The sequence below is a fragment of the Halomonas sp. N3-2A genome, from assembly GCF_002216165.1.
In the GTDB taxonomy this organism is placed as follows: Bacteria; Pseudomonadota; Gammaproteobacteria; order Pseudomonadales; family Halomonadaceae; genus Vreelandella.
Map to the genome: position 1 here is coordinate 3343504 of NZ_CP022286.1, position 113479 is coordinate 3456982.

The 113479-nt window shown below is 54.1% G+C and carries 117 protein-coding genes, 3 tRNA genes, 1 other RNA gene and 1 pseudogene (2 of these 122 running past the window's edge); 86 read left to right on the forward strand and 36 right to left on the reverse strand.

Annotated elements, in window-relative coordinates; translation table 11 throughout:
* From CEK60_RS15495 to tatC, 13 genes are all read left to right on the forward strand, one after another.
* On the forward strand, positions 1-1482 hold the 3' portion of the coding sequence (locus tag CEK60_RS15495) for a primosomal protein N' (protein WP_089039789.1). Its footprint begins 903 nt before the window's first position; the window shows 1482 of its 2385 coding nt (coding positions 904-2385); its start codon lies beyond the left edge, outside the window; it ends in the stop codon at positions 1480-1482.
* A gap of 191 nt (positions 1483-1673) precedes the next feature.
* Positions 1674-3359 carry an arginine--tRNA ligase gene (argS, locus tag CEK60_RS15500; RefSeq protein WP_089039790.1) on the forward strand — a complete coding sequence of 562 codons (1686 nt, stop codon included), beginning with the start codon at positions 1674-1676 and terminating at the stop codon, positions 3357-3359.
* A 3-nt stretch (positions 3360-3362) separates the two neighbouring features.
* Entirely contained in the window at positions 3363-4130 is a 768-nt protein-coding gene (locus tag CEK60_RS15505) for an SPOR domain-containing protein (protein ID WP_089039791.1), read from the forward strand.
* Between the two features lie 210 nt (positions 4131-4340).
* The gene (gene hslV, locus CEK60_RS15510) at positions 4341-4874 is read left to right on the forward strand and encodes an ATP-dependent protease subunit HslV (RefSeq protein WP_009724832.1); all 534 of its coding nucleotides are present in this window, start codon (positions 4341-4343) and stop codon (positions 4872-4874) included.
* A 10-nt stretch (positions 4875-4884) separates the two neighbouring features.
* Entirely contained in the window at positions 4885-6207 is a 1323-nt protein-coding gene (gene hslU, locus CEK60_RS15515) for an ATP-dependent protease ATPase subunit HslU (protein WP_089039792.1), read from the forward strand.
* A 118-nt stretch (positions 6208-6325) separates the two neighbouring features.
* Positions 6326-6727 carry a gamma-butyrobetaine hydroxylase-like domain-containing protein gene (locus tag CEK60_RS15520; protein WP_089039793.1) on the forward strand — a complete coding sequence of 134 codons (402 nt, stop codon included), beginning with the start codon at positions 6326-6328 and terminating at the stop codon, positions 6725-6727.
* Positions 6728-6848: 121 nt separating this feature from the next.
* Positions 6849-7604: a bifunctional demethylmenaquinone methyltransferase/2-methoxy-6-polyprenyl-1,4-benzoquinol methylase UbiE gene (ubiE, locus tag CEK60_RS15525; RefSeq protein WP_089039794.1), complete on the forward strand. Its 756-nt coding sequence runs from the start codon at positions 6849-6851 to the stop codon at positions 7602-7604.
* A gap of 22 nt (positions 7605-7626) precedes the next feature.
* Positions 7627-8304, forward strand: coding sequence for a ubiquinone biosynthesis accessory factor UbiJ (locus CEK60_RS15530; RefSeq protein WP_089039795.1), 678 nt, complete (start codon positions 7627-7629; stop codon positions 8302-8304).
* On the forward strand, positions 8304-9926 hold the full coding sequence (gene ubiB, locus CEK60_RS15535) for a ubiquinone biosynthesis regulatory protein kinase UbiB (protein ID WP_089039796.1): 1623 nt from the start codon (positions 8304-8306) through the stop codon (positions 9924-9926). The genes CEK60_RS15530 and ubiB overlap by 1 nt, the downstream gene beginning before the upstream one ends.
* 96 nt (positions 9927-10022) lie before the next feature.
* The gene (locus CEK60_RS15540; RefSeq protein ID WP_038486243.1) at positions 10023-10379 is read left to right on the forward strand and encodes a phosphoribosyl-ATP diphosphatase; all 357 of its coding nucleotides are present in this window, start codon (positions 10023-10025) and stop codon (positions 10377-10379) included.
* A gap of 23 nt (positions 10380-10402) precedes the next feature.
* Entirely contained in the window at positions 10403-10687 is a 285-nt protein-coding gene (gene tatA / locus CEK60_RS15545) for a Sec-independent protein translocase subunit TatA (RefSeq protein WP_089039797.1), read from the forward strand.
* 3 nt (positions 10688-10690) lie between these two features.
* Positions 10691-11239, forward strand: a complete 549-nt coding sequence (tatB, locus tag CEK60_RS15550; RefSeq protein ID WP_089039798.1) for a Sec-independent protein translocase protein TatB — start codon at positions 10691-10693, stop codon at positions 11237-11239.
* Complete coding sequence (tatC, locus tag CEK60_RS15555) at positions 11236-12018, forward strand: twin-arginine translocase subunit TatC (protein ID WP_089039799.1); 783 nt, start codon at positions 11236-11238, stop codon at positions 12016-12018. Before tatB ends, tatC begins: the two co-directional genes overlap by 4 nt.
* A gap of 126 nt (positions 12019-12144) precedes the next feature.
* Here tatC and elbB read toward each other — a convergent pair whose 3' ends face one another.
* Positions 12145-12804 carry an isoprenoid biosynthesis glyoxalase ElbB gene (gene elbB, locus CEK60_RS15560; protein WP_089039800.1) on the reverse strand — a complete coding sequence of 220 codons (660 nt, stop codon included), beginning with the start codon at positions 12802-12804 and terminating at the stop codon, positions 12145-12147.
* Between the two features lie 208 nt (positions 12805-13012).
* On the opposite strand from elbB, the gene hemB reads away from it, so the two are divergent.
* Positions 13013-14020: a porphobilinogen synthase gene (gene hemB, locus CEK60_RS15565; RefSeq protein WP_089039801.1), complete on the forward strand. Its 1008-nt coding sequence runs from the start codon at positions 13013-13015 to the stop codon at positions 14018-14020.
* A 125-nt stretch (positions 14021-14145) separates the two neighbouring features.
* Positions 14146-16359: a polyphosphate kinase 1 gene (gene ppk1 / locus CEK60_RS15570; protein WP_089039802.1), complete on the forward strand. Its 2214-nt coding sequence runs from the start codon at positions 14146-14148 to the stop codon at positions 16357-16359.
* Between the two features lie 155 nt (positions 16360-16514).
* On the opposite strand, the gene metE is transcribed toward ppk1, so the two are convergent.
* On the reverse strand, positions 16515-18812 hold the full coding sequence (gene metE / locus CEK60_RS15575; protein ID WP_089039803.1) for a 5-methyltetrahydropteroyltriglutamate--homocysteine S-methyltransferase: 2298 nt from the start codon (positions 18810-18812) through the stop codon (positions 16515-16517).
* A gap of 99 nt (positions 18813-18911) precedes the next feature.
* Here metE and CEK60_RS15580 point away from each other — a divergent pair, with 99 nt between their 5' ends.
* Entirely contained in the window at positions 18912-19850 is a 939-nt protein-coding gene (locus CEK60_RS15580) for a LysR family transcriptional regulator (RefSeq protein WP_089039804.1), read from the forward strand.
* Here the strand turns inward: CEK60_RS15580 and CEK60_RS15585 are convergent.
* Both CEK60_RS15585 and CEK60_RS15590 read right to left on the reverse strand, forming a co-directional pair.
* Positions 19813-21408 carry an ATP-binding protein gene (locus tag CEK60_RS15585; RefSeq protein WP_089039805.1) on the reverse strand — a complete coding sequence of 532 codons (1596 nt, stop codon included), beginning with the start codon at positions 21406-21408 and terminating at the stop codon, positions 19813-19815. The genes CEK60_RS15580 and CEK60_RS15585 overlap by 38 nt on opposite strands.
* A gap of 18 nt (positions 21409-21426) precedes the next feature.
* Positions 21427-22185: a winged helix-turn-helix domain-containing protein gene (locus CEK60_RS15590; protein WP_038478158.1), complete on the reverse strand. Its 759-nt coding sequence runs from the start codon at positions 22183-22185 to the stop codon at positions 21427-21429.
* A gap of 228 nt (positions 22186-22413) precedes the next feature.
* On the opposite strand from CEK60_RS15590, the gene CEK60_RS22825 reads away from it, so the two are divergent.
* Complete coding sequence (locus tag CEK60_RS22825; RefSeq protein WP_269768679.1) at positions 22414-22536, forward strand: hypothetical protein; 123 nt, start codon at positions 22414-22416, stop codon at positions 22534-22536.
* A 118-nt stretch (positions 22537-22654) separates the two neighbouring features.
* Here CEK60_RS22825 and CEK60_RS15595 read toward each other — a convergent pair whose 3' ends face one another.
* The 5 genes and pseudogenes from CEK60_RS15595 to CEK60_RS15610 all read right to left on the reverse strand — a co-directional run.
* Positions 22655-22834, reverse strand: a complete 180-nt coding sequence (locus tag CEK60_RS15595) for a PLDc N-terminal domain-containing protein (RefSeq protein ID WP_089039806.1) — start codon at positions 22832-22834, stop codon at positions 22655-22657.
* 72 nt (positions 22835-22906) lie between these two features.
* Positions 22907-23422 carry a retropepsin-like aspartic protease family protein gene (locus tag CEK60_RS15600; RefSeq protein WP_089039807.1) on the reverse strand — a complete coding sequence of 172 codons (516 nt, stop codon included), beginning with the start codon at positions 23420-23422 and terminating at the stop codon, positions 22907-22909.
* Between the two features lie 14 nt (positions 23423-23436).
* Positions 23437-24786: an MFS transporter gene (locus tag CEK60_RS15605; protein WP_089039808.1), complete on the reverse strand. Its 1350-nt coding sequence runs from the start codon at positions 24784-24786 to the stop codon at positions 23437-23439.
* A gap of 193 nt (positions 24787-24979) precedes the next feature.
* Positions 24980-25126, reverse strand: a complete 147-nt coding sequence (locus tag CEK60_RS22415) for a hypothetical protein (RefSeq protein WP_198361375.1) — start codon at positions 25124-25126, stop codon at positions 24980-24982.
* 47 nt (positions 25127-25173) lie between these two features.
* Positions 25174-25641: pseudogene (locus tag CEK60_RS15610) on the reverse strand (BCCT family transporter); the annotation flags it as partial.
* Positions 25642-25829: 188 nt separating this feature from the next.
* On the opposite strand from CEK60_RS15610, the gene CEK60_RS15615 reads away from it, so the two are divergent.
* Entirely contained in the window at positions 25830-26186 is a 357-nt protein-coding gene (locus CEK60_RS15615; protein ID WP_089039809.1) for a hypothetical protein, read from the forward strand.
* 23 nt (positions 26187-26209) lie between these two features.
* Here the strand turns inward: CEK60_RS15615 and CEK60_RS15620 are convergent, their stop codons facing one another.
* From CEK60_RS15620 to CEK60_RS15645, 6 genes are all read right to left on the reverse strand, one after another.
* Positions 26210-27103: an AEC family transporter gene (locus tag CEK60_RS15620; RefSeq protein ID WP_089039810.1), complete on the reverse strand. Its 894-nt coding sequence runs from the start codon at positions 27101-27103 to the stop codon at positions 26210-26212.
* 118 nt (positions 27104-27221) lie between these two features.
* Positions 27222-30236, reverse strand: a complete 3015-nt coding sequence (glnE, locus tag CEK60_RS15625) for a bifunctional [glutamate--ammonia ligase]-adenylyl-L-tyrosine phosphorylase/[glutamate--ammonia-ligase] adenylyltransferase (protein ID WP_089039811.1) — start codon at positions 30234-30236, stop codon at positions 27222-27224.
* Between the two features lie 73 nt (positions 30237-30309).
* Positions 30310-30681: a diacylglycerol kinase gene (locus CEK60_RS15630; RefSeq protein ID WP_038478183.1), complete on the reverse strand. Its 372-nt coding sequence runs from the start codon at positions 30679-30681 to the stop codon at positions 30310-30312.
* A 29-nt stretch (positions 30682-30710) separates the two neighbouring features.
* Entirely contained in the window at positions 30711-32117 is a 1407-nt protein-coding gene (gene dacB, locus CEK60_RS15635) for a D-alanyl-D-alanine carboxypeptidase/D-alanyl-D-alanine endopeptidase (RefSeq protein ID WP_232471393.1), read from the reverse strand.
* 188 nt (positions 32118-32305) lie between these two features.
* Complete coding sequence (locus tag CEK60_RS15640; RefSeq protein WP_089039812.1) at positions 32306-32635, reverse strand: DMT family transporter; 330 nt, start codon at positions 32633-32635, stop codon at positions 32306-32308.
* Entirely contained in the window at positions 32632-33297 is a 666-nt protein-coding gene (locus CEK60_RS15645) for a methyltransferase domain-containing protein (protein ID WP_089039813.1), read from the reverse strand. The genes CEK60_RS15640 and CEK60_RS15645 overlap by 4 nt, the downstream gene beginning before the upstream one ends.
* 210 nt (positions 33298-33507) lie before the next feature.
* Here CEK60_RS15645 and CEK60_RS15650 point away from each other — a divergent pair, with 210 nt between their 5' ends.
* The 7 genes from CEK60_RS15650 (at position 33508) to CEK60_RS15680 (ending at position 40739) form a co-directional block, all read left to right on the forward strand.
* Positions 33508-35394 (forward strand): beta-ketoacyl synthase, encoded by a 1887-nt coding sequence (locus CEK60_RS15650; RefSeq protein WP_089040946.1) that lies wholly within the window; start codon positions 33508-33510, stop codon positions 35392-35394.
* Positions 35391-35885 (forward strand): pantetheine-phosphate adenylyltransferase, encoded by a 495-nt coding sequence (gene coaD, locus CEK60_RS15655; RefSeq protein WP_089039814.1) that lies wholly within the window; start codon positions 35391-35393, stop codon positions 35883-35885. The genes CEK60_RS15650 and coaD overlap by 4 nt, the downstream gene beginning before the upstream one ends.
* 72 nt (positions 35886-35957) lie before the next feature.
* The gene (locus CEK60_RS15660) at positions 35958-36206 is read left to right on the forward strand and encodes a YfhL family 4Fe-4S dicluster ferredoxin (RefSeq protein WP_038478199.1); all 249 of its coding nucleotides are present in this window, start codon (positions 35958-35960) and stop codon (positions 36204-36206) included.
* A gap of 12 nt (positions 36207-36218) precedes the next feature.
* Complete coding sequence (locus tag CEK60_RS15665; protein WP_089039815.1) at positions 36219-37517, forward strand: MATE family efflux transporter; 1299 nt, start codon at positions 36219-36221, stop codon at positions 37515-37517.
* A 230-nt stretch (positions 37518-37747) separates the two neighbouring features.
* The gene (locus CEK60_RS15670; RefSeq protein WP_089039816.1) at positions 37748-39058 is read left to right on the forward strand and encodes a short-chain fatty acid transporter; all 1311 of its coding nucleotides are present in this window, start codon (positions 37748-37750) and stop codon (positions 39056-39058) included.
* A gap of 118 nt (positions 39059-39176) precedes the next feature.
* Complete coding sequence (locus CEK60_RS15675) at positions 39177-39701, forward strand: acyl-CoA thioesterase (RefSeq protein ID WP_089039817.1); 525 nt, start codon at positions 39177-39179, stop codon at positions 39699-39701.
* Positions 39702-39734: 33 nt separating this feature from the next.
* The gene (locus tag CEK60_RS15680) at positions 39735-40739 is read left to right on the forward strand and encodes a hypothetical protein (RefSeq protein ID WP_089039818.1); all 1005 of its coding nucleotides are present in this window, start codon (positions 39735-39737) and stop codon (positions 40737-40739) included.
* Between the two features lie 35 nt (positions 40740-40774).
* Here CEK60_RS15680 and CEK60_RS15685 read toward each other — a convergent pair whose 3' ends face one another.
* A complete protein-coding gene (locus CEK60_RS15685; RefSeq protein ID WP_089039819.1) occupies positions 40775-42169 on the reverse strand; it encodes an aminotransferase-like domain-containing protein in 1395 nt (464 codons plus the stop codon).
* A 95-nt stretch (positions 42170-42264) separates the two neighbouring features.
* Here CEK60_RS15685 and CEK60_RS15690 point away from each other — a divergent pair, with 95 nt between their 5' ends.
* Positions 42265-42870, forward strand: coding sequence for a LysE family translocator (locus tag CEK60_RS15690; protein WP_089039820.1), 606 nt, complete (start codon positions 42265-42267; stop codon positions 42868-42870).
* Here CEK60_RS15690 and CEK60_RS15695 read toward each other — a convergent pair.
* Complete coding sequence (locus CEK60_RS15695; protein ID WP_089039821.1) at positions 42867-43235, reverse strand: I78 family peptidase inhibitor; 369 nt, start codon at positions 43233-43235, stop codon at positions 42867-42869. The two genes, CEK60_RS15690 and CEK60_RS15695, sit on opposite strands and share 4 nt — an antisense overlap.
* Positions 43236-43342: 107 nt before the next feature.
* Entirely contained in the window at positions 43343-43474 is a 132-nt protein-coding gene (locus CEK60_RS15700; protein WP_089039822.1) for an entericidin A/B family lipoprotein, read from the reverse strand.
* Positions 43475-43698: 224 nt separating this feature from the next.
* Here CEK60_RS15700 and CEK60_RS15705 point away from each other — a divergent pair, with 224 nt between their 5' ends.
* Positions 43699-44118 (forward strand): HIT domain-containing protein, encoded by a 420-nt coding sequence (locus CEK60_RS15705; protein WP_089039823.1) that lies wholly within the window; start codon positions 43699-43701, stop codon positions 44116-44118.
* Between the two features lies 1 nt (position 44119).
* Here CEK60_RS15705 and CEK60_RS15710 read toward each other — a convergent pair whose 3' ends face one another.
* Genes CEK60_RS15710 through CEK60_RS15725 form a run of 4 tightly spaced genes read right to left on the reverse strand, consistent with a single transcriptional unit; the run spans position 44120 to position 46873 of the window.
* Positions 44120-45172 (reverse strand): nickel/cobalt transporter, encoded by a 1053-nt coding sequence (locus CEK60_RS15710; RefSeq protein ID WP_089039824.1) that lies wholly within the window; start codon positions 45170-45172, stop codon positions 44120-44122.
* 59 nt (positions 45173-45231) lie between these two features.
* A complete protein-coding gene (locus CEK60_RS15715) occupies positions 45232-45927 on the reverse strand; it encodes a DUF1007 family protein (protein WP_446718634.1) in 696 nt (231 codons plus the stop codon).
* Positions 45924-46298, reverse strand: a complete 375-nt coding sequence (locus tag CEK60_RS15720; protein WP_089039825.1) for a hypothetical protein — start codon at positions 46296-46298, stop codon at positions 45924-45926. Before CEK60_RS15720 ends, CEK60_RS15715 begins: the two co-directional genes overlap by 4 nt.
* Complete coding sequence (locus tag CEK60_RS15725) at positions 46295-46873, reverse strand: hypothetical protein (RefSeq protein WP_089039826.1); 579 nt, start codon at positions 46871-46873, stop codon at positions 46295-46297. Before CEK60_RS15725 ends, CEK60_RS15720 begins: the two co-directional genes overlap by 4 nt.
* A gap of 134 nt (positions 46874-47007) precedes the next feature.
* On the opposite strand from CEK60_RS15725, the gene CEK60_RS15730 reads away from it, so the two are divergent.
* Positions 47008-48138 carry a glycerate kinase gene (locus tag CEK60_RS15730; RefSeq protein ID WP_089039827.1) on the forward strand — a complete coding sequence of 377 codons (1131 nt, stop codon included), beginning with the start codon at positions 47008-47010 and terminating at the stop codon, positions 48136-48138.
* Between the two features lie 282 nt (positions 48139-48420).
* Positions 48421-48897, forward strand: a complete 477-nt coding sequence (locus CEK60_RS15735; protein WP_009724882.1) for a Dps family protein — start codon at positions 48421-48423, stop codon at positions 48895-48897.
* Between the two features lie 96 nt (positions 48898-48993).
* Here the strand turns inward: CEK60_RS15735 and CEK60_RS15740 are convergent, their stop codons facing one another.
* Both CEK60_RS15740 and CEK60_RS15745 read right to left on the reverse strand, forming a co-directional pair.
* Positions 48994-50457: an aminoacyl-histidine dipeptidase gene (locus CEK60_RS15740; protein WP_089039828.1), complete on the reverse strand. Its 1464-nt coding sequence runs from the start codon at positions 50455-50457 to the stop codon at positions 48994-48996.
* Positions 50458-50489: 32 nt separating this feature from the next.
* The gene (locus tag CEK60_RS15745) at positions 50490-52682 is read right to left on the reverse strand and encodes a GNAT family N-acetyltransferase (RefSeq protein ID WP_089039829.1); all 2193 of its coding nucleotides are present in this window, start codon (positions 52680-52682) and stop codon (positions 50490-50492) included.
* A 332-nt stretch (positions 52683-53014) separates the two neighbouring features.
* On the opposite strand from CEK60_RS15745, the gene dctP reads away from it, so the two are divergent.
* From dctP to CEK60_RS15765, 4 genes are all read left to right on the forward strand, one after another.
* On the forward strand, positions 53015-54118 hold the full coding sequence (dctP, locus tag CEK60_RS15750) for a TRAP transporter substrate-binding protein DctP (RefSeq protein WP_089039830.1): 1104 nt from the start codon (positions 53015-53017) through the stop codon (positions 54116-54118).
* A 61-nt stretch (positions 54119-54179) separates the two neighbouring features.
* Positions 54180-54683 carry a TRAP transporter small permease subunit gene (locus CEK60_RS15755; protein WP_038478240.1) on the forward strand — a complete coding sequence of 168 codons (504 nt, stop codon included), beginning with the start codon at positions 54180-54182 and terminating at the stop codon, positions 54681-54683.
* Positions 54680-56011, forward strand: coding sequence for a TRAP transporter large permease (locus CEK60_RS15760; RefSeq protein WP_038478243.1), 1332 nt, complete (start codon positions 54680-54682; stop codon positions 56009-56011). Before CEK60_RS15755 ends, CEK60_RS15760 begins: the two co-directional genes overlap by 4 nt.
* Positions 56012-56177: 166 nt before the next feature.
* Positions 56178-57878, forward strand: a complete 1701-nt coding sequence (locus CEK60_RS15765; RefSeq protein WP_089039831.1) for an ABC transporter permease — start codon at positions 56178-56180, stop codon at positions 57876-57878.
* Between the two features lie 31 nt (positions 57879-57909).
* Here CEK60_RS15765 and CEK60_RS15770 read toward each other — a convergent pair whose 3' ends face one another.
* Positions 57910-59007 carry an ABC transporter ATP-binding protein gene (locus CEK60_RS15770; protein WP_089039832.1) on the reverse strand — a complete coding sequence of 366 codons (1098 nt, stop codon included), beginning with the start codon at positions 59005-59007 and terminating at the stop codon, positions 57910-57912.
* A gap of 224 nt (positions 59008-59231) precedes the next feature.
* Between CEK60_RS15770 and CEK60_RS15775 the strand changes: the two genes are divergently transcribed.
* Positions 59232-60257 (forward strand): Fe(3+) ABC transporter substrate-binding protein, encoded by a 1026-nt coding sequence (locus CEK60_RS15775; protein WP_089039833.1) that lies wholly within the window; start codon positions 59232-59234, stop codon positions 60255-60257.
* A 164-nt stretch (positions 60258-60421) separates the two neighbouring features.
* Here CEK60_RS15775 and polA read toward each other — a convergent pair whose 3' ends face one another.
* Complete coding sequence (gene polA / locus CEK60_RS15780) at positions 60422-63196, reverse strand: DNA polymerase I (RefSeq protein ID WP_089039834.1); 2775 nt, start codon at positions 63194-63196, stop codon at positions 60422-60424.
* 173 nt (positions 63197-63369) lie between these two features.
* Here polA and CEK60_RS15785 point away from each other — a divergent pair, with 173 nt between their 5' ends.
* Positions 63370-64326, forward strand: a complete 957-nt coding sequence (locus tag CEK60_RS15785; protein ID WP_089040948.1) for a homoserine kinase — start codon at positions 63370-63372, stop codon at positions 64324-64326.
* Positions 64326-66245, forward strand: a complete 1920-nt coding sequence (speA, locus tag CEK60_RS15790) for a biosynthetic arginine decarboxylase (RefSeq protein WP_089039835.1) — start codon at positions 64326-64328, stop codon at positions 66243-66245. The genes CEK60_RS15785 and speA overlap by 1 nt, the downstream gene beginning before the upstream one ends.
* Positions 66246-66391: 146 nt before the next feature.
* On the opposite strand, the gene CEK60_RS15795 is transcribed toward speA, so the two are convergent.
* Both CEK60_RS15795 and thpD read right to left on the reverse strand, forming a co-directional pair.
* Positions 66392-67057, reverse strand: a complete 666-nt coding sequence (locus CEK60_RS15795) for a fumarylacetoacetate hydrolase family protein (RefSeq protein WP_089039836.1) — start codon at positions 67055-67057, stop codon at positions 66392-66394.
* Positions 67058-67186: 129 nt separating this feature from the next.
* Complete coding sequence (thpD, locus tag CEK60_RS15800) at positions 67187-68170, reverse strand: ectoine hydroxylase (protein ID WP_089039837.1); 984 nt, start codon at positions 68168-68170, stop codon at positions 67187-67189.
* Positions 68171-68878: 708 nt separating this feature from the next.
* On the opposite strand from thpD, the gene CEK60_RS15805 reads away from it, so the two are divergent.
* Positions 68879-69328 carry an META domain-containing protein gene (locus CEK60_RS15805; protein ID WP_089039838.1) on the forward strand — a complete coding sequence of 150 codons (450 nt, stop codon included), beginning with the start codon at positions 68879-68881 and terminating at the stop codon, positions 69326-69328.
* Between the two features lie 20 nt (positions 69329-69348).
* Here CEK60_RS15805 and CEK60_RS15810 read toward each other — a convergent pair whose 3' ends face one another.
* A complete protein-coding gene (locus tag CEK60_RS15810; RefSeq protein ID WP_089040949.1) occupies positions 69349-70302 on the reverse strand; it encodes a LysR family transcriptional regulator in 954 nt (317 codons plus the stop codon).
* A gap of 83 nt (positions 70303-70385) precedes the next feature.
* Between CEK60_RS15810 and CEK60_RS15815 the strand changes: the two genes are divergently transcribed.
* Complete coding sequence (locus tag CEK60_RS15815) at positions 70386-71024, forward strand: DsbA family protein (RefSeq protein ID WP_089039839.1); 639 nt, start codon at positions 70386-70388, stop codon at positions 71022-71024.
* A gap of 104 nt (positions 71025-71128) precedes the next feature.
* Positions 71129-71992, forward strand: a complete 864-nt coding sequence (locus tag CEK60_RS15820) for an MBL fold metallo-hydrolase (RefSeq protein ID WP_198361376.1) — start codon at positions 71129-71131, stop codon at positions 71990-71992.
* Between the two features lie 316 nt (positions 71993-72308).
* Here the strand turns inward: CEK60_RS15820 and CEK60_RS15825 are convergent, their stop codons facing one another.
* Complete coding sequence (locus tag CEK60_RS15825) at positions 72309-73013, reverse strand: XRE family transcriptional regulator (protein WP_089039841.1); 705 nt, start codon at positions 73011-73013, stop codon at positions 72309-72311.
* 152 nt (positions 73014-73165) lie between these two features.
* On the opposite strand from CEK60_RS15825, the gene CEK60_RS15830 reads away from it, so the two are divergent.
* The 47 genes from CEK60_RS15830 to CEK60_RS16055 all read left to right on the forward strand — a co-directional run bounded on the left by CEK60_RS15830 (position 73166) and on the right by CEK60_RS16055 (position 109389).
* Entirely contained in the window at positions 73166-73504 is a 339-nt protein-coding gene (locus CEK60_RS15830; protein WP_089040950.1) for a helix-turn-helix domain-containing protein, read from the forward strand.
* A gap of 2 nt (positions 73505-73506) precedes the next feature.
* Positions 73507-73944, forward strand: coding sequence for a hypothetical protein (locus CEK60_RS15835; RefSeq protein ID WP_089039842.1), 438 nt, complete (start codon positions 73507-73509; stop codon positions 73942-73944).
* Positions 73941-75995 (forward strand): DNA-binding protein, encoded by a 2055-nt coding sequence (locus CEK60_RS15840; protein ID WP_198361377.1) that lies wholly within the window; start codon positions 73941-73943, stop codon positions 75993-75995. The genes CEK60_RS15835 and CEK60_RS15840 overlap by 4 nt, the downstream gene beginning before the upstream one ends.
* 40 nt (positions 75996-76035) lie before the next feature.
* The gene (locus tag CEK60_RS15845; RefSeq protein WP_089039843.1) at positions 76036-76758 is read left to right on the forward strand and encodes an AAA family ATPase; all 723 of its coding nucleotides are present in this window, start codon (positions 76036-76038) and stop codon (positions 76756-76758) included.
* A gap of 3 nt (positions 76759-76761) precedes the next feature.
* Positions 76762-77412, forward strand: coding sequence for a hypothetical protein (locus CEK60_RS15850; protein ID WP_089039844.1), 651 nt, complete (start codon positions 76762-76764; stop codon positions 77410-77412).
* Positions 77409-77804, forward strand: coding sequence for a hypothetical protein (locus tag CEK60_RS15855; RefSeq protein ID WP_198361378.1), 396 nt, complete (start codon positions 77409-77411; stop codon positions 77802-77804). The genes CEK60_RS15850 and CEK60_RS15855 overlap by 4 nt, the downstream gene beginning before the upstream one ends.
* Positions 77801-78052 (forward strand): hypothetical protein, encoded by a 252-nt coding sequence (locus CEK60_RS15860; protein WP_089039845.1) that lies wholly within the window; start codon positions 77801-77803, stop codon positions 78050-78052. The genes CEK60_RS15855 and CEK60_RS15860 overlap by 4 nt, the downstream gene beginning before the upstream one ends.
* Positions 78049-78687 carry a hypothetical protein gene (locus tag CEK60_RS15865; protein WP_089039846.1) on the forward strand — a complete coding sequence of 213 codons (639 nt, stop codon included), beginning with the start codon at positions 78049-78051 and terminating at the stop codon, positions 78685-78687. Before CEK60_RS15860 ends, CEK60_RS15865 begins: the two co-directional genes overlap by 4 nt.
* Entirely contained in the window at positions 78684-79094 is a 411-nt protein-coding gene (locus CEK60_RS15870; protein WP_089039847.1) for a hypothetical protein, read from the forward strand. Before CEK60_RS15865 ends, CEK60_RS15870 begins: the two co-directional genes overlap by 4 nt.
* Positions 79095-79096: 2 nt before the next feature.
* Positions 79097-79729 carry a DUF3164 family protein gene (locus tag CEK60_RS15875; RefSeq protein ID WP_089039848.1) on the forward strand — a complete coding sequence of 211 codons (633 nt, stop codon included), beginning with the start codon at positions 79097-79099 and terminating at the stop codon, positions 79727-79729.
* A 2-nt stretch (positions 79730-79731) separates the two neighbouring features.
* Positions 79732-79890 carry a hypothetical protein gene (locus tag CEK60_RS22165; RefSeq protein ID WP_157698047.1) on the forward strand — a complete coding sequence of 53 codons (159 nt, stop codon included), beginning with the start codon at positions 79732-79734 and terminating at the stop codon, positions 79888-79890.
* Complete coding sequence (locus tag CEK60_RS15880; protein ID WP_089039849.1) at positions 79887-80129, forward strand: hypothetical protein; 243 nt, start codon at positions 79887-79889, stop codon at positions 80127-80129. The genes CEK60_RS22165 and CEK60_RS15880 overlap by 4 nt, the downstream gene beginning before the upstream one ends.
* The gene (locus tag CEK60_RS15885; RefSeq protein WP_089039850.1) at positions 80126-80335 is read left to right on the forward strand and encodes a hypothetical protein; all 210 of its coding nucleotides are present in this window, start codon (positions 80126-80128) and stop codon (positions 80333-80335) included. Before CEK60_RS15880 ends, CEK60_RS15885 begins: the two co-directional genes overlap by 4 nt.
* An RNA gene (locus CEK60_RS15890) (hammerhead ribozyme type II) lies at positions 80334-80397 on the forward strand. Before CEK60_RS15885 ends, CEK60_RS15890 begins: the two co-directional genes overlap by 2 nt.
* 8 nt (positions 80398-80405) lie before the next feature.
* Complete coding sequence (locus CEK60_RS15895) at positions 80406-81104, forward strand: DUF2786 domain-containing protein (protein ID WP_089039851.1); 699 nt, start codon at positions 80406-80408, stop codon at positions 81102-81104.
* A complete protein-coding gene (locus tag CEK60_RS15900; protein WP_089039852.1) occupies positions 81101-81511 on the forward strand; it encodes a hypothetical protein in 411 nt (136 codons plus the stop codon). Before CEK60_RS15895 ends, CEK60_RS15900 begins: the two co-directional genes overlap by 4 nt.
* Positions 81508-81930 (forward strand): gp16 family protein, encoded by a 423-nt coding sequence (locus CEK60_RS15905; RefSeq protein ID WP_089039853.1) that lies wholly within the window; start codon positions 81508-81510, stop codon positions 81928-81930. Before CEK60_RS15900 ends, CEK60_RS15905 begins: the two co-directional genes overlap by 4 nt.
* Positions 81917-82345: a Mor transcription activator family protein gene (locus CEK60_RS15910; protein WP_089039854.1), complete on the forward strand. Its 429-nt coding sequence runs from the start codon at positions 81917-81919 to the stop codon at positions 82343-82345. Before CEK60_RS15905 ends, CEK60_RS15910 begins: the two co-directional genes overlap by 14 nt.
* Before the next feature lie 28 nt (positions 82346-82373).
* A complete protein-coding gene (locus CEK60_RS15915; RefSeq protein ID WP_089039855.1) occupies positions 82374-82628 on the forward strand; it encodes a hypothetical protein in 255 nt (84 codons plus the stop codon).
* A 10-nt stretch (positions 82629-82638) separates the two neighbouring features.
* Complete coding sequence (locus CEK60_RS15920; protein WP_089039856.1) at positions 82639-82968, forward strand: hypothetical protein; 330 nt, start codon at positions 82639-82641, stop codon at positions 82966-82968.
* A gap of 159 nt (positions 82969-83127) precedes the next feature.
* Positions 83128-83490, forward strand: coding sequence for a D-Ala-D-Ala carboxypeptidase family metallohydrolase (locus CEK60_RS15925; RefSeq protein WP_089039857.1), 363 nt, complete (start codon positions 83128-83130; stop codon positions 83488-83490).
* A 1-nt stretch (position 83491) separates the two neighbouring features.
* Entirely contained in the window at positions 83492-84121 is a 630-nt protein-coding gene (locus tag CEK60_RS15930) for a 3TM-type holin (RefSeq protein ID WP_089039858.1), read from the forward strand.
* Between the two features lie 2 nt (positions 84122-84123).
* Entirely contained in the window at positions 84124-84459 is a 336-nt protein-coding gene (locus CEK60_RS15935) for a DUF2730 family protein (RefSeq protein ID WP_089039859.1), read from the forward strand.
* A complete protein-coding gene (locus CEK60_RS15940) occupies positions 84459-84758 on the forward strand; it encodes a VpaChn25_0724 family phage protein (RefSeq protein ID WP_089039860.1) in 300 nt (99 codons plus the stop codon). The genes CEK60_RS15935 and CEK60_RS15940 overlap by 1 nt, the downstream gene beginning before the upstream one ends.
* A gap of 13 nt (positions 84759-84771) precedes the next feature.
* Positions 84772-85320, forward strand: a complete 549-nt coding sequence (locus tag CEK60_RS15945; protein ID WP_089039861.1) for a DUF3486 family protein — start codon at positions 84772-84774, stop codon at positions 85318-85320.
* Positions 85320-86843: a terminase large subunit domain-containing protein gene (locus CEK60_RS15950; protein ID WP_089039862.1), complete on the forward strand. Its 1524-nt coding sequence runs from the start codon at positions 85320-85322 to the stop codon at positions 86841-86843. The genes CEK60_RS15945 and CEK60_RS15950 overlap by 1 nt, the downstream gene beginning before the upstream one ends.
* A complete protein-coding gene (locus tag CEK60_RS15955; protein ID WP_089039863.1) occupies positions 86837-88444 on the forward strand; it encodes a DUF935 domain-containing protein in 1608 nt (535 codons plus the stop codon). Before CEK60_RS15950 ends, CEK60_RS15955 begins: the two co-directional genes overlap by 7 nt.
* Positions 88434-89600 (forward strand): phage head morphogenesis protein, encoded by a 1167-nt coding sequence (locus CEK60_RS15960; RefSeq protein ID WP_089039864.1) that lies wholly within the window; start codon positions 88434-88436, stop codon positions 89598-89600. The genes CEK60_RS15955 and CEK60_RS15960 overlap by 11 nt, the downstream gene beginning before the upstream one ends.
* A gap of 112 nt (positions 89601-89712) precedes the next feature.
* On the forward strand, positions 89713-90153 hold the full coding sequence (locus CEK60_RS15965) for a phage virion morphogenesis protein (protein WP_089039865.1): 441 nt from the start codon (positions 89713-89715) through the stop codon (positions 90151-90153).
* Positions 90154-90341: 188 nt separating this feature from the next.
* Positions 90342-91277 carry a hypothetical protein gene (locus tag CEK60_RS15970; RefSeq protein ID WP_157698048.1) on the forward strand — a complete coding sequence of 312 codons (936 nt, stop codon included), beginning with the start codon at positions 90342-90344 and terminating at the stop codon, positions 91275-91277.
* Positions 91278-91345: 68 nt separating this feature from the next.
* Positions 91346-92452 (forward strand): phage protease, encoded by a 1107-nt coding sequence (locus CEK60_RS15975; protein ID WP_089039867.1) that lies wholly within the window; start codon positions 91346-91348, stop codon positions 92450-92452.
* A gap of 36 nt (positions 92453-92488) precedes the next feature.
* A complete protein-coding gene (locus CEK60_RS15980) occupies positions 92489-92926 on the forward strand; it encodes a hypothetical protein (RefSeq protein ID WP_089039868.1) in 438 nt (145 codons plus the stop codon).
* A gap of 14 nt (positions 92927-92940) precedes the next feature.
* The gene (locus CEK60_RS15985) at positions 92941-93843 is read left to right on the forward strand and encodes a Mu-like prophage major head subunit gpT family protein (RefSeq protein WP_089039869.1); all 903 of its coding nucleotides are present in this window, start codon (positions 92941-92943) and stop codon (positions 93841-93843) included.
* Positions 93844-93908: 65 nt separating this feature from the next.
* Complete coding sequence (locus CEK60_RS22420) at positions 93909-94367, forward strand: HI1506-related protein (protein ID WP_089039870.1); 459 nt, start codon at positions 93909-93911, stop codon at positions 94365-94367.
* Between the two features lie 3 nt (positions 94368-94370).
* Entirely contained in the window at positions 94371-94781 is a 411-nt protein-coding gene (locus tag CEK60_RS15995) for a gp436 family protein (RefSeq protein WP_089039871.1), read from the forward strand.
* Positions 94782-94808: 27 nt separating this feature from the next.
* Positions 94809-95102: a hypothetical protein gene (locus CEK60_RS16000; RefSeq protein WP_089039872.1), complete on the forward strand. Its 294-nt coding sequence runs from the start codon at positions 94809-94811 to the stop codon at positions 95100-95102.
* The gene (locus tag CEK60_RS16005) at positions 95102-95539 is read left to right on the forward strand and encodes a phage tail terminator protein (protein ID WP_089039873.1); all 438 of its coding nucleotides are present in this window, start codon (positions 95102-95104) and stop codon (positions 95537-95539) included. The genes CEK60_RS16000 and CEK60_RS16005 overlap by 1 nt, the downstream gene beginning before the upstream one ends.
* A gap of 2 nt (positions 95540-95541) precedes the next feature.
* The gene (locus tag CEK60_RS16010) at positions 95542-96480 is read left to right on the forward strand and encodes a phage tail tube protein (RefSeq protein WP_089039874.1); all 939 of its coding nucleotides are present in this window, start codon (positions 95542-95544) and stop codon (positions 96478-96480) included.
* Positions 96481-96538: 58 nt separating this feature from the next.
* Positions 96539-96874 (forward strand): hypothetical protein, encoded by a 336-nt coding sequence (locus tag CEK60_RS16015; protein WP_089039875.1) that lies wholly within the window; start codon positions 96539-96541, stop codon positions 96872-96874.
* Positions 96875-96921: 47 nt separating this feature from the next.
* Complete coding sequence (locus tag CEK60_RS16020) at positions 96922-97239, forward strand: DUF1799 domain-containing protein (RefSeq protein ID WP_089039876.1); 318 nt, start codon at positions 96922-96924, stop codon at positions 97237-97239.
* 18 nt (positions 97240-97257) lie between these two features.
* Positions 97258-103845 carry a tape measure protein gene (locus CEK60_RS16025; protein ID WP_089039877.1) on the forward strand — a complete coding sequence of 2196 codons (6588 nt, stop codon included), beginning with the start codon at positions 97258-97260 and terminating at the stop codon, positions 103843-103845.
* Positions 103842-105278 carry a hypothetical protein gene (locus CEK60_RS16030; RefSeq protein ID WP_089039878.1) on the forward strand — a complete coding sequence of 479 codons (1437 nt, stop codon included), beginning with the start codon at positions 103842-103844 and terminating at the stop codon, positions 105276-105278. Before CEK60_RS16025 ends, CEK60_RS16030 begins: the two co-directional genes overlap by 4 nt.
* A gap of 1 nt (position 105279) precedes the next feature.
* Entirely contained in the window at positions 105280-106155 is an 876-nt protein-coding gene (locus CEK60_RS16035) for a hypothetical protein (RefSeq protein WP_089039879.1), read from the forward strand.
* Positions 106156-107577 carry a hypothetical protein gene (locus tag CEK60_RS16040; RefSeq protein WP_089039880.1) on the forward strand — a complete coding sequence of 474 codons (1422 nt, stop codon included), beginning with the start codon at positions 106156-106158 and terminating at the stop codon, positions 107575-107577. It begins immediately after the preceding gene.
* Positions 107574-108188: a hypothetical protein gene (locus tag CEK60_RS22425; RefSeq protein ID WP_198361379.1), complete on the forward strand. Its 615-nt coding sequence runs from the start codon at positions 107574-107576 to the stop codon at positions 108186-108188. The genes CEK60_RS16040 and CEK60_RS22425 overlap by 4 nt, the downstream gene beginning before the upstream one ends.
* 261 nt (positions 108189-108449) lie before the next feature.
* Entirely contained in the window at positions 108450-108647 is a 198-nt protein-coding gene (locus CEK60_RS23050; RefSeq protein WP_089039881.1) for a Com family DNA-binding transcriptional regulator, read from the forward strand.
* Positions 108598-109389, forward strand: coding sequence for a DNA adenine methylase (locus tag CEK60_RS16055; protein WP_089039882.1), 792 nt, complete (start codon positions 108598-108600; stop codon positions 109387-109389). Before CEK60_RS23050 ends, CEK60_RS16055 begins: the two co-directional genes overlap by 50 nt.
* A gap of 435 nt (positions 109390-109824) precedes the next feature.
* Here the strand turns inward: CEK60_RS16055 and CEK60_RS16065 are convergent.
* From CEK60_RS16065 to CEK60_RS16090, 6 genes are all read right to left on the reverse strand, one after another.
* A tRNA-Thr gene (locus CEK60_RS16065) sits at positions 109825-109900 on the reverse strand.
* 72 nt (positions 109901-109972) lie between these two features.
* Positions 109973-110047: transfer RNA gene (locus tag CEK60_RS16070), tRNA-Gln, on the reverse strand.
* A gap of 5 nt (positions 110048-110052) precedes the next feature.
* Positions 110053-110128: transfer RNA gene (locus CEK60_RS16075), tRNA-Phe, on the reverse strand.
* 174 nt (positions 110129-110302) lie between these two features.
* Complete coding sequence (locus tag CEK60_RS16080) at positions 110303-110578, reverse strand: oxidative damage protection protein (RefSeq protein ID WP_083007102.1); 276 nt, start codon at positions 110576-110578, stop codon at positions 110303-110305.
* 55 nt (positions 110579-110633) lie between these two features.
* Positions 110634-111731, reverse strand: coding sequence for an A/G-specific adenine glycosylase (mutY, locus tag CEK60_RS16085; protein ID WP_089039884.1), 1098 nt, complete (start codon positions 111729-111731; stop codon positions 110634-110636).
* A 143-nt stretch (positions 111732-111874) separates the two neighbouring features.
* Positions 111875-113479, reverse strand: partial view of an AsmA family protein gene (locus CEK60_RS16090; RefSeq protein ID WP_089039885.1) — the 3' portion only. It continues 729 nt past the right edge of the window; only the last 1605 of its 2334 coding nucleotides appear in the window; the start codon falls outside the window, past its right edge; the stop codon is at positions 111875-111877.

Genomic DNA, 113479 nt, shown 5'->3' on the forward strand with positions numbered 1-113479 from the left:
GCCGCTAAGGGCAAGCAGTCTCTGGTACTGGTGCCTGAAATAGGTCTCACGCCTCAAACCCTGGCGCGCTTTAAGAGCCGCTTTAGGGTACCAGTAGTGGCGCTACACTCAGGGCTTACCGACCTGGAGCGCCTGGATGTATGGGAAGCAGCTGCCAATGGCCGCGCGCTAGTCATTATCGGCACCCGTTCGGCTATTTTTACGCCACTCAAAAACCCAGGCGCCATTATCGTCGACGAAGAGCATGATGGCTCCTATAAACAGCACGACGGGCTTCGCTACCACGCCCGGGATTTAGCCGTTGCCAGGGCTCATTACCACAACATCCCCCTGCTGTTAGGCAGCGCCACGCCTTCTTTTGAGAGTTTGCAGCAAGCGCTTTCCGGCCACTATCGCCATCTGCGCCTCACCCAACGTCCCAGTCGACACCCACCAGCCAAGCTTGAATTGATTGACCTACGTCATCAGCGACGCCAGGGGGGGCTTCTGCCTGGCGCCATCACCGCTATCAAAAACACCTTAGCGTCAGGCAAGCAGGCGCTGGTTTTTATTAACCGACGGGGATTCGCACCAACGCTGGCTTGCCATAGTTGTGGGTGGATCGCCGAATGCGGGCAGTGCGACTCACGCATGACGCTGCACCGCCAGCCTGCCCTTTTGGCCTGCCACCATTGCGATAGTCGGCGCGCGCTACCAGACGCTTGCCCCGAGTGTGGCAGCGCTGACCTACGCGCCCTGGGCAGCGGCACCGAACGAACTGAAGAAACGCTGCAGGGCTTGTTCCCAAACGTCACCGTTCACCGTATTGACCGCGACAGTACGCGTAAAAAAGAGAGTTTTGAGCAGATACTCAAAGAGATCCAGCGAGGCGAGCCATGCTTGCTCGTCGGCACCCAGATGCTGGCGAAAGGTCACCACCTACCCCATGTCACGCTGGTCGTCGTCGTTAATGCCGACGGTGGACTTTACGCTGCTGACTTTCGCGCGTTGGAACACAGCGCGCAGTTGCTGGAGCAGGTCGCCGGTCGCGCAGGGCGTGCCGCTCATCCAGGGCGAGTACTGGTACAAACGCTGCACCCAGATGACCCGCACTTAGGCCAACTTGCGGAGCACGGTTATGGCGCACTCGCCCGCAGCCTCTTGGAAGAGCGCCGCCTCGCTATGCTGCCACCTTTTTGCTTTATGGCATTGCTACGCATTGAAAGCCCTCATGAAGAAGCTGCCACTGCTTTGGGCCAGCAGGCTGCTCAAGCACTTCAACAATGGTTAACAATGGTAAAACTACCGGTGCGCTGCTTAGGCCCCGTTCCAGCTCCCATGGAGCGCCGCCAAAACCGTTATCATGTGCACATCATGCTGGCAGCAGACAAACGTAGCCAGCGCCATACCGCTGCTAACTGGCTGGTACAGTGGTTAGAAGCCAATCGTGAGGCGCGCAAAGTCCGATGGTCAATCGACATTGACCCGCAAACTCTCGCGTAGAGTCTCGCGTAGAGATAGACATATCGTGGGCCATTGGCTCGCCCTGTAACGTAATACGGCTTTGAAACTGCGCGCCAATTGCCGATAATGGCCGCTTTACTACTGCATTTACATTTATATGAATAACTGCATTACCATGAATATGTATTTGCCCATGCGCACGCCGACACCGACGACATCCGGATAGCTAAATGAAAGACACAATTGTTACTTTGCTAGAAGGCGCGATTGACGCGCTTAAGCACCAAGGCGTGCTGCCCGACGATTTACAGCCGACGATTAAAGTTGACCCCACTAAAGATAAAGCGCACGGCGACTACGCCACCAACCTAGCCCTTATGCTGGCGAAGCCCGCAGCAAAGAAGCCGCGCGAGCTAGCCGACCTACTGGTCGCCGCCCTCCCCGCGAGCGATGCAATCCAAAAAACCGAGATTGCTGGCCCCGGCTTTATTAATTTTTTTGCTGCCACGGATGCGGCCGCTCAAATTGTTGCCCAGGTGCTCGATAGCGGCGATGCCTTTGGCCGCAGCCTGATTGGCAAGGGCGAGAAAGTCCAAGTGGAGTTTGTTTCTGCCAACCCGACAGGACCTCTTCATGTTGGCCATGGCCGTGGCGCAGCAATAGGCGACTGTATTTGCCGCCTGTTAGAAGCCACCGGCTACGATGTGACGCGCGAATTTTATTACAACGATGCCGGTGCCCAGATCAAAAATCTGGCGCTTTCTGTTCAAGCTCGCGCCAAGGGCCTTGGGCCAGACGATCCCAGCTGGCCAGAAGACGGCTACCGCGGTGAATACATCGTTGATGTGGCTAATGACTACATGGCGGGCAAAACGGTGGCAGCCGATGACCGTGAAGTCACCGCTAAAGCAGATGCTAATGATCTAGATGCCATTCAGGCCTTCGCTGTCGCTTGGCTACGCCGAGAACAGGATTTAGACCTGAAAGCGTTTGGCGTTGAGTTTGACGTCTACTTCCTTGAGTCATCGCTTTATCAAGACGGCAAAGTAGACGCGACCGTTGAGAAGCTCGTTGCGAATGGCCATACGTACGAAGAAGACGGCGCCATGTGGCTGCGCACCACAGACTTTGGAGATGACAAAGACCGCGTGATGCGCAAACGGGAAGGTGGCTACACCTACTTCTTGCCGGATGTGGCCTACCACCTGAATAAGTGGCAACGCGGCTTTAAAACCGTGATTAATGAGCAAGGTGCTGACCACCACTCCACAGTTACCCGTGTTCGCGCTGGCTTGCAGGCACTAGAGGTCGGCATTCCCAAAGGCTGGCCCGACTACGTTCTGCATCAAATGGTGATGGTGACCCGCTCAGGCGTAGAGGTAAAACTGTCCAAACGTGCTGGCAGCTATGTCACCGTGCGCGACCTGATTGATGAAGTTGGCCGTGATGCTACCCGCTTCTTCCTGGCCGCACGCCGGGCGGACTCGCAGCTTACTTTTGATATCGACTTGGCACGCTCGCAGTCGAACGATAACCCGGTGTATTACATTCAATACGCCCATGCGCGGGTATCCAGCATGCTGCGCAAAGCCGAAGATGCAGACCAGCCATTCAACCACAGCGTCGCTCTAGCTAACCTCGCACTGCTCGATAGCGACCAGGAAAAGGCCGTGCTTAATCGCTTGGCACGCTACCCAGAAGTGGTTGAAAACGCCGCTAAAAATCGTGAGCCCCAGCAGGTTGCTCAGTATCTATTGGATCTTTCGGGTGATTTCCACACCTGCTACAACGCCGTTAAAGTCATGGTCGAAGACGATACCCTGCGCAACACACGCTTAGCTCTTGGCCTAGCAACCAAGCAGGTGCTTCGCAACGGCCTTGATCTTATGGGGGTTAGCGCCCCAGAGGAGATGTAAGCGATGGCCAGCCCAAAAGAGAAGCCCGCCCGCCGAGGCGCAACCTCTCAGCGCAAAGCCAGCAAAAGCTCAGGTGGCGGATTCAAAATTCCTGGCTGGCTTTGGGGGATAGCAGGTTTAGCGGCAGGCTTCTTCCTAGCACAGCATCAACATGGCACAGCTCCTTGGCAAGAGCAGGAAGACACGCCCCAAGCGACTGTCTTGCCTAAGCCTGCTGACAGCGATGAGCGCAGCGCTGCGCGTCAAACAGAAACCGTCGCCGAGCCAGCAATGCCAACGTTTGAGTTCTACACGCTGCTGCCAGACACAGAAGTCATTGCTCCAGGCGTGTCACTGCCATCAACCGTGAACCGCCCCGAGGCAGCAGCACAGCAGGAACAAACGACGGCAAGTAACAACGCGACAACTAACCAAACAACGACAAGCAACGCAAGTGCGCATCAGAACGATGACCCTATTGCTCAGGTTATTGCAGCTAATATGCGCCCTGAAGAGCAAGTGGCCGCTGCCCAGCAAGCGCCTGCCAGCAACACGCCTAACCGCTACATGCTACAGGCCGCGTCGTTTCGGGAGCTAAGCGATGCCGAGCAGTTGCGTGGCCGTCTGCGCAACTTAAGCCTGCTGGCCCAAGTTAGCGAAGTAAAGGCTAATGGCGATACTTGGCACCGTGTTCAAGTAGGCCCTTACGAAGATACTCGTGAGCTTAACCGCGCCCAAGACTTAATGGCCACACAAGGCATTGAGCCACTGCTGATCCAACTGCAGAACTAGTCTAACCACAGACTACGTTAACCAACGGGCTAGGCAGGCTTTCACCGTCATAAGCCCCGTTAAAAAAACAGTTTATCTAACAGCTTTATTTAGCGGGCGGTTGATTTTTTATCAGCCGCCCGCATTTTGTTGTGAATCGCTTTTTATACGGTCTTTTAAAATGGCCGATCAGTCATCGGGAGCATGTGTCTCCCCCAAGGAGTTATCTCCATGACCACTATTGTATCCGTACGCCGCGGTAATCAGGTTGCCCTTGCAGGCGACGGCCAAGTATCACTGGGCAACACCGTAATGAAAGGCAATGCGAGTAAAGTACGCCGCCTGTATCGTGGCAAAGTACTCGCTGGTTTTGCTGGCGGCACCGCCGATGCCTTCACCCTGTTTGAGCGTTTTGAAGCGCAGTTAGAAAAATACCAAGGACACCTCACCAAAGCAGCGGTTGAGTTGGCCAAAGATTGGCGCACCGATCGAGCGCTGCGCCGCCTGGAAGCGCTACTGGCCGTGGCGGACCACAGTGCCTCGCTGATTATTACCGGTAACGGTGATGTGGTTGAGCCTGAACGCGGCATTATTGCTATTGGCTCTGGGGGCAACTTTGCCCAAGCAAGTGCCCGCGCACTATTGGAAAACACTGAGCTTTCTGCTCGTGAAATCACTGAAAAGTCTCTCGAAATCGCCGGCGACATCTGCGTATTTACCAATCACCACGTGACGCTCGAAGAGCTGAACATCAACGACCGTTGAGGCCCTTTTTATGACTCAGATGACACCCCGCGAAATCGTCCACGCCCTGGATCAATACATCATTGGTCAACAAGATGCCAAGCGCGCCGTGGCCATTGCCCTGCGTAACCGCTGGCGTCGCATGCAACTAGACGATGAGTTGCGCCCGGAAGTGACTCCAAAGAATATTCTGATGATTGGCCCTACCGGCGTGGGTAAAACTGAAATTGCTCGCCGTCTCGCCAAGCTAGCCAGAGCGCCCTTCATCAAGGTCGAGGCGACTAAATTTACCGAAGTGGGCTATGTAGGCCGAGACGTTGAGTCGATTATTCGCGACTTGATGGAAGCCGCCATCAAAATGGTGCGTGAATACGCGAAGGAAGAAGTCGGCCATCGCGCTGAAGATGCCGCTGAAGATCGCGTTCTAGATGCACTGCTACCACCACCCCGCGGTCAGGAAGATAAGCCTCGGGAAGATAACGGTACGCGTCAAACCTTCCGCAAAAAGCTTCGGGAAGGTCAGTTGGATGATAAAGAGATCGATATCGAAGTTTCCTCCCACGGGCAAGGCATCGACATAATGACGCCGCCGGGCATGGAGGAAATGACCAACCAGCTACAGAGCCTGTTCTCCAACATGGGCCAACAAAAGCGTGAGCAGCGCCGTGTAACGGTGAAAGAGGCACTGGTTCTGCTGCGCGATGAAGAAGCCGGCAAGCTGGTCAATGAAGAAGAGATCAAAGCCCGCGCCGTCGAAGCCGTTGAGCAGCATGGGATTGTCTTCTTGGATGAGATCGACAAAGTTGCCAAGGGTAGCGGCCAGTCTAGCGGTGGCGAAGTCTCCCGTGAGGGCGTTCAGCGTGACCTGCTGCCGTTAATCGAAGGCTCTACCGTTTCAACCAAATACGGCATGGTCAAAACCGATCATATCCTGTTTATTGCCTCGGGTGCCTTCCACCTATCGCGTCCCTCGGACCTTATTCCAGAGCTACAAGGACGCTTGCCGATCCGTGTTGAGCTGGATGCGCTGACCCCCGGCGATTTCCAGCGGATTCTCACCGAGCCCTCCGCCTCGCTCACCAAGCAGTATCAAGCACTGTTGGCTACCGAAGGGCTGGACATCGAGTTCACTCCAGACGGTATCGAGCGTATTGCCGAGATTTCCTGGCAGGTTAACGAAGGCACCGAGAATATTGGTGCTCGCCGTCTACATACAGTGCTGGAACGGCTGCTCGAAGAAGCCTCATTTAAAGGCGGCGACATGGATAGCCCGCTGGTCATCGATGCCGATTACGTCAATGCCCAACTGGGTGAGCTAGCAGTAGACGAAGACCTATCGCGCTATATTTTGTAAACGCGCAGATACCGGTATAGCCCGCAGCAGATTGTCCGCTATTTACTCACGCATTTGCTAAACGTAAATAGCGGCTCAATCTGCTTTCGCTCAATATCGAAAAGAGGTGACGTTATCCATGAACGCTCCTATCTCGACGAATGCCCCCACCCCAACGCGGGTTCACTACCATAAGCAGGCTCGCGAGCTAGAACTTGGCTACGCCACGGGTGAAAACTTTCGGCTGCCTGTCGAACTTTTACGGGTCTACTCACCTTCAGCCGAAGTGCGTGGCCACGGCGGCGATACTGCCGTGCTGCAAGTGGGTAAAAAAGATGTCGGCCTGCAAAACATTACCCAAGCCGGCAATTACGCTCTGAAATTGCATTTTGACGACGGCCACGACAGCGGCCTTTACAGCTGGAACTATCTTTACGACTTAGCTCAGCACCAAACAGATTATTGGCAAAACTACCTACAACGCCTCGAAGAGGCCGGCGCCTCCCGCGAACCAGCCAGCATCCAATTCAAACAGCTGTGACGCTTCACCTCAGTTGAAGCGCAGACAAGTTGGGGGTGAGAAGGCTACAATGTCGCTAACCATTTATTGCGACGACCTTTTGGTCGACTATTACCGCCTCGAACTCGGGAGCTAGAGCCCCATGAGCCCCACTGAAAAACGCACCACCCATTTTGGTTATCAGGAAGTCGCAGCTGACGAAAAAGCGTCTCGTGTTGCCGATGTCTTTCATTCGGTAGCTACGCGCTATGACATCATGAATGACTTGATGTCCATGGGCATCCATCGCGTCTGGAAACGCCTTGCTATCGAGCGCGCAGGCGTTCGTCCTGGGCACCACGTGCTGGATATTGCTGGCGGCACTGGCGATTTAACGCTCAAATTCTCTCGTCTGGTTGGCCCGCGTGGCAAAGTGGTATTGGCTGACATTAACGCCTCCATGCTCAACGTTGGCCGCGACAAACTGATGGATAATGGCGTCGGAGGCAACGTTGAGTTTGTACAAGCCAACGCCGAGTGCCTGCCATTTCCGGACAACAGTTTTGACTGCATTACGATTGCCTTCGGACTGCGCAACGTCACCGACAAAGACGCTGCGCTGCGCTCTATGACACGCGTGCTAAAGCCCGGCGGACGGTTGCTAGTGCTTGAATTTTCGAAGCCAAATAGCGCGCTGCTGTCGAAAGCCTACGATGAGTACTCCTTCCGCCTGCTGCCTAAAATGGGCGAACTAGTGGCTGGAGACGGTGAGAGTTATCGCTACCTCGCCGAATCTATTCGCATGCATCCCGACCAGGAAACCCTGAAAGGCATGATGGAAACGGCAGGGCTTGATCGGGTTGAATATACCAACCTGACTGGCGGCATCGTTGCCCTTCACCGCGGCATTAAATTATGAACTCACCGACAATGAGGTCAGCATGCTAGTCACCCCGACCCTGTTGCTGGCCGGATGTGAACGCACGTTGAATGCCTTGCTTGCCCGTGATCCGGCTGCGCCTGCGCGCTTGTCTGCGTTAGCAGGGAGTCGACTACTGGTAAGGCTTGAAAAGCCTCACCTTCAGTTGGTGCTGCACTATCACCATGCGGGGATTGATCTGCTGCGTGGCGATGATCTAGACGAAACTGACGTCGACGCCATCGTCGAGCTCACTCCTGAAACGCTCTCTGAGTGGTTAAGTGGTGCCTCCATTGAGCGGTTGATGTTTGATGGCAAGCTTTCTGTGCGTGGCCGTATCCACCTCCTGGAAGCCACCCGCGACCTGCTCTTTGATCTGGATATCGACTGGGAAGGCGAGCTAGCTCGCTGGTTGGGGGATATGCCCGCCCATTCACTGGCCGAAGGTATCCGACGCGCCGCGCGCTGGGGGCTAAGAGCGAAAGATGAGCTGCTGCAAGACGTTTCTGAATACGTATTTGAAGAAGCCCGCATACTCCCTGGCCGCCAACAGCGCGATGTACTCCGCGATCATTTGACCGAGCTAGAGATCGCAACCGACCGCCTGGAAGCCAAGCTCAATCGCCTGCATAAGCGTTTGACACAGTTGACGGCCAGCCAGTCGCCAAACAAGCAGCCACACCTCGAGGAGCCGCACTGATGAGCCTGCGGTTATTGAAGATCTCTTGGATAGTGGCTCGCCATCGCTTAGATACGTTGATACCCGTTGAGCGGCTGCCGTTCTGGCTACGTGCCTTAATGACGCTTTCGCCTCTAAAACTGCTTCCTGTCGGGCAGCGCAGTCGCGGCGAGCGACTGCGCCTGGCCTTGGAAGCGCTAGGGCCGATTTTTATTAAATTTGGCCAAATGCTCTCGACCCGTCGAGACCTATTGCCCGAAGACATCGCCGATGAATTAAAACGGCTACAAGACCAAGTGCCGCCCTTCCCCGGCGAACTAGCCGCTGCACGGGTCGAAAAAGAGCTTGAAATGTCGCTTGTAGAGGCATTTGCCGCCTTTGACCGAGTGCCTTTGGCGTCAGCATCGATTGCCCAGGTGCATGCGGCAACGCTGCATAGCGGCGAAGATGTCGTCGTCAAAATTATTCGCCCCGGCATCGAGCGCATTATGCGTCAGGATATGGCGCTGATGTATCAAATCGCTAAGTTGCTGGGTAAAGTGCCTGACGCAAAACGCTTACGTCCCGTAGAAGTGATTCGTGATTACGAAGCCACCTTATTTGACGAACTTGATCTCTACAAAGAAGCGGCAAACACATCGCAACTTAAGCGTAACTTCAAAGACTCACCGCTGCTGTTTGTACCGACAATCTATTGGTCATACACCCGCCGCCATGTCATGGTCCAGGAGCGCATTCGCGGCGTACCAGTGGCTGATTTAGATACCCTTATTGCGCGTGGAACTAACCTTAAGAAGCTGGCTGAACGCGGCGTAGAAATCTTCTTCACCCAGGTCTTCCGCGATAACTTCTTCCATGCCGATATGCACCCCGGCAATATCTTTGTTAACTGCGATGATCCTGAAGATCCACAGTATATCGCCATCGACTGCGGCATCGTGGGGAGCCTTACTCGAGAAGATCAAGACTACCTAGCGCGCAATCTACTAGCCTTTTTCCATCAAGATTATTACGAAGTAGCAGCGTTACATATTGAGTCCGGCTGGGTGGGCGAAAACACCCGCGCTAACGAGTTCGCAGCCGCTATTCGTACCGTATGCGAGCCCATTCTTGAAAAGCCGCTAAAAGATATTTCGTTTGGGCAGGTGCTGTTAGGACTGTTTCAAACAGCACGACGTTTTAATATGGAAGTACAGCCACAGTTAGTATTGTTGCAAAAAACGCTGCTTAACATCGAAGGGCTGGGTCGTCAGCTTTATCCTGACCTGGATCTGTGGAGCACGGCGAAGCCATATCTAGAAAAGTGGATGAAACAGCGCGCGGGTATCGGCGGCCTTTGGGAGTCGCTCAAACGCCAAGCGCCGGAGCTTTCTCATCAGTTGCCTGAGCTACCCGTGCTAGCGCATCAGGCACTGAGTCGAATGGAGCATGAACACCGCCAGCGTCATCAGCAAGTAACCTCAATTAGTGACGTTCAGCAGCAACTGACGCGCCAGCATAAGCGTCATTACCGACTGCGTATCGGCCTTATTTTGCTTGCTATTGCCCTGGCTTGGCAGCCGCTGAGCAGTTGGGCATCGGCTCAAGAGTGGCCTGTCTTAGCCGCTGCGGGAGTAGGTTTGTTGCTGCTGCTATGGCAATGAAACATTCTGGCAGTAAGATAAAGCGTCTCAGTGTCGCCCTTGGCGAAAGCACTGATCTTTGGCGAAAGCGCTGTGATGATTGATAAAAGGATGCCTATGACTGATTCTACCCAGACGACGCAAGTGCTAGATGCACTCGCGGAGGTCTTAAAGCAGCGTCGACATGCTTGTGCAGAAGATTCTTATGTTGCCTCCTTGCATCATAAGGGTTTGAACAAGATACTCGAAAAAGTCGGCGAAGAGGCGACCGAAACAATTTTGGCTGCTAAAGATGCCGAGCACGGCGGCGAACAGGCGCATCAAGCTGTGATCGCTGAAACCGCCGACCTGTGGTTTCATAGTTTGGTGATGCTGTCGCACCTTGAACTGGACCATCAGCGCGTTTTAGATGAGCTAGCACGGCGGTTTGGTATTTCTGGTCATGACGAAAAAGCGTCCCGCACACAACGTTAACCTGCACTGATGAGGAAATGCATATGTTAGGTGGTATCAGTATTTGGCAGTTGCTGATTGTTCTGGGCATTATCATCCTAATTTTCGGCACCAAGAAACTGCGTAATGTGGGCACCGACTTAGGCGGTGCAGTCAAAGGCTTTAAGAAGGCCATTAACGAAGAAGAGAAAGACGGCGACAAAAAAGATGCTGACCAACCTCAGGCGAAAGTAAGCCACGAAGAGGCTGGTAACACCTACGATGTTCAAGCAGAAGAGAAGCGTGCCGCCGAAGAACGCCCCACAGAACGTAACGAAGAGCGCAAATAACCCATGCTGGATATCGGCTTTCTTGAACTGATGCTGATTGGTATCGTCGGGCTTCTGGTGCTTGGCCCAGAGCGCCTGCCTAGAGCGGCTCGCACAGCAGGCATGTGGATTGGCAAAATCAAGCGTACGGTATCCGGTATGCAGCGCGAAATCAGCGCTCAGTTGGAAGCAGAGGAGTTGCGTCAAAAACTCAACGAGCAACAGAAAAAGCTCGATGACAGTCTCAAAAAAGCCAAGCAGGATGTTGAGAGCATTGCCGACGCCCCCTCTTCTTCCAGCACTTCGACACAAGCGACCCAAAACGAGACCGAGCAGCGGGTTGCCAACGCGAGTGCTCGGCTAGATGATGCCCTGCAAACAGTACGCGAAGACACGCCAGCAGCCTCTTCCTCAACGTCTCATCAACGTGCTACCGATGAACTGCGCGCGGTGAATCCTAGCGGCAAGAGTGAGCCTAGCAATAATGCTAAGCAAGCGGATGTGGAAAATGCCGATATTAAAAAAGCGGATCTTACAAAGGCGGATCTTACAAAGGATAGTAATCACCAATGAGCATGTCTGGCGATTCCCAGGAGCCACGTAAAGACCAAGGCCAAGCGCCTCTTATTGAGCACCTGATTGAACTACGCTCGCGGCTTATGAAAGCGGTCGTGGTTGTATTAGTCGTATTTCTTGGCCTTTATGCCTTTGCTAATGACATCTACAGCTTTGTGGCTGAGCCATTAATGGCACTGTTGCCAGAAGGCTCACAGATGATCGCCACCGAGGTAGCCTCGCCCTTCTTGGCGCCCTTCAAACTAACCCTGGTAGTCGCCGTCTTTATCGCTATCCCCTTCGTACTGCACCAAGCATGGGCGTTTGTAGCACCTGGGCTTTACGATAACGAAAAAGCGCTGGCGATACCCATTCTGGTCTCCAGCATAGCGCTATTTTACGCTGGGGCGGCCTTCGCTTATTACGTGGTTTTTCCGCTGCTCTTTGAGTTTTTCACCCAGACCGGGCCGGAAAACGTGGCGGTAATGACCGATATTAATCAGTATCTGAACTTTGTACTGAAGCTGTTTTTCGCCTTTGGTGTTGCGTTTGAAATCCCCATCGCAACATTTCTGTTGATCCTGTCTGGTGCGACCACGGTCGAAAGCCTTTCAAAAAAGCGCCCCTACATTATTTTAGGCTGCTTTGTGGTGGGCATGCTGCTTACCCCTCCCGACATTATTTCTCAAAGTCTGTTAGCGATACCGATGTACCTACTTTATGAGGTGGGCCTACTGTTTGGCCGGTTGGTACGCCGTAAAGCAAAGGCGGATGACGCTGACGAACAAGAGACCTAAAAGCACTATTAAAGGCGATACACCGCTCAAAAAAAGCCTCTGCCATGGGAACATGACAGAGGCTTTTTGCTCTTCATACGAGAGGCTTTTTGCCCCTCATACGAATAGCCAATTACCTAGAAAATATTAGCCCATCATTTCATCAATGCGGTCTACCAACTTAAAGATACCTGTTGCGGCCTCACTGATACGGGTCGCCAGCATATAAGCAGGCGTCGTTACCACCCGGTGCTCATGATCCACCACAATGTCTTCTACGCCACAGCTGCGGTGCAGGCCACCCATCGCACTAATGGCGCCAGAAACACTCGGATCATGACCAATGGTCACGGCCACCCCTTCGCCAAGTAGGCGCGGGACCAAAACAGGAGAAATACACATCAGGCCAATGGGTTTTGCCTCTTCCTTAAAGCCTACCAGCGCCTCTTTTACGCTCTCAAGTACCTGCATACTGTCGCCCTTGTCGGCAAAATCAGACAGGTTTTTAGCGACACCAAAGCCACCAGGAACAATGACCGCATCAAAGTCGTCGGCATCTAGCTCAGTAATCGGGCTAATATCACCCCGGGCAAGGCGCGCAGACTCCTGCAACACATTGCGCTGCTCACCCTCAACAGGCTCTTGGGTTAAGTGGTTAATCACATGATGCTGAGCGACATCCGGCGCAAAGCAGCGATAGCCAATCCCTAACTGATCAAGGCGCAGCAGCGTTAGCGTTGTTTCATAGATTTCAGAACCATCAAAAACGCCGCAGCCTGCTAATACGATTGCTACCTGTTTGGTCATGCTTATCTCCTTATCGTAGCGCTTATTATCGCTGTTAAATCGTCGCCACTTAGCGTCGCTGAGTGGCTCACTTTAGTCAGTCTATAAAGCCACTACAAGCCAGCTATCACAAGCCTGCTTTCGCTGCAGTGCAGGACTGATATACTCACGTTAGGCCTTTTAAGGCACCTACTATTCGATTGACTATGCGATTGTTTGGAGAAAGCCGTTGAACACCTCTGCTCCCCGTCATTTCCCTGCCACCCGACTTCGCCGTATGCGTCGCGACGATTTCTCCCGTCGCTTAATGCAGGAGTCGACGCTAACACCCAGCGATTTAATTTTGCCGGTTTTTGTACTGGAAGGCGAAAATCAACGCGAAGCAATTGCCTCAATGCCCGGTGTTGAGCGTCTTTCCATCGACCTGTTGATTGAGCAGGCACGTGAGGCCCACGCGCTGGGTATTCCTGCCCTGGCGCTCTTCCCCGTTATCGATACTGAGCAAAAAAGCGAGTTAGCGGAAGAGGCTTACAACGCTAACGGTCTTGTCCAGCGTAGTGTGCGGGCGCTAAAAGAAGCGCTACCAGAGCTTGGCATTATTACCGATGTCGCCCTTGACCCCTATACTAGCCACGGACAGGACGGCATTCTTGATGAGCACGGCTATGTGCAAAATGACCGCACAGTGGATACGCTGCTCAAACAAGCGCTCTCCCACGCCGAAGCAGGCGCCGATGTCGTAGCCCCCTCCGATATGATGGATGGCCGCATCGGCGCCATCCGCCAAGTGTTAGAGCAAGAACACCTGCATAATGTGCGTATTATGGCGTATAGCGCTAAGTATGCCTCTAAGTATTACGGCCCCTTCCGTGATGCAGTCGGGTCTGCCACTAACCTTGGCAAAGCAGATAAACGCACCTATCAGATGGATCCTGCCAATAGCGATGAAGCGCTGCATGAAGTGGCTATGGATATCGCCGAAGGCGCCGATATGGTGATGGTGAAACCCGGTATGCCTTACTTGGATATCGTACGCCGTGTAAAAAGCGAACTCCAAGTACCGACATTTGCTTACCAAGTCAGCGGTGAATACGCCATGCATCGCGCTGCTTTCGATAACGGCTGGCTTGAGGCCGAACCGGTGATTCTTGAGTCACTGATGTGCTTCAAGCGCGCAGGAGCTGATGGAATTTTAACCTATTTTGCGTTAGAAGCAGCACGCTTATTGCAGCGTTAGTTTAGTAGATCAGTCCGTAAAGATGACAAACCAGTGACACTAGTTTGTCATCTTTTCCCGGCATACTCCTATCAACAGCAATTATCACGCTATGATGAGTATGAACCACCACCGGGGGGGCAACCATGGACGATCAATCAGCAGATTCCACGCCAGTATTTTCTAGCGAGTCAACGAACGCTGCAAACGAGACAGTAAGTGGCGAGGGAGAAGCTTTGCCATTGCGCATCAATCGTACCCCCACCGGAGTTCACGCGAAAGAGTCTCATTTGGAGGCGGATCTTGACGATCCGCAGCTCTACTTCAATCGCGAGCTTTCTCATCTGCAATTCAATATCCGGGTGCTTGAACAAGCCCTGGACGATGCGCATCCGCTACTTAACCGGCTGATGTTTCTGCTGATCTTTTCATCCAACATGGATGAGTTTTTTGAGATAAGAGTCGCTGGGCTTAAACACCAAATGGCACTAGGCGACGATACCACCGCCGCTGATGGCCGCTTACCCAAGGCTGTGTTGGCAGAAATTTCGGATATCGCGCATCAGCAAATTGCCCGCCAATATCAAATATTGAACGAAACACTGCTGCCCGCGCTGGAAGCTCAGGGATTACGCTTTCGTCGTCGCGATCAGTGGACCGACGAGCAAAAAGCCTGGGTGAAAGATTTTTTTGATAACGAGATCATGCCGGTCATCAGCCCCATTGGCTTAGATCCTTCCCACCCGTTCCCGCGCTTGGTTAATAAAAGCCTCAACTTCATTGTTGAGCTAGAGGGAAAGGACGCCTTTGGCCGGGCTGGCGGTATGGCAATACTGCCAGCACCCCGCTCACTGCCTCGTTTGATGGCGCTGCCTAAAGCGCTATGTGCAGAAGGCTTCTCCGAGTATATTTTCTTATCGTCGATGATTCACGCACATGCAGAGGAACTCTTCCCCGGCATGCGTGTGCGCGGTTGTTATCAGTTCCGGCTGACCCGCAATGCCGATATGACCGTCGACCCAGAAGAGGTCTCAGACTTGGCCTCAGCGCTACGTGGCGAGCTATTAGCCCGCCGCTATGGCAGCGGTGTTCGCCTTGAAGTCGCTGATAATTGTCCAGATGACTTGATCAGTTTCTTGCTGCGCCAGTTTGAGCTAGAAAGCAGCGATTTATACCGTGTTCAAGGGCCGGTAAATTTGACCCGCATGATGGCGGTTCTCGGCGATGTCGACCGACCAGAGCTACTCTACCGCCCTTACTCACCTAGCGTGCCAAAAGCATTAAAAGGTGGCAGCCTGTTTAGCGCTATTGCCAAAAGCGATATTCTGCTTCACCACCCGTTCCAGTCCTTTTCACCTATCGAAGATTTACTGCGCGAGGCTGCACGCGATCCGGACGTACTGGCAATCAAGCAGACGCTGTACCGTACAGGCGCAGACTCAACGATAGTGAGTGCTCTGGTCGATGCCGCTAGCCAAGGCAAAGAAGTTACCGTTGTTATCGAGCTGCGGGCGCGTTTCGATGAGGCCGACAATCTTCAGTTAGCATCACGCCTGCAAGAAGCCGGCGCCATCGTGATTTACGGCATCATGGCCTATAAAACCCACGCCAAAATGCTGCATATCGTGCGACGTGAGAAGGGCGAGCTGCGCCACTACGCACATTTAGGTACCGGCAACTACCACTCTAAAACCGCCAAACTATATACCGATTACAGCTTGCTGACTGCCAATACAGCGCTATGCGCGGACGTGCATAAGGTGTTCCAGCAGCTTTCTGGCATGGGCCGCGCGCGCAAGATCGATACCCTGCTCCACGCCCCCTTTACGCTTCACGAGCGCTTAGTCGAAATGATTGACCGTGAAGCTCAGGTGGCGCTTAAAGGTAAGCGTGGGCATATCATTATTAAGTGCAATTCGTTAACAGAGCCCAAGCTTATCAAAGCGCTTTATCGCGCCTCGCAAGCAGGCGTAGAGTGCGACCTAATCATTCGCGGCATGTGCTGTTTGAAACCCGGTATCGAGGGTGTTTCAGAGAATATCCGCGTGCGGTCGATTATTGGGCGCTTTTTAGAACATACCCGTGTTTTCCACTTCCACAATGACGGCAAGCCAGAAACGTGGTGTTCAAGCGCTGATTTTATGTCACGCAATATGTTCCATCGCGTAGAAACCTGTTTCCCACTATTGGATAAAAAGCTGGCCACCCGAGTACGTAAAGACTTGGAAACCTACCTGGTCGATAACTGCCAAAGCTGGCTACTACAAAGCGACGGCAGCTATCAGCTGCAGAGCCCTGGCAATGGCGACCCGATCAGCGCCCAGGAAACACTGCTCTATGCCTACGCCTCTAAAAGCTAGCTATCACCGCTAGAGAAATAATAAGCCCCGCTGCCTGTTGCAGCGGGGCTTAAATGATAAGTAGCTGTGTTCAGAACTACCTATATTTAGAACTACCTATGTTCAGAATTAACTTTTACCACCCCTACTTACTTATCTAGCGGGTGATCAGCTAATTACGCATAACGCTGACGTAGTTGATTGGCCGCTTCCACCATATTCGCCAATGCAGGCTCTACTTCTGCCCAACCACGGGTTTTTAGACCACAGTCTGGGTTCACCCACAGCCGCTCGGCAGGGATTTTCTCCAGCGCTTTTTCCATCAGCGCCACCATCCACGCAACATCCGGAATATTAGGCGTGTGGATATCATAAACCCCTGGCCCAATTTCGTTCGGGTATGCAAAATCCTGGAAAGCGTCCAGCAACTCCATATCGGAACGCGACGTTTCAATAGTAATCACATCCGCGTCTAGTGCAGCGATGGCACCAATGATGTCGTTGAACTCCGAATAGCACATGTGGGTATGAATTTGGGTGCTATCCTTAACGCCAGCAGCGCTTAGCTGGAAGCTTTCTACCGCCCAATCTAAATAGGACTGCCACTCGTGCTGGCGCAGCGGTAAGCCTTCACGTAGCGCGGGCTCATCAATTTGAATGATCCGAATACCGGCTTTTTCCAAATCTAATACTTCGTCACGCAGCGCCAGGGCGATCTGGCGGCAGGTGGTTGCGCGGGGTTGATCATCACGCACAAACGACCACAGCAAAATCGTCACAGGCCCTGTCAGCATGCCTTTCATGGGCTTATCCGTGAGCGATTGGGCATATTCGCTCCACTTCACTGTCATTGGCTCTGGGCGGGTGACATCACCAAAAATAATCGGCGGTTTCACACAACGAGAGCCATAACTTTGTACCCAGCCAAAGCGCGTAAAGGCAAAGCCTTCTAACTGCTCACCAAAGTACTCCACCATGTCATTACGTTCAGCCTCACCATGGACAGGCACATCAAGCCCTAGTGCTTGCTGGCGCTCTACGACGAAGGCAATTTCTTCTCGCATGCGGGCTTCATAATCCGTTTGGCTCAGTTCACCGGCTTTAAATGCCCGACGAGCAGCGCGTATCTCACCTGTTTGCGGAAAAGAGCCAATGGTGGTGGTGGGAAACAGCGGTAACGCAAGCGCTCTGCGCTGCGCTGCTGCTCGGGCAGCGTAAGGTGATTGGCGTTGGCTATCTTGAGCCGTTATTGCTGCTAGACGTGAGCTGACAGCAGGCTGATGAATTCGGGTTGATTCACGACGCTTATCCAAAGCATACGTTGCTTCGCTCACCCGCTGTTCATCGACAGGCGTTGTGCGATTATCAATGAGCCGAGCGAGGGTCACCACCTCATCCAGTTTTTGCCGGGCAAATGCTAACCAGCCGACCAGCTCGCTCTCTAGCTCGGTTTCTTGGGATAAGTCTACCGGCACGTGCAGCAACGAGCAGCTGGGCGCCAGCCATAACCGCTGCCCTAAACGCACTTTTAAGGGCAGCAAACGCTCACGTAGGGCTGCCAAATCAGCACGCCAGATATTACGGCCATCGACTAAGCCAATTGAGAGCACTTGATGAGGGCTTAAACGATCAATCACGCTCTCTACCTGGCCCGGCGCACGCACAGCATCAATATGCAACCCAGCCACTGGCAGGCGAGTGGTTAGCGAAAGGTTATCACCCAGCGCACCAAAGTAACTGGCAACGAGTAGCTTCAGCGGCGCCGACTGCAGGCGATGATAGGCGCGCTCATACGCTTGCTGCCACGCCAACGGCAAGTCTTGCACCAGAGCAGGCTCGTCAAGCTGCACCCACTCAATACCTTGAGTGGCTAAGCGTGCCAGAATTTCGCTATACACATCCAGTACGCTGTCTAACAGGCTCAGCCGGTCAAACTCACTACCTTTAGTCTTACCCAGCCATAGCCAAGTAAGCGGGCCGGTTAGCGTAACTTTCGGCGTAAAGCCCGCCTGTAAAGCTTCATCTACTTCATTAAATAAGCGGTCAGACGCTAGCGTAAACGTCTGCCCCTCATGCAGCTCAGGTACTAAGTAGTGGTAGTTGGTATCAAAGTACTTGGTCATTTCGCAAGCAGCTGCGGGTGTCCCGCTAGGGGCGCGGCCACGGGCCATGCGAAACGCGGTATCCAAATCAACGTTGCCTGCGCTAACTTCGTGCTGGGCATTAAAACGCGCGGGCACCGCTCCCAGCATGACGGAAACATTAAGTACCTGGTCGTAAAATGCAAAATCGCCAACACTGATAAAGTCGAGGCCCGCGTTTTGTTGGGTCTGCCAATGAGAAAGCCTGAGCGCCTGACCTGTTGCTTCAAGGTCTCCCCGTGAGATGTCTCCTTTCCAATAGGCTTCGGTGGCTTTTTTAAGTTCGCGCTGAGCGCCAATTCGGGGATAGCCGAGAATATGAGAAACTGTCATGATGAAACCTTTCAACGTGAATGATTTCGCACAGTCTGCTCACCCCACAAAGATGAATCAAACTAAAGTTTTTAATATTAATCATGAAAAACACTCACAATGATTGAATTACGCCACCTGCGCACGCTGCTTGCCCTCCGGGAAACCGGTTCTTTAGTGGAGGCTGCTGAGCGGGTTCACCTAACGCAGTCGGCACTTTCCCATCAGCTAAAAGACTTGGAAGGTCGCGTTGACAGCGCGCTGTTTGTACGTAAAACGCGCCCAGTAGAATTCACTCGGGCGGGTCTTCGCCTATTGGCCCTGGCGGATGAGATTTTGCCTGAGGTGCGTAAAGCTGAGCGCGACTTAGCTCGCTTAGCAGGTACCGAACAGGGGCGATTACACATGGCGATCGAGTGCCACAGCTGTTTCCAGTGGCTGATGCCAACGGTGGATTATTTTCGCGACCATTGGCCAGAGGTGGAAATCGATATCCCCAGCGGTCACCACTTCGACCCACTCCCTGCCCTTGCTAGAGAGCAGTTAGACTTGGTAATTACCGCTGACCCTCAGCCACTGGAAGGGGTTCACTACGTACCGCTGTTTCGTTATGAGGGACTGCTGGCGGTTGCTCGACAGCATGCCTTTGCCGGCCAGCCATTTATCGAACCACAAGCGTTAGCCGAGGAGACGCTAATCACCTACCCAGTCGAACACTCCCGGCTAGATGTGTTTACCCAGTTTTTATCTCCCGCCAATGTACGACCACAGGAAATTCGCACCGCAGAGCTGACCATCATGATGATGCAGCTTGTTGCCAGCGGTAGAGGCGTCTGCGCGCTACCCAACTGGGCGCTCACCGAGTATTTAGAGCGGGATTACGTTAGCGCCGTAAAACTGGGCGAGAACGGCATTTGGAGCACACTTTATGCTGCCATTCGGGAGGAAAATATAGAAGCGCCTTGGATGCAGGATTTTTTGCGCACCGCTAAAGAGACGTCATTTGCGGTGCTGTCAGGTATTAAACCGGCAACTCGCGACGAGGAATCAGCAACGTAAAGCGCGCGCCGCCCAGTGTAGGGCTGGTATCAACAGTGACGCTACCGCCATGGCCTGCGATAATTTTTTGCACAATGGATAAACCTAGCCCGTAGCCCCCAGAGCTGCGGGCTCGACTGTCGTCAAGTCTGGCAAACGGCTTAAAGATATCGCTACGCGCTTCGGGTGGTATGCCGGGCCCATCATCCTCAATATCAATACGTACAAGGTGAGGCTCATCCCATAGGCGAATCACTACTTGCGACTTGCCATAGCGACAGGCATTGCTGACAAGGTTCTGCAACGCTCGTTGTAAATAGCGAGGTTCGGCGTACAACTCAACTTCAGCACTACCATCCAGCGTTAACGATAGGCTTTGGTGCAACGGTGACAGCGTATCGATGACTCGCTCAGCCATTGCCCGACACTCAACCAACGCCATTTCTAATTCAACGCCATTGTTCGACTCCCCCCCCAGGCGAGCATAGGTGAGAATTTCGTCTACCAATTCGTCTAGTTCGGCAATATCAGCATCAATCCCCTGAAGCTGACGGCGAATCGCAGGTTGGTCGGTCATATCTTCGACCATTTGCACCGCAAACCGTATACGGGCCACCGGCGTGCGTAATTCATGAGAGACCGCACGAATCATCTCTTGCTGGCCTCTTAACAAGCTCTGAACTTGATTCGCCATCCCATTGAATGCCATGCCCAAGCGGCCTAAAAAGTCTCCGCTTTCCACTTTCACCCGGGTTTCTAAGCGCCCGCTAGCGATTCTAGTCGCAGCAAGCTCTAACCGCGCCATACGCGATTCAATGCTGCGCATAATTAAGTAAATAATCAGGCTAAGCACCACCATCAAGCCTACCAACAAAGGTAAGTGCAAATTGACCGGCAGCGTATCACCACGAGAGGTCGGCCCCGCTTGCAACCACTGATTATCACCAGGCACCCGGTAAAGCAGCATCAGCGAGAGCTTATCCGACACCAGCCGCGTCAGCACGCCTCCCTGAGCGAGTTGAAACTGCTGTTCTGGAGTAAGGTCTGAGGGCGGCGTTGAAAGCAGGACAAGTGGCCAGCCACCCGCGTCTAGCGAAGCGATGGCGTCGGCCCTCGCCTCATGCGGCATGCTAGCAAGCCACTCTCCGAGCAGTATCATGCTGCCCTGCCACTGGCGCTCGCTCCAGGCGGCAAACGTTGCTTCCAGCATCCACTCATCGTTAGGTATACGTTGCCGTAACCGCCAGGGCTCTTCAGCAACTAATACCGTGCCTCGCTCGACGCGAGCTTGTTCAAAGTAGTTAAGTCCCACACTCTCAATACGCTTAAGTGAGAGCTGCATACCCAGCCGTTCCGAAAAGCGGGCAAGCATGGTTTCTCTTTCAGCCACCGGACTTGACGCTAACTGCTGCGTCATTAACGACATCGGCAATGCGGCGAGCTGTTCACGATAATCTTCTCGACGAATCTGCTCGATAAAAGAACGCCCGCCCAATGCAATAAAAAATACCACGCATAGTGCTAACCCCAGCAGAAGATAAAACCTTAAAAAAGAACCGTGGCCCAGCACTCGCCGCATGCGGTTAACCTCTGTTAGTTAACTGTCTTTGACAAAAAGATAGCCTTTGCTCCGCACTGTTTTGATCCGGTGCGGTTGGTTAGGGTCGTCGCCTACTTTGGGACGAATACGTGAAACCCGCACGTCAATTGAACGATCCTGCCCATCGTATTTAATGCCACGCAGCTCATTGAAAATTTCTTCTCGGGTTAATACACGCCCTGCGTTGCTTGCCAACAGCCACAGCAGATCAAACTCCGCGCTGGTAAGATCAATACGCTCGCCGGAAAGCCAGGCTTCACGCGTTGCGTTATCTATCTCTAGATTTTCAAAGCGCAGGCGCATCTCACCACCCGGCGCTGGTGCATCGGCACGACGCAGTAACGCACGCATACGCGCTAGGAGTACACGGGGTTGAACCGGTTTTGGCACATAGTCATCGGCCCCCATTTCCAAACCCAGCACCTGGTCAAGATCATCCGTGCGGGCCGTTAACATCATGATAGGACCAGCAAAGTTGGGCCTAACACGACGGCAGATAGCCAAACCATCCTCTCCCGGTAACATTAAGTCCAAAATTACCAAGTCAGGCTGAAGTGTTAAAATACGATCCACGCCTTTTGCACCATCCGCCTCTAGCGTCACTTGAAAGCCATTTGCCTCCAGATATTCGCGGGTCAGCTCTGCCAAGCGCTGGTCATCTTCAATAATCAACACGTGATCTTGATCGGGATAGCCAAGCGTGGCGGCGTCTTGAGCCCCAAGCGCCTGAAATTGCTGTTCCAAGTGGTCTACCATCCTTTATATTCACTCCGCTTAGGCAGTTTGTGTTATCACCCGCTCACCCTATGTAACCGCAGGTTGCAATATCTTCCAGGATACCTCAAAACCGTTCAAACGCCTGCCCCCTTACTTCTTTCCCCATAACCTATGTAATGGTTCGCCTGCTAGACACCTTGATTCTTACACCGCCAAACGCTAATGTGGCGTTGCTAACTGTCGATAATCTGGCAGAAGGAGGACATTATGGGAAACAGCAAAACAAAAAGTGTCATCAAGCGCGTTTACGTACCCACTCAAGTGCGCGATTTGCCTAATGGAGAGAAGCTGACGATTCCGGGGCATTATAAAGCGCCACCAAGTGACTAAAACGGCTTGCGTGATAAGCCGTTTCACGATCCGTCAGGTAGCCTGATCGCTAGGTTACTAAAAAGGCAGACCACAGAGGTGGTCCGCTCTTTATTTTTTAGAAAAAGCGTGTTGCTCGCTACCCTTTGGGACCAAATAGAAACCACGCGATCAGTCCAACTAACGGAAAAAACAATAGCGCCAAGATCCATAGCAGCTTTGCCAGCCCACCTGCTGCACTCTTAGCAACTTTAACAATGGCCCATACAACAATGATGAGCCAGATAAGTCCTAGTAACCCACCTACTTCAATGCCCATAACTGCTCCTGAGCAGGTTTGCTTCCATCAATTTTTAGCTAAGCACACCGTTTCGATACAGACAAGTAACATTCACTCCGCAGGCAGGCTTAGCACCATTTCCCCGCCACGTATTTCAATCACCAATAAATTAAGAAAACTCATGCCAAGTAGTACGGTATCGTTTTCCATACCAGGACTTATAGACCCTTGCACGCCATTCATACGTATGTTGCCCAACACAACCTCATCTAGCTGTGTCAGCGAGCCCTCTGCGCGACCATTCGCAGTATTAAACCAAGCACTGCGTCCCGGCTTTAGCCCCAACTCGCTAGCCAAATTGCGCGGCACTGCAACATAAGTCGCCCCGGTATCTAATAGAAAGGTCACCGGCTTCCCGTTAATTTTCCCAGGCGCTTCAAAATGGCCAGCACGATTACGCGTCAAATTGACAGGTCCGTCATCGGCGGAGGCGTACATCACATGGGCATTCGGCGTCATTACTTTCTCGAAACCACCATCTAATAGCCATGTGCCAGCAGCCAATAGCAGCACCCAAAAGAGTAGCATTGTGACGATACCACCTCGTTGCATAGCGAGGGTTTTCATACGCCACCTCCAGACTAAGCGCTCCTTTTCCAGGCAAGTGCAGCCTCACGTCCACGCTGTTCATTCACGCCAGCGCATATCAACATCGCGATAACAAACAGTGCTACACATAATAGGATAGACGCTTGCAAACCAATTAACGTTTGCAAAACGCCCAGCATGACAATCCCGAACACGCCGGCCAATTTATTAGCGAGCCCCCAGAAGCCAAAAAACTCAGCAGACTTCTCCAGTGGTGAAAAAACGCCGACCAGCGCCCGGCTAGCTGATTGGCTAGACCCCAGACTAAGACCCGCCAGACAACCGACCACCAGAAAAACGTACTGTGCTTGCCACTGTACGGCGTAACGGCTGTTAACCCAGTCGGTCAGCTCTGGCGTCGCCCATATCGATAAAATAGCGATGACCCACAGCGCTAGTGTCATTTGATACGTGCGCTTGGCGCCCAATTTATCCTGTAAAAAACCAAATCCCAGTGCGCCTGCCGCTGCCGTTATTTGAACAATAATAAACATAATATTGCGCACGCCCTCATCCCAGCCAATCACCTGAGCGCCATAAATAAAAGCAAACGCAATAATGATGTAGACACCTGCCATTGAGAATAACAGCGACACCAAAAAGACAGTTAAGTCTTTAAAGTAGCGCAGCTCAGTAAATGTTGAGCGAACACGCTGTAACGCAATACGTTGATAGGAAACAGCATGGGGTTGAGGCACACCTCGCTCTTTCATCCATAGGAAGGTGGGAATCGCCGCTACTAAGAAAAAGCCAGCTGCAAAAGGACCTACCCAACGTATGCGTTCAAAGTTATCGGCGGTCGCCTCCCCTAGCACCATCAGCGTAAAACCAGCGGCAAAAAGGCCACCAATATAGCCAAGCGCCCAGCCAAACCCCGAAATTTTACCCAGCGCATCAGGAGGGCCTAGCTCCGGTAGAAAAGCGGCAATAAACGACTCGCCCATCGAGTAAGCATAGTTTGAAAGTATAATTAACAGCAGCCCCACGACTACGTAACCAGGCTCGACAAAGTAAAGCATGGCAGTTGTCGCCACAGTGGCGAGATAACTGATTAATAAAAAGCGCTTTTTTTCTGCTCGATAATCCATCACGGCACCGCAGAGCGGGGCAGTTAATACGACCATTAGATAGCTCAACGCCAGCGCGAGGCTCCACAAAAAATTCGCTAGGCGAAAGCCATCACCTCGATCACCTACGATTACCGTCGTGAACAGTTCTCCAAACACGACCGTGATGATGAGCAAGGTGTAAGCCTGGTTGGCAAAGTCAAACATTGCCCAACCAAATATTTCACGTCGCGATGCGTAGGTGGGAGCAACCTTGGCGGGGTTAGCAGTCAGCATGCAGGCTCTCTCAAAAAAGTGTGTAGTAGCGTCATTACCCTATTAACGACAGCTAATTCATGGCGATAATAGGGCAGGTGATTATTCAGTAAAGCGGCTTAACCGCGGACGGGGCCTTAAAAAAGCAAACGCTCGGCATAGCCGAGCGTAATACGCTGAACATTGTTGCTTTTGCCAGCCTTGGCATTCTGGTTCATAGCAACCAGTGCGCTACCACGGCCGCAATACCCACCACCATCGCTGTTATAACAGCAACAGTGACGATTCGATCCAGCCAGCGATCAAAAATCTCCCTTTTGGGCTGTTTTCGCGTGGCACCGTGGTGTCCTTGCCGGGCCATCAGCACGCCTTATCCATGTGTGCATTCCCCATAAATCAGCGAATAATTTAACTATTAATGCGGCGATTGACGACACTTGGAGCACGGCGTAGGCGTTCTTCCTCGCCTAACTGCTCGGCTTCAAACGCATCAGCACCAACCGGCGTTTCCCCGTGGCGACGATATAGCTGCGTTAGCATCGCCTTGCGATCAGCACGCAGCTCACGAACCAACACTACAATCATCATATACAAAATAAAGGTAAACGGTAATGCCGAAAGCACCGCCGCTGACTGCAGGCCAGAAAGTCCACCCGCCACAATCAGTGTTAAACAAATAGCGGCGATCAAGACACCCCAAATAATACGCTTATAAAGTGGCGGATTGATGGAGCCATTGTCGGTCATTTGCGCCACAATGTAGGAAGCAGAATCTGCCGACGTCACCAGGAAAATGAAGATAAGCATCATGGCGACGACCGATAATGCACCGGTAAAGGGCATTAGCTCGAACATCTCAAACAACGCCACGGTAATAAATGTACCGATAAGTCTGGGCTTTTTAAAACCGCAGCCTTGTACCAAAACATTAAACGGCATATCTCTAAACTAACATATGCGTATAAAATTTCTTCGCGGCGTTAATCAAGAAATGTTAGTCCAGACCAGGAACTTGATACCCAGCCTGTGTTCCAATGGAACGCATATGAACGATGGAGGCTTTCATGCCGCAAATGAATCGTGATCAACGCAATGCCGCGTGGCAAGCTGCTAACCAGTGGCGTGCTCGGGCAGCCCAGACCCAGCCAACCGGCCTAATGGGCAGCATTAAACTGTTACTGACGTGGTTAGCGTTTGGTGCACTGATGATCGTCGGTGTCGTACTCGGGCTTTTTTTCCTGCTCATTGGCTGGGCAATGATGCCCTTTGTCCGCCATAAAATGAAAAAACGCATGGAGCAGATGCGCGCTGACAACGCTCAAGACGTTGGTGGCGGTTATGCTTACAGCGACACCTCCACGAGCCAGCACGATGCAATAGAAGGTAGTTACGAAGTTAAAGACGACCACCACCGGTCTTAATCAGTCGCCCACTAACGCCGCTGTTAAAGCGGCGCTTGAATCCAGGCGAACGCTGCTGCTAACGTCAGCGGCATTACGATTAAGCTCCCTAAATTGCCGATGAGCACCAATGAAGCGACCTTCTGGGGTGCCAGTTTATACTGCTCGGCCACTAAGTAGTTCAATACCGCTGGCGGCAGTGCTGCAAATACCAGTAGCACTGCTGTCTGTAGCGGATTCAATGGTAGTAACCACATGAGCGGTAGTGCGATCACTAAGCCAGAAAGTGGGCAGAGGAGCGCTCCCAACAAACCTGTTCGCCAGTCATTAAAATCAATTTCCAGCAATCGAACACCTAATGCAAAGAGCATCAGTGGAATACAGATTCCCCCTAACATGTGCATTGCTTCTAACAGCCAGCTCGGCAACGGTACATTTCCAACGTTGATGACTAGCCCTGCTAGGCTCGCAGCTACGATGGGCATTCGTAACAGTCGCCAAAGTGACGTGCGCGGGTCCAACATATAAAGACCTACTGAGAAATGCAGCAACATTTCAACAATAAACACGACCACTGCAGCCGGTAGGGCCTCTGGTCCAAAGGCGAGCACCAATAGCGGTACCCCCATATTGCCAGAGTTATTGAACATCATTGGCGGCAAGAACACCTTAGTGTCTAGCGACAGCCACTTAGCAACCGGCCAAAGCACAAGACCCGACCCTAGCACGACGGCCACCGCCGCAGTGGCAAGCCACGCATAGTCCGCCAAAGGCGCTTGGCGATCAGCCAACACGGCAAATACCAGTAGTGGAACAAATAGCTCCATATTGAGCGTGTTAAGGCTGCGAATATCAGGGTTTCGGTAACGCCCGTAAACCGCACCACAGCCAGCAATTAAGAACACGGGTAACAGCGTTGCGAGAATATGACCGATCATACGCCCTCCGCCAAGCGGCGGGCGCAGAGACAAACTGTTGCATGCATAGGGAGCTTTTCCTTATTGTTATCAGGCTATCTTCCCTATCGATGCTACTTAAAAACACTCACCTCGCCAATCAGGGTTCAAGAAAACGCTGCCAAAGTGCAATAACCACATCGCGGTGGGCTTTGAATGCCTGTGCATCAACGACAGTTTTTTCACCGGTTAACGCCGCACGATGGGTACGGCTACGATAAGCGAGATACGCTTCCCGCAGTTGCTCCGCTTCTGACTCGGTAATATGACCACTCTTGGCGAGGGTTTCTAAAATGCGGATATTATCGCTATAGGTGATTAATGCAGGCGTGTCATGAGCGAGTGATAGCACCGCGTATTGGCAAAGAAACTCAATATCGACCATGCCACCCACATCGTGCTTTAGACTAAACACCTCCCCGTCCGCACTACCTGGCTGCCCTTTAGAGCCCGTCCCTTTTGAACCCTGTCCTTTAGAACCCTGCCCTTTAGAACCAAGGTGATCACGCATTTTATGACGCATGCTGACAACGTCGTCTCTTAAGGCTTGCGGGTCACGCTCGCGACACAGCATCTCACCACGGATCGCATCAAATTTATCCGCCAGCGCGTTACTGCCGGCGACAACGCGCGCGCGTACCAGCGCTTGGTGCTCCCAGGTCCAGGCGTTTTGGCGTTGATAATCCGCAAAAGCATCTAAAGAGGTCACCAATAGGCCTGCATTGCCTGAAGGCCGAAGGCGCATATCAACCTCGTAAAGGCTGCCAGCAGGCGTTACTGCGGTTAAGAGGTGGATAATGCGCTGGCCTAAACGGGTAAAAAAGACCGCTGTATCGACGGGCCGGGCACCATCGGTAGTGCCTTTTCCGTCGCTATCATGAAGGAATACCAAGTCCAAATCAGAGCCATAACCAAGTTCGATGCCCCCCAGCTTGCCGTATCCCACAATCAAAAACGCTGGCTCTCGTGCATTAAGGCCTTCTGGCACACCATGTTTCCGCGTGACATGTTTCCAGGCCATCGCTAGCACGGCATCTAGAATGACTTCAGCGATATACGTTAAGTAGTCGCTCACCTTCATCAAGTGGCGTGTTCCAGCGATATCCGATGCAGCAACGTGAAGCATCTGCGCATGCTTAAACACGCGAAGCGCTTCCAACTGCGCCTCATCATCATCTTCTGGCAAGCGGCTTAAGGTCTGGCGTAACTCATCGGCAAGTCGTGATTTATCAGCGGGAGTGTAAAGCGTATCCGGCGTTAGTAGCTCATCAAGCAGTATCGGGTAACGCGCAAGTTGCTCTGCAATCCAGTGGCTGGCCGAGCACAGCTTCATTAGGTGCTCAAGCGCCTGAGGGTTTTCACGCAACAGTGCAAGGTAAGCGGTTCGCCTAAGTACCGACTCGATCAGCGGCTGGACACCACTAAGCGCGTTATCCGGCAACTCACTTTCGGCAACGGCAACCAGCAGTAGCGGCATCAGCGCATCTAGCCGTTCAAAGCCGATACGCTGCATGCTTTGCACTTGGCGGGAATGGTAAAGACTCTGCAGCCGTTTAAGTGCTTTCTCTGGTTCTATAAAACCAGCATCAGTTAGCAGTGCTTCCGCTTCTTCCTGCTCTAGCTCGCCGCGCCACAGTAACCGCCACTGAGACAGGCCAAGGTTATCGTCGCTACTCTCTGCATCGCTATCCTCTTCGGGGTCGGCGATCACCGCATCAAAGTGCTGACGAACGCGTTCGCGCACTTCCTCCAGCCGCGCGATGAGCCCAGGCCAATCTTCATGCCCCAAGGCAAAGGCGATCCGCTCCCGATCTTCATCATCAACGGGTAGCGTTTGGGTTTGACGGTCTTCTAGCGCCTGAATAGCGTGTTCCATGTCGCGAAGATACGCATAGTCGGGTAGCAGCTCATCGACGACTGCTTGGGGCAACAGCCCCAGTTCAGGCAGTCGATTAAGAGCGGTCTTGAGTGAGGTCACTTGAAGCTCGGTATCACGTCCACCGCGAATCAGCTGAAATGCCTGGACAACGAACTCAACCTCCCTGATTCCACCGGGCCCTAGTTTGATATTGCTTTGCATGCCCTTGCGCTTTACTTCGCGATTGATCATCGCCTTGAGCTCACGCAGCGACTCAATCGCACCAAAATCCAGGTAGCGGCGGTAAACAAACGGCCTGAGACTTGCGAGCAGTTCATGCCCGCCATCTATGTCTCCTGCGACGGGACGCGCTTTGAGCATGGCATAACGCTCCCACTCACGACCCTGATCCTGATAGTAACTGGAGAGCATCGAGAAACTGCCCACCAGGGGGCCGCCATCACCCAGTGGGCGCAGCCGCATATCAACACGAAATACGAAACCGTCAGCCGTCATGGCATCTAAAGCGGCGATCAGTTTCTGGCCTAGTTTGGTGAAGTACTCCTGGTGCTCAAGGGGTTTACGCCCGCCTTCGGTTTCACCTTTTTCAGGAAAGGCGAAGATCAGGTCAATATCTGAGGAAAGATTCAGCTCACCCGCGCCGAGCTTCCCCATACCCAGCACCACCAAGCGCTGGGACGAGCCATCTCTGCGGGCCGCAGGTAATCCCCAGCGCGGGGCGTAAAAACGTTCAAGCCAGCCGAGCGCGGCTTCAATACAGACTTCCGCCAGCCACGAAACTGCCTGAGCAGTGTCCCACATGGTGTAGCCATCGGGCCGATTAAGATCGCGCCACACAATCCCGAGCATGCGGGCACGGCGGAAACGGCGAATAGCGCGATGCATTGCCTCTTCATCATCGGCATTGTCTAGCGCATCAGCTAGCCAGCTCGCTTGTGACTCCTTACTCGCTGTCGCATCCAGCTCACCAGCCACATCTAAATCAATCAGCCAGTGCGGAAAGCGTGCCAAGGTATCTAGAGCGAAGCTTGAGACAGTTACGACCTTGGCTAACGCTTCTCGACGCGCATCAGAAAGCGCCTCCCAACTACTGGAAGGCAACGACTGTTGGGTCATTGAGGCAATATTATCAGCTTGGCTAAGCGCTTCACTTAATCGCTGCCAGGCGCGCTGTGCAGCGGGCTTAAGCGCTGTTGGCAGCCCAACTTGGGGGAAAAACGCGTCGTCTAACTGCATAACCACCTCTCTGCCAAGCGTCTATTATGTTTGTTGATGAAGCGGGTCGCTGCATGAGCTGAATAAAAGCAATTTAGCCCACCAATTTTTGCCAGCCTAACAGCCCCCAGGTTAAGCCTGCCATGATCAATGACAGCATAACCGCCGCCGAGCCAATATCTTTAGCACGCCCTGAAAGCTCGTGATGCTCGGTGCCAATACGATCAACAACGTTCTCTATGGCACTATTAAGCAGTTCCACAATCAGCACAAGGCACAGGCTGCCAACCAGCAGCAACCAGCTAATGGGCCCTTCTCCAATCCACCAAGCCAGCGGTAGCAACACCGCTGTAATACCCACTTCTTGGCGAAACGCAGCTTCATTTCTAAAAGCGGCTTTTAGCCCTTTCCATGAATAGCGCGTTGAGTGCATTAAATGGGTTAACCCCGTATGTCCTGGCTTCATGCCTGTTGCCTCAGCGGTAAAAATTAAGATTAATTAGCCAATATCATCGCATCTAAATCCAGCGACAGCGGATCTAACACCTCGGGCCAGCTAAGATAAGGCGTACTGCCAGTGCCGTTAACCAGCACACTAAAAACGCCCCAGCGCCCCTGGGCGGTACGGAAATAGCCCGCCGCGGCGCGAACAGCAAACGGCTGATTGAGCGTGCCTGTTTTCAGCATCACGTTATTTTGAAACGTTGGAGAACCACGGCGAATAAAGCGCATGACCCCATTGGCAGGCGACTGGAAAGAGGCGACAAAACTGGGGAACAAAGCGCTCTGGCGGAACATATCCTCCAACATCACATTGACGCCGTGAGCGGAGGTACGGTTATCAGTCGTCAGCCCGCTGCCGCTGTGTAACGTTAACGGACCGTGGCCCGACAAGCTGTTCACATAGGCTTCTATCGCCTCCCCCGCTTGGCGCAGTTGCGCTTGTGGTGTTTCCACCAGGTTCAGCGCCAGCACATCAGCCATGTAATTATTGGAGTAGTTCATTGTACGCAGCAGCAGCTCCTGCAGCGGCTTGCTGTCAACGGCTGCCAAACGCTGTGCACTGCTGGGCGGACGCGTTGAGCTAACCCGCCAGGGGTCACGCACACTGACACCTGCCTGATTTAGCATGCTTAACAATACTTGCGCCGTTTTCTCTGCCGCATCGCCAGCGCCACGATAAACATCACGAGCTGCGGCATTGGTTGAAATTTGCCCGGTAAGACGCAGAACATCACCGCGCTCATCGGTAATCCGCTCTGCGCTGATGTCAGTGCCACTATTAGCCGGGCGCGTGACAACTTGGTTATCAATAGCAATTAACGGCGCCTGGCTATCGCATAACCCCACACGGGCAGGCTCTCCCGCTGCCGCAGCAGGGGCTATATTGGCGCACCAGCTACCAAAGTTGACGCCTGCCGAGGTGAGCGGCGCACTGTAAGCATTAGTGACTCGGGTACGCGCATTACAGCGGTCTGTGGTAATACACTCAACAGGGCCAAAACGCCACTGACTGACCACCAGCGCGCCATCCACTTCGCGCACTCCCGCCAGCTGCAGACGTTGCACTAACCGCCAAAGATCTTCAGTTGTGAGGCCTGGATCGCCCCCACCTTCAAATACCAAGTCGCCACGCAATACACCATTTTCCACACTACCTGTGCTGACAAGCTGGCTGGTAAAGCGATGCTGGGGCCCAAAACGATTGAGTGCCGCAGCAGACATATAGGCTTTGGTGACAGACGCTGGCGACAGCTGACGCTCAGGATTCAGACTACCCAGCAATGCATTACTGCCAGTATCCGCATCCAGTAAGCGTGCTTCAGCGCTAATTGAGAAGCCTTTGCTTTCTAACTGACCAAGCTGACTGAAATCGGCATACAGTGCGGGGCTTGCGCACATGGCGGCACCTACCACACTTGTCACCAACGCCCGATGCCAGCGGCGTAGGGATGATTTAACCGAATGATTAAACGCTGAGAATGTCACCGCAGAATAGCTAACTTCTGAACACTTAATATCTGAAGACCCAATATCTGAAGACCTAATATTTAAAGAGCTAATATCTGAGCACGTCACGCTTACTTTCCTCAATGCACGTTCATTTTTGAAAAGACTTGAAGTATGACTACCCCAGCCACGATCAAACTAATGCCGACAACGGCAGGTAAATCAGGTTTCTCACCGAAAACTACAATGCCAACCAGCGTGACCAACACGATTCCCAGACCTGCCCAGATGGCATAAGCAATACCGACCGGTAATGTCCGCAACACCAAGCTCAACAGATAAAATGCCACACCGTAGCCCACGACGACCATGATGCTTGGAAGCGGTCGTGTGAATCCCATTGACGACTTGAGGGCGCTAGTGGCGACAACCTCGGCAACAATTGCTAGCACTAGATATACAAACGTCATGCCCGCTCCAATTCAATCTTCAACTGCCAAAGCGTTTGGCCGCTTTGATCATACTTTGCTTCAAATGGCGTTAGATAGCTGCCGTTGGGAGCCAACGCGGCAATCGTTGCCTGCTTTCCCGTTACTAGGGCGGTTGCCAGAGCAAACTCTTCAACATACAACTGCCAATTGGAGCGCACTTCTAAATACCCGCCAAGGGCTAGCAGTGTGGGGAAAACAGGATGCCCATGCCAGCGCATTTTTAAATGCGCAGCTTTTGGATAAGGATTGGGGTAAAGCAGAAAATGCCGCTCGGGTGCCCATTTTGCCTGTTCAGCTAGTCGCCAGAAATCGACAAGGTCAGCCCGTACCAACAGTGCATTAGCAGGCAATTCACCATGGTCTCGGCTTAACCGATCTTCGCTTCGATCAACGCCGATCACCGCGTGCGCTGGAAACTGTTCTGCCAAACGGCGTGTCGAAAGCCCTACACCGCAGCCAGCATCGAGGATTAACGGCGCTTGCTGCTTTTGAAGCCACGTATGCGCGTCTTCAAAGGCTTGTTGCGTATGCGCAGCGATTGGCTTTCGCAGTGGGTTTTCCAAGGCACGTGCTACCCGGCGCGCTACATCGTGATGCGGGCCAGGCTGATTGGAAACCACGGGTCGTGAAGTATGCTGCATGCCATTCCCTGCTTAAAAAAAACGTGATTCTATCAGTCTACCGCGCACGCGGCATGACGCCGTTGCACGCCCGGTGCTATGATCACGTTCGAGAGTATTATTAAGCGCAGATGAGCAGCACTTTTTTGCTATGCCTCTGACAATAGCTGTTACTAAAAACCACCGCACCACGAGGAACCCGGCTTGTCACACTTACCGGTGATTGTCGGCATGGGCGGCATCAATCCCGCCGGCAGAACCTCGGGCCACCAGGCCTTCCGCCGCACCGTGCTTGATGCTCTTCCAGCTGACCAGCAGCGCCAAACACTGGAAGGCTTGGCAGCGCTTATGCGCCTTGCCGAGCATTCCGCTAACGGCTGGCATGATAGCGCCGGCCAGCCCATTGACTCCCCTGCTCAAACCTTGCGCGATCATGTGCTTAACCACACATTGATTCGGCGCAACGAAGATCCACGCTTTCTCGCCCCGGGCTTGCCAGCCAACCGACGGGCAGAAATGACGCTGTCTGAACCGGTGCGGTTTACATTGCGCCGCCGTCAGTTGCCCGAACAGCTGCCTGAAGGATGGCAGGTGGAGGACATCGACGCCAAGGTAGTCGCCGTCACCGTGCCCGCGGGGAACTTTAGTGCTCTGCTGCCTGACGCCTTAGAGCCTAAGGTGCGTGCAGCCGCCCAACTGCCGAGTGGCTTCGACCCCGCTAGCCTTTACCGTAGCGTGCATCATCCGCGCGGGCTGTCGATGGCAGTCTTTAGTGCTAGTGACTGCCTAGGTGCCAGCGGGCTCGCTTGGGAAACAATTCGCCAGCGGCTCGACCCTGACCATATCGCAGTATATGCGGGCAACTCTATTGGCCAATTAGATGACCAAGGCTGGGGCGGCCTACTAAAGAGCTTGGTGAGTGGCCAACGTGCCACCTCTAAGCAAATGCCGCTGGGTTACGGGCAAATGCCTGCGGACTTCCTCAATGCCTACGTATTAGGCAGCGTGGGAAGTACGGGTGCTGCCTTAGGCGCCTGCGCAAGCTTTTTATACAACCTGCGCCTAGGTATTGATGATATTCGCACAGGGCGTTGCCGGGTCGTTATGGTAGGCACCGCAGATGCGCCGATTACCCCCGAAATCATCGAAGGCTTCCGCGCCATGGGCGCACTGGCCGATGACGCCAGCCTGAAAGCACTGGATTCTTTAGCGCTACTTACCGACGCTGACTACCAGCGCGCTTGTCGCCCGTTTGCACGTAACTGTGGCTTCACCATGGCGGAAGCAAGTCAGTTCGTACTGTTAATGGACGATGCGTTAGCGCTTGAGTTAGGGGCGGATATTCTAGGTTCAGTGCCCGATGTGTTCGTTAATGCCGATGGTTTTAAACGCTCTATCTCTGCACCCGGCATTGGCAACTACATCACCCTGGGCAAGGCAGCCTCGTTGGTAAAAGATATGCTAGGTGAGAAAGCGCTAAAAGAGCGCACTTTCCTGCATGCCCATGGCACCAGCACTCCCAAAAATCGCACGACTGAATCCCATGTTTTTGATGAAATTGCCCGTGCAAATGGCATCGAGAACTGGCCAGTGGTCGCTATTAAAGCGTTTATCGGCCACTCCCAAGGGTCTGCGGCAGGCGATCAGTTGGTAAGCGCTTTGGGCAGCTTTGCCCATGGATTACTGCCAGGTATTCCCACTTTAGACGCGGTCGCGGACGATGTGTACGCTAAGCGGCTACGTTTTTCCACTACCCCAGTGGCGTTTAGCGCCGATGCTGCCTTTATTAATGCAAAAGGGTTCGGTGGTAATAACGCTACTGGCGTCGTGCTCTCCCCTCAGGTCACCGAACGATTGCTCACTCAACGCCACGGCAGCGCTGCCATCAGCGCTTGGAAAACGCGTCGGGAAACTGTGCGCGAGAATGCCGCCGCTTATTTAGCCGACGCTGATCATGGGCACTATGCGCCTCGTTATCAGTTTGGTGAAGCCGTTCTAGAAGGCCCTGAGCTTGAGATCCACGCCGACCGCATTCATATTCCGGGCTATGATCACGCCGTTTCGCTAACGGCGGACAATCCTTTTGGTCAGCTTGACGAGCAGGAGGCACCCGAATGAACGATCAACGTGTGAATGTTGCCGTCTATCCCGGGACCTTTGACCCTATCACCAACGGCCACTTTGATCTTATCGAACGCGGCGCACGGATGTTCGATAAGGTGGTCATTGCCGTCGCTGCGAGCCCTGGCAAGCAGCCTAGTCTTGAGCTAGACACCCGTATCGCGCTGGCCAAAATGGTGTGTGCTTCACTACCGAACGTAGAGGTCATCGGCTTTTCAACACTTCTGACCACTATGATGCGTGAACAGGGGGCCACCATTATTCTACGTGGCCTGCGGGCTGTCTCGGATTTCGAGTACGAGCTACAGCTGGCCAATATGAATCGGGCGCAAAACCCTGAGCTTGAGAGCGTATTTCTCACCCCAGCGGTGGAAAACTCCTATATTTCGTCGACCATCGTGCGAGAAATCGCCAAGCTGGGCGGCGATATTTCACCGCTCGTTCACCCGCAGGTCGCAGAGGCACTGCGTAAGCACTACACTATCTAGCGATCGATATTGTTGAGTAAAACGCTCAGGTATATAACTACCTGAGCGAAAAGCCATTCGTGAGGTACGCCCATGGCCCTGATGATCACCGACGAATGCATTAACTGCGACGTCTGCGAACCTGAATGCCCCAATGACGCCATCTCTCCTGGTGAAGAGATTTACGTTATTGACCCCAATTTATGCACGGAATGTGTCGGCCACTTTGACGAGCCACAGTGCCAGCAAGTGTGTCCAGTGGACTGCATTCCTCTCGACCCAGAGCGTCCCGAAACCCACGAGAAACTCATGGAGAAGTACCGCATCATTACTGCTGCTTAGGCCCACTGAAACGTGCGTATTTGGACTCTTGCCTGGCCAATCATTCTTTCGAATATAACAGTTCCCTTACTAGGGCTGGTCGATACCGCTGTGGTCGGGCACCTGCCCGATTCTCGCTATCTGGCAGCGGTGACCCTCGGGGCGACGCTGTTTAGCTTCCTCTATTGGGGATTTGGCTTTCTACGCATGGGCACCACGGGGTTGGTTGCCCAGGCAATCGGCCGCGAAGCACATAGCGATGTGCGCAATTTGCTGGGTCAGTCACTCATTATGGCGGCCGTTATCGGCGCGCTACTGATTATCTTTGGCTCGCCGCTGATTTCGCTCGGCCTATGGCTGTTAGACGGCAGTGAAGCGGCGACACCACTGGCACGCGAGTATGCCGAAATACGCCTCTGGTCAGCCCCGGCAGTGTTGGCGAACTACGCCATCCTCGGCTGGTTTTTGGGCCAACAAAACGCCCGCGTTACGCTGATGATTTTAGTGCTGACCAATAGCGTCAATATCGTGCTCGATCTTTGGTTTGTCGTAGGGCTAGGAATGACCAGCGGCGGCGTCGCCCTGGCCAGCGTGATTGCCGATTACAGTGCGCTAACCTTTGGCAGCTATTTAGTACTGAGCCAGCTTGGCCACTTGGAAGGCTGCTTTCAACGGCAGCGACTTTTGGTAGTGTCAGCCTACTCAGCCCTGTTTAATGTTAACGCCAACCTGTTTGTGCGCACCTTAGGGTTGCTGTTTGCAATGGCCTTTTTTACCGCTCAAGGGGCACGCCAGGGCGACACAGTGTTAGCCGCCAATGCCGTGCTATTGCAATTTATTATGCTCACTAGCTACGCACTTGATGGCTTCGCCCACGCAGCGGAATCGTTGGTAGGCCGCGCGTTTGGACGGCGTGACTGGCAGGAATTTGCAGCGACGGTTCGGGCGACAGCACAATTCTCGTTCTGGACAGCCGCTGTAGCCACCATTGCCTTCGCATTGGGCGGAAGTTATCTAGTTGCCATGCTGACAGGGCTGGCAGAGGTGCGTGCCACCGCCGCTAGTTACCTGCCTTGGATGATCGTGATGCCATTGATAGCCGTATGGAGCTATTTATTAGATGGCGTTTTTATCGGCACCACCGCTGTGCGCGAAATGCGCAACAGCATTTTTATCGGTTTAGCGGTTTACCTACCAACTTGGTGGCTATCCCAAGGGCTTGGTAACCATGGCCTGTGGTTAGCCTTTACGCTCTTTATGTTCACACGCTCAGCGGTACTGATCGCCTACTACTACCGCTACCGTCAACGCCACTGGCGCCCTCAGGGCTAAAGCCCATAGTGCCGAAATCCACACCGCTAAACTCATCGTGCCCTCCCACCGTTGAAGCCCACCACGCTTAGCTGTTGCCAACTGGTCTACCGTAATAGTGATTATCTGAGCCAGTACTTGAGAAAGCACTTGATAAAGCACTTGATAAAGCACCTAACAATGGATGAAAAATACGGTGTACCGCCGTATATTAGCCACGCATATCTTAATAACGAATAAAGAGAGCACTCATGTTAAAACTCATATCAAAACCGGCAGTTAAGCTGGTCGAGCGCTATTTGCCAGACCCCTATATCTTTGTTCTGCTGCTCACGTTAATTGCCTCCGTGGCTGCCATCGCCGTTGAGCGCCAAACACCGCTTGCCGTGCTGCGCATGTGGGGAGATGGTTTTTGGGGACTCCTCACCTTCTCAATGCAAATGCTGCTGGTACTCGTCACGGGTTTTATGCTGGCAAGCTCACCACCGGTCAAACGCATTCTTCAGAAAATCGCTAGCACTGCGAAAAGCCCTGGTGGCGCGATCATTTTAGTCACGCTCGTTTCGCTCGTGGCTAGTTGGATTAACTGGGGGTTTGGCTTAGTTGTTGGGGCGCTTTTTGCCAAAGAGCTCGCTCGCTTGATACGAGTGGACTATCGGCTTCTGGTTGCCAGTGCTTACTCAGGCTTCGTGGTATGGCATGGCGGTCTTGCGGGTTCAATTCCGTTGACCATTGCCACTGAAGGCCACTTCTCCGCTGATCAAATCGGCGTTATCGGTACCGGCTCAACCATTTTTGCCTTCTTTAACCTTGCGATTGTTATTTGTCTGTTTATCGCCGTACCGCTGGTTAACCGCTTCATGCTGCCGGACGAAAAAGACAGCGTGTATGTTGATCCCAAGCTGCTAAACGATGACCCCGAACAGCAAGGCCGCATTACCCGCCCAGCCGAAAAACTCGAAAACAGTATGCCTCTCGCCCTGCTTGTGGGCGTTCCGGGGCTGCTGTTCCTGCTCGACCATTTTCTGCTTCGTAGCGGTGGCTTGAACCTGAACGTGGTCAATTTCCTGTTCCTATTCTTAGCTATTGTGCTGCATCGTACACCGCGCAACCTGCTCAACAGTTTGAACGAAGCCATAAAAGGCGGCGCTGGCATCGTCATTCAGTTCCCCTTCTACGCGGGCATTATGGCCATCATGGTGCAGTCGGGATTGGCTCAGAGCATGTCTGAGTGGTTAGTCTCTTTCGCCACCGCTACGTCGCTGCCATTCTGGTCCTTCCTAAGTGCTGGCATCGTGAACCTGTTCGTGCCTTCCGGCGGTGGCCAATGGGCTGTTCAAGCCCCGGTCATGCTACCTGCCGCAGAAGCGCTGGGTGCTGATCTTCCACGTATTGCCATGGCAGTGGCCTGGGGCGATGCCTGGACCAACCTGCTGCAACCTTTCTGGGCTCTACCGGTACTGGCGATTGCAGGTTTGAAGGCCAAGGACATCATGGGCTTCTGCCTGGTTCAGCTATTGATTACCGGCATTATCATTTCTGTTGGCCTAGTATGGTTCTAGCACTAATGTCGCGACAGTTTTAGAACACTAGTTTTAGGACACTGGCTTTACCACACTTGCGACCTGCATAGCGCCCGCCCTTTGGGGCGGGCATTTTAATCTCTGAAGGCTTTTATTTATGTCTGACACCCAGGTTGAACATAGCGCCCTACCCGGCCAGCATGAACTCTCTATGACGGTTCTTATGACACCCGATATGGCGAACTTCAGCGGAAAAGTACATGGTGGTGCTATTCTTAAAAAACTCGATGAGGTGGCCTACGCTTGTGCCAGCCGTTATTCGGGCCACTATGTCGTCACGCTTTCCGTCGATCAGGTGTTGTTTAAACAGCCGATTCACGTCGGCGAGTTGGTGACCTTTCTTGCCAGCGTCAATCATGTGGGGCGCTCTTCTATGGAGATCGGCGTTAAGGTAGTGGCCGAAGATATTCGTGAGAAGCTGATTCGTCACACCAATAGCTGTTATCTCACCATGGTGGCAGTAGATTCAGACGGAAAGCCCGCGTTAGTGCCACCGCTGGCGTTGGAAACATCGCTACAGAAGTTGAGATTCGAAAAAGCCGCGCTACGCAAAAAACTGCGCAAGCAGGCAGAGCAGGAAGAGTTGCTAACTCATAAAAACCACCATCAGCAGCACTCTTAACGCCACCCCACACCTTCAGAGCAAGGAGCCCTCATGCCCGCTAGGGAGCGCTACCCACACCTACCTAAAAGCGTTGAGTATGCGCATATCGGCTGGGATTTTTTTATTCTCGCCGCGGTTATCATCAACCTTAGCCTGTTACTGTTTGACTCGTTATTTCTGATTGGGCCGATTAACGACACCATTGCCAGCCTCACACCCGGCTTTCACGCTTTTTACGACACAGTGATCCACAGCCGTTTTATTACCATCGACTTATTTTTCGTGGGTATTTTTATAGCGGATGTACTGCTGGGCTGGACGGTAGCAATTGCCGAGCGACGCTATCACCGCTGGTTTTTCTACCCGTTTGTTAACTGGTACGACGTACTTGGCTGCATCCCCCTTAGCGGGTTCCGCTTATTGCGCGTACTGCGTGTCGTGTCACTCTTGAACCGACTGCACCGGCTGCGCTTGATTGATGTAACCCGCTGGACCAGCTACCGCTTTTTTGCCAAGTATTACGACATCCTGCTAGAAGAGCTTTCCGACCGCATTGCACTCCGCTTACTAGGCAATGTGCAAGAGCAAGTTGTCGCTAGCGATTCACTTACAGAGCGGGTTATTGATCGCGTTATCCTCCCTCGCAAGGCTCAGCTAATTCATGAAATTGCTCAGCGGTTAGAAACAACGGTGGGGCAAGCCTATCAACAAAACCGCATCGCTATCATGGCGGCAATTGATGACTTAGTTAGCCGAACACTGCGGGAAAGCCCAGAAATTCAAAAACTACACCGCCTTCCCATGGGTCACACGGCTTCAAACGCTATGCAGGCGTCACTTAGCGGAGTTGCCCAGCGGCTCGTGGATGAACTCGCTCAGGGCATTCACTCAACAGAGTTTCGCCAACTGGTTGAGCGTACAGCTGAAACGGGCTTCAACAGCTGGCTAACCGTGGATGAAACAAGCGCGCACGTCACCGAACAAGTGCTTTACGATATTCTCGAAATGCTCAAAGAGCAGGTACGCCATCAAGGATGGAAAGACCGTTATGAGTAGTTTGGTTATCAATATCAGGGCTATGAATAGCTCTGCTATACGGTAATGGTCGCCAACGGTGGCTGAGCTAGGCACTGCTTAATAACGTTCAGTGCCTGGGTTAATGTCTGCCTGTCAGCAGCAGCGCCAATACAAATCCTAATGGCCTGGGGCGCTGGCGTACTTCCCACACAGAAAGGCTCCGCACTTGAAACTTTAACGCCTTGCAGCTGCAAGCGTTCACACAGTTCGATGGCACGACTCCCTTCCGGCAGCGTAAGCCAAACATTACTACCATTGTGACTTCGACCCAGCGTGTAATCGGAAAGCACCTCTGTCACTATTTGCTGTCGCGCGGCCAGCTCCTCGGTTTGCCATGCAAGCAACGAAGCTGCCTCGGGCTGAGCGATCCAATAACAGGCAATATCAACCATCAGCGGCGGCACCATCCAGCTCTGCGCTCTTAACCCAGCGGCTAGGCGTTCAAGCAGTTTATTAGGCGTCCGCAAGACACCGATACGCAGCCCACCCGCTAATACCTTTGCGGTACTGAAGACAAACAGCGTTCGCTCTGGTGCTAACTGATACAGCGGTGTGCCGCGCTGCTCAGCAGGCAAATACTGCACACCATCTTCCAGTAGCCAACTGTCATAGCGCCTGGCAAGTGCCACCAATTGCTCTCGCCGCGCCTCGCTGAGACAAGCCCCGGTAGGGTTATTCTGATCAGGTGTCACATAGATTAACCTGGGTGGCTGGCGGGCGCACTGGGCTTCCAGCGCTTCCATACACATCCCCGATTCATCAAAGGAAATGCCAACCATTTTTAGATGTGCTTGCTGGGCAGCGCTAATGGCACCTGGATAGGTCAAGGCATCGGTCGCCATCAGTTCACCAGGGCGCAGCAACGTACTCAGCACCAGACTAATGCCATGCTGCCCCCCTTGAGTAACCAGTAGCTCGTCCGCATCCAGCGACATACCTAATTGCGCTAGCCACCCTGCCAACCTCTCGCGGTGGCCTTCGGCTCCCCGCGCATCAAGATAGGAAACTCCCCGCGTTACTGCAGAAGGCGATTCACTCATTGCCTTTAATGCAGCACTGAACGCCTGCAAACGAAGCGGATGAGGCGGCGGCAAACTTAAGCTTAAATCAATGACATCGCTGTCATCATTCTGATGCCATGCCATATCAAAAACGGTTCTTGGTGCAGCTTGTTTGACGAAGGTTCCGCTGCCTACTCGAGCGGTTACCCAGCCATGGTGCTCTGCCTCAGCATACCCCCGGGTAACAGTGCCTACGGTTACCCCCAACGCATCCGCTAAGCGCCGCTGAGGTGGTAAACGTTCGCCTGGGGCAAGTTCGCCGGCCGAGATGGCTGCGCCAATAGATTGAGCAATCGCGCGATAGCGTGGCCCAGAAAAACACTCAAGTGAAGGCACCCAAATTGTCATGGTGACAATAAAACCTTTGACGTAGATTTACCCGCCATTATGCTTACAAAAGCGATCAAAAAACAATTTAAACCACAAAATTGTATGGGTACAAAATGAATAACGAATGGCTACTGCTTGGCCCGGCTGCGCTTTATATGATGTCGATGACGCTTACCCCAGGGCCAAACAATATTATGTTGACCGCCTCTGGGGCGAATTTTGGTTTTCGCAGAACCATGCCTCATATGTGGGGCATTTTAGGCGGCTGTTTTCTGCTGTTTTCCAGTATCGCGCTGGGGCTAGGCGTATTGTTTGAACGCTTTCCTATGGTGCAAACGACACTCCGCTGGGTGGGTAGTGCCTATTTGTTGTATTTAGCCTGGAAGATAGCCACTGCACCACCGCCGAATCTCAACGGAACTCAACACGGAGTGCCGTTAACCTTTTTCCAAGCCGCGATGTTTCAATTCGCCAACCCCAAAGCGTGGGTAATGGGGCTGGCGCTGATGGCTGGGTTTCTGCCCGAAAATGGCCAACCGGTGGTAAACGCACTGGTGTTAGCAGGCTTTGCGGAGTTGGTCGCGCTGCCGTGCATTGCCCTGTGGGCAGCGTTTGGCAGCGCGATTGGACAGTGGATCAAAAGTGACCAAGCATGGCGGGCATTTAATATCACTATGGGACTATTAACGGCCGCCTGCGTCGTACTGATTTTACGCTAGCCGCAGCGCAGCGCTTCAATCGTGTCATTAATTTCAAGAAGAATATTTAAGCGGTCTTCGCGATAATCCATGGTGGCAGCGCCGTTAGGCCTGAGTATCCTAACCTGCTTGGCACCACTCTCACTTTGTAGCGCGGGTACATTGACTTCATCAAAAGACGTGCCAATGGCGTACTGGACCGTTTCAGCATCGCATGTGGTGTTCATCTCGGCAGAAGGCTGACCAACAGCAGGAGGCTCTGGAGCAGAGACATTATCGGGTGAGCCTGCGCATGCCACCAATAACACCGAGACTGGTAATACCGATGCGAGTAATACCGTGAGGCTGGCCAATTTTTTCTTCGCACAGCGGAATGGATGATTCATTGTGGTGCTTCCTTGTGTTGGCAAATAACTACCCTGAATGCAAAACGGGCTAGACAACTATGCCTAACCCGCTCATTCACGCCAAGAAGCAGTGGAAATAAAGCGTATTAACTCGCTGCATCCTGAACCGCCTGGCCACCCTCTTGAACGTCTTTTCCTGCACCTGCAATGGTATTGCAGCCCGATAGAGCGCCCGCCGTCATCAACAGAATAAAGCTAATACCTAATAATTTTTTCATCTGTGTTCTCCTTAACAAATCATTCAACATCGGGAAGCTCCGACGGCAGCCTTGCCGTATGGGAGTGCTTTCAGAGTAACAGATTTTAACAATTTCGCCTGTTTTGACCTCTCCTTCCCAAGTCCTTGGAAAGCTCTTGGAAAGCCCATGGAAAGACCTTGGATAAGGAGCAAGGTGTATCCGCAACTGCTATGATAATTTTCATTATGTAAAGGAGTACTTACTTGAAAACATTTGAACTTGACCCACGGCTAGAAGCGGATACCTTACCACTCGCCGACCTTCCCCTGTGCCGTGCGCTGCTAATGAACGATGCACGCTACCCTTGGGTAGTCCTGGTACCCAGGCGTGGCTCGGTCAGCGAAGTGTTTGAACTAAGCCTGGATGAACAAGCCCAGCTGTGGCGTGAAACGATCGCGCTAGGAACGGCGATGAAGGAGATATTTCACGGTGATAAGCTCAATATTGCCACCTTAGGTAATGTGGTCAGCCAGCTGCATATTCATTTGGTGGTGCGCTATACAGATGATGCCAGTTGGCCAGCGCCGGTATGGGGAAATGGTAGCCCAGAGCCTTATGAGCTACCCCTTCAGGGCAGTCGCCGCGAACAGTTGCTAGCCCAAATTGAAGGATTAAAGCTTTAGCTTAATTCCCCAGTAAAGAGCCCTGTCTGGATGGTGGCTCACTCAGTAATGGGCCACTGGTAGGCTGGGCGGCGCCAGCCATAGAAAGCGATACGCCTAGTGCAACAATGAGAGCACCGCCGGCAAGCGCCGCCCAACCAGCCGCTTTCTCGACCACCTGTCGGCTGCTCTGTTGCTGCAACCGCTTAGCCGCCCAGCCCCGAGCCACGATGCTTGCCAGCGCCAGCACTGAAACGGTAATACCGGTACCAAACGACATGGCAAGCACCGAAGCGACACCGACGTAAAACTGCCCAAGCAGGCTAGCAGCCCCCAGCATAAGCACTGCCCCAGTGCACGGACGCATCCCAATCGCACCAACAGTCATCAGCGCTGTGCGCCAGTCGAGCGCTTGTTGAGGCTCGATATGATGAGCCCCACCGCAGCAGTGGGAATGATCATGGCTGTGATTGTGATTGTGATTGTGATTGTGATTGTGATTGTGATTGTGATTGTGATTGTGGCTGTGGCTGTGGCTGTGGCCAGCAGCATCACTAGCGTGGACTGAGTAAGCGTGACGCAATTGTTTTATCGCCCGCCAGCATAACCAACCACCTAACAGTGCCACTAATATAAAGCTGGCTTGCTCTACCCAAACCACGCTGCCCATCGCCTGACGGGTCACCCAGCCTAGCCCATGTACGAGCACTGCCACCATGGCAATCGCCGTTCCCCCCTGCAGCAGAGCTGCCGCAAAAGAGAGCCCCAAGGCGCGACGGGTAGCACCGCCGTGAGACGCTAAATACGTCGCCAATACCGCTTTGCCATGTCCAGGCCCCGCAGCATGGAAAACGCCATAAGCAAAACTTACCCCTAGCAGCGTTAGCCAAGTGTTGCTAGAAGGCGTACGAGAGAGTTCGGTAATAGCAAGCGTCAGGGTGCGATGTAAATCTCGCTGCCAAGCCAGCAATTGAAGACTTACCCCCTGCAAATTAGCCTGTACGATGAAGACCAACAGCAGCACCCCCGACACGGTAAGCGCTCCCCATAACAGTTGTTGCCGCGTTAAAGGCATTGCCCCTCCGCCGGAAAGTTATAAAGTAACACTTTATACACGACCTTCCAGGTTTTCCGCTAGTCGCATTCAATCCGCCCCGTTTCTGCAAAATGGCGGCCCAATCCTGACTCTCCCGTTTCATCCACATCTAACAGCGCGGCTTGCATTACGAGCTCGGGATCAGGGTCAGCAGGTAGCACGCTTAAACGGCAGTCGGGCTCACCATAGAGAATCAGCGCCTGCTCAGAGGGTGCCCCGTCCTCTTCTTCGTGCACCACTTCGATATAGTAGGTTGGGTCAAAGACCTGATACTCCAGCATTCGCCCGGCCAATGGCTGAGACGTTGCTAACGGCAGAATAAACATAAAGGTTAAGCGACCATTGCGCTCCAACGCCGTGTATTCAGATACCTCACCCAGCGCTTGCGGTTCGCCATTCACACGAACCTCGGTAAAGTAGTGCTGCTGCGACAGGTTATCGCGGATGTCGCTGCCTAGCTGGTCAAGTCCTTCTTGCAGGTTGCTGCCTTGAACCTGCTGTAACTCTTCGAGCACCACCAAACTGTAAAAAGGGTCCATTCGCCATGTTTGATGAAGCCCTGTTGCGACCCCCTCATCGTTTGTTATCACCCTCACGCTGAGATCAATCCAACCATGGGGATGGGCCAACACAAGACTGCTGTTTAGCGTGCTACAAACGCCTATTGCCAGCACTACCCAGTAACTGCGGCGTTTATTCAGTGAGCTACCTAGCGGGGGAAATACGCCTGTCACGGCAACTCTCCTAATTTATGTTGCAGCTCAACCAGCCAGGGATCTAATACATACGGTGGCAGCGGCTGATTCCCACGCAACGCCGACAGGCTGACACGGCTGCCACCAGGCACCTCACTTACCTGCAGTTGCAAGCGATACTCTGGCCAGCGGGCTAGCGTTGCATCTGCGCGCCCTAGCGCTAAATCAGCGTGCCGAACGACATAGCCTTGCTCCATCATTAACTCAATGGCTTCGCGGAACGTTTGCTCTGGGGAAGCACTGTAACGTAGTTCTCGCGGCTCTAGTGGCTGCGTAGAGGCACAGCCTGCCAGCATAATGATCATGAGAACTGCGGTGGCCGTTAAAAAGTGCTTACGTAGTGGTTTCATAACGCCCTCGGGGTAGCTACCGCTTGCTCAAACGCAGTTTGGAAACGTTGACAAAAATCATCATTGCTAGCGCTGTAAGATTCACGCAGATCCCCTAAGTGGTCAAAGCGGCGAATATCTCGGGAAAGCCGAATATGACCATCGCGTGCCAGTAGCGACACCCGCTCTATTTCAACAGGTTGATGGCGGAAACCGCCTCCAAATCCACTACCAATCCCCAGACCAATGCTGGAACCACCACGCCCCAAACCAAAGCCACCAAATACCCGCATGTTTCGCCCATACCCAAAGTCGTTATCATAAGGGTCGTAGTAGCCAATCAAATCTCGCTGTCGACTAGCGGTCACCAAACCTAAATCGGTGTCGGTCGCTTCAAGCTCAAACCCCCATGCTTCCAATACGTCAATACTTTGCGTCACCACCTCCAATGGCGGTGCCGTTTGGCCAGACGGCCCAGAGGGAAAGTAGCAGGCTGCAGAAGGCGCTGGCTCCGCTTGAGGAAGACGCTCTGGCACTGCTTGGCAGCCTGTCAGTATCAACAAGCACGTCATGCTAATCGGTAGTATTGCCTTCATGAGTGATCCTCTCATCTCAGATGCGGCTGGTGTGTCATCGAACGCCGCGCTAAGCTCGCCAGCAGCCATTCATTAAGATAAATGATAAAAAACCACGATAAACAATTTTGACAACACGTTAGGGAGGTTGTGCGATGAATGTTCTGCTTTGCCCCGATAGTTTTAAAGATGCGCTTAGCGCTGAACAAGCAGCAAGCGCCATGGCAGACGGTATTCAACGGGCTTCGCCAACCGCCACGATCCACCTTTGCCCGCTTGCTGATGGCGGCGAAGGCAGCTTGGATGCGCTTATAGCTGCCACCCATGCCGAGCGACGTCAACTGACGGTACAAGATGCCTTGGGGCGGCCGCGCCAAGCATCCTGGGGCTGGCTTAGCGAGCAGCGTACCGCGTTTATCGAACTAGCAGAAGCCAGTGGGCTGCAGCATCTATCCCCTCATCAACGTAATGCCCTGCATACCACCACTTACGGCGTCGGAGAGTTATTTCACGCAGCGCTTGATGCTGGTGCCACGAAGGCGCTGCTCTTTTTAGGTGGCAGTGCCACCAACGACGCAGGCGCAGGCATGCTCCAAGCACTGGGAGCCAAGTTATTAGATAAGCACGGTAACTCGCTTCCCCCCGGTGGCGCAGCACTCCAGCAGCTTGCAACACTAGACCTTTCCACGCTAGACCCTCGTTTAAACAGCTTAGCAGTTGAAGCCGCCGTGGATGTAGATAACCCGCTGCTAGGATCACGTGGGGCGAGCGCTGTCTTTGGCCCGCAAAAAGGCGCATCACCTGACGATATTGCCACGCTTGATCGCGCTATTGGCCACTTTGCCGAGCTAAGCGCCCAGGTGCTGGGTCGCGATGAAAAAGAATTAGCCGGCGCGGGGGCTGCGGGTGGTATGGGGTTTGCCGCTCGCAGCTTTCTGAACGCCACTCTCACGCCCGGCATTGAGATAATGATGCAGCAGGCCAAGCTACCCAGCCTGCTTCCTGATATTGACGTAGTGATTACCGGAGAAGGTCGCCTAGATGGCCAAAGCCTTTCGGGTAAAACGCCTATTGGCGTTGCCCGTACCGCCAAACGCCACGGCAAGCCGGTCATCGTACTGGCCGGTAGCCTGGGTGAAGGGTGGCAGGCCTGCCTAGAAGAAGGCGTTACCGCTGCGTTTGCCCTTGCCGACGGCCCGATGACACTTGAAGATGCTTTACCACGCACCGCAGAGCTACTCGCTGACCGCTGTGAGAGCATTGCAAGGCTTTGGCTCGCTCGATAAACGGGTCAGCCAGCCAACGCGTGAAAAATATGCCCCTTGAAAAACACCCTAGGCGCCTACATCTCTTTTATTAGGCATACATTCGACGGCATATCAGCCCTGTACTATGTTGCGTAAGCGATGAGTCAGCCGTCGCCAGCTCACCGCCAAGGTAATGGTATGACGCTATTGCCGCGATGCAAAAAACTTGTTTTGCAACGCTCACTAAGCGTCTTAAGCTAAATCGAACGATTTGATGACCGTACTGTTTTCAGAGCGGTTGCAACCATGGAGGAGCACTACATGAGTGATACAAATAGCATTGGCTTACACGAAGGCAGCGCAAGCCAACTCGCCGAGAAACTTAATCACCTGCTGGCCAATTATCAGATTTTCTATATGAACGTTCGTGGCTACCACTGGAACGTTCGAGGTAGCGACTTCTTTGAGCTACACGCAAAATTTGAAGAGTTTTATACCGACTTACTTACCAAAGTAGATGAAGTGGCAGAGCGTATTTTGACGTTAGGCCACAAGCCTATTCATGCGTATAGCGACTATGTAAAAATTTCGCGTATTGAAGAAGATAAAGATGTTCATGATGGTCAAACCTGCGTAAAAGGCGTACTCACCGGTTATCAAACATTGATTGAATTACAGCGGGAATTGCTGGCAATTGCGTCAGACGCTGACGATGAAGGCACCGCAGCACAAGCCGGCGACTATATTCGCGAGCAGGAAAAAACCGTATGGATGCTCAACGCTTACTTGAGCAAATAATACGAGGCTTACCTCGCTGATGGCTAACGTAGACAGTGGGTAGGCACTAACCAAAACGGCACCCTATACGGGTGCCGTTTTTTTATGGCGATTTGTCTAACGAGAGTTCGCCAAGGTTTCAATGAAATCGCGTAGCATCTCCCAGAACTCCGCCACCGAGGCAATTTCCACTCGCTCGGCTGGCGAATGCGCTCCACGAATCAGCGGGCCAAACGAAATCATGTCTAACTGTGGGTATTTACTTCCCAGGATGCCACATTCAAGGCCTGCATGAATCACCTTGACCTCGGGTTCACGGCCCATTAATGCAGCATGCCGAGCATTAAAGGTAGCAAGCAAGGGGCTTTGTGGATTAGGCACCCAGCCTGGATAGCCATTTTCCACTTTTACCCTAGCGCCCATCAGGCCAAACAGCGCCTGAAAACGTCCCGCCATCGCGTCAGTGGCACTGTCATGCAGTGAACGCACCAGCGCACAAAGATGGAAACGTCCGTTTTCGACGCTTAATACACCTAAATTGTTCGAAGTTTCCACTACCCCCGGTACATCAGCACTCATGCGTTCGACCCCACAGGGGGCCGCATGCAGCGCAGCCAGCAGCATCGCACTGGCGTCCCGCGTTAGTGGTTCAGCATCAGCCAACTCCACGCGCTCAGCAGTAAGCGCCATATTGCTATCGCCACTGCCCAATTCAGCTTTTAGCGTATCAGCAAGCGTTTCCACCATCGCCAACGCGGCGTCAAGCTCGTCAGTAGGCAGGGCAATTTGCGCAAACGCTTCGCGGGGGATGGCATTACGTAGTGTGCCGCCATGGTAATTAATCAGCCGCGCACCAAAGGATTCTAATGCCCACAGCACGCGGACTAGCAAGCGGTTCGCGTTACCCAGGGGTTTATCAATATCCATCCCCGAGTGGCCGCCTTTTAGCCCCGTCAGCGCCAGCGAAATCACCTGCTCATGGTCTTGCAGCGCCGTGCTGGGGAGCTGCGCATTCACTACGACATCAGCGCCTCCCGCACAGCCGATATAGACTTGGCCGCGATCTTCACTGTCTAAATTGAGCAGCAATGCCCCTTCCAGCCAGTTTTCAGCAAGATTGAGCGCGCCCCCCATAGAGGTCTCTTCCTCTAGCGTAAACAGTGCTTCTAACGGGCCATGCGTAAGCGCAGGGTCTTCCAATACGGCCAGAATAGCGGCGACACCAAGGCCATTATCAGCACCCAATGTGGTGCCATCAGCGAATAGCCAACCGTCTTTTTCATACGTCTGAATAGGATCGCGGGTAAAATCGTGGTCATGGCCTGTGTTAGCTTGCGCCACCATATCTAGATGGCCCTGCAGCACGATGCCTGGCGCGCTTTCACAGCCGGGCGTGGCTGGCTTACAAATGCGCAAGTTGCCAAACTCATCACGGTCGTGGGGTAGCCCCTGGGAATCGGCCCAGGCCTCCAACGTCGCCACCAGCGCGGCCTCATGACCAGAGGGACGCGGCGTATTACATAGTGTGCGAAAGTGCTGCCACACTAAACGTGGCTCGAGGGCTTCTAGATGTGCGTTCATGGAAACTCTTCATTATCGATAACCAGTTTACTTTACCCCTCCGGGCTACTGGGGAAAAGCGTGCGCTGCTCAATAATTTGTTGAGTCGCGCGACGAATCAGCCGCACTGACTCACCGTGCGCCTTTGCTAACGGCTGGTTTTGGAAGGCCCAGGCGACCAACTGCTGGTGGGCGATGTGCGCCTCTTGCTCTAACGGCCAATGGCTAGCCTCTCTGGCCAGCGCCTGAAGCGCCGTCCTTGCCAAGGCAGGGTCGCGGTGCGCATACGCCACATCGTCCACCGCCTGAAGCTCAGCGGTGCTAAGCGGCAAACAAGGCAAGGACGGCAACAGTAACGCGACGATCGGTGCGGGCAGTGTCGCTAATTCAAAGGCCAATAGCGTTATCAATGAGGCCGCAAAGGTATCACCCAGCGACGCTAGCACGGCTTGCCCTTCGCTGGTCAGCGCGCGCGCCACCATAATGGCGTACTCGCCGGTAGCCGTTTCTCGAGTGATGCCTAAACGAACAGGCGTAAACCCGAGCGCCAGCCAAAAACGCAGCAACGATGCTTCGGCACCAAAGGTAGCCCCGTAAAGCGCGATACCCTGCTGGCTAGCGTTAGCTATATCCTCTTCTAACAACCTGCGCCCTAATCCTTCACGCCGCCGCTCAGGATGAGTAGCAATGCGCGCTACTCGCCGCCAGCGAGAGGTTAACGCCTCACGGCTGCCACTGTGAGCCGCCAACGACTGGGCCAGCAGATGGCCTTGAGGACGTCGCTCACCACGAGCCACTTGATCAGCAAGTGCGGCATTAAAGCCGCCCTCTTCACGGGTCACCAAAACGGCCTGTGGCTCTTTTGATGCGATGATTGTGCGAATGGCGGTGCCAGGGCCATCTAACAGTTGGCGTAAGTCACTAGGCGTGGTGCGATAGTGGGACTGCACCAGCAAGCCAAACAGCTTCGCTAACAACTCACGCTGCTTGGCTAACTGCGCCTGAGTCAACACCATAGACATAGAGGCCGTCTGACAATGAGTACTGGCATGTGCCTCAGGTAGCGGAGCGTTGAGCAGTAGCAACGCTTGGATAGTCGCTTCTAAAGGATCTCCCACTGACCAGCGAACAGGGGCATCTAACGGTAACTCTCGCCATTGAGGAGCTGTTCGATTGAGCACCTCGCGAAAGCGTAGTGCAAAACCCCGCCCTGAGCCTTCATAACCATGCACAGTGGTTGCAAACGCGATACGTGGAAATGCAGCAAGCCAGTGGGCTAACATTGCCGCAGGAATGGCCGCTGCCTCGTCGACGAGTAAATAGCTGCCGCTACCGCCGAGTCTTGCCTGATCAACCTGTTCGTTAAGCGCATCAGGCGCAAGGAAACACAGAGAGCTACCGCTCGGCAGTTCAAACCGCGCTGAGCTGAGGCGTTGACCTTCCGGGCATAGCGCTACCACGCGCGCAAACAAGCTTTCCACTGAACTGAGTCGAGGTGCCGTCACCACCAGTTGCGTCACGCTTTTTTGTAGCAGGCGAGCACAAGCAATGCCCAATGCGGCGCTTTTACCCCGCCCACGATCCGCGGTAATAACCAATGGCCGACGACGCTTTAGTTTTACTAGCGCATTCACTGCACGAGCTTGGTCAGCCGTCAAACAGTCTGCGTCGTCAAACGGAGCCGCACGCGAGTCTCGAATAGACAGCCCAGGCAGCGTGAGGCTACCGTCTACCTCCCAGCGAACAATAGTGCTCTCACCCGTTAATTGAAACGCTAACCGCTTAAGGTAATGAGCGCTCAGCGAATCCCAACGCCACGGATAATCGGCAAAGCGGGCATAGTCAGGATCAGGCTGTTCGCCCCAGTTGTCTGGCGTGATAACGACCAATAACCCGCCAGCACTCACGGTACCCGCTAATGCACCTAGCGCATCTGGATCTAATCCTTGGCTACCACTAGCGTCTAGGACGATTAGCTGATGCTCCGCACCTAGCCGTGTGCGAGCTTTACTGGCTGGTAAACATGGCGCCACTGGCGTCTCGTGCTCAGCACCCACCCACAGCGGTGCCTGCCACGTTTGCGCTTCCCACAACCGTTGCGCCTGCTGGCGGGCCTTATCAGGCGCCCCATATAGCCATACCAGTGCCCGCCAACGACGGCGCTGCAAGCGGGCGGCATGATGAACCAAGGCTGATGCCTGCTTAATAACAGCGTTGGGTGTGTCAATGCGGCAGCCTGCTCGCATAGCAACTCCTGAGATTGTCTTTTGTTTACAACTTTGGTTGTAGATCAGCGTAATTTTCAACGCTCTTAGAACTAACCCTAAGGTTAAGAAAGTTACTAAAAAATATACAAATAATTGTTTTTAATGAGCTAAATTTTTCAAAGAAACATCTTATACGACGTTAAATTCCTTGAGTTACTGATATTGCGCTGCAGCGGGGGGAGTGTGCTAGCTTAGCGATGCAGCCTAGCGGCGTTTACCTTACGTAAACGTAAGCCACACTCACTGCACTTTCCTGCTTTCAGGTAATAAACACTAATAACGCCAACCGCCAAAGTACCAGGAAACATACAATGAAAAAGATGACTAAATTCGCACTAACCAGCCTCGCCGCTGGTGTCGCTTTCGCCGCACTCACCTCTACTGCTCAAGCGCAAGAGCAGTGGACAATGACCACTACCTGGCCCGAAAACCTTGACCTGATTAAGGTTGATCAGCACTGGGTAGAGCTTGTCAACCAGCTTGCAGGTGACGAAGTACAAATTAACTTCCGTGCAGGCGGCACGCTAATGCCTGGCACTGAAGTGTTTGACGCTACCGAAACCGGTGCTATCCAAGCTTCTGGCGATTGGCCAGGCTACTGGGCAGGCTTAAACCCAGCGTTCTCTCCTCTGGCCACCACTACCAGCCTGTTTAACGGCGTGGATTACTTGAACTGGATTCAACAATGGGGCGGTTTTGAGCTCTATCAAGAAATCTATGGCCAGTACAACATGGTGTATTTGCCCTACGGCATTACCAACAACGAATCTGGTTTCATGGGCCGCACACCGATTGAGAGCATCGCAGATCTTGAAGGTAAGCGTTTGCGTCTATCGGGACGCGACCAGGGCCGGGTACTCGAAGAGCTAGGTGGTTCACAGGTCACTCTGGCCGGTGGTGAAGTGTATCAAGCGATTGAACGCGGCGTAATTGATGCCGGTGAGTTCTCGACTCCAGGCGTTGATTTTAAGGCAGGTTTTGCTGAAGTTGCTGACTACTGGGCGACACCTGGTTGGCACCAGTCGGCAAGCGTTTTCGGCGTTATGATTAACAAAGACGCTTGGGATGCCCTGTCTGAAGAAACCCAGACTAAGCTTAAAATAGCGGCTGAAGCCACCATGGCTTGGTCACTTTCCTGGTCGGAGCGTGAATCTACCGAAGCAACCCAGAAATTTATTGATGCGGGCGTCACCATTAACCAGTTCTCAGAAGAGGACTTGGCGCGCATCCAGGAAATCACCAACGATGTCATCGTACGTGGCGCTTGTGAGAATCCCGACCACGCCAAGGTCTATCACTCCATGATTACCTATCTACAAGAGTACGCTACATGGCGTGATGTTACTGCACCATTCAACATGAGCCGCACGATGGATAACCTGCCGTCATTGGAAGAGATCGAAGCCTGCCTATAAGACGTTTAAGTGCCGCCCCTGCGCTGCTGGGGCGGTTATTGCTTAGCTGCGGAGACCTTCCATGAACGCGATTGCCAAGGCGATCGATGCAATTAACGAGCTGCTGGGCCGCATCATTGCACCGTTAATTGCCATCATTACTCTAATAGTGCTTTACGACATTGTGTCGCGCTTCTTCTTTGGCCGCCCTAGCGACTGGGCGTTTGATGTCACCAAAATGCTGTTCGGCGCCCACTTTATGCTGATGGCCGCCTATGGATTGCGCCACCATGCCCACGTGGAAGTCGACGTTATTAAACGCCTGCTATCACGTAAAAAGCAGGCCGTACTAGACCTGCTCGGCTACTTGATATTCTTTGTGCCCTTCATCTGGCTGTTATTGACCTACGGTTGGCGTTTTTTCGAGCGCTCGTTCAGTCGTGGCGAAACGACCTACGGAATGGTCTCAATCCCGGTGTATCCGGTGAAAGGCGTTATCGTAGTCGCTGCTGTGCTTATTTTGTTGCAGGCGATTGCTATCGTTCTGCGCGCCATTATGCAGCTGCGTGAGGAGACGTCCGCATGAGTGCAGAACTACTGACGCTGGTGATGTTTGGCGGCCTTTTAGTTGGCCTGTTTATGGGTCACCCGCTTGCTTTTGTATTGGGTGGCATGGCGGTCATTGGTGCTTATTTAGGGCCGGGCATTAATACCCTGGGTATCATCATTAACAACGTCTATGGCAACGCCATGGACAACTATGTACTCGTGGCGATACCACTGTTTATTCTAATGGCGCGCTTCCTTAATGACTCTGGCGTCACCGAAAAAATGTTTGATGCCATGCGCTTGCTGCTGGCGAACCTTCGCGGTGGATTAGCGCTGACCGTGGTAGTTGTCTCTGTCTTACTTGCAGCGACCACTGGCATTGTCGGCGCGTCGATTGCCGTTATGGGCATGATTGCCTTAGTGCCGATGCTTAAGTATGGCTATAACAAAGAGCTGAGTGCTGGCGTCATCATGGCTAGCGGCTGTCTGGGCATTTTGATTCCCCCCAGCATTATGCTGATTTTGATGGCAAGCTACTCACCTGTCTCCGTAGGCGCACTCTTTGCTGGCGCGTTAGTACCCGGCCTGATACTGGGAGTGATGTATGCCCTGTACGTGCTGGTAATCTGCTGGCTCAAACCTAGCTATGGCCCTAAAGTTCCGGCAGAAGAGCGCGCTGAAGTCAGCACAAAACAGCTACTGATCATGCTGGGCAAGTATGTTGTCCCACCAATGTCGTTAATTCTCGGCGTACTAGGGGCACTGTTTACCGGTGTGGCGACAGCGACTGAGGCATCCGCCATTGGTGTTTTTATCGCTTTCCTACTGTTTTTAATTTTCGGCGACCGCAAGCTATCAACCTGTTACAACACGCTGATTGAAGCTGGCAAAACCACGACGATGGTGATGTTAGTGCTCGTCGGGGCCACGGCATTCACTGGGGTATTCTCGATTGGTGGCGGGATGACCGTGATCAGTGACTTTGTACTGGCCATGCCGGGCGGCACCGTTGGTGCTCTGCTATTAATGCTGTTCCTGGTATTCATTCTCGGCATGTTCCTTGATTGGACTGGCATTGTGTTGCTTAGCTTCCCTATCATGCTGCCAATCATTTCGCAGATGGGCGTGGATGTACTGTGGTTCGTCGTCATGGTGGCGGTGGTGTTACAAACCTCCTTCTTAACGCCGCCCTTTGGTTATGCGCTGTTCTATTTGAAAGGGGTGGCTCCACCTGGGGTCGAAATCGTCGACTTATATAAAGCCGTCGTGCCATTTGTGGCCATCATCCTTTTCGCCTGCATACTAATGGCTATTTTCCCTAGTTTGATTACGGGACTACCTAGTGTGCTGGTGGGCTACCAGTGATACCAAGCTACTGATGCAAAACGCACAACGTCCCCCCGCCTTGCGGGGGGATTTTTTTGATAGCCACAATGTTGGCTGCAGCCGCCTAACGCAAGTGATACTATTTGCAGCCGTTATTTTTTCGCATTGACGAGCCAAGCTGCCCCTCATCCAAGGAGACAACGACGTGTCTACGCCAGCTCGCCGCTCACCATCGGCTCTGCTTTCAGGTTTTGCGTCACGCATTTCACTATCGCTCAACCCTTGGTCAATCGCGCTTTTTTTGATCGCCCTTGTTGTCGCCCTACCTATTATTGTGGTTCTAAGCCATATTTTTGTGCCGACAGAGGGCGTTTGGCAGCACCTTGCAAGCACCGTATTACCACGCTACCTCTCTAATACGTTCTGGCTGGTGCTATGGGTTGGCATTGGCACTCTTATTACAGGCGCCGGGACTGCGTGGCTGGTGGTGATGTGCCGTTTTCCAGGCAAGCGCATATTTGAATGGGCGCTACTGTTACCCCTAGCGGTACCAACGTATGTCATTGCCTACGCCTATACAGACTTTTTCCAAGTAGCAGGACCGCTACAAAGCATGTTGCGTGAATGGTTTGACTGGGGAGTGGGCGATTACTATTTCCCCAATGTGCGCTCACTAGGCGGCGCGGCAATCCTGATTACCTTTGTGCTTTACCCGTATGTGTATCTGTTAGCTAGGGCTTCTTTTCTTGAGCAGTCGGTATGTGTATTAGATGTAGGCCGTACCCTGGGGCGTGGCCCCTGGCGCTTGTTTGCCAGCGTGGCGTTGCCCCTCGCCCGCCCGGCATTAGTCGGCGGCGTTTCACTGGTATTGATGGAGACACTTAACGAATTTGGCGCGGTGCAGTTTTTTGGAGTAGATACCTTCACTACGGGGATCTATCGCACATGGTTTGGCTTAGGTGAACCCGTCGCTGCCGCTCAGCTAGCCGCTTGCTTGCTGACCTTCGTCATTGTATTGGTTCTTCTAGAGCGCTATTCGCGGGGTAAACGGCGCTACTTCCATACCACTAACCGCTATCAGCAACTACCGGAATATCAGCTGCGTGGCTGGCATGCAATGGGGGCTACCCTGGCGTGTTTGCTGCCTATTGTTATCGGCTTTTTGTTGCCCAGCGGCATTTTGCTCAATATGGCCATTAAAACGGGCGATAGCTTGTTCGGCACACGATTTATTGGCTTTGCTATGAATAGCCTGAGCCTCGCGACCGTTGCCGCATTGATTGCGGTAGGCTTAGCCGTACTTCTGAGCTACGGGGTTAGGCTCAACAATTCACCAAGCGCACGATTTTTCACCCGCATCGCCGCAATGGGCTATGCCATTCCTGGCTCGGTGGTTGCCGTAGGCATCCTGATTCCGTTTGCTTGGCTGGATAACTCGCTGAACATGTGGCTTCACGAACACTACGGAAAAATCATTGGTCTAGTGTTTAGCGGCTCAGCATTTATTTTGATTTACGCTTATGTCGTGCGCTTTTTGGCCGTCTCGTTTAATGCGGTAGAAGCGAGCCTTGGCAAAGTAACCCCCAGCATGGATGCCGCATCCCGCACCTTGGGCCAAACCGCTGGCGGTACACTGCGCCATATTCATACGCCGCTGATGCGCAGCAGTCTCCTAGCAGCCGGGATTCTGGTATTTGTCGATGTGATGAAAGAATTGCCTGCCACGATCATCCTGCGCCCCTTCAACTTTGACACGCTGGCAGTACGCGCTCACAGCCTCGCCTCAGATGAACGCTTAGCTGAAGCGTCAACCGCCTCTCTGACCATTGTGGTAGTGGGCATCTTACCGGTGATTTTACTCAGCTTGGCAATGCGCCGGGCGCGCCCGGGTAGCCAGGCTGAGTAATGGAGGCAAGCAAGCGCTGAACAGCGAAAACTTAACGCGGAAAGATAAATACCTGGGAGTGGTCCAAGTCGATATCAATCGGCTGGCCCTCCTGGGGTAAAAACACGCCTGGCACACGGGCGTGAAGGTGGGCTTCCTGACCATCTTCTCCATGCGCACATAAGTGAATAAGGCTGGAACGCCCTAGCAGCTTAGCCATGACCACATGGCTGTGGCTATGCGACTCGACGGGCAAGTCACGCTCTTTGATACGCAGCGCTTCGGGGCGAATCATCACCTGAACGCTACTGCCTTCTGGCAACCAGCTGGCATCTACCGGCCCAACGGGCGTAGCGACAAAGCCCCCTTTCACAATACCGCTTAACTCATTCACCTCGCCAAAAAACGTCACCACAAAGGGAGCCACTGGCGCACAATAAAGCTCACGGGGAGTGCCAGTCTGCACAATTTCGCCATCCCGCATTAGTGCGATGCGGTCTGCCATAAACATGGCTTCTTCAGGATCGTGGGTCACGAGCAGAGTCGCTGAGCCGAGCTTTTTCAACACGTGTAGCGTATCGTCTCGGATGCGATCACGTAGCCGCGCATCAAGACTCGAAAAGGGTTCATCCAACAACATTAATTTAGGCGTGGGTGCCAGCGCTCGCGCCAGTGCAACGCGCTGCTGCTGTCCACCTGACAACATATGCGGATAGCTCTCGGCGTAGTCGGCCATGCCGAGTTGAGCCAACAGTTCCAGCGCACGCTCCCGGCGCTGGCTAGAGGGCAAATTTTTCAGACCGAAGGTAACATTTTCCAGCACGCTAAGGTGTGGGAACAAGGCTGAGTCTTGGAAAGCGAGACCAACATTGCGCTTTTCCGGTGGCACATGACGCTTACCGGGTGCCGCAATGGATAGACCATCAAGACTAACCGAGCCTTCCTGCACGACCTCTAAGCCCGCAGCAATCCGAAGCAGTGTGGTTTTGCCGCAACCAGAAGGGCCTAGTAAACACACAACCTCGCCTGGAGCGATATCAAGATCAATGCCTTTCACCACTTTATTAGCCGCAAACGTGTGCTGAATACCACGAAGCGACAGTGCTGATGCAGGCGCCGACACATCGGAAAGTGACACTGTTGCCGTCATTATTTCACCATTGTCTCGTCCACCCGCGACATGATAAATGCATGCCGCTGCGAACACGGTTGAAAGTTATTTGCATTCTATTTTCTATTGAGTAGAGATGCACGTTTCTTGCTAAACAGCAGATGCGTTTCATTAGCATTTAACTTGACGCCAACCATGAGAAGCGTTTCAATACGCCACGTCGCTAATGCAACTTATTATCATAAACATTCAGGGTATTTGTTATGAAAAAAGCACGTCTTACGGCTACCGTAGCTGCCATCATGGCAGGTTCTGCTTTTGCAGGTAGCGCGCTCGCTAACGAGGTCAACATTTACTCCGCCCGCCATTACGACTCTGATGAGATTCTCTACAAAGCGTTCACTGAAGAGACCGGCATCGAAGTTAATGTACTGGAAGGCGACTCCGACCAGTTGATGGAGCGCATGCAGCGTGAAGGCATTGCTAGCCCTGCTGACGTAATGCTTACCGTTGACGCAGGCCGCCTATGGCGCGCCGAGCAGGACGGCCTTTTTCAAAGCGTAGACTCTGACGTGCTTAACGAGCGCCTGCCAGAATCAATGCGCCACCCTGAAGGTTTGTGGTTTGGCTTTAGCCAGCGCGCACGGGTTATTTTCTACAACCGTGAGAACTTTGACCCCAGCCAAATCACTTCCTATGAAGACTTGGCCGATCCGCAGTTTGAAGGCCAAGTATGCATTCGCTCTTCCAACAACATTTATAACCAGTCGCTGCTAGCGTCAATGATTGAGCATCATGGCGAAGAAGGTGCGGAAGAGTGGGCCCAAGGCGTTGTGAATAATATGGCGCGCGACCCAGAAGGCGGCGATACCGATCAGATTCTTGGCGTTGCGAGCGGTGAGTGTGACTTAGCAGTTGCAAACCACTATTACTATGTTCGCATGCTGCATTCCGATGAAGATGCCGACCGCGAAGCCGCGCGCAAAGTGGGGGTGATTTTCCCCAACCAGGATGACCGTGGCACCCACATTAACGTTGGCGGCGCTGGCTTAGTGGCTAACGCGCAAAACCCAGAAAACGGCATTCGTTTCCTGGAGTTCTTAGCCTCTGACGAAGCTCAGGAAGTACTGGCTGACCGTAACTACGAGTTCCCCGTCGTGGAAGGCATCAAGAAAAACCCGGTGCTGGAATCTTGGGGTGATTTCGCCAAAGACGATATCAACATCAGCATCCTGGGTGAAAATAACCCAGAAGCGATTCGTATTTTCGATCGCGTAAGCTGGCGTTAAGCTCTGCGGCTCTTAGGACTCAGGAGCCACAAGCCTAACTAAAAAAACACCTGCAGCTCAGCTGCAGGTGTTTTTTATTGGGGTGCCGGTAACGACCCCATAACGCCGTTTAAGCCTTACTTGGCCTAGAGGGCTTAGCCTAGCGGGCTTCATGCTAGTGGTTACTAGTGAGCTTCATCCCAGTTGGCGCCGCTTTCGGCTTCAACAATCAGCGGCACGCTAAGCGTGGCAGCGGCTTGCATACGCGCCTGAACTTGCTCAATAAACGCCTCAACCTGCTTATCGGCCACCTCAAACACTAGCTCATCGTGCACCTGCATAACCATGAGGGCGTCAAAATCGCCTTCAGCAAGCCAAGCATCGACATCAATCATCGCCTGCTTGATGATATCCGCTGCCGTGCCCTGCATAGGCGCGTTAATGGCGGTGCGTTCAGCACCCTGACGGCGGTTACGGTTTTGCGAGTGGATCTCTGGCAGGTACAGCCGCCGCCCTAGCACGGTTTCCACAAAGCCATCTTCTGCGGCTTGGGTGCGAATACGATCCATGTAGCGAGCAACGCCAGGATAACGGTCAAAATAGCGGTCGATGTAGGTTTGCGCCTGATTGCGATCAATATGCAGCTGGCGTGACAGGCCCCAAGCGCTCATGCCGTAAATTAGGCCAAAGTTGATCGCTTTAGCGCTGCGCCGCTGGTCGGCAGAGACCTTTTCAAGCGCAGTACCAAATACTTCGGCAGCGGTCGCTGTATGGATATCGCGCCCTTCCGCAAACGCTTCCAGAAGTCCTTTATCTTCGGAGAGGTGCGCCATAATACGCAGCTCAATTTGCGAGTAGTCTGCCGCCACAATGCGATAGCCTGGGCGTGCCACAAACGCTTGACGGATTTTACGCCCCTCTTCTGTGCGAATCGGGATGTTTTGCAGATTCGGGTCGGACGACGAGAGACGCCCTGTCGCCGTCACCGCTTGGTGATAGCTGGTATGCACTCGGCCAGTGGTTTTATTGAGCAGGCGCGGTAGCTTATCGGTATAGGTGGACTTAAGTTTCGCCAGCCCCCGGTGCTGCATAATCACCTTGGGCAAGGGGTAATCCAGCGCCAACTCCTCTAGCACCGCCTCTGCAGTCGAAGGTGCGCCTTTGGGAGTTTTCTTGATCACCGGAATTTTCTGCTCTTCGAACAGAATCTGCCCCAACTGTTTGGGCGAACCGAGATTAAACTCACGACCAGCTAACTCGAAGGCTTCGCTTTCAAGCTCACGAATACGGCGCTCTAGCTGCTGGCTTTGCTCGTGTAGACGTTCGGCATCCAGTGCGACGCCATTGCGTTCAATCCGCGACAGCACGTTAATTAGCGGTAGCTCAAGATGATCCAACACGTCCGCCAAACGCCCTTCCCGTTCCACCTGAGGGCGCAGTATTGCTTGCAGCCGCAGCGTGATATCGACATCTTCACAGGCATAAGGAACCGCTTGCTCTAAGGCGATCTGGTTAAAGGTGAGCTGCTTAGCCCCCTTTCCAGCGATCTCTTCGAAAGAGATGGTTTTTTCGCCCAAATACTTCAGCGCCAGCGAATCCATATCGTGACGCGTGGCGGTGGAATTCAACACGTACGAGGCTAGCATAGTGTCGGCAAGCGGCCCCACCACGCGAATATCATAGTTTGCCAGCACGGAAATATCGTACTTAAGGTTCTGACCAATTTTGGTTTTTTCAGGATCTTCCAGCAGTGGCTTTAATGCTTGCAGGACCTGTTGACGATCAAGCTGTGCGGGCGCATCCAGGTAGTCATGGGCCAATGGAATATAGGCAGCTTCACCGGCCTCCAGCGCCAGGCCAACGCCGACAATATCGGCGTCCATATAATTCAGGCTGGTCGTTTCTAAGTCGAAGCAAAAACGCTCGGCTTTTTTCAGTCGCGCTAGCCACGCATCAAACTCAGCTTGCTCAACGATGACATGGTCATGTCGCTGGCTGGAAGTCACGGCGCTATCAGTCACGTCACTAGCAGCGTTATCAGGCGCAGGCTCGCCCCCCTTTACATCATCGACGCTCTCGTCGCTACCTGCCAGTAGCTCAGCCAACCACTGCTTGAACTCCATTTCTTTATAGAGTTCTACCAGCGCCTCGCGGTCGGGATGCGCAATATCCAAGTCATCCAGCCCCACGGGCAGTTCGCAGTCGGTCTTAATGGTTGCTAACTGATAAGAGAGAAAGGCCTGTTCACGGTGCTCTTCCAGCTTCTTCGGTAACGTTTTCGCACCACGGAAGCTGAGTGTCTTGACGCGCTCAAGATCGCCATAAATTGTCTCTAAGCCACCTCCCATGCCTTGCAACAGGCCAATGGCCGTCTTTTCGCCCACCCCCGGCACGCCGGGAATGTTATCAACCTTGTCACCCATCAATGCCAAAAAATCAATGATCAGCGAGGGCGGTAGACCAAATTTCTCTTTGACGCCCGTTTCATCGAGGGTTTCTTCTTTCATGGTGTTGACCAATGTGATGTGGTCATTCACCAACTGCGCCATATCTTTATCGCCAGTCGAGATCACCGCATCACGGCCAGCCTGGGTGGCATGATGAGCCAGGGTACCAATCACATCGTCGGCTTCGACGCCTTCAATGCACAGCAGCGGTAAGCCTAGCGCTTTTACACAAGCGTGCAGCGGCTTAATTTGACTGCGCAGGTCATCCGGCATGGGCGGCCGATGAGCTTTATAGTCGCTGTACATCTCATCGCGAAAGGTTTTTCCTGGTGCATCAAACACCACCGCCATTGGGCTTTCCGGGTAGTCTTTGATCAACCGCTTGAGCATATTTAATACGCCTTTCACGGCCCCCGTAGGCTGGCCGTTGGAGGTCGTTAACGGTGGCAGCGCGTGAAAAGCGCGATATAGGTACGATGAGCCATCGACAAGCACGATTGGGGCACGGGCCATAACCAATTCCATTGTTAGCAACACAGTAAGAAGTCTATTAGCTATGATACGCGTTCACGGCAATGGCTGCAGAAACAACCGCTACGAATAACGCATTTCAAACTCACACAACGCTGCCAACTGACCCTGCAAGCCGCTACAATAATGGGCTTAGCAACCTGGGCGAGATTCTCATGGCTGTATTTACCCCGCTGAGCGACGTTCAGGTCGCCGCGTTTTTGGAAAAGTTTGATGTCGGCAGCTTCGTTTCGCTACAAGGCGTTGCCGGTGGCACAGAAAACTCGACGTTTTTTGTGACCACCGATCGTCGTGAGCTGGTGTTAACCCTGTTTGAACAGGGCGAACATGAAGAGCTGCCGTTTTTTGTCGAGTTGTTGGATTACCTGGATGAGCACCGTTTGCCGGTGCCCGGTACTATTCACGACCGCGAAGGGATTGCGCTACACAGTTTGGCAGGTAAGCCTGCTTTACTGTTTCCACGCCTACCAGGCAAGCATCCTAGCGCCCCCAACCTTGCCCAATGCCAAGCGCTGGGCAATACGTTGGGGCACTTGCATGTTGTCTCCCAGCGTTTTCCTGGCCATCGGCCAAACCCGCGCGACCTTCACTGGCTGCGAGCAGTGCATCACAAGGTGCTGACGTATATCAGCCCTGACGACCAAACGCTGATGAAAAATGAAGTCGATGACTTCGAAGGTGCCTTTAGCCAACACGGCGAGCTACCGCAAGGAGCGCTTCACGGCGACTTATTCCGTGATAACACGCTGTTTGAGGGCGACCAACTAGGCGGCATTATCGATTTTTATAACGGTTGCACCGGCGATTTGCTATTTGATCTCGCCATCGTCATTAACGACTGGGCAACCAATGAGGATGGCTCGCTGAATGCTGAGCGTTATGAAGCCATTCTGAGCGCTTACCAAGCACGTCGCCCTCTCACCGCTGATGAGCGTGAACTATGGCCAGCCATGTTGCGCATGACAGCGTTGCGATATTGGCTATCGCGCCTGCTGGTCGTCTATGTTGACCCACCTGCCCATGACCTAACGCCTCATGACCCTGAGCGTTTCCGAACCATTTTAAAAGCGCGCATTGCATTTGGCGCACTACCGCTCCCAGAGGTTTCTTGATGATCGAATCGGTGACCACCAGCGCCCAGGCCTTACGTGCCCGACGCACATGGAATATTGACCAGTGGGGCAGTGGCTACTTTGATGTGGACGACCACGGGCAAGCCTTGGTTCGTCCGCTAGGTAGCGACGCAGAAGGCCCAGCATTGCCGCTTAGCGGGCTTGTGCGTCAGTTGCAGACTGCGGGTCTGCGGTTGCCGGTACTGGTAAGGTTTAGCGACATTCTGCACGACCGCGTAGAACAGCTGTGCGGTGCGTTTGATGTCGCGATGCAGGACATCGACTATCAGGGCGGCTACACAGCCGTTTATCCGATCAAAGTGAATCAGCAGCGCCGCGTGGTGGAAGAGATCCTCGCCACCTCCGAGCGGGGCAATGGTCGCGTAGGCTTAGAAGCAGGCAGTAAACCGGAGCTGCTGGCAGTGCTGGCGTTGTCTGATGGCGGCTCCTCGCTGATCGTCTGCAATGGTTATAAAGACCGCGAGTACGTTCGCCTAGCGCTGCTGGGTGAAAAGCTGGGGCATCGCGTTTATCTGGTTGTTGAGAAGCTGTCTGAGCTGGAACTTATATTAGAAGAGGCGCGTGAGTTGGAAGTCACCCCGCGTATTGGTTTGCGGGCACGGCTTGCCTCAGTGGGTAAAGGTAAATGGCAAAACACCGGCGGCGAGAAGTCAAAGTTTGGCCTGACTGCCAGCCAAATTCTTGACGTAGTCGCGACCTTACGCGCTCAAAATGCGTTAGAAAGCCTACAGTTAGTGCACTTTCATCTCGGCTCGCAAATTGCCAATATTCGCGACATTCAGCGCGGTCTGCGGGAATGCGCCCGTTTTTACCAAAACCTGGTGAGCCTAGGGGCACCGATTGATACCGTCGATGTGGGTGGCGGTCTAGGAATCGACTACGAAGGTACTCGCTCACGTAGCTACTGCTCAGCCAACTACTCCATGCAGGAGTATGCACGTAACGTCGTTAGCGCCTTTGCGCAGCTGTGTCAGGAGGCTGACCTTCCCCAGCCTCATCTAATCAGTGAGTCAGGCCGTGCGCTAACGGCTCATCATGCCGTGTTGATCACCAACGTGATTGGCGAAGAGCGCGTTAACGATTCGCCTCCAGAGCGATCTTCTCAGGAAGACCTACAGGTGGAAGCCCTATGGCGGGTTTTTGAGCAGTTAGCCGAAAGCCAGGAGCCCCGTGTCTTGGTGGAAGCCTGGCATGACCTTCTGCAAGCGGTTAGTGAGCTGCAAGACCGCTTCGTAATGGGCTTAAGTGATATCAATGCCCGTGCCGAAGGTGAACGGCTTTATATGGCAGCCTGTGCTCGCCTACGCGGCCAGCTTGATACCCGTAATCGCGCGCACCGGGAAATTATGGACGAACTGGCTGAAAAGCTAGCCGACAAGCTGTTCGTCAATTTCTCATTATTCCAGTCGGTGCCTGACGTCTGGGGGATCGAACAGATATTCCCTGTTCTGCCATTGAGCGGGCTAGACCAGCCCCCCACTCGTCGCGCAGTCATTCAAGATATCACCTGCGATTCAGATGGCCGCATTGATAGCTACGTGGATGGCCAAGGCGTGGAGAGCACACTACCGTTACCCGAGTGGGCAAGCGACGACGAGCGTTGGCTAGGCTTCTTCCTGGTAGGTGCCTATCAGGAAATTCTTGGCGACTTGCACAACCTATTCGGCGATACCGACTCAGTCGATGCCGCACTGGGTAAAGATGGCGAGTGGGTCCTGTCTAACCTACAGGCAGGCGATACGGTGGCCGATGTTTTAGCCTACGTGAATTTTGATGCTCGAGTGCTTAAGCAAAAGCTCACCGAGCAACTGATCACTAGCGGCTTTTCGACCCAAGAGCAGGCAAAGTTTGCCGCTAGCCTGAGCGAAGGCCTGGATGGCTACACCTATTTAGAATAGTACTTATAGAACCGTACTTATAGAACCGTGCTTATAGAGCAGTGCTTTTAGAATAGGCCAACGAAAAAGCCACTGACATCGTCGGTGGCTTTTCGCATAAAGACTAACGCTTAGCTATTGTTGGTTTTGGCATTATCGCCATCCAACTACTCTACTACGCTAGTGGTGATTTCTAGCCCACCGGTCAACGTTAAACGCAGCGAAGCTCCACGGGGCAATTCGCCGACGCCCGCAGGTGTTCCTGTCAAAATCACGTCACCCGGCTCTAGCGTGAAGTGACGACTCATCTCCGCCACCAACGTCGGGATCGCGAAGATCATATCGGCGCCTTCTCCGTGTTGACGCTCCTCACCATCAATCTCAAGGGTGAACACCAACGCGTTCCAATTGGGAACACGGCTTAGCGGCAAAAACGGCGATAGTGGGCAAGCACCATCAAATGCTTTTGCGATTTCCCACGGGTGCCCCTTCTCTTTCAACTGGGTTTGTACATCTCGCAGCGTTAAATCTATCGCCAGGCCAATGCCCACAATGGCACGCTCTGCTTCATCTTGGGTCGCGTGAGTCAGGGTCTCCCCCACCAAAAGCGCGAGCTCGACTTCATAATGTATATCGCCCCGTGAAAACGGCGGATCTAGGAGTTTAGTCAAGTCCACCACACTGGTGGCGGGCTTCATAAATAACAGAGGCTCACTGGGAACCGGATTATCCAGCTCCTTGGCATGGTCGGCATAGTTGCGGCCAACGCAGACGATTTTGCCCAACGCGTGGGGAAACTCCTGACCATCGGTAAACTGGGGAACAAAACGCATGGCGGGTCCTCTCCTTCTCATTATGCGTGCCGCATTCGCAACGACAGGCGCAACAGTCTACCTTAGCTATGCGTATGTACCACAACCTCTTCTACAGCATTTCATACATATCACTAGTGATACGTTAGATTATGCGTCGGGCGTCCAGCGATCATCAGGCCCATGCGCCAAAAAGCGAGGACGCTGCTTGGGAGCAGCAAACGGTGCAACACAGCGATTATCCGGACGGTTAAACACAAAGAATACGTTGCTGCGGGGGTCTGGCGACAAATTGGCATTAGACGCATGCAGCGTGTTGCAATCAAAGAGCAGCAATCCCCCTGCTTTACCTTTTGGCGCTTCAATACCATATTTTGCTACTAACTGAGTCAGCGCTTCTGGGCTGGGCACGCCAATCTCCTGTGCTTTAAGCGAGCTTTTGTGGTTATCCTCTGGTGTTTCCCCCAAACAAGGCACAAATTCCAAATGGGAGCCTGGAATCAGCATAAGCGGGCCATTAAATTCATGGTTGTCGGTCAAGATCAGTGAAGCGCTAACAGCATGCATATTCGGCATGCCATCTTCCGCGTGCCACGTCTCGAAATCAGAGTGCCAATTAAACCCTTTACCTGCAAAACCTGGCTTATAGTTAATCCGTGACTGATGCACGTAAGGATTAGCGCCAATGATCTGCCGGGCTGCACCCGCTAAGCGTTCGTCACTGGCCAGTTCACCTAATCGTTCAGAAAGCCTATGCACGGCAAACAACGAACGAATATCGTGGCTTTCTGGCTCAGTAACGCTGAATTCTTGATCGCGATAAGCACTATTACTCATCAATAATGTCATTTCATGGCGAAGTGCCTCCAGCTCTTCACCTGAAATGAGGTTTGGAATAAACAAAAAACCTTTGCGTTCAAACTCATCAAGCTGCTCTGAGGATAGCGGCCCTGATAAATTTCGACCTTTAACCACCGCATCGCGACGCGGCTGAGTTAGCGAAGCTGGAGCTGCTGCTAGGCGCGTTGGGTACTCATCTTTCACCGCTGTACGTCGCGCCGACGGCATATCCAACATTTCATTATATTGCTTATAGACAGTAATTGTTTTGAGAGAATTGTTGCTGACTGTCATCTAATCCACTCCTTGTATGATTAAATTTCAGACCGATAAAACATGTAGCGGCTTCCGCTTTCACATAACACAGCCAATAGGGTAGCTAAATACTTAGCCCTTGCAACCGCCACATCTTCATTTTATAACGTGTGTTATGAAATTTCTTTAAGCACTCTCAAACAAGACCTAGCAACGACTTTAAAAAACCATTACAGAAAAATATATCCATAAATACAATCGCTATAAAACCGACACATCTTATCATTTTCTTCAAGTTTAAATGCCTGATATCAATTCGAGTTTTACGAATATTTTTTCTGCTCAAGCGCCCTTACACAGGGTAAGTGGCATAGTGAATTTGGCCACCTCATTAGAGGTACCAATATGCACCAAGACATCATTAGGTGGCACCACATCATGAAAAACTCACACTCTTACATCAGGGCACTCTTATTATATTAATTGAGACAATGACATTAAAATTAATCACATTTTAGTCATCACATCATCTTCATATCGCATTCAGCCTTTCACAGCTCCAGCAAACTGGTGTGTTATAAAAAAACAATCAAGCAGCGATGAATAAAAAAGAAGGTTTACTATTTATACAAAGCATTAAAACAGGAACAGACTCAGTTTGTTAACAAAGTATCGGACAGAAGCTAAGGTAGAAAAACATTATCAATCCGATTATTATTTTATGACGCAAACCTAGAGAAACGCTTTATGAAAAAATTACCCCTTATCGCATCTACTCTTATTATCCTGCTAGCGAGCGGGTGCCAATCACACTCAGCGCCTCATCAAGCAGTCAAGCCTGACGAAACGCTAACCAATACGTACTGGAAACTGGTCACACTTGAAGGGCAACCCATCATCACCGCTGAAAACTTTCGCGAGCCTCATCTTGTGCTCCATGAAGAAAATACACGGCTAGCTGGCTCAACTGGCTGCAATAACTTGATTGGCAGTTACCGTGTTGATGGTAAGCAAATAGCATTTGAACAAGTTGGCACCACGATGATGGCCTGCCCCGACACGCAAATGCGTAACGAGCAGGCAATGCTAAGCACACTTAATAACGTAGACACTTGGCAAGTAGACGGTGGTTCCTTGTCACTTAAAAATGCCAATGGCAAACCAGTGGCAGTATTTGAGGCCGTGCATCTTTATTAGCCATCGGTTTGCAGGCAAGCTCACTTAATGAAAGCGCCCTCTTGTCGCTGCTGCTCTCTACGTACAAGTATGTCGACAAACGCACGCACTTTCGCAGGACGAAAACGTGCTAATGGGAAAACGACATGTATGCCGCCGGAGGGCAAACTCCACTGGGGCAAAATATGTATAAGGCGCCCGGCGGCTATATCTCCTGCTATGACATAATCCGGCAATACCGAGATTCCCGCACCAGCGTACAACGCTTCACGTACCGCGAGTGTCGCATCAAGAAAGATTGAGGCGCGCACGTGGATGGTTCTGCGCTCCCCCTTACTTAGTGAAAACTCCCACTGCAATGGATGGGGCAGCGCTTTATTAGCAATGAACGGGAACTTCAATAACTCTTCCGGCTGAGAGAGCTGCGCCACCTCTTTTTCAAGGCTTGGCGATGCAACGAGCAATTGCCGAAAAGAGCCTATTTTCCTTGCTTGCACGCTTGCCTCTGTTAGCCAACCAACACGGATGGCCAGTTCGATATCCTCAGCCATCAGATCGACTTTTTGATCCCGCAGCGTGGCATCGACCCGGCAATCGGGATATTGCTGGGTATATGCAGCAATCGCAGGCACCACAAAGGTGACACCGTAATCGAAAGGGGCCGTCAACCGTAATGTGCCTGTCGGCTCCTGGGCTATTTCGCCTAACTCATCAAAAGCATCTTCAGCTTCACGGAGAATCAAGGCACAGCGTTGGTAAAACACTTTTCCAGCGGAGGTAACTTGTACCGATCGCGTCGTACGCGTGAGGAGAGAGGTTCTAAACTCTTGCTCAAGGCGTGCCACCTGCTGGCTAACCACCGCCTTGGTGATACCCAGACGCTCAGCGGCGGCCGTAAAAGACCCCGTTTCAACCACTGCAGCAAAATAAGCTAAGCGCCGCAAGTTATTAAATCCGCCTAGCTTACTTCCACTTCGATTGTATGCTTTTTCCATACACATAATATGCTTCGTATGTATTTATCCGTCAATACAATCTCTTTAGCATGCGAGTCCATCATGTATAGAGAGACTCGACGATGAATAACACTTTGTATTACCTGTTCGACCCTTTGTGTGGCTGGTGCTATGGCGCAACATCATCTGTTTCGGACGTGATCGCGGCAGACGATATAAACGTGGTTCTGTTACCCAGCGGCCTTTTCTCAGGCGGTGGCGGAAGGCAAATGGATCAGGAGTTCGCGGCCTATGCCTGGAGTAACGATCAGCGGATTGAGCGCCTAACGGGGCAACTATTCACTCAACTATATCGCGATCACGTGTTAAGCGATCATCATCAGCGGTTTGATAGTAGTGCCGCTACGCTAGCGCTAACGGCAGTATCGCTTACCGCACCCGCCGATGAGTTCGAGGCTTTAAAAGCAATCCAATACGCACGCTACGTACAGGGTCGTGATGCGACATCTCAAGTCACGTTGGTTGAGATTCTACAAGGACTTGAGCTGACACAAGCGGCTGAGTTAATGGCAGGTGCCAGTGAAACACTCATCCATTCCAATCGTTCTCGAATTTCACAGGCTCAAACGCTAATGCAGAAGCTTAACGTTCGAGGAGTGCCCACGTTCATCGCTCAGTCGAGTGGAAACCTAAAGGTTCTTTCCACGAATGAGTTGTATGCCAACCCCAGTGCGCTAGCCCAACAGATACGCGCGCTGTAACGCGCCAACTTAATCAATTAGCCCTTTAAAAAAAATTGCAGAAGGAAGAAAAAATGGCTACTCGGCGTATGTTTTTAAAGTCATTAACTGTCTTAGGATTATCCATGGCTATAAGTACTGGTAACCTAAGCGGCATAAAAAAGAGCCTCGCGTCTGATGATCAATTAAGTTGGCAGCACTTTCCTGCTGGAGAACATGGCTTTTTCCGAGCGCCCGTATTGGTGATGGGAGCAACAGAGGCAGTATTAATTGATAGCAGCTTTACCTTATCTGATGGACGTGCAATTGCCGAGGCCATCCAACAGAGCGGTAAGCAGCTAACTACCGTCTATATTAGCCAAAGCGATCCTGATTACTATTTTGGCCTTGGCGCGATACAAGCAGCATTTCCCGATGCTCGCGTTATCGCCGCCCCCGCCACAATTGATGCCATCAAGGGAAATGTAGAGAAAAAAATCTCCACATGGTCACCCCAGCTCCAAGAAAACGGACCACAATCAGTTGATGAAATCGTTATGCCCGAGGCGTTTGATGGCCAAGCATTGCAAGTCGATGGCCAAGACATTCAGATTGTTAATGTAGAGGGCCTGCCCAATCGTCGCTACCTCTGGGCTCCCTCCCTGGATGCTGTTTTTGGAGGTGTGCTGGTATTCTCAGACCTACACGTGTGGACAGCAGACACCCCTACTGCTGAACAGCGAGCGGCTTGGGTACAAGCGCTTGATGAAATGGCAGCACGCTCTCCTAGGGTCGTTATACCTGGTCACATGCAACCTGACGCAGCTATTGATGCTTCCGCGATTCAATATACACGTGACTACCTATTAGCATTTGAAGAAGAGCTCGCCAAAGCGAATAACAGCGATGAACTCATTGAAGCAATGACCCGTCGCTACCCAAATGCAAAGCTAAGTGTTGCACTACAGATTGGCGCTAAAGTAGCTATGGGGGAAATGAACTGGGGATAGTCATTTTTCTCTATAGTATAGAGGTGGACGATGACTATCTTTCTGCAATGGCAGCTTGGTCACCCAACTTGCAAGGTTCAGTTTGTGGGTTAGCAGGAGATATGGCACAACGGCCTAATGTGGGACTATAAACAACAAAGAGGGATAAGCTGGGATGAGAGAATAAATTTAGAGCCATAAATTCAGATAGTTACGAACACAGCTCCAGTATATAGCGCCAGCAGATTAGACACCATCTATGCCAAATACCCCACAAAGTGAAAAACGCCGCCTCCTACTCGAAGCGGCGTTTTTTTGCACATGAATTGGCACAGCCTCACAACCACCCAGCCGCCCATACAGCGCGCCCGATGATCTCTAACTCGATGAGGCGGTCACGGGGCACGAATACCTTGTCGTAAGCGCTATTAGTACTGATGACACTTACCCCATCAAAGTTACGCTGCAAGCGCTTCGCATAGAGGTGATCCTCCAACCGGATGATGTAAATACCCTCGCCTTCAATAGTCGTACGGGTGTGATCGATCAGCACCGTATCGCCATTGGATATGTCGGGGTACATGCTATCGCCATCATTACGAACAGCCGACAAATGCTCAGGCGTTAGGCCCTGCTTGCGCAGTGAGTAACGCGTAAAACAAATGTGCGTCAGTACCCGGCAGTTCTCATTCCAAGCCCCATCGCCTGCGCTGCACTGCGCGTCATACAGCGGCACAAAGGCGTAATCCTCCATTCCTGGTGCGGGAGCCTTCTCATCTTGTATTACGCCAAATGCGAGCCACTGAGGATCAACTTGGGAAGCTTCAGCAATTTGCATTAACCGGTCTAAGGTTGGATAAGTGGCACCTGACAGATAACTACGCAGCGTTGCCTCAGAAAGCCCACACATCTTTGAAAATCCTCGCAGACTATGTGCAGCCATTGCTGTTTTAAGCCTTTCTTTAAAGCATCCGATTCCTTGAGCGGGAATAGGATGCTCTTGATTTTTTTCATCTCTAGCATCCGATTCGTCGTAACTCATTGAATTTCCTTAGATAAGAATAAATATTCGCGCAATCGCGAGGAAAAACCAATCGGATGCGATTATTTCCTCTTGATGTGCGTTTTTATTCGCGCTATGTTTATGGGGAAAGACAGGTTAGACAGTCCAAAAAACGCCACCGAGGTGACGCCATGAACAACGAAATTCCTATCAATCCAATCCAGCGCTGGGAGTGGCTGAAATACCAACTCCGCAGCCAGGGTTCTAGCTTGCGCAAGTTAAGCGATGAGCTAGGCGTCACCGGCAACGCGGTACAGCTTGTGAAGTACACGCCTTACCCTCGCATGGAACGCGCTATCGCCAAAAAGCTTGGCTTCAAACCCCAAGCTATTTGGCCAGAGCGCTGGAACCATGACGGCACCCCGTGCCGAGAACGGCCTAACCGCGCTGAGAAGCGAAATAACACAATGCGTGTAAAGGATAGCGTTTCTAACGTTAGAGCGCATCGTCAAATGGCGCAGGGAGCATAGCCATGAAGCGCGTCAAAGATGACTTAACGCTAGACATCTTCGAAGTGCCGGTGCCAGTTGTTCCCATGCCGGGTAGCGGGAACTATGCCGCCCAGGTCAGCGAGCTAGTCGGCACTGTGCTGAAGGACTGCCCCGTTGACCGCTATGAAGTGGCCGCACAGATGAGCCGCCTATCCGGTGACGACGTTTCAAAGCACATGCTCGACGCCTGGAGTTCACCAGCACGTAGCGATCACAACATCCCTTTCTACCGTATTCCGCTTTTAGAAGAAGTGTGCCAAAGCCACGCCTTTACCGACTGGCTAGTGCATTTGAGGGGTGGCCGAGTGGCGTATGGGCGTGAGGCTTTGGCAGCCGAATACGGAAAGCTCTCGCGTGTTCAAGAACGCGTCAATGCGGATCTACGTCGACTTAAAAAGCTGATGGGAGAAGATAAATGAACTGGTACTCCGCCAAAGAACTGGCCGGGCTACCAGGGCTCCCCGGCACAGAACGTAATGTGCGTGAATATGCCAAGCGCCATGGCTGGGAAGGCCAGCAACGCCTGGGCAGTAAAGCGATTGAATACGCTTTCTCGGTTCTACCCACCGAAACCCAGAACGCCTTGCTGTTGGCCCAGACCGATAACGCCGCGCCCACGCCTGCCAGCACCGTAGTGCCCCAGCAGGAAGAACAGCGCCCAGGCCAGCTACAACTTACCGATGCACAGCGACAGGTGATGACCGCCCGCGTGGCGTTCGTCCGTGAGGTCGAGCGCATGAGCAAAATGGTCAGCCAACAGCGTGCTATCGAAACGTTAGTCGAACATGCCAAGGTCGGTGGTCTAACGGATTATCTTAATGAGCGTGTGGTGTCGGCCAACGACCGTAAAACCGAAACCCGCACCCTCAGCGAGCGCACCTTAAAGCGCTGGATCAGTGATTTTAAAAAGTACGGTGAGCGAGGCCTTGCCCCCAAACGCCGCGCAGCAGATATGAGCATGCCCGCCTGGGCGGGGGATTTTCTCAAGCGCTACCAGCGGCCACAGAAACCGTCGGTTGAAGCGGCTTACCAGTTGCTGGTCGAACAGACTGAACCCCCACACCCCTCTATACACCAGGTGCGCCGCTGGCTGGCGAAGCTGTCGCCGGAAGCACGGGAACGTGGCCGCATGGGTGCCCATGAAAGCAAGTCACTGAAAGCCTTTGTACGCCGCACTGCTAACGAACTATGGCCCAACGACATATGGGTGGCGGATGGCCATACGTTTGACGCCGAAGTGATCAACCCTGAAACCGGTCAGGCGTTCCGGCCAGAGGCCACGCTGATTATCGACTGGGCAACGCGCCGGATCGTCGGTTTTGCTTTGAACTTAGCGGAATCGACTCTCGCCACGCTGGATGCACTGCGCTACTCGGTTAGCCGTGCCGGTATGTTTGGCACCTTTTATGTTGATAACGGCTCCGGCTTTGCCAACGACACCATTCGTGAAGTGGTTGACCGCTTAGGCGGGCAGATGAAGCACTCGCTGCCTTATAACTCCCAGGCACGCGGCGTCATTGAACGCGCTCACCAAACCATCTTGGTAAAGCTAGCTAAAACCATGGACAGCTATATCGGCGCGGACATGGATAAAGAAGCCGCTACCAAAGCCCACAAGTTAAGCCGCCGCGATATTAAGCAAGGTTTAAAGCCTGCTCAGTTGCCTACGTTTCAAGAGTTTTATGACCGCCTAAACGAGGCGTTAGATACCTACAACTTCCGCCCACACCGTGGGCTGCCCAAGGTACGCGATTTAGACAGCGGCAAGCTACGCCACCAAAGCCCCATGGAAGCCTGGAAAAGTGCTGAAGCGGAAGGCTTTGAAGCGCTCACGGCCCCTGCTGATGTCGTCGCCTCGCTGATGCGCCCACAGTTGGTTCGTAAAACCCACCGTGGTGAAGTCCGTGTTAATTCAGGCATCTACTTCCTGCCTGAGCTGGTCGACTTCCACGGCGAAGAAGTGCGCGTGGGCTGGGATTACCGCGATGTAGGCCAAGTGGGCGTGTTCACCCTGGAAGGCGAGATCATTGGTGAGGCCATCCTGAATGGCAATGCCACCTCCGCCATGCCCGTGGCCGAAGTGCAAAAAGGCCGAGAGAAACGCCAGAAGGGGCAGATCAGCCGCATCACCCAAAAAGCCAAAGTGGTCACCGGCAAGGACGTCGAGATCCGCGTCATAGAACCCGCCCCTGCCGTCGATCCCGTGCAGCAAGAACGCAAGATCGCCAACGCCATGAGCCAACTCAAGCAACTGGAAGCGGATACCCAGCGTTTCCAGATCCCCCACGACCCAGTCTCACGCTGGCGGGAGTGGAACAAGCTCGATACGAAGCTGAAAAACGGCGAAGCGGTGCCAGAGGATGCGCACAAGTGGCACACCACTTACAGCAATAACCCCGCATTAAAAGCCGTCGCTGAAGCGATGGAAACGGACGGGCGGCCACCCGTCCGGAATCCCTGGGCCAAGTAACCACTTAGCCCAGAACACTCACCACGAGTAAGGAAATACTATGAGCGTCAACGCGATTGTACCACTCACCAATGTAGGCCTGTTAACGGCAGCCGTTGCCAGCGCTGCCCACCGCCCGCCTGAACTGCCTGGGCTGGTGGTGATGTACGGCCCGAGTGGCTATGGCAAAAGCCTGGCAGCCGCTTATGCCGCCAACTTGCACCGCGCCTATTACATCCAGTGCCGCGAAAGCTTCACCAAGAAAGCCTTTGTGATTGCCATGCTGCGTGAAATGGGCATCGCGCCGATGAAAACCCTCAACGACATGCTTGACCAAGTAGCCGAGCAGCTTTCTCGATCAGGCCGCCCGATGATCATTGACGACGTGCAATACATCATTGAGAAAAGCGCCGCCAACATCATCACCGACCTGTATGAAGCTAGCCAAGGCACAATCATCCTGATCGGTGAAGAGCAAGTGCCAGCGGCCATGAGCCGCCGCCTAGAACGCCTGCATAACCGCGTGCTTGAGTGGGTACCCGCGCAAGCCGCCAGCCTAGATGACGTGCGCACCTTAGCGGATAAAAGCTATCCCAACATCGAAATTGATGACGACCTGCTGGAAGCGGTGAACGACCGGGTAAAAGGCTGCCTGCGCCGTGTGGCGGTGAACCTCTACCAGATCCACAACGAAGCCACCGCCAACGGCTGGACGATGGTGGGTCTGCGGGAATGGGGCGACCGTGAGATCCACACCGGTCAACCACCGGCGCGGAGGGGTTAAGCCATGCCGTCAAAAAACAGCGCAAAGCGTAAGCAATCCTTATCCACCCTGGCGGGCGATGTCACGCCCCGCCAGCGCATCTGGGACGCCATTCGTCACCAGCACTTAGAAGACGGCCTGATCACCATGCAGGGCCTGCGTATTGCACTCAAGCGGCAGCCCGACATGACAGAGAGCCGTATCAGCGACTACCTGCGGGCGCTCATTGCTGGTGAGTTTTTGGTGCGTAAAAACCCAGAAGCACTGCCTGCCACCACCGCTATTTATGTGCTCAGGCGTGATGTAGGTGTTGAAGCGCCCCGCGTACGACGGGATGGCACGCTGCCACCACCGCCAGGGCGCGAGCAGCTATGGCGCACACTCAAAATCATTGGCACCTGCACCGGCCAAGAGCTGGCCGATGCCGCCAGCACGGCAGTGACGCCGGTTTCCCGTGCTGCCGCTGACGAATACCTAACCATGCTAAGCCGCGCCGAATATGTCACCACCATTAGAGAAGGAAAGCCTGGCGTACCAGCTCGCTTCCAGCTAGTCCCCAGCCGCTGGACTGGCCCCATGGCCCCACAGATCCGCCGCACTAAACAGCTGTATGACCCCAACACCGGTGAAGTGGTGTACAGCCGTGTGACCAAGACCGAAGGGGGTGAGCCATGAGCATGCCCTTGGACAAAAGCATCCGCCGCACCCGCGCCGTGGATATTTCAAACTGGGGCGCAGAGCCGCCGCGCTGGATCTCGCTGCTGGCCAATGAAGTGCGCGCCACCAACAGAAAGATGGCCGGTGAGCGTATCGGTGTATCACGTAGTGCGGTCTCTTTGGCACTGGCGAACCGCTACCCCAGCCCCTCTACCGCCAGCATTGAAAAGCGGGTGCTTGAAGCGCTGGACGGTCTTCAATGCCCAGCGCAGCAACGCACCATCAGCGTTGAGCAGTGCCGCGACTACCGTTCTCGCCCGGCACCGACCCACAACCCGATGGCCATGCGCCTATGGCGGCACTGCCAGTCATGCCCGCACAACCCCGAGCGCCTGGGAGAAGAGCAATGAGCAAGATTGTCAATCTGCATCCACCCCAGCCAGAAGGCTTTCCTGTGCTGGATGATGACGCCCAACTGTACCGCGTCTATGCAACGCCACTGCCAGACCCTGAGCCGGGCTATGACTGCATTGCCCTACATATTGAAGGCGTCACCGTAAAAACAAAGGTCGAGCTGCACATGACCGTCGAAAAAGCTCGTGAGATGCAGCGTGAGCTTCAAGCGGCCCTAAACCAAGTCGAGGGAGGCAAGCAATGACCCTTAAAGCTACCTGCCCCGAATGCGGTATGAGCGGCGATATGTCCGCCTTCGTCACCCAGGGCGAACACAACCAGGCGCTAGCCGCTGCGCTGGAAATGCCCGCACTGCTCAGCTCTCGCGTTATCCGCTACCTCGGCATGTTCCGGCCCAAATCGCGCGCCCTGGCCAGCGCCAAAAGCGCCCGCCTGCTGGGCGAGCTGAAAGACGTCATCACCAGTGAAGTGATCGAACGCAAAGGCATCACCCGCCAAGCCCCGCTAAAGGTCTGGGTCATGGCGTTGGATCAACTGCTAGAGCGCCCGCCCAGCAACCTGCCGCTCACTGGCCACGGCTACCTCTATGAAGTGGTGGCCAACTGCGCCGATCGCCATGCCGGTGAAGTGGAAAAGCAGCGCGAAGAGCAGGCACGTAGCGGTGCCAAACAGCCCGCAAACCGTACCGCCGCCGCCCCACTGCGTGAGCGTTCTACCGATGACGTGCTTGCTGAACATAAACGCATGGCCGCCCGCCAGGCGCATGTGACCAGCAACGGCAAAAAACAACAACACAATAAAACCGCAGAGAAAGTCAACGCGCCTAAGCGCCTATCGGAGCTGCTGAAAGCGGTCGACAGCCAAGGGGATCAATCATGAAGACCTACAGCAACGAGGTACTTGAGTACTACGCCGACCGTTTCATCAATCTGCGCATCGCACGCCACGGTTTCAACCTGGTGCAGTACCTCGCCAATCCCGTTGTGATTGAGCGGTTAGCCCTGGAGCCAGAGCCACTGCTACCCGCACAGCACGCCGTTGTGCTGAAAATCTGGCACGCCTGGGATACCGGCTTAGCCACAGTGCCAGAGCCTGACGAGGAGCCGTTCGAGCTACCCGGCGAGTACGCCGTTTGGGAAGAATTTTTACTGGAGATAGGCAACAACAAAGCTATCCGCCAGCGCAATGGCGCATTCGTTGAGCCGTTACGCCATCACCGCCACAACCGTGGTATGAGCCGCCAGACGGCCAACTTTGAACGTCGCCAAGCGCGTAAAGGAGCCTGAATATGAACACCCCAGCTACCAGCACCCAGCAAGTACCCGAAGGCTTCCGCATGGATGCTAAAGGCCGCCTAATTCCCGAAGAGCAGATCAAGGAAATCGACAAGCTGCGCGATGAGCTAGTGCTCTCGATTGTTGACCGTGCCACTGAGCTGCGCGACCAGCTCCGTGACTTTAAGAGCGATGTGTTTAGCGAGATCGCCGCGCTGGTTGAGACCTCCGCCCAAGAGTACGACGTTCAGATCGGCGGTAAAAAAGGCAACGTGCAGCTGGTCAGCTTCTGTGGCAAGTACAAGGTGCAGCGCGCCATCTCCGAAACCATCACCTTTGATGAACGCCTCCAAGCGGCCAAAGGGCTTATCGAAGACTGCCTGCGCGACTGGACAACCGACGCCCGCCCCGAGGTGGCCACCATCGTTCAAGACGCCTTCCGCGTCGACACAGCGGGCAACATCCGCACCGGCCAAGTGCTGGGCCTACGTCGCCTGAACATCCAGGACAAGCGCTGGCTGAAAGCTATGGACGCTATCAGCGATGCCGTTCAGGTCACCGGCTCGAAATCGTACATCCGCATCTATGAGCGCGTCGGCAGTACTGACCAATACCAGCCCATCAGCCTAGATATCGCGGGAGTTTAACCATGCCCAGCAAGTGCGCCTATTTCTACCAACTCCAAGAGCGTGGCATCAGTGCCGCGCAAGCCAAGCAGTGGCTCAAACAAAACCCGCCGCCGCGCGGCTGGAAGCACAGCGCTTGGCGTTGGGCTAGCGAGAACATGATCGATGAGGTGACCCAATGAGCACCGTACTGAATGCGTCATCCATCCGCGTGAGCCCTGCCATGGGTGGCTTTGTTGCCACCCTGCGCGGCCAACGTGCAACTGGCACTACCCACCGTGCAGCAGCCCTAAACGTAGCGCGCCAAGTGTACGGCCCAAGGGTCAACGTGGTGAACGACTACCTGCGTGACTCCGACACAGCGGCGGGCATCCAGTACCGCTACCACATCACCCACCGCGCAAACCGAGGTGCCGCATGAGCGAACAAACCAAAACCAGCACCAAGGCCATGATCACGATTGAGCCCAACGGCAGCGGCGGCTTCACGATCTCTGCAGGCTTCAACGGCGAAAAAGCCGAATCGCCACAGCTTAAACAGGCAGGTCAATTAGCGCTGCTGGGAATGCTAGCCATTAAAGAGGCGCTAGAGGAAGTCAGGGGTAAGACCCAAACAACCATCCACTAAGCGAAACGCCCCGCTGGGGCGTCTGCTGGGCGTGGTGGCCCAGCACTGATGAGCAGCCAAGGGGAGAGAAATGGATAGCAAAGCGTTAGACAAAATCAAAAAGTGCCTACGGCTTGCCAAGTCGAGCAATGCCAATGAAGCCGCCGCCGCATTGCGCCAGGCGCAAAAGCTAATGGCAAAGCACGGTTTCACTACAGACGACGTCGCCATTAGCGATGTGGACAGCCACACCGCTAAAACAGGCGCGGGTAAAACGCCACCCGCATACGTCACCATGCTGGGCGCTATGGTCGCCAATGCCTTCGGCGCTGAGACGGTTTACCAGCAGGTTTACGACGGTGAGCGATGGTCGCTCAATGTGGAGTTCTACGGCTTAAACAGTGCTGCCGAAGTCGCAGGCTATGCATTTGAAGTACTAGGACGCCAGCTAAAGCGCGACCGCACCGCTTACTTGGCCACTCTAAATAAACGCCTGAAACGCGCCACCAAGGTGCGCCGTGGTGATCTCTACGCGCAAGCATGGCTCAACGCCGTATCCAAACAGGTAACGCGCCATCAGCGCACCGAGGCCGAAAATGCCATCGTGGAAGCCTACAAAGCCAAGCGTTGGAATGACCTGGAAACCCTGAAGCCTCGCGATAACACCAAAGGCATGCGCAGTCATGACCACAGTGCTATTCACCAAGGCTACCAGGATGGCAAGAAAGTTAGCTTCCACCAAGGCGTGAACGGCAGCCGCCACGCCCAGATCGGTGAGGTGGCGTCATGAATAAATGGAAGCAGTTAGAACAGCAGCTCTCGGGCGTCTTCGCCAGTGCAACGATCTTGGCTGACGGCTATGAAGTGTCTTTTTACAAACGTTTGGGCAAGGGTGAACGGCTGGTCATTGAGACCTACGTGGACGGTTATATCAAGGGGGAATGGTTTTCAACGGGTGAGAACGGAACACCCAAGCATCCCGAAGCGCGTTTCTTTCGTCCTCACAAATGCCGCCTGTACAAGCTGAAAGATTATTCGAAGCTCAAGCGGGTATTTGGCAAGAAAAAGGCCGACAAGATGGTGGAGCTTATAACAGTGGCATACGGCCCAGCGTGGAACAGCCCGCGCACGCTGATCAGCCACCTGAAAAAGAACTTCCCAGACCTGGAACTGGTGACTAGCGAGGTGGCGTCATGATCAGCAAAGGCAAGCTGGCCCAGATCCATATCGCCAAGGCGCAACTTGGCCTAAGCGATGAGGATTACCGCGCCATTCTCGCCCGCACAGCGGGCGTTAGCAGTGCCAAAGAACTCACAAATAAGACCGTGGGCGGCGTGATGTTTGAGTTTCGCCGCCTGGGTTTCCAGCCCAAGCCCGCCAAGCGTGCAGGCCGGAAGGCACCGCGCCCACCGCGCTCACGCCAGAACGTGATGAGCAAGATTGAAGCGATGCTGACCCACGCAGAACGCCCATGGGCCTACGCCGACAGCATGGCCAAGCGGATGTTCGACGTTGAGCGGGTGGACTGGTTAGACGATGACCAGCTACACCGCCTGATGACAGCGTTAATCATCGACGCAAAGCGTCAAGGACGGTACCCCGATGACCTCGCATAAGGTGGACAACCTAGATCTAGGCTTCGGCATTCCCGAAGATGCGCTGGACTACCTCGACCCCGAGATCCTAAAGAAGTGGCCACAAGGTTTATCGGACATGCTCACCGTTGTCGAAAACGCTCACATTCGCGCCGGTGATGAGCCGAAAGTAGCCCGCAGCCGCGCCTTTGCCGCAGTGCGTGCGATTAGCTCGTTCGCCGGTGGCCGTAGCCTTTACGTGCCCCAGGGGCGTCAGTTAGACCGCGCCCTGCGGGATCGGGAAATCTGGGAGCGACACACCGGCGACAACATCCCCCAACTGGTCGAGGACTACGACCTGACCGAAGCGCAGATCTATAGCATCCTCGGCGAGCAGCGCAAGCTCGCACGCGCCCGGATGCAATCTGATCTTTTCGGCGACAGAGCAAACGGCTAAGCTAGCCTCAACCAAGTTAGGAGCCCTCATGGAAACGTTAAACCCACAGCAGCTCAACCAAAGCCAAGCCATCCGCCGCGTACTGCTGACTCACCTTTACCAGCAGCGCCGCTCCACTCCTAAAGAGCCTTTTGTGTGGCGGCGTGATTTAGAAAACGCTGCGGGTGCGCCAGTGGAATTCGAGCTGGGCTACCTGTTAGAGCGTGGTGATATTAAGCAAGATGGCATCAAATACCGCATCACTGCCCAGGGCATTGACCGCGTAGAAAACGATAATAATTAGGGGAGCAATCATGAAAATACTCGCAGGGATCACAATTATCAGTGCCGCACTGCTGGCGGGCTGTGGCGCAAGCGCCGACATAGAAGAGAAGGCCAATCAGATCGCAGCGTTTTCTGAAGATGCTGATCTGCATCAAGAACAGTTTGCGGAAGCTATCAGCGACCTGAGTAAGAAAAAAAGTTGCAACATGGAATCCATGATTGAAGATGGAGCCGGTTTTTCTCGCGTTACAGGCGATAGCTTCTATTTCATTTATTGCGATTCCCCTGCTGACATCACCAATCGTTGGTACTTCGACCCCACAAATAATAAGCTTGAGCGTGTAAAAGCGGCCATATAGCCGTTTGAGTCATCACACAACAAACCCGCCTCGGCGGGTTGTTTGCTTTCTGGCCCTTCAAACTCCTAAACCGCTTGATTCCCGCCGCCTAGCCAATCCCCTCTAGCCTGAACCTCACTGCTCTGTGCTTTCGCTCACCCGCAATGAGGCTCTCTCGCCATGCCCCGTGACGACCTTTCTACTCATTTCAGCCGCCGTGAATTTGCCTGCAAATGTGGCTGCGGCTTCGACACCGTCGACCTTGAAACCCTGATGCTGCTGGAGGACATCCGCACCCACTTCGACGCCCCTGTTGTTATCAATAGCGGCTGCCGCTGTGCAACCTATAACCGCCGCGTGGGCGGTGCCACTAATAGCCAGCATGTGTTTGGCCGAGCTGCTGATATCCGTGTTCAGGGCATTTCACCTGACGTGGTGGCCGACTACGTAGAGGCCCAGCACCCCACCGCCAGCGTAGGCCGCTACAACACCTTCACCCACGTAGACACACGCACAAGCGGCCCCGCCCGCTGGGTCGGGTGATATGTCATTGCTCGACAGAATCGACACCCAGAAGCTAAGCCAGACCATCTCAACCGCCGCGCCGCTGCTTGGCTCACTGATCGGCACCCCGGCAACTGGGGCCGCCATCGGCATGATCGCCAAAGCGCTGGGTACCGATGCCAACCCGAATGCCATCACCCAGGCGCTCGGCGCTCCCACCGCCGCCATCAAGCTTCAAGCGTTTGAAAATGATCACTACCAGGCTATCACCCGCATGGTGCTAGAGGCGGAAACCGCCAGGCTATCCGAGGTCAACCAGACAATCCGCGCCGAAGCGGCAAGCAATGATGCCTACGTGCGCCGCTGGCGGCCTACCTACGGCTACCTCACGGCTGCTGCCTGGTTTATCCAGATGACCGGCTTCACTGTCATTCTGGGCGTGGTGGCATTTCGTAATCCCGGTGAACTTGCGTCGGTGGTCGGTGCCCTGGGGGCCGTTCTATCGGCACTGCTCGGCCTGTGGGGTATCGCCCTGGCGGTACTCGGCATCAACGTTTCCAAGCGCAGCGAAGATAAACAAGCCGCCGCTGGAGTGCCCCGCAAACCCGGTTTTATGGACGCCATCGCCACGCGTGTGAGCGGCGCTGCACCGCCCAAAAGGAGCCCGTAAACATGATCAACTGGGATGCCGCCAAGGTGCTGTTTGATATCAGCCAGGCGCTGTTCATGGCTGCAGTTGCGGCCTATGTGTACTGGACGAACAAGCACCGCGCCACCGGCACGGCCATCAAACAGGTCAATGAGCGGCTGGATGACGTGGATAAACATATCTCACGGCTGGAGCAAACGCTGGAGAACCGTCCTGGCTATAGCGAGATTGACCAGCTGCGCAGCGAAATGGCCACCATGAATCGAGGAGTGGCAGAACTTTCCGCCTCTATGAATGCCAGTAACGCCTTGCTGAACCGCCTGCACGAATACCTGCTGACGGAAAAAGGAAACCGATAATGAGCTTAAAAGACTTCGAAACCGAGGGCCGCCGCCTTGGCATCTTGCGCATTCTCTCGCGGCGAAGCCAGTTCACCACCAACGAATACAGCCTGAGTGATGAGCTTAAAGGTGCCTATGCGCATCACATCAGCCGCGACCGCCTCCATGGGGATCTGGCCTGGCTGGAAGAACAAGGCCTAGTGATTACCCAGCAGCCCCGCGCTGGCTGGGTGATCACGCTGACCGCCCGAGGCTCCGATTGTGCCGAAGGTCTGGCCCATGTACCTGGTGTTGCCAAACCTCGCCCCGGTCTTTGAGAGAGGTTGCCCCATGCCGCCACGCAATAAGGTCTTTGACCTACCCCAAGAGGTGCGCGAAGAGCTAAACGAAAAGCTTGTTAGCAGTGGCTTTCAGGGCTACGAAGCGTTAGCTGGCTGGCTCAGCGAGCGCGGTTATAACGTTTCGAAAAGCTCCGTGCACCGCTATGGCCAGGACTTGCAGGAAGAGTTCGAAGAGGCCATGGGCGATGTGCGTAAAACTACCGAGCTTGCCCGCGCGATGGCCAGTGAAGGCGAAGACGAAAGCGGCCACTTGATCGACGCTACTGCACGGATCGTGCAAGACCAGCTGCTGCGTATCTCCATCGCGATGCGTAAAGCTGAGCATGAACCTGACGTGGCAGCCAAGCACCTTAGCAGCGTGACCAAAGCCCTGGCCGATATTGGCCGTGTCTCGCTTAGCCAGAAGAAGTGGGCAAAAGAGCTGCGCGTGGAAGTGGCGAAAGAAGCGGCCGAGAAAGCGGAAACCAGCATGGCGACCCAAGGCATGAGCCGTGAAGCCATTGATTCCATCAAGCGCGACATACTGGGGATTGCCTGATGAGTACGGCATTGCCTGAATCCGTTCTGCTGCCTTACCAAAAGGCCTGGATCGAAGACGAATCGGACCTCAAGATTGCCGAGAAAAGCCGCCGCACCGGTTTAACCTGGGGCGAAGCCGCCGATGCCGTATTAACCGCGAGCAGCGCCAAAGCTGCGGGTGGTACCAACCACTTCTATGTCGGCTCTAACAAAGACATGGCTATCGAATTTATCGATGCCTGCGCCATGTGGGCAAAGGCGTTCAACCGCGCTGCCTCGCATATTCAGGAGGAGCTGTACCAGGATGAGGATAAAGACATCCTCACCTTCAATATCCACTTTGCCAGCGGCTTCAAGATCCAGGCGCTTAGCTCACGCCCCAGCAACATGCGTGGCCGCCAAGGTAACGTCACCATCGACGAAGCCGCCTTCCATGATCAGCTCGCTGAAGTGCTTAAGGCTGCGCTAGCTCTCACCATGTGGGGCGCGAAGGTGCGTCTGATCAGCACCCACAACGGCGTCGAGAACGTTTTCAATGAGCTAATCCAAGACAGTCGTGCAGGCAAGAAAGGTTACTCGGTACATCGCATCACGTTAGACGACGCCTGCGAGCAAGGCCTATACCAGCGTATTTGCCAAGTGGGAGGCAAGACCTGGTCCCAAGAAAAGGAAGATGCCTGGAAGGCCAAATTGTTGCGCGAGACGGCTACTCGGGAAGATGCGTTAGAGGAGTACTACTGCGTGCCCAAGGCAGGCGGCGGTGCTTACCTCTCCCGCGCCATGATCGAAGCGCGCATGGTCGATGCCCCAGTTATTCGTTTTGAAGGCAGCGCCGAATTCAACGCGGTACCGGAGCACTACCGTGCCCTAGAGATAGCCGACTGGTGCAATGAACACCTGCTGCCTCTGCTGGAAAAGCTAGACCCGCATTTAACCCACTGCTTCGGTGAAGACTTTGGCCGCAGTGGCGATTTAACCGTGATTGCCCCCATGGCCATCACTCAGCAGCTTGTGCGCCAGGTGCCGTTCCTTGTCGAGCTACGCAACGTGCCGTTCAAGCAGCAAGAGCAAGTGCTGTTCTTCATCGTTGACCGCCTGCCACGCCTACAGGGTGGCGCGCTGGACGGTCGCGGCAACGGCCAGTACCTGGCAGAGCAGGCCGTTGAACGCTATGGCAGCATTGTGGAAGTGGTCATGCTTTCCCAGAGCTGGTACCTCAACAATATGCCGCCATTCAAAGCGGCGTTTGAAGATGAGCTGATCAGCCTGCCCCGCGATAGCCACGTGGTGGATGACCTGCGCGCCCTGCAGGTGATCAAGGGCGTTCCCAAACTACCCGATGCTAAAACCGGCGACAGCAAAGACCGCCACGGCGATGCCGCCATCGCGCTAGCCATGGCGTACTACGCCAGCCTAATGGATGTAGCCCCCATCGAATTCACCCCCGCGCCCCTGCCTGGCAGCCGCCAGGACGACGACAGTGACGACATTGACATGAACAGTTTTGGCGGTTTTAAAAACACAGGAGGCGGCGCATGGTAAGCCCAGCAAAGAAGTATCGGCGTAATTTGATCAAGACGAATAGCCCTGCGCTGAAAGAGCAACAGACCAACGACGCCCGCATTGGTCAGCTCAAAAGAGAGTTTGCCGAGCACCCCACCAAGGGGCTAACCCCTGCGCGGTTGTACCAGATCCTTGAGGCTGCTGAGCAAGGCGACCTCAAAGCGCAAAGCGAGCTGTTCGACGATATGGAAGAGAAGGACGCCCAGATCGGCGCGGACTTAGGCAAGCGGAGACAGCTAGCCGCCGAGCTAGAATGGCAGATCGTACCGCCAGACGGTGCAGACGCACGCGAGAAGAAAGCCACGGAACACGCCATTGAAGTGTTCAGCGCGCTGGAAGTCGAAGATCTTATTCTTGATCTAGGTACCGGCATCGGCCACGGCTGGGCAAACCTCGAATTGACCTGGAACCGCGACGGTGCCCTGCGCTATATCGAGCAGCCCACGCTGCGCCCCCATAGCTGGTTCAGGCTTCACCCAGACGACCAGAACTGCATCACGCTACGCGATAACAGCGCGACCGGGGCGGAGCTATGGCCATTGGGTTGGGTTCAACACCGCCACCGCGCCAAATCCGGTTACGTCGCCCGCATGGGCCTGCACCGCATGCTCGCTTGGCCATATTTATTCCAAAATTATGCGTTAGGCGACCTAGCGCAATTGCTAGAAATCTACGGGCTACCGGCTCGTATCGGCAAATATCCCAAAAACGCAACCGAAAAAGAGAAAGCCACATTGCTGCGCGCTGTCGTCACGCTGGGCCAGAATGCCGCCGGGATAATCCCAGACGGCATGGGCATTGAGTTCATGGAAGCCGCTGGTAAGGGTGCGTCTGCCAATCTCTACACAGCGATGATGAACTGGTGCGAGCGCGCCAAAGCCAAGGCGATCTTGGGCGGTACACTGACAAGCGGCACCGGCGAGGGCACGAACACAAATGCGCTGGGCAATGTGCATGAACGCGGGCAAACCAGCCTGATACGTTCTGACGTGCGCCAGTACGCAGGCAGCATCGGTAAAAACATCATATGGCCCATGGCCGCGCTCAACTTCGGTATTGATAAGCCCAGCCGCGCCCCGCGCTTCTTTCTCGATACAGGTGAGACCGAGGATCTTGAGCGCCTCTCTAAAAGCTTGCCTACATTCGTGGACATGGGCGCGAAGATCCCGCTGTGGTGGCTGCATGAGAAAAGTGGCATACCGAAAGCGCAGAAAGGCGAAGACGTTCTTATGCCAAAGGCAGCGCCAAGCCCCTTTGGCGCTCTACGTTTGGCACAACCGAACCAGCCACTGGCGGCTCTACGCCAAGCGCCTACCCAGCCGGGACAACCCAGCTACTACCGCGACGCCACCCTCGGCCAGCTCGACGACCAGGCGCAGCCGATCGTAGACGGCTGGGTTAACCAAGTGCAGCAGCTCGCCGAGCAAGCGGAAAGCTTAGAGCAGCTGCAAGAGCTGATCACAGCCGCTTTCGATGACCTTGACGAATCAGTGCTTGCAGAGGTGATGGCCACCGCGTTTGAGGCCGCTGATCTTGCAGGCCGTGCAACGGTCGATGAGGAAACCGGTAATGCCGATTAGCGCCCAGTTCAACCGCCCGTTCGCAGAGCAAACCGAGTTCTTCCGTAACAAGCTGAACCTGCCCACCACCCGCTCTGGACAAATTACCCGCGACCAAAACGACGCGGCGTTTGTTGTCGCGGGCGCTACGAAAGCCGACCTGCTGGCGGATCTTCGCGGCGCGGTCGATGATGCGATCAGCAAAGGCCAAAGCCTCGGTGAGTTCCGAAAGCGGTTTGAAGAGATCGTTGCCAAACGCGGGTGGACCGGCTGGACAGGCGAAGGCTCAAAAGCAGGCCGTGCCTGGCGTACCCGCCTTATCTACAAGACGAATCTCGATACCAGCTACGCCGCTGGCCGCTGGGCACAGATGACCGACCCGGATGTGGTGCGCCTGCGCCCCTATTGGCGTTACGTGCATAACACGGTAGAGAACCCTCGTGTTCAGCACAAGCGGTGGCACAACCTGGTATTACGCGCTGACGATCCGTGGTGGCAAACCCATTTCGCGCCCAACGGCTTCGGCTGTAACTGTGGTGTCGAGACGTTAAACGAGCGTGGCCTGAAACGCCTGGGCAAGGAAAGCCCGGATAGCGCACCCAACGACGGCACCTATGAACACGTCGATAAAAGCACCGGCGAAGTCATCACAGTGCCAAATGGCCTGCAACCCGGCTGGGATTACGCCCCAGGACAAACCGCGACCGAGCGTGCCATCGCTGCCAGGTTGAATCGGCTGGACAGCGTTGATGCAACGATCGCTAGAGAGAACGTTGCGCAGTTAGTCGAAGCGCCGTTATTCAACCGCTTTTGGAATAGCGAAGTACGCGGTGAATATCCGGTGGCGGTGGTACCGCCCGTAGAGCGCCAGGTGTTAGGGGCAGAAAGCCCCGTTGTGCTGCTCTCACAAGAGAGCCTAACGGCGCACAAGGTCAGCCACCCCGAAGTGGGGCTAGAGGACTACCGGCGGATACAACAGATATTAGATGAGGGCGAGGTATATCAGCGCGACGGAGAGCCAGGGCGAATGATTTATTTAGCCTTGGGCGACCGCCTTTATAGGGCAGCGCTTAAACGTACGGCGGACCGCAAGAAGAACTATTTTTTAACGCTATTTGTGGTCAGCGATGAAGCGGCGGAGCGGAACGTAAGAGCAAAAATGCAGCGGCTACGGTAGTGCGGGATAAGCGCACAGCTGGTTCGTCATCCCCAGATACCTCATCTGCTTTCGCAGGGTACACCAGACGAATATTGGTCTCATGCGCTTAATAACAGTATAGGAGAGAATCATGGGTACCATCAACGCCAACACAGAGGTCGTCGAGCGGGCCATTACCGAGCTGCTCAACAAAGGTGAGGATCTGACAGCGGCGATGAAGAGCATCGGTGAAGAGATGACCAACCGTACTCAGCAGCGGTTTAGGGACAAAGAAGCCCCCGACGGCACGCCGTGGGCCGCTAACTCTCCCGTCACTGAAAAGCGCAAAGGCCATGATCGCGTGCTGGAAGGCGAAAGCAAACAGCTCGCCAAGCAGTTTAGCTATAGCGCTTCAAGCGATGGCGTCGAATGGGGTAGCCTGATGATCTACGCCGCTATGCAAAACTTTGGCGGTACCAAAGCAGAGTTCCCCCACCTCTGGGGCGATATACCAGGCCGTGAGTTTATCGGCCTCTCCGATGACGATGAAGACGAAGTGTTGGGCATCCTCGCCGACCACCTAAGCCTCTAACCGCCATCCCGCAACGCGCCCCTGTAAGCGCCGCTAAGGCGTTACCCGCTACGTTGGCCTGACTTTTGCGCCAGAGGCGCGTTAGACCCGCGTTAGATTTTGATTAAGCGCGCTTAACGCCAGGGTATTAGAAGGCTATAGTGCCCATTGAGAAAAATAAACGCCAATGGACATGCAGCGGGGAACATGTGACCAATACTGATAGCGGCCAAGAAACATATTTCGCAGAAATTCCACTGCGGCTCTACTTTTCTACGGAAGAGCCGATTGCAATCAAAGATATCGCCACGTCGCTGCTCGCACTGGAAAAGCTGACCAAACGCTTTCCTGAAATGCTAGAGAAGCTGACCCAAGTCGAAATCAATGGCTACGAACTTAGAGTTGAAAGGCTTGAGACAGGCAGCCTGATAGAAGATTTCATAATGAAGGTTTACTTTGGCAGCCCAGAACAAGAACAGGCTTTCAGAGAATTCCTGGAGAATCACCCCATGGGTAAAGCCATTAAGGTCGGTATTGCAGGAATAGGTGTACTGATAGTCATTAGCCACCTGATGCTGCTTTATAAAGCTTTTGCTGGAGACGACAGCCCATCTATCCAAGCTAATCACAATACGATTATACAGATTAGCTCTGAACAGCTCGGCATCACGCCAGAAGAAGTCATTGAGCTGGCCGAAGTCGCGACTGAAGGAAATCGCAAACAACTATTTTCGGCTGCGAGAGATGTTCTGCGTCCAGTTGAAGGCCATCAAGGTGCGACTGTGGTAGCCCCTGGGATTGAAGGTGTACCGCCAGTTTCTCTATCTTCAGAAGCGTTGTCTGAAGTCCCCTATGATGCTGACTTAAATGCAGATGAGCGGGAATTTGAATATGAAAACGTGCCGCTTGAGATACGTGCGCTTGATCGCGATAAAACTGATTCTGGTTGGTGGGGTGTTCTTCCAGGCGCGGTAGGTGATAAGCGCTTAAGGCTCTATTTTGATGGTGTCGATATGGATGCTATAGCTTTCCGTCCTGTTGTACATGTTGATGCTACGGTTACTTATCGAAGTGATTTCAACCAAGCAACGCTGGTGCCTAAGCATATAACCATCACCCATATCTACCCGGCACAGCAGCAATAGCCCCGATATAGAAAACTCCTAAAGCGCTTTAAATCCACGCCCTGCCCTAAGCCCCCGATCATGGGGGCATGACTACACACAGCCTTCAAACAAAGCCCCGCGTCGCTGCTTGCGCTCTCCGAGTGCAGCTCACTGACGACAAGACGCGCCTGATGCCTGCTGGCACCTTCCACGTACCGCGTGGGGCTGCAATAGGCTCAGGACCCTGGAACCTCTCTGCCGAACAGGGTCAGGCGATTATCAGCCTCGCGGCTGCGCGCAGTACCGACATCGCCATCGACTACGAACACCAAACCCTGTACGCCGAAAAGAACGGCCAGCCCGCGCCAGCGGCTGGCTGGGTCGACCCCCGCTCGCTTGAATGGCGCGACGACGGTTTGTACGGCGCGGTGGCCTGGACGGCTGCCGCCCGTGCCCAAATTGCCGAAGGCCCCAATGGCGAGCCGCCAGCCTATCGCTACCTCTCCCCCGTATTCCCGTATGACGCCAACGGCGTGCCGTTAGATCTACTGCACCTGGCGTTAACCAACACCCCAGCCATTGATGAGGGCGCGGCACAGCTTGCCGCTGCTCGGATGGCGATTACCCATGACGTCAATGACGACCAGGAGATCGACACCGTGAAACGTGAGCAACTGATTCAAACCCTCGGCTTGGCCGCTGAAGCAACCGATGAGCAGATCGACACCGCGATCGCCGCGCTAAAAGCAGGCGACGCTGATGCTAAGGCGCTGCGCCAAGCACTCGGTGCAAAAGACGATGCGCAACCTGCTGAAGCCGTGGCAGCCCTTAAAGCTTCAAGCACTGCCGCCGCACCCGATATGAGCCAGTACGTGCCCGTGGCCGTGTACCAAGAAACCACTCAGCAACTGGCCGCGCTAAAAGCGAACAGCAACACCGCTGAGCTGGACGCACTCATCAAAGAAGGCCTGGAAGATGGCCGCATCCCCGGCCAAGCAACGGCGGACTGGCTTCGTGTGCAAGGCATTGCCGCCTGCAAAGCCCACCTGGAAGGCGCGCCCAGCATCGCCGCACTAAAAACCACCCAGACCCAGGGCAAGCCGCCGGAGGGCAAAGACACCAAAGGCGACGGCAAGCTAAACGAGACCGAGCTGGCGGTGTGCAAGACGATGAACCTAACGCCCGAGCAGTACCGCGCCGCCAACCCAGCGTAACCGCTCTCCCGACTCAACACGCAAGAGGACACGCACGTGACCGCTGCAACCCAAACCCGAAACACCCCGCACCGCTTAGGGCTGTCCCGTGGCCATCTGGTCGCGGCGGCTGCCGAGTGCTTCGCGGGCACTATCGCCGTCATCAATGGCGATGGCTTTACCGAGCCAGGCACTACCGCCACCGGCCTGACCGCTGCCGGAGTGTTTGAGCACTACCAGGACAACACCGCCGGGGGCGATGGCGACCAGGTCGTGGAAGTGAAGCGCGGCAACTTCCGCCTGGATAACTCTGCCGGTGCCGATGAGATCACCGCCGCCGATATCGGCAAGGTCTGTTACATCGTCGATAACCAGACCGTGGCTAAAACCGACGGCACAGACACCCGCTCCCTCGCTGGCATTGTCGACGACGTCGACGATGCTGGCGTGTGGGTCAACATCGACCCGACTAACGGCGTGGCCGCTAGCGCGTAATAAGGACTGCCTACATGAATCTTACCCAAGCCAACTTGAAGGTGCTGTTCCAGGCCTACAACGCTGCCTTCCAGCAGGGCTTTAGCTCAATGGGGGAACAGGCAGCGCTTTATGAGCTGTTCTGTACCACCGTGCCAAGCACCACTGCCGTGGAGGTGTACCCGTTCCTCAAGAGCCTACCGCGCATGCGCGAATGGCTGGGCGATCGCGTCATCCACAGCCTGGAAGGCGCGGCGTTCAGCATCAAGAACCGCAAGTTCGAGCTGACCGAAGGCGTGCCACGGGATTCCGTAGAAGACGACACCTACGGTCTGTGGTCACCCATCTTCCAAGAGTTTGGCCGTAGCTCACGTGAGCACCCCAATGAACTCGCCGTGGAAGTGCTGGAGCAAAACCCCGAGTGCTACGACGGCCAGCCGCTGTTTGATACCGACCACCCGGTGCTGGATAAGTCGGGCAAAGAGATCTCGGTCAGTAACGACATGGGCGGCACAGGCGACGCCTGGTACGTGATGGACAACACCCGTGTGATCAAAGCGGTCATGTTCCAGAAGCGCCGTGATTACAACTTCCGCTCCATTACCGATCTCAACGACACGCAAGTGTTTATGACCGACAAGTTCCTGTTCGGCGCAGATGCCCGCGTGAATGGCGGGGCCGGCCTTTGGCAGCTCGCCGTGCGTTCTCGCAAGCCGTTTAACGCCGAGAACTACGAAGAAGCACGCCAGGCACTGACGAAGCTGAAAGGCGACTACGAACGCCCGCTGGCACTGCGTCACTCGCACACCATGGTGCCTAACTCCATGGAAGGCGCTGCCCGTGCCGTGTTGCAAAGCCAACTCGCAGCAGGCGGTGAAACCAACAAGTGGGCCAACACCTCGACGCTGGTGTTGAACCCCTGGTTAACCAGCGCTTAACGGCACGTTAAACCGCCTACCGCAGTGCCTGCTCTTGCGGGCACTGCGCAACGGAGAGCACCACCATGGCAACACGTAAAACCACCGCGCCGAAGGCTAAACAGGCAGCCCCGACGAAAGCGGAAGCGCCCAACGCTGAGCAGGAAAGCCAAGCGGACGCAAAGGCGACCGAGCCAACGCCTGAGAAGGTGTCGGAAACTCCCACGCCCAACGATGCCGTAACACCGGACGCTGAGCAGATCTCGACAGATAGCACGCCTACCGAGATCCAGGGTGACACCGTCACGGGCGATGGCACCGGCAAGGCGCTGCCGCCGATGGAGGAAACGCCAGGCGTTTTCGTGCGCACCAAGCGGCGCATCAAAAGCCGCCGCCGTGCAGGCTTCCGCTTCAACCGTGAAGGTGTGGGCATTGCGCTAGAACTGCTCAGCGAAGAGCAGCTCCAGCAGCTGCGCGCTGACCCAGCCCTGGAAGTGGAAGACTGCACCTTACCGCTGGCTGAAGCCGAAAGCGAAGAGGTTTAACCCATGCCCTACTGCACGCAAGCGGATCTCATCGAGCGGTTTGGTGAAAACGAGCTGCTCGCCATCGCCCGCGATGAATCGGGCACCGCAATCGATACCGCTGTTGTTGAGCGGGCATGTGATGACGCAAGCGGCGAGATCGACGGTTATGTGAGTGCAGCGGGCTACCCCGTGCCGCTGTCGCCAGTGCCCCGCATTGTGACCGCGTATGCATGCGATATCGCCCGTTACCGACTCTACGACGAACACGCTACCGACCAAGTACAGAAGCGCTACGACGACGCGGTGAAGTTCCTCAAGTCGGTATCCCGTGGCGAGGTCCGCCTGGGTATCTCGACCGGCCAAGGAAGCAGCAGCGCGGGCAGCGTGCAAATGAACTCAGGCCGCCAAGTATTCAACGGCGGTGGCTTCTAGCCCCACAACGATCGGAGACCACAGACCATGAGTGCCAAACAGACCACTAAAGCAGCTGCTGATAAGGACGCTGAGAAGAAAGAACTGGTGCCGCGCAAAGACGTAACAGTGCGGGTGAAGACAAAATCACCCGGCGTAAAGCGCCAGGTGTGCGGCGTGATCCTCACCAACGAATGGAAGCACCTGACGTTGGATGACCGAGGCAGCGCCTACAAAGCGCTAGCACGCGACCCGGCCATTGTGATGGAGCATTCACCACCGCCGGTGAAGGAAGTGGCCAACGCTGACGCGCAACCCAGCAAAGAGAAAGAGGCCAAGTAATGCTCTCTCTCACGCCCTGGCTTGAACGGCTAAACGCCACCGACGGGTTGCCTACCGTGCTGCTGGCAGCGGATGTAGAAGCCGCCAAAAGCAATACGCAGCTACCCAACATGATGCTGGTGCTAGGCCGTGAAACCGTTAGCCACGGGCCAATGAGCAACCAGGCGCGCCACCGCGTAAAAACCGAGGTGCTGCTGGTCACTGGTATTCGCCGCCGCAACCAGCCGTTAGGGCCGGTAGCAACAGCGGGTGAAGACGAACTGGCGAGCCTTCGGCAGCCTGCCCTGGAGCAGTTAATTAACTGGATGCCGCCAAGTTGCGACATCCCCGTGAAATGGCAGCGCGGCCAGCTATTGGCCCTACAAAGCCACGCCCTATTTTGGGCCGACGTGCTAACCGCCGAATACTGGTGGCCACTTGAGGAGAATTCCCCGTGACTATGAAAACGAACCGTCGGGCAATGCGATTCGCCCTGGAATCAGAATACAACGATGGCACCACCACGCCCGAAGCGGCCACCGATGCCATCTTGATGCGCGAGATTTCCGTCACCCCGTTATCGGGCAGCAACATCGCCCGCACTTTTGTCCGCCCCTACTACGGCAACTCGCCGCAAGCGCCCGGCGAAAAGCATGTGGAAGCGGTCGTTGAAGTGGAATTAAACACCAGTGGTGAGCTGGGCACGCCGCCGCCATGGGGCAAGCTGCTGCGCGCCTGTGGCTGGAGTGAAGTGATTGAGCCAGGCGAGCGCGTGATCTATTCGCCGGTTTCGGAGGACGAGGACTCCGGCGTTTTCTTCGCCAATATTGATGGCAACTTGCATAAAGGTCGTGGTGCGCAGGGCACCCCTGCATTCACTGTCAACGCTGAAAACATGCCAGTGATCCGTTTCACCTTCAGCGCATTGATCAGCCCCGTGACAGCTGAACAGTTGCCTAACGTCACGCTTAGCCACTGGAGAGACGCGTTGGCCGTTAACTCGCTCAATACTGAGCCGCTGGAATTCATGGGTGCCACCGTACCGTTTAACCAGTTCTCGCTGGACATGTCAGGTCAGGTTGTTCATAGCAAAAACGTTGGTGCTAACGATATCCACATCACCGGACGTTCACCGTCGGGTCAGTTGACTATTGAAGATCCGGGTGTTGGTGCCGTGAATTACTTCGAGTTGTCACAAAACGCGCAGACCGGGCCGCTCAGGCTCGTACATGGAAAAACACCAGAAGACAGAATCGAGATCATTCAGAAAGAAGTGGGCATTGAGTCGCCAACGTATTCGGATCAAGACGGCATCCAGATGCTGTCCATCAACTACATGCCCGAACCTGTCGACGGCAACGACGAAGTCGTGGTCGTTGTGGGTAATCCTATTCCTTAAACACCGCCCAAGCGGCGGTTAACCAGCGTTTCATACTCAATTAACCAGGAGAAATACCGTGTCCGACAATGTTTATACCGTCAATGTAAACCGCACCTATCAATACCCCGTCAACCTCACCGTGTATGACGAAAACGGCAAGGAAAATACCGGCAAGTTCTATGCGACATTCAAGATTTTACCGTCGGATAAGAGCCGCGAATTGCCCGAAGACACGCTGCTACTCGACGAGGTGTTGATGGGTGTCAGCAAGATCGCTCTGAAAGACAACGATGGCAAAGTCCTTGAAGGCGAGGAGCAGCTGCATGCCGCCAAGAACGATCCTGCCATCAGCGTCGCACTGATCAGTGCCTATCAAGAGTCCGTCACAAAAAAGAACCGTGGGCGAATCTAGTAGACGCTGGCAAACACTGGGCTGAGGCCAATACGGCTCAGCCCAACTTGGTCAAGGATGACCTGGCTGCATTGGGCATCACCCTCGGCGGAGAGCTAGCCGAAGAAGCCGAGAAAGCGGCAGCCGAGCCGGATCAGTTCGCGGTACTGCCAGAAAACTGGGACGCCTTGCAAATATTTCTGCGCTGCTGCCGACAGTGGCTATTCAGGGGCATGGAAGGCAAACGCGAGGCGCTAGATGTGCAAGCAGTAGTCAGCGTTATCAGCCTCTACCAGCTCCCCCCAGAACAGCAACTTGAGCGGCTTGATCAAGTGCAACTGATCGAACTAGGCGCGCTCAGCGTTATGAACCAACCCCGCAACTAACCGTTAGAAGGCCTAGCTTTGAACAACAATCTAACGCTTAGCGTCAAGCTCACCGGCGATGGCAAGCAGCTCTCGGGCACCCTGCGCAATGCGCAGGGTGAAGTGCGTGAGTTTGGGGACGTCAGCGTTAGAGACAACGCACGTGCTACAAGCGCCTTCCAGCGCACTGAGCGAAGTGTAGGCACTGTCAATAACCAACTGAATGAAATGAACCAGGTGGGCCGTGCTGCCCGCAACACACTGCTGGCCCTGGGCGGTGCCATTAGCGTGCGTGAAGTGATTGGGTACTCAGACGCATGGACGAACGCTGAGAACCAGTTACGCCAGGTCACTGGCACATCCGCAGAGTTGTCAGCGATCCAGGGGGAACTGGTCGACATTGCCCGTGAGACCCGTTCTAGCTATGCCGCTAGCGCGAATCTGTATGCTCGACTTGCTCGCTCAACGACTGAGCTAAATCTCACCCAAAAGGATCTGCTAGGTCTCACCACATCTATCAATAAAAGCTTCGCCACTAATGGCGCGACAGTGCAGGAAGCTACAGCGGCCATTACCCAGCTGTCTCAAGGTCTAGCCGCTGGCGCACTTCGTGGTGATGAATTTAACAGTGTTGCTGAACAAGCGCCTGGCATCATGCGAGCGATTGCCGAATCGCTCAATATGACGATTGGTGAGCTGCGAGAGTTTGCGTCGGAAGGCGGTATTACCGCTGAAATCGTGGTCAACGCCTTACAACGGGCAAGCGATACGATTGATCAAGACTTCGCTAAAACCATTGCTACATTCAGCCAAAACTTGGAAGTAGCACGCACTAACCTAATGCAGTGGATCGGCACCAGTGGAGAAGTGACAACAGCGGTTGATACGTTAGGCGGCAGTGTTGTAACTGTCTCAGAACATCTGGATGAGTTGGTGACGGTTGCCCAAGTGGGCGCGGTTCTACTTGCTGGTCGCTATACCGGTGCGTTAGCAACAGCCACCACCGCCTTGGCCGCTAAAACCACTGCCGCGATTGCGGATATGCGCCAAAGTGCGCTGGCAGACGCTCAGGAACAGGGCCGTATCGCAACGATCGCTAGGCGCACTGCCGCTGAGCAGTCGGCTAACGCCTCGACAGCTCAATTGGCTGCTCAGCGAGCAGCCGCCGACCGTGCAGCGATTGCCCAAGATGCTCAGCGCCTGGTATCTACTCAAGCCGCTTTAGCAGCGGAACGTGCGCTAGAGACGCAACGCTTGCAGGCACAGATCAGTGCTACTGGCAGAATGCTATCGCATACACGTCTAGCCGAAATTCGCGCCTCTGAAACAGCTATTACCAACCAATTAACGGCGGCCAATGCGCGCCTCACTCAAGCAGAAGCGGCTGAAGTTTCTGCTAAGCGACTGGCGACAGCGGCGAGTGTCGAGAAAGCGCGGGCTGATACAGTTGCTACCGCTGCTATGGGCGGCTACATCTCTGCAGCAAGAGCCGCCACAACCGCAAATTCTCTACTGGCCGCATCGGGTCGAGCAGCTGCTGGGGCATTGGCCCTGGTCGGTGGCCCTGTAGGTGCTGCGGTCATCGCTGCTGGTGCCATCTACTACTTCCGAGACGAACTAGGGCTTACCGTTCCCAAAATCGACGCTAATACCACTGCGGTCAACAGGCTTACTAATGGGCTCGATAATATGAGCCAAGCCGCTGCCCAGCTAACGCTAACATCGTTGGTGGGTCAGCTTGCACAGCTAAAGGCCCTGGCTGAAGTCACTAATGAAACCATTCAGGAAGTTCAAAAGGATGATGTGACTCCCACTACTGGCGGCTTTCTGGGCTACAGCGGCGAAGAGCTGTTACGTCAAAATGAAGCGTTCACTGAAATTGGAGAGACCAGCCGCGAAACCAAACAAGAGATAGCGAATGTAGAGGCCGCTATCGCTCTGGTTGAGGACCGCCTTGGTACGCTCGGCGAACGCAACCGCGAAGTTGAGCCAACTATTACCAATGTAGGTGATGCCAGCAAAGCGGCTGCGGACAAAGCCAAAGAGCTTGCCAAATCCACCGAAGCACAAGCCGACGCGCTGGAAGACCTCTACAACCGACTGATCCCAGGCCGCCGCGAAACCGTCCAGCTAGCGCGAGACATGCAAACGCTAACGCTGGCCATGGCGATGGGCACCGGCAATATCGGCCAGAACATCCAAGCGATAGGCTTGCTCCAACAGCAGTATATTGAAGCCCAGAACGATACCGACGACCTTGCCGATAAAACCGTTAAAGCCGCCTTCACCATGGAAGGCGCCTGGGACGAAGTACGCTTGAACGGCCTGCGCCGTTTAGATGATGGTTTTGGAGACCTTTGGGAAGGCGCCATAGACGGCAGCTTGAACGCTGGCGAGGTCATGAAACGCGGTTTAAATCAAACACTGGCTGAAATGGCTCAGATGACCTTCAGTCGACCAATCACTGTGCAGTTGGCCACTAGCATGGGCTTTGGTGGCAGTTCAAGCGCTGGTGGTCAGCCAGCTGGAGGCTCTCAATCTTTCGGCGGCATGCCATCGCTCAGCGGAATGATGAACGGTAGCGGCGCGATCGCTAACGCTTACCGCGCTTTCCAAGGCACCGGCTCTACATACGCAGGTACCTTCGGCAGCGAGCTAGCTGTTCAAACCGAAGGCGGCCTACGCGCTGGCTTTAAGTCATTTGCGGCGAGCGGCCTCGGCAATGCAGCTCTTGGCATCGGTGGCGGGCTTGCTGGTGGTTATGCAGGCACAGCCATCGGCAGCGCCGTTTTTGGCAAGAATGCTAATTCCAACTATGGCGCAATGGGCGGCGCGGCACTGGGCCAGGCGTTGATTCCGATACCTGGACTGGGTGCGGCCATTGGCGGTGCACTGGGTGGCGTTGTCGATTCGCTGTTTGGTTCTAGCAAAAAGACCTTCGACTTTGACTTTAAACAGGGCGGCAATTACGGCGTATTTGGCGACCGACAAGGCGCGCTTGGCGACTTTGGAGTTACGTCCTTTAGTGACTTCAAGATGGATCAGCAAGACGAACTGCAAGAGCTTATGAACAGCATTGCGGACTTTGATAACGTCCTAGCTGCTGCCGCCATCCCTGATCGCTTACATGCGATGAAAGAGAGCGTAGACGGTTTTGCGTACTCTGGCCCTGAAGGGCTATTTGATGCTCGCCTGCGTGAAATTATCGACGGTTCCGGCGCTTATGTAGAAAAGGCCATCGCCGCGATCGCTGACCCTGAGCAGATGGCTAACGCCTTTGTGTCGGTTCTCAATCTTGAGCGCATCACCCAATCGCTCAACGCGCAGATTCAGAGCGATGTGGTCGGGCATCTTGAAGCGAATACTGGCGATATTCAGGGCACTGCAGCGAGCCTCACCCAAGCGATCAACGCCACCGTGCTGCTCGGAAATAGCGCACAGCGCCTGAACCTCCAGTTTGATGACACAGCAGGCGGTGCCATCCATTACGCGTGGTCGATGCAGGAAGCTGTCGGTGGCATGGAATCGCTCAACAACATGAGCAACAGCTACTTCCAGAACTACTTTACGGCGGCAGAACGCGAGGCTATGCATCGCGAAGAACTGACGCGCAGCATGCAAGAGCTGGGGTTTGAATTACCCAAAACGCGCGATGGCTTTAGAGAGCTGATGGAGGCTCAGAACCTAAACACAACTGCTGGGGTACAGAACGCCGCTGCTCTGATGCAGTTGGAGGGGGCATTTGCACAGCTGACCCCTGCCGTTAGTGAAGTTGGAGACGCGGTTAGAAGTACAAGTGACATCCTCCAGGAACGCGCCCAACTAGAGCGTGAACTGTTACAAGCACAGGGCGACACCAACGCGCTTCGGCAGCTCGATCTCGAAGCACTGGATGAGTCCAATCGTGCCCTGCAACAGATGGTCTGGGCAGAGGAGAAAGCCGCAGAAGATCGGCGCGAAAGGGAGCGTCAGGCAGCTCAAGATCAGCGCGATGCAGCGGCGGCTGCCCGCGACGCGGCCCAAGCATACGCGGACGCCATTCGAACAGCAGAGCAAGCGGTTCAGTCTGCAAAACAGCAGGTCCAGCAGTCCTATCAGCGGTTTGATCAACAATCCTTTGATCTACAGATCAACTACCTAGAACTGCTGGGTGATGGCGAGCAGGCGCTGGCCATGCAGCGCGAACGCGAGCTGCAAACCATTGATGACTCGCTGCGTCCCTTCCAGGAACGTCTGTGGGCGCTGCAAGATGAAGCCAAAGCCCAGCAGCAGGCGCGTGAAGCCTCACGCAACTACGTCTCAGAGCTGGAGCGCGTACGCGGCGAACTCTCCGGCGCAATGGGCAATATCAACGGCTGGATTGATCAGCAGAACGCCACATCCGGCACGCCTGAGATGAACTTGGCTAACGCCCAGGAACAACTGGCACGCCAGCTAGTGCTCGCTGAGAACGGCGACCGCAGCGCGCTCCAGGGCATCACGCAATACGCGGATCGTGTGCTGCAAGCCAACGACGCCTATAACGCCAGTTCAAGCGCTGGCCAGCGGGTTGAATCAGACGTTATCAATGCGCTGAAGGGTTTGCCGAAAGCGCTGAGCGCTGAAGAGTTTTTAGCAAAAGAGATCACAGATAAGCTCGGCGAAGTCATAACGTCATTCGATGACATGATCAAACTGAGCCTTGCCGACGAGATCGAGCGCGCTGTTTTTGCCAGCCAGTACACGATCGGCACCCTGATCGACTTCGCAGTGGGCAGCAACGACCTGCCCGAAGACCTGCGTACCGTGCTTGGCAGCCAGGCGCATCGCCTGGACTCCACTATCAACTACTTGATCGGCACGAACGAGCTTGATCAAGACGACCGCGCCCTGGCGCTTAATGTCAGCAACAACCTGGTGAGTACGGTTGATCAGTTGCTGGGGAGCGAACTCACATGGACAGATAAGCGCCTGGCGCTGAACACGACTAACACGCTGAGCAGCACCATCGATCTAACCCTCGGCAGCGATGTGTCAAAAGAAACGCGAAAACTAGCGCTGCTTAACGGCAATACGCTGATCGCAACGATTGATGCTGTTCAGTCGCCGCGTATTACGGCGGATACCCGCGCACTGGCGCTGAACCAGACCAATTCCATTGCCACCGACGTTAACGCGCTGCTGTCGTCAACTATCAGTGCAGACGCAAAAGCACTGGCGTTGAACGCATACAACGATATCGCGACAACGGTACACACCATCATCGCCAGCGACAGCTCTGCCGCTGCGATGAACATGGCGCTGAACAGCACAAACACGATTCGCACTTTTGTGCGTGGCCTTGAGCATCGGTTAACCGATGAAGATGCCAAGGCTATGGCGCTGAATAGCAGTAACACCCTGACAGCAACGATTCAGGGCGTGATGGCGTCAAGCATCGACGATAACGCTAAAAAACTAGCGCTCAGCAAAACCAATCAGCTCACAACCACGATTAAAGCCGCGCTCGCCGATGGACAGCTATCGCGTGATGAACGCCGGTTGATTGATACGCAGTCTGAGACTGTCGTCAAAACCCTCAAAACAAGCGGCGGGTTGAATCTAACAACGGATGAATGGGCCGTGATCAACGCCGCTAGCGGCACCCAGCGGTTGCAGCTGCTAGCAGACGTGGCGTTTGGGCGTACCGATCTAGACCACTTAAAGGATATTGACGACAACACTAAGCCGCTTGCAGAACGCGCTCAGAATCAGCTAGCACGGCTCAATGGGTTAGTCAGAGAGATGACTGAATCAACTAGCCAGCTCGTCGATTTAAACGGCTCAATGATTAGCCTCAGCGATGCTATCGCTCAGCTGCGCAGTGTGATGTCGAGCAGAGCGTCAGAAACGTCGGTGCGCGATGCGGCAAACGCCACAGTTGGAAAGCTAACTGGCGTAGAGAGCAAGGCGAACAGTTCAGCGATATCGAATCGCTCAATTGCTGATTTTTTCAAGCGTGCCGGTAACCCGAATTGGGGCCTACGGGTGTCGATGTCGTACCACCAAGACGTGGCCGCTGTTAGGTCGTTTGGTTACCACGCAGCTAAAGAAATGCGTAACGAGTTTAACTCAAATGGTCTTCGCGTTGCGATTGGCTGGGGGCACTCGCTCAGTGGCATTAACGCTCTCGCCAGTGCGTGGCGTAATCAATTCAAATCACTGGGAGTTCAAGGCTTCGCGCTCGGTGGCACATTCTCTTCCGGAGTTCAGGCATTTGCAAACGGCGGTGCCTTCACAAATCAGGTCGTATCGTCGCCAACACTCTTCAACATGGGCCTGATGGGCGAAGCGGGCCCTGAAGCCATTATGCCGCTGACACGCCACAGCAACGGGTCTCTGGGTGTGCGTGCAGAGCTACCTGCTCTACCAAGTTTCCCGCTGTTGGGTAAAAACGACGTGGCTGACCTGCTACGCGATCTTAAACGCGAAGTCGCTGAACTGAGAAAGGAAAACGCCAAGCTACAGGGCGAAAGCAACAAGCATTTGGCCGCTGCCAACAACCAGCGCGGAGCGGCGGCAAAAGGCCAGATCGGCGCAATCGAGCGCGGCAACAAGATGCTGAAAAAGCTCGAAGAGGATAAGCGAATGCAGGTGGCCAAACGATGAAAACGTGGACGCTGACCATTCAAGCGCTTGACGAAGAGAGCCAGCCGCAAACGCTTCGTTTCAGCCTCGGCATTTATTTGGATGCGGAAGATAATTTTTACGACCCACGTATTCAGCAGCCCGGATTATACGAAGCAGGCCTCTACGCGGGCCAGCTGCTAAGCCAGAGTCGCTCTGGCTACGGTGAGACGACGCTGATTAATACTGACGGCGGGCTTGATTATTTGGCCGACTACGCCGTCGATGGCCGTGAGATGGTGCTGGCATTTGATGACGTTCCCCAGGTCATCGGCACTGTCGCACGCCTGGCGTATTCTGAAGATGAAGTCTCCGTGGTACTGCGTGACCCGCTGGAGCCACTGCGTTCGCCGCACCCAATGGAGGTTTATGAGGGCGATAACGTGCTGCCTGACGGCTTGGAAGGCACCCAGGACGACATCGCGGGCGAGCCCAAGCCGCTCGTGCTTGGCGAAGCGCCTAATGCCACGCCCATTCAGGTCAACACAGCAAAGCGGATCTACCAGGTATCGTCGCTTGCAGACTGCACCGTCACAGCTGTCTATGACCGAGGCGTCGCGCTCAACAACGGCGGCGCGTACACAAGCCTGGCAGAGCTGCAAAGCACCGCACCGGAGCCGGGAGAGTTCCGCGCTTGGCAGGGCTATCTCCGCTTGGGTGATAGCGCGTCGGGCACGCTAACTGTCGATGCCGAACAATCCGACCCACGTGCCGGTGCGGTTGCTCAGGCGTTAGCCACGGCACGCGGCTACACACTGCATGCCAGCGATATAACAGCACTCAACGCCTACGGTGCGGTGCGTTTCTATATCACAACCGAAACCGACACCTTGGCGCTGCTCGACCGCATCGCAGAAAGCATTGGTGGTTGGCTGGCCGTGCAAGCTGACCAGGTACTGCGCTTGGGCATCTGGGAAGCGCCGGAACCCACCGAAGACGCCATTCGTGACTATGCCATTCAAACCGTGAGCCGCAGCGCCACAGGTGCCGGTGATAACGGCCTGCCTGTGTGGCGCGTCACTATCGACTGCGACCGCATAGAAACCGTACAGCCGGATCTTGAAAGCAACGTTTCCGACGCCCGCCGGGCGCGTCTAGCCAAGCAAACACGCCGCGTGGTTGCCACCGACCAGGCCGTGCGTGACCGCCACCCTCTCGCCGGTGAGATCACGATCAACAGTGTGTTAGCCAGTTACTCGCAGAGCCAGACAGTTGCCGACCGCGTGCTAGATCTGCTCAGCGTCCGCCGCGATACCGTCACCGTCGAAGCCTTGGAATCCCCGCTTCCCGCAGTGGGCGGCAATCTCACGCTGATCACGCCACGGCAGGGCTACGGCGCAGGGCGAGCGATGCGCGTGACGGGCTACCGGCTCAACGCTGAAACCGATGAACTAACACTCAACCTGTGGGGCTGATATGGCACTTGATCCGAAAAAAATCGCGCTGTGCTGGCCCAACTACATCGATGACGCTGTTGTCAGCGGTGGCGCATGGGTGCCCACGCTGCCACTGGAAAAAATTCAGGATGACCGCACTTCTGTCGTCGCCAAGTCAGCCTCGCTCGTCCCTGCCGACACCCAGTTTTCAATCACGCTGCCGAAGCGCGAGCGGCTACAAGTGCTTGCTATTTACGCCCATAACCTCAGCGCGACTGCGACGGTTAGAGTGCGCGCCTACCGCGATGCCGCGCAGACCGACCTCATCTATAACACAGGCTGGCAAAACGTCTGGCCCGTGCTGTACGGGCTAGATGACGTGATATGGGGCAACGACAATTTTTGGAACCGTCGTCTATCAGAAGACGATCGGAAGAAGTACACGCCTCTGATGACGGCGCTATTCGATGAGCGAGTGCTGGGCAGAAGCCTGCATGTTGAGCTGCTCGATACTGCCAACCCGGACGGGGCGATCATGCTCGGCCGCGTGATGCCCGCCGACGTCTGGCAGCCGATCAAAAACCTCGACCACAGCGTTGCTCACGGCTACGACTCCGGCACTCAAATCACCCGAGCAGGCGACTCAAAACGCACAGGCTACGCCCGCCGAGTAACGCCAAAAAGAACAGTCAACTTTAATCTTCCGCTTCTGACCGAAGACGAGGCATTCCTGCGCCTTCACCGGTTGCAACGCACGCAAGACATCGTCGGAGAAATTATTTACCTCTGGTCGCCTGTGCCTAGCCCGGTCAACTTCGCACGCGCCATGGTGGCGCAACAGACCGAGCTAAACGGCATCACACACCCGTATCACGGCAATTACGAGCACGCCATGTCACTACTGGAGATCCTGTAAATGACAAACTCAGTAACGTTCCCCGTCGCACTCGGTGGTGATGGCAAAACATACACAGACGATGCCGATCCCGAAACTGGGCTTGATGGCCTCGGGTATACATCGCGCTTTATCCCATGCCTGCGCCAAGCCGTAGCAATGGCTGGATACACTGCCAAATACGCTGCAAAAATCGACGCAGCGGCTGCGAATGCGGATCGGGCTGAGGATGCTAAACGTTATGTTGAGGCAGTCGCGGAGGCGTACAAAGTTAACCTGCTGGAGCAGTTTAAGCGAGACGCGACGTTGGGCTTGGACTTCGTCGAAGGCCGCTACTGGAAAGATGATGGCGAGCGGTTTGAGACAACAGACTTTACTGAGATTGGGACTATTGATTCGATAACGGATATATACGTTGAGGGCGTAGATGGAAACTTACAAGCTGTTCCGGCGGGGAAAATTGCTCGTCAGTGGCGCGACGGAACAGCGGTCGGCAAGGTTTCTGGTGATGCATCTACAAATACAGCGGCGTACTCAAACGATCCAGATAACTGGAATCTAACATCGGGGGCGTTAATTGAGTCAATTGAAATCGTTAACGGAATTTCGAGAGCCACTGTGCGCTTGCCGACGCAGACAGAGGCAGCCGTTGCGTTTCCATCTAGCCTAGCAAGTGACGGCTTATGGACTATTTCAGCACGAATAAAAATATTAGAGGGCTGGGATGACAGCACGTTAGTTGCCAGCATGGGAGGAGCTAGTCCGTTTCGAGAATTCGTTGATCCGCCGCCCGAAAATAAATGGGGCTGGATACAACGAACAGAGACTGTCTTGGATGGCAGTGGGGACGCTCGAATCATCAGGCGAATAGACAATAATGCGCCAGATATTGTGATTGTTGTTGAAGCGCAACAAGTAGAAGCAGGTCCAATTAGGTCTCCGTACATCCCAGTACAGGGAGCTATATCAGAAGCTCGCTCAGCGAGAAGCGAGACTATCAATTTTGGAAGCGCGGTCAATCCAAGACAGGGAAGTATCATCTTCAAGGCGCAAAACATAAAGCCTGATTCAGTATCAGATTTTGGGCGACTGTTTCAGTTTGATGATGGTACTAGCGATAACAGAATTTATGTTATCAGGCGCTCATCGGGCGCGTACAGCTTTTACATATTAAGCGGCGGTGTTCAGCAGAATGAATTTGTAAGCAAAGGAGGCATGCCCGATGAGCTAACGCTAGTTCTGTCGTGGCAGGATAATGGTCAATGGTTTGTTTGTGCAAACGGTGATGTTTTTAATGTAAAAAACAGCATACAAGCACCGCTTGCATTGAATCGTTTTGGCCCGGGCAGCTCGATATTGGTGGATTACATGGAGACCGAGTACCTATATTACGTGCCTACCCCGATGTCTCAATCAGAAGCTATTGAGGTGACGCAACAATGATCGACGCTATCATATATCTACCCGCTGTCACCGACCTTCCTAGCTCACTCAGGGACGAAGATGGCAATCCAGATCTTACCGACCCGCACGTTATCAACTTCGCTGGAGACCGATTGCACTACGTGCGCATGGCTATTGGCCAACTAGGCGAATGGCGGCCACACGTCACGGTTCTTGCCGAAGCGCAATATACCGGCACAGGCACCGCTGACCGCGTTTACGCACAAATCCAGGCAGATTCCGACGCGTTAGCCCTCTACGAATCAGTCTACGACACAAGCCCACGAGAAGTAGATGACGGCGAAGGTGGCAAAGCAACGTACACGCCCCCTTTCGCATTCGGCATGCTCGCAGAAAGCGTACTGTCAGTACCTGAGTCCGTTTCAAGCCGCCAGGGCATGGAGCAGCTCATCCGCAGCGGATTAGATGAACAGGTCGATTCCGCCATCAACGGCATCACCGACCCCGTAGAGCGCAAGCTGGCGCGTAACTGGTTGGACAAAGCAAGCGTTTGGGAGCGCAACAACCCCCAGCTCTTAGCCATCGGCGGCGCGCTAGGGCTAACGTCAGTAGACGTGGATGCTCTGTTTATAGGAGCAAGCGGCCTATGATGCTCACATCCCTGAGCTAAAATCCCCCTGAGCGGGGGCCGTCACTTTCAACTGCCAATGACACAGTGATCACTCACGATCATCCCCCGATGGGGGCCGTACAGAGCTAATGTAGCAGAAGAGGAGTGGCCACCCAAGGTGCTGTAACACCGAAGGCGGCCACCAACAAGCAGATCAAGCCTGCAAGTCGGCCAAGACTCCCCTACCTCGCGCGAGGCACGGGTAGTCTAAGCCAAACGTTAGATTCGTTATAGGCTTGACATGGTGTTAATCGAAATCCGTTGTAAACAGTGCAACCGCAAGCTGGCAAACGTCAGCGACTACCAGTTCATTGAAATAAAGTGCCCGCGTTGCAGGCACTTAAACCAACAGAGAGCCACGAGCTCCAAACCACCAAAGGAGATGCCTCGTGGCTACCCCAATCATTCCCTGGATGGGCGGCAAACGCCGACTCGCTGACCGGATATTTCCGCTCATGCCGCCTCATCAGTGCTATGTAGAGCCCTTCGCAGGAGGAGCCGCGCTGTTCTTCCTGCGCCCCTCTCCAGCCGATGTCGAGGTGTTGAATGACGTCAACGGCGACCTAGTGAACCTATACCGTGTGGTTCAAAACCACCTGGAGGAATTTGTAAGGCAGTTCAAGTGGGCGCTCTCAAGTCGTCAAGTGTTTGAGTGGCTCAAGATGACCAGGCCAGAAACGCTCACTGATATCCAGCGCGCCGCACGCTTCTACTATCTACAACAGAATGCCTTTGGTGCTCGCATTGAAGGCCAAACATTTGGCACAGCAACCACTACCCCACCAGGCTTAAACCTGCTGCGCTTGGAAGAGTCGCTTTCAGCTGCTCACTTACGGTTGGCCAGTACCTTTATAGAGCACCTAAGCTGGCAAGACTGCATCGAGCGATACGATCGACCGCACACTCTGTTCTATATGGACCCGCCCTACTGGCAGACAGAAGGATATGGGGTACCCTTTGGCATAGAGCAATACGAGGAAATGGCGTGCATGCTGACCAAGCTGAAAGGCAAGGCCATCATCAGCCTCAACGACCACCCAGACATCCGCCGGATCTTCGCGGACTACCACATCGAAACTACCGACATCCGCTACACCGTCGGCGGCGGCAAAGGCTCAGACGCCAAAGAAGTGCTGATCTTCAGCTGGGATGTGGATGCAGAACCGGCAGGGTTGTTTTGAATACATATGGTGAAGTTATGCGAATTACTGATCAGAACTGGAAAGCAGTCAGAGCAAGCGAGGAAGGCCAGGGCTGGCGGGTTGTGTTTACCAACGAGAGGAGTGGCCTCAGTACTAGCAAATATATCCGCGTGCCTCACACTTCTTCAGACGCCATTCTAGACTTAGTTGAAGAAGAAAAGCACCCAGATGATTTCCAGCTCCTAGAGGACATGGAGACTCTTTAAAGCTATGCCAAGTCTTTTGCAAAAGCCTTGGCGATTTTCTAAAAATTCAAGTGCCAAATCTAGCGCCAGGATGTGCCAAAGCTAGCGCGCGCTTACACAGTTGTGAAGGTGCCCACGCTGTAGACAATTTATAGACACATACGAAAAAGCCGCCCTTGCGGACGGCTTAATCTAATTCTCTAACGCTTTGATTTTAACCACTTTTCAGTGGTGCCGACACCAGGAGTCGAACCCGGGACCTACTGATTACAAGTCAGTTGCTCTACCAACTGAGCTATGTCGGCTCTTCGCGCTTTCTTGAGAATATGATTGCTTCACTGTTAAGCTTTGCAATCAACAAGAAATCTTGTTGGCAATGGCTGGGGTACCAGGATTCGAACCTGGGAATGCCGATACCAAAAACCGGTGCCTTACCACTTGGCGATACCCCAACGTTTGGTGGCCAGAGACGGAATCGAACCGCCGACACGGGGATTTTCAATCCCCTGCTCTACCAACTGAGCTATCTGGCCGCTGCCAACGGTGCGTATTAAACTAAAAACTCAGCTTTTCGTCAACACTTTCGTGAAACTTTCTTTCTAGTCACGTGCTTAGGGCACTTCTTTGCAGGGCTCAAAACGTGCAAAAGCCGCGCCATCCGTGGGCTGCACCGAGTTTCACTCCTTACAGCCTTGCTTCCTGAACGCTTAAGCCTGGGTAGGCGGCACGTAACCTTCCGCTTGATCCGTTGCTTCGTTATTTAGAAAACGCTGCATTTGATCCATCAAATAGGCGCGAGCCTCGGGCTCTAACATGTTGAGGTGCTTTTCATTAATCAAGCGCGTTTGCAACGACTGCCACTCTTCCCAGGCCTGCTTAGACACCGTGGCTTGAATCTCTTGGCCCTGCTTACCTGGCAGTGGTGGAAATGGCAGAGCGGGTAGCTCTTGTTGGTACTTGCGGCAAAAAACGGTGGTGCTCATGGTGTACTCCTTTTTGAATAACGCTGCGAATATAAAAGTAATAACGCGTGTGAGGTTAGCGCGACGGCCCCGGCGTTGGATCTAGGGAAAAAGGCGCCAGCTGGCTCAGCAGCGATTTAACCGGCGCAGCCAAGCCAAGCGAGGGCGGTTCGTCAACGTCATACCACACGCCACCTTCTCTTACGCCGTTCAGCCTATCGCAACTAACGGGCTGAGGCGTAATCAATAGCCGAAAATGACTAAACATATGAGTAAAGCTGGGCAGTGGCGCATGGCGTTCGGGGGACGTCACATGATCAGCCAGCCAATCGTCCAGTTCACTATGTTGCTCAAATTGAGGCAGGCTCCATAGGCCTCCCCACAGGCCGCTAGGTGGCCGTTGCTCTAACCACACCCGCCCTTGCCTGTCTCGTAGCATCAGCATAATGGTTTCACGCGTCGGCAAGGCTTTTTTAGGCTTGGATTCGGGAAAGCGCTGCGGCTCACCTTGGGCGTAGGCACGGCATACGTCGTTAAACGGACAGATCAAGCAATCAGGCTTGCTGCGTTTACACAGTGTGGCGCCGAAATCCATGATGGCTTGGGTATAGTCGGCAAGACGGGTATTGGGCGTGAAATACTCAGCCAACGCCCATAGTGAGCGCTCTACTGCTGGTTTGCCTGGCCAGCCAGTAATGGCATGCAAGCGAGTCAGCGATCGTTTTACATTGCCATCTAAAATCGCGGCCTGCTGACCAGAGCTTTGCGCGATGATCGCGCCAGCAGTGGAGCGGCCGATACCCGGCAGCGCCATTAACGCTTCGACACTGTCCGTTGGCAGCTCTCCCCCATGGGACGCTAACGCCACTTGGGCCGCTTTATGCAAATTACGGGCACGGGCGTAGTAACCCAGCCCGGTCCAGAGATGCAGCACGTCGTCCTGAGGTGCGTTGGCCAGTGCTTCTAACGTGGGAAAGCGCGTCATAAAGCGTTTGAAGTAGGGAATAACCGTCGCGACTTGGGTTTGCTGGAGCATAATTTCAGATACCCATACCCGGTAGGCACTTCGGGGCGACTGCCAAGGCAGGTCATGCCGGCCATACTGATCGAACCAGGTAAGCAAGCGGCGTTGAAACTCTTCCGCCGCGAGGCACGGTGTAAACATGTCGGCCATAGGATTTCCTTAAACAGTAAAACGGCACCCTGCAATTAGCCGTCAGTTGGCCTTGCTATTATGTGGCTAACTAACACGCAAAAAAGCGCCGGCGGTAAGGCCGGCGCGCACTGATTGTATCGCTTCAAAACGTGCATGAATGCTCAGTTAAATAGACGACGAATCCCCTCACGAAGTTCCTGACCAGCGCCTTCTCCTAGGCGTTCGTCAATTTGATCAAGCGAATCGCCCAGCCGTTCTTCAAGCGCTTCTTCAAGACGGCCGCCTGCTTCATTACGTAGTAGGTCTATCACCGCTGCCTGAAAAGCCGAACGGTCAAATCGGCACCACTGGGTTTTATCGTCGCCCACATGGCCTTCACAACGAACTGGAAGAGGCAACTGCTCTAAACGCGGGTTCACGTTACAGGCGGCATCGGCTGTGTCGACCAACCTAGCATTTGCCTCAGTCGTAAAATTCAGCGTATTGAGACTGAATTCGCCTTCACCCTGTACATCAATACCAGGAAGGGTGATAAGCAAATCGTCGCTATTTACTACACCATTACGCACTTGGAAGGTCGCATCAAACCGTTCAAAACGCGTATCAGGCTCCCATTCGCGCAGGGTGCCTTCGCCCTCTAGCTGCGCCACTATCTCGCACATTTGCTGAGAGATATTCGTTTGCAGAATCGCTCCGTCGCTTAGCTGCGCAGTTAGCTCGCCGTTAAGATTATTGATGAGCACGTCACGGCGATTGCCTTGAGTCGTCAGTGCACCTTCCAAGTTAAAGCGGCCTCGTAACGGTGATGCCTCTTCACTAAAGGTTTCAATGAGCGGTGCGACCTGAACATCACTGACACGTGGAGAAATCTGCCATTCCAGCACGTTTGCTGTCGCATCTAGACGGCCAGTCGAATTAAGCTCGCCCTCATAAAAACGCGACTCAAAGGCTGTCAGTTGGTGCACTCCATTCTCGCCGCGCAAGCTTAGCGAAGTGTCATCGAACGTTAATCCAGCCAGCACAAGCTGGTCGACGCTTAAGTCCCCCTCTAGCGATAGCGTGCTCAGCCATTCCTGAGGCAATAGTGCCCCATCGGTTTGGGCAAAGGCTTTGCGCAGTATACCTCGGCTAGCTTGTTGAGCGGTTTCCGGACCAGGCAGATAATGATCAATATTCAGTTGGTCGCCTTCCAGATTAAAGGCGAGCCGAGTACCGTCCAGCGCGGCGGAAATATTACCTGTAAAGGTACTGTCGTCCACTACTAAGGAAAGGCGCGGCAGTGCAATACTCGCCATATCGCCTTCAATTGGGCTCGTCATCGCCACATCTCTCAGGGCACTTTCATTGGCCGTATTGAGAGTAATACCTGCGCGAGATAACCAAGGCCGCAATGTAAAAGGCGCTGCGGTGAGTTGGCCACTGTACTGAGGAGAGTCTAAAAGCTTTTCGACATTGAGGTGGCCGCTGACTCTCAGCCCATCCGGCCCGGTTAACTGAGCATCTTTAAACTGAGCAGTTTGCGCCGCCCAGTCACTTTCCAAACCAAATGCCAACGAAAGCGCGAGGCTACCCTGCCAATTGTCTGGATGACGTAAGCCCGCGTCAACGACACCCTCGCGAATCGTAAGTTGCTGCTCACCCATTCGGGCAACTATTTCAGCTGCTTTCAAACTAAGCTGCTGCGGATCACTTTCTCCAGAGCGTCGCGTACGGGTCGTCAGCTGGATATTTTCAAAAACCAACTGCTCATCTTTCAAACCTAAACG

Bases quoted from the DNA above. Each gene is read 5' to 3' on its own strand.
- ubiB (WP_089039796.1), top strand. From the start codon at position 8,304: ATGAGCCTGCGGTTATTGAAGATCTCTTGGATAGTGGCTCGCCATCGC.
- CEK60_RS15995 (WP_089039871.1), top strand. From the start codon at position 94,371: ATGCCCTACTGCACGCAAGCGGATCTCATCGAGCGGTTTGGTGAAAAC.
- CEK60_RS15670 (WP_089039816.1), top strand. From the start codon at position 37,748: ATGTTAAAACTCATATCAAAACCGGCAGTTAAGCTGGTCGAGCGCTAT.
- CEK60_RS15900 (WP_089039852.1), top strand. From the start codon at position 81,101: ATGAATAAATGGAAGCAGTTAGAACAGCAGCTCTCGGGCGTCTTCGCC.
- CEK60_RS15755 (WP_038478240.1), top strand. From the start codon at position 54,180: ATGAACGCGATTGCCAAGGCGATCGATGCAATTAACGAGCTGCTGGGC.
- CEK60_RS22425 (WP_198361379.1), top strand. From the start codon at position 107,574: ATGATCGACGCTATCATATATCTACCCGCTGTCACCGACCTTCCTAGC.
- CEK60_RS15870 (WP_089039847.1), top strand. From the start codon at position 78,684: ATGAAGACCTACAGCAACGAGGTACTTGAGTACTACGCCGACCGTTTC.
- CEK60_RS16080 (WP_083007102.1), bottom strand. From the start codon at position 110,578: ATGAGCACCACCGTTTTTTGCCGCAAGTACCAACAAGAGCTACCCGCT.
- CEK60_RS15875 (WP_089039848.1), top strand. From the start codon at position 79,097: ATGAACACCCCAGCTACCAGCACCCAGCAAGTACCCGAAGGCTTCCGC.
- CEK60_RS15945 (WP_089039861.1), top strand. From the start codon at position 84,772: ATGCCGCCACGCAATAAGGTCTTTGACCTACCCCAAGAGGTGCGCGAA.
- CEK60_RS15830 (WP_089040950.1), top strand. From the start codon at position 73,166: ATGAACAACGAAATTCCTATCAATCCAATCCAGCGCTGGGAGTGGCTG.
- metE (WP_089039803.1), bottom strand. From the start codon at position 18,812: ATGACAGTTTCTCATATTCTCGGCTATCCCCGAATTGGCGCTCAGCGC.
- CEK60_RS15640 (WP_089039812.1), bottom strand. From the start codon at position 32,635: ATGACGTTTGTATATCTAGTGCTAGCAATTGTTGCCGAGGTTGTCGCC.
- CEK60_RS15530 (WP_089039795.1), top strand. From the start codon at position 7,627: ATGCTAGTCACCCCGACCCTGTTGCTGGCCGGATGTGAACGCACGTTG.
- CEK60_RS15675 (WP_089039817.1), top strand. From the start codon at position 39,177: ATGTCTGACACCCAGGTTGAACATAGCGCCCTACCCGGCCAGCATGAA.
- CEK60_RS15835 (WP_089039842.1), top strand. From the start codon at position 73,507: ATGAAGCGCGTCAAAGATGACTTAACGCTAGACATCTTCGAAGTGCCG.
- CEK60_RS15825 (WP_089039841.1), bottom strand. From the start codon at position 73,013: ATGAGTTACGACGAATCGGATGCTAGAGATGAAAAAAATCAAGAGCAT.
- CEK60_RS15505 (WP_089039791.1), top strand. From the start codon at position 3,363: ATGGCCAGCCCAAAAGAGAAGCCCGCCCGCCGAGGCGCAACCTCTCAG.
- CEK60_RS22165 (WP_157698047.1), top strand. From the start codon at position 79,732: ATGCCCAGCAAGTGCGCCTATTTCTACCAACTCCAAGAGCGTGGCATC.
- CEK60_RS15960 (WP_089039864.1), top strand. From the start codon at position 88,434: ATGCCGATTAGCGCCCAGTTCAACCGCCCGTTCGCAGAGCAAACCGAG.
- elbB (WP_089039800.1), bottom strand. From the start codon at position 12,804: ATGACCAAACAGGTAGCAATCGTATTAGCAGGCTGCGGCGTTTTTGAT.
- CEK60_RS15590 (WP_038478158.1), bottom strand. From the start codon at position 22,185: ATGGTAGACCACTTGGAACAGCAATTTCAGGCGCTTGGGGCTCAAGAC.
- CEK60_RS15680 (WP_089039818.1), top strand. From the start codon at position 39,735: ATGCCCGCTAGGGAGCGCTACCCACACCTACCTAAAAGCGTTGAGTAT.
- CEK60_RS15810 (WP_089040949.1), bottom strand. From the start codon at position 70,302: ATGGAAAAAGCATACAATCGAAGTGGAAGTAAGCTAGGCGGATTTAAT.
- CEK60_RS15955 (WP_089039863.1), top strand. From the start codon at position 86,837: ATGGTAAGCCCAGCAAAGAAGTATCGGCGTAATTTGATCAAGACGAAT.
- CEK60_RS15820 (WP_198361376.1), top strand. From the start codon at position 71,129: ATGGCTATAAGTACTGGTAACCTAAGCGGCATAAAAAAGAGCCTCGCG.
- CEK60_RS15775 (WP_089039833.1), top strand. From the start codon at position 59,232: ATGAAAAAAGCACGTCTTACGGCTACCGTAGCTGCCATCATGGCAGGT.
- dacB (WP_232471393.1), bottom strand. From the start codon at position 32,117: ATGTGCGCAAGCCCCGCACTGTATGCCGATTTCAGTCAGCTTGGTCAG.
- CEK60_RS15605 (WP_089039808.1), bottom strand. From the start codon at position 24,786: ATGCTGACTGCTAACCCCGCCAAGGTTGCTCCCACCTACGCATCGCGA.
- CEK60_RS15725 (WP_089039826.1), bottom strand. From the start codon at position 46,873: ATGAAGGCAATACTACCGATTAGCATGACGTGCTTGTTGATACTGACA.
- thpD (WP_089039837.1), bottom strand. From the start codon at position 68,170: ATGACAGTCAGCAACAATTCTCTCAAAACAATTACTGTCTATAAGCAA.
- CEK60_RS15600 (WP_089039807.1), bottom strand. From the start codon at position 23,422: ATGAAAACCCTCGCTATGCAACGAGGTGGTATCGTCACAATGCTACTC.
- CEK60_RS15585 (WP_089039805.1), bottom strand. From the start codon at position 21,408: ATGCGGCGAGTGCTGGGCCACGGTTCTTTTTTAAGGTTTTATCTTCTG.
- ubiE (WP_089039794.1), top strand. From the start codon at position 6,849: ATGAGCCCCACTGAAAAACGCACCACCCATTTTGGTTATCAGGAAGTC.
- CEK60_RS15895 (WP_089039851.1), top strand. From the start codon at position 80,406: ATGGATAGCAAAGCGTTAGACAAAATCAAAAAGTGCCTACGGCTTGCC.
- CEK60_RS16035 (WP_089039879.1), top strand. From the start codon at position 105,280: ATGGCACTTGATCCGAAAAAAATCGCGCTGTGCTGGCCCAACTACATC.
- CEK60_RS15795 (WP_089039836.1), bottom strand. From the start codon at position 67,057: ATGCGTTTTGTTCCCCAGTTTACCGATGGTCAGGAGTTTCCCCACGCG.
- CEK60_RS15920 (WP_089039856.1), top strand. From the start codon at position 82,639: ATGAAAATACTCGCAGGGATCACAATTATCAGTGCCGCACTGCTGGCG.
- CEK60_RS16040 (WP_089039880.1), top strand. From the start codon at position 106,156: ATGACAAACTCAGTAACGTTCCCCGTCGCACTCGGTGGTGATGGCAAA.
- CEK60_RS16005 (WP_089039873.1), top strand. From the start codon at position 95,102: ATGCTCTCTCTCACGCCCTGGCTTGAACGGCTAAACGCCACCGACGGG.
- CEK60_RS15880 (WP_089039849.1), top strand. From the start codon at position 79,887: ATGAGCACCGTACTGAATGCGTCATCCATCCGCGTGAGCCCTGCCATG.
- CEK60_RS15580 (WP_089039804.1), top strand. From the start codon at position 18,912: ATGATTGAATTACGCCACCTGCGCACGCTGCTTGCCCTCCGGGAAACC.
- tatA (WP_089039797.1), top strand. From the start codon at position 10,403: ATGTTAGGTGGTATCAGTATTTGGCAGTTGCTGATTGTTCTGGGCATT.
- CEK60_RS15620 (WP_089039810.1), bottom strand. From the start codon at position 27,103: ATGATCGGTCATATTCTCGCAACGCTGTTACCCGTGTTCTTAATTGCT.
- CEK60_RS15950 (WP_089039862.1), top strand. From the start codon at position 85,320: ATGAGTACGGCATTGCCTGAATCCGTTCTGCTGCCTTACCAAAAGGCC.
- CEK60_RS15845 (WP_089039843.1), top strand. From the start codon at position 76,036: ATGAGCGTCAACGCGATTGTACCACTCACCAATGTAGGCCTGTTAACG.
- speA (WP_089039835.1), top strand. From the start codon at position 64,326: ATGATCGAATCGGTGACCACCAGCGCCCAGGCCTTACGTGCCCGACGC.
- dctP (WP_089039830.1), top strand. From the start codon at position 53,015: ATGAAAAAGATGACTAAATTCGCACTAACCAGCCTCGCCGCTGGTGTC.
- CEK60_RS15645 (WP_089039813.1), bottom strand. From the start codon at position 33,297: ATGCAGCATACTTCACGACCCGTGGTTTCCAATCAGCCTGGCCCGCAT.
- CEK60_RS15860 (WP_089039845.1), top strand. From the start codon at position 77,801: ATGAGCAAGATTGTCAATCTGCATCCACCCCAGCCAGAAGGCTTTCCT.
- CEK60_RS15690 (WP_089039820.1), top strand. From the start codon at position 42,265: ATGAATAACGAATGGCTACTGCTTGGCCCGGCTGCGCTTTATATGATG.
- CEK60_RS16010 (WP_089039874.1), top strand. From the start codon at position 95,542: ATGAAAACGAACCGTCGGGCAATGCGATTCGCCCTGGAATCAGAATAC.
- coaD (WP_089039814.1), top strand. From the start codon at position 35,391: ATGAACGATCAACGTGTGAATGTTGCCGTCTATCCCGGGACCTTTGAC.
- CEK60_RS22825 (WP_269768679.1), top strand. From the start codon at position 22,414: ATGGGAAACAGCAAAACAAAAAGTGTCATCAAGCGCGTTTACGTACCC.
- tatC (WP_089039799.1), top strand. From the start codon at position 11,236: ATGAGCATGTCTGGCGATTCCCAGGAGCCACGTAAAGACCAAGGCCAA.
- CEK60_RS15935 (WP_089039859.1), top strand. From the start codon at position 84,124: ATGATCAACTGGGATGCCGCCAAGGTGCTGTTTGATATCAGCCAGGCG.
- CEK60_RS15720 (WP_089039825.1), bottom strand. From the start codon at position 46,298: ATGAAACCACTACGTAAGCACTTTTTAACGGCCACCGCAGTTCTCATG.
- CEK60_RS15855 (WP_198361378.1), top strand. From the start codon at position 77,409: ATGAGCATGCCCTTGGACAAAAGCATCCGCCGCACCCGCGCCGTGGAT.
- CEK60_RS15730 (WP_089039827.1), top strand. From the start codon at position 47,008: ATGAATGTTCTGCTTTGCCCCGATAGTTTTAAAGATGCGCTTAGCGCT.
- CEK60_RS15595 (WP_089039806.1), bottom strand. From the start codon at position 22,834: ATGGGCATTGAAGTAGGTGGGTTACTAGGACTTATCTGGCTCATCATT.
- mutY (WP_089039884.1), bottom strand. From the start codon at position 111,731: ATGGCCGACATGTTTACACCGTGCCTCGCGGCGGAAGAGTTTCAACGC.
- CEK60_RS15630 (WP_038478183.1), bottom strand. From the start codon at position 30,681: ATGAAGCCAGGACATACGGGGTTAACCCATTTAATGCACTCAACGCGC.
- CEK60_RS15650 (WP_089040946.1), top strand. From the start codon at position 33,508: ATGGGCGGCATCAATCCCGCCGGCAGAACCTCGGGCCACCAGGCCTTC.
- CEK60_RS15885 (WP_089039850.1), top strand. From the start codon at position 80,126: ATGAGCGAACAAACCAAAACCAGCACCAAGGCCATGATCACGATTGAG.
- CEK60_RS15735 (WP_009724882.1), top strand. From the start codon at position 48,421: ATGAGTGATACAAATAGCATTGGCTTACACGAAGGCAGCGCAAGCCAA.
- CEK60_RS16000 (WP_089039872.1), top strand. From the start codon at position 94,809: ATGAGTGCCAAACAGACCACTAAAGCAGCTGCTGATAAGGACGCTGAG.
- CEK60_RS22420 (WP_089039870.1), top strand. From the start codon at position 93,909: ATGGCAACACGTAAAACCACCGCGCCGAAGGCTAAACAGGCAGCCCCG.
- argS (WP_089039790.1), top strand. From the start codon at position 1,674: ATGAAAGACACAATTGTTACTTTGCTAGAAGGCGCGATTGACGCGCTT.
- CEK60_RS15660 (WP_038478199.1), top strand. From the start codon at position 35,958: ATGGCCCTGATGATCACCGACGAATGCATTAACTGCGACGTCTGCGAA.
- CEK60_RS15760 (WP_038478243.1), top strand. From the start codon at position 54,680: ATGAGTGCAGAACTACTGACGCTGGTGATGTTTGGCGGCCTTTTAGTT.
- CEK60_RS15850 (WP_089039844.1), top strand. From the start codon at position 76,762: ATGCCGTCAAAAAACAGCGCAAAGCGTAAGCAATCCTTATCCACCCTG.
- polA (WP_089039834.1), bottom strand. From the start codon at position 63,196: ATGGCCCGTGCCCCAATCGTGCTTGTCGATGGCTCATCGTACCTATAT.
- tatB (WP_089039798.1), top strand. From the start codon at position 10,691: ATGCTGGATATCGGCTTTCTTGAACTGATGCTGATTGGTATCGTCGGG.
- CEK60_RS15965 (WP_089039865.1), top strand. From the start codon at position 89,713: ATGGGTACCATCAACGCCAACACAGAGGTCGTCGAGCGGGCCATTACC.
- CEK60_RS15865 (WP_089039846.1), top strand. From the start codon at position 78,049: ATGACCCTTAAAGCTACCTGCCCCGAATGCGGTATGAGCGGCGATATG.
- CEK60_RS16030 (WP_089039878.1), top strand. From the start codon at position 103,842: ATGAAAACGTGGACGCTGACCATTCAAGCGCTTGACGAAGAGAGCCAG.
- CEK60_RS15745 (WP_089039829.1), bottom strand. From the start codon at position 52,682: ATGCGAGCAGGCTGCCGCATTGACACACCCAACGCTGTTATTAAGCAG.
- CEK60_RS15975 (WP_089039867.1), top strand. From the start codon at position 91,346: ATGACTACACACAGCCTTCAAACAAAGCCCCGCGTCGCTGCTTGCGCT.
- CEK60_RS15740 (WP_089039828.1), bottom strand. From the start codon at position 50,457: ATGAACGCACATCTAGAAGCCCTCGAGCCACGTTTAGTGTGGCAGCAC.
- hslU (WP_089039792.1), top strand. From the start codon at position 4,885: ATGACTCAGATGACACCCCGCGAAATCGTCCACGCCCTGGATCAATAC.
- CEK60_RS15815 (WP_089039839.1), top strand. From the start codon at position 70,386: ATGAATAACACTTTGTATTACCTGTTCGACCCTTTGTGTGGCTGGTGC.
- CEK60_RS23050 (WP_089039881.1), top strand. From the start codon at position 108,450: ATGGTGTTAATCGAAATCCGTTGTAAACAGTGCAACCGCAAGCTGGCA.
- CEK60_RS15615 (WP_089039809.1), top strand. From the start codon at position 25,830: ATGCCGCAAATGAATCGTGATCAACGCAATGCCGCGTGGCAAGCTGCT.
- CEK60_RS15805 (WP_089039838.1), top strand. From the start codon at position 68,879: ATGAAAAAATTACCCCTTATCGCATCTACTCTTATTATCCTGCTAGCG.
- CEK60_RS15925 (WP_089039857.1), top strand. From the start codon at position 83,128: ATGCCCCGTGACGACCTTTCTACTCATTTCAGCCGCCGTGAATTTGCC.
- ppk1 (WP_089039802.1), top strand. From the start codon at position 14,146: ATGGACGATCAATCAGCAGATTCCACGCCAGTATTTTCTAGCGAGTCA.
- CEK60_RS15940 (WP_089039860.1), top strand. From the start codon at position 84,459: ATGAGCTTAAAAGACTTCGAAACCGAGGGCCGCCGCCTTGGCATCTTG.
- CEK60_RS15905 (WP_089039853.1), top strand. From the start codon at position 81,508: ATGATCAGCAAAGGCAAGCTGGCCCAGATCCATATCGCCAAGGCGCAA.
- CEK60_RS15710 (WP_089039824.1), bottom strand. From the start codon at position 45,172: ATGCCTTTAACGCGGCAACAACTGTTATGGGGAGCGCTTACCGTGTCG.
- CEK60_RS15520 (WP_089039793.1), top strand. From the start codon at position 6,326: ATGAACGCTCCTATCTCGACGAATGCCCCCACCCCAACGCGGGTTCAC.
- glnE (WP_089039811.1), bottom strand. From the start codon at position 30,236: ATGCAGTTAGACGACGCGTTTTTCCCCCAAGTTGGGCTGCCAACAGCG.
- CEK60_RS15985 (WP_089039869.1), top strand. From the start codon at position 92,941: ATGAATCTTACCCAAGCCAACTTGAAGGTGCTGTTCCAGGCCTACAAC.
- CEK60_RS15910 (WP_089039854.1), top strand. From the start codon at position 81,917: ATGACCTCGCATAAGGTGGACAACCTAGATCTAGGCTTCGGCATTCCC.
- CEK60_RS15785 (WP_089040948.1), top strand. From the start codon at position 63,370: ATGGCTGTATTTACCCCGCTGAGCGACGTTCAGGTCGCCGCGTTTTTG.
- CEK60_RS15915 (WP_089039855.1), top strand. From the start codon at position 82,374: ATGGAAACGTTAAACCCACAGCAGCTCAACCAAAGCCAAGCCATCCGC.
- CEK60_RS15695 (WP_089039821.1), bottom strand. From the start codon at position 43,235: ATGAATCATCCATTCCGCTGTGCGAAGAAAAAATTGGCCAGCCTCACG.
- CEK60_RS15840 (WP_198361377.1), top strand. From the start codon at position 73,941: ATGAACTGGTACTCCGCCAAAGAACTGGCCGGGCTACCAGGGCTCCCC.
- CEK60_RS15770 (WP_089039832.1), bottom strand. From the start codon at position 59,007: ATGACGGCAACAGTGTCACTTTCCGATGTGTCGGCGCCTGCATCAGCA.
- CEK60_RS15700 (WP_089039822.1), bottom strand. From the start codon at position 43,474: ATGAAAAAATTATTAGGTATTAGCTTTATTCTGTTGATGACGGCGGGC.
- CEK60_RS15540 (WP_038486243.1), top strand. From the start codon at position 10,023: ATGACTGATTCTACCCAGACGACGCAAGTGCTAGATGCACTCGCGGAG.
- CEK60_RS22415 (WP_198361375.1), bottom strand. From the start codon at position 25,126: ATGGCCCGGCAAGGACACCACGGTGCCACGCGAAAACAGCCCAAAAGG.
- CEK60_RS15685 (WP_089039819.1), bottom strand. From the start codon at position 42,169: ATGACAATTTGGGTGCCTTCACTTGAGTGTTTTTCTGGGCCACGCTAT.
- hslV (WP_009724832.1), top strand. From the start codon at position 4,341: ATGACCACTATTGTATCCGTACGCCGCGGTAATCAGGTTGCCCTTGCA.
- CEK60_RS15930 (WP_089039858.1), top strand. From the start codon at position 83,492: ATGTCATTGCTCGACAGAATCGACACCCAGAAGCTAAGCCAGACCATC.